Origin of the sequence: Bacillus nitratireducens (assembly GCF_001884135.1) — a bacterium.
Taxonomy (GTDB): domain Bacteria; phylum Bacillota; class Bacilli; order Bacillales; family Bacillaceae_G; genus Bacillus_A; species Bacillus_A nitratireducens.
This window is the reverse complement of record NZ_MAOC01000007.1, coordinates 115344-230686: the sequence shown is the minus strand read 5'-3', so window position 1 is coordinate 230686 and position 115343 is coordinate 115344. Positions and strand designations below refer to the sequence as shown.

The window sequence follows — 115343 nt, the reverse complement described above, 5'->3', positions numbered from 1 at the left end:
TGAATTAGGTATCACAGAAGTAGACGGGATTTTATTCGATTTAGGTGTTTCATCCCCACAATTAGATACACCAGAGCGTGGCTTTAGTTATCATCATGATGCACCGTTAGATATGCGGATGGATCAAGATGCCCCATTAACAGCATATGATGTTGTAAACAGCTGGTCATATGAACAACTCGTAAGAATTTTCTTCCAATACGGCGAAGAAAAATTTTCAAAGCAAATAGTAAGGAAAATCGAAGCATATCGCGAGAATAAGGCTATTGAAACGACAGGAGAATTAGTAGAATTAATTAAAGAAGGTATTCCAGCTCCGGCACGTAGAACAGGTGGACATCCTGCGAAGCGAGTATTCCAGGCGATTCGTATTGCTGTAAATGATGAATTAAAAGTATTTGAAGAGGCGTTGGAGTCTGCAATTGATATGGTCAAGCCTGGTGGAAGAGTTAGTGTTATAACGTTCCATTCATTAGAAGATCGTATTTGTAAAACGACGTTTAAGCGAAATAGCACGACGCCGCAATTACCACCGGGACTACCGATTATTCCGGATGAATTTAAACCGAAATTAAAGCTTATTACAAGAAAACCGATTTTACCTTCTGACATTGAATTAGAAGAAAATAATCGAGCGCGTTCTGCGAAGTTGAGAATCGCTGAAAAACGATAAAAAGGAGAGAGAGGTATGACTAATTTAGCTGTAAAGTATAAACAACAGGCGCAAGAAGAGGTACAAATTCAAACGCCGCCACAGCAGATGGTTAAGCCAAAAGTTAAAGCGAAAATTACAAGAATTGAAAAGCTATTGTATGTAACGTTTATTGGGTTTTTATTATATGCTTGTGTAGCTTTTATTGGGAATAAAGCGGGTCTTTATCAAGTGAATGTAGAAGCAGCGACGATAGAAGAACAAATTGTGAAAAACCAAAAGGAAAATCAAGAATTGCAGGCTGAAGTAGAGAAGTTAAGTCGTTATGAACGTATCGCTGAAGTTGCAAAAAAACACGGGCTAGAAATTAATGCGAATAACGTGAAAGGCCTAAAGTAAGGCAAATAGGTGTGAAGAAAAGATGAAGAGAAATATGACCAAATTTCATACCAATAAGGGAGCAGGTTATTTTATGATATTTTTCCTCCTGCTCTTTTTGCTGTTATTAGCCCGATTTTTTTACTTACAAGTAACAGGAACAGTGGACAATCATGATTTAAAGAAACTTGCTGAGCAGAAACATAGTAAAAAGGGAGTCCTCGAAGCGAATCGAGGAACAATTTATGATCAAAATGGTCATGTCCTAGCGCAAGATGCAAATTCTTATAAACTTGTAGCCGAGTTAAAAGGAGCCAACGCGGTTAAGGATAAAGAGGATACTGCAAAGAAAATCGCAGGAGTACTCGGGAAAGATGAAGATAAAATTTTAGCTACTTTAAATAAAGAAGGTAAAAGTCAAGTGGAATTTGGAACATTGGGTAAGGGCTTGACGAAAGAAAAGAAAGAACAAATAGAAGCATTGAAATTGCCGGGAATAACTTTTATTACTGAAAATGCGAGAGTGTATCCAAACGGTGATTTCGCATCTTATGTCATAGGTCATGCCAAACCTAATGATAATGGAATCGCAGTAGGTCAATTTGGCTTAGAAAAGAGTTTGGATAAGTATTTAGGTGCTTCTAATGGTGAGGTAGCTTATACAGGTGACCGTAAAGGAGTATCTCTTGACGGTGGAAAGGTGAATGTAAAGGCACCTAAAAATGGAGATAATGTGTATTTAACGCTTGACCAACGTATTCAAAGTTATTTAGAAGACGCGATGAAAGAAGCGAGTAAACATTATGAACCAGAAAATTTAATTGGAATTGTAGCGGATCCGAAGACAGGGAAAATATTAGCGATGTCTAGTAAACCTAGTTATGATCCGAACGAAGGACGGATGAATTACTATTATAACGACGCCATTGCAAATGCGTTTGAACCGGGATCAACAATGAAGATTTTCACATTAGCGGCGGCCATTAATGAAGGTGTATACAATGGACAAGACTTTTATCAGTCTGGTACATATCAAGTTGGTAATCGTAAAATAAAAGATCATAACGGCGGCGCTGGATGGGGTTCTATTACTTTTGATGAAGGGGTAGAGCGATCTTCAAACGTAGCGTTCGCAATTTTAGGGGATCAAAAACTTGGTGCAGAGCGTTTTCGAAAATATATTCACAGTTTTGGATTAGATGAAAAAACAAACATTGATTTACCTGGTGAAGGGTCAAATACAATTTTATTTGATCAACAAATACAACAAGTAACAACGGCATTTGGACAAGGTTCTACAGTTACACCAATTCAACTTGTACAAGCTGCAACAGCGATTGCAAATGATGGTAAAATGATGAAACCTTATACAGTTGATAAAATTGTGGATCCAATAACAGGTAAAGTACAGTTAGAGCATAAACCAGAAGAAGTAGGAAAGCCTGTTACCAAAGAGACAGCCGCGCAAGTAAGACAATTACTAGAACGTGTTGTTACATCACCGAAAGGAACAGGGACTGCATATAAAATTGATGGCTATTCTGTAGGTGGTAAAACAGGTACAGCACAAATTCCTGACGGGAAAGGTGGCTATATGACAGGAAGAGAGAATTATATATTCTCATTCTTAGGTATGGCACCGATGGACGATCCACAACTTGTTGTGTATGTGGCCGTTAAACAGCCGAAATTAAAAGATGATGAAAACGGGGCTAAACCTTTAGCTGATATCTTTAAATATGTAACGAAAAATAGTTTAGAGTATTTAAAGATTAAGCCAAATGAAGTAAAGGATCCGAAGAAATATGTGAAAGAGCAACAAACTGTCGTTCCGGATGTAACAGGAAAAACGATGGATGAAGCGAAAAAAGCAATTGATAAAGCAAAACTTCGTCCAATTGTATTAGGTGAAGGGAAAGCGCAGCAGCAAGTGCCAAAAGCAACTGAACAAACATTAAAAGGTGATCGAGTCTTCTTAGTAGGAGATAAGCCTACAATGCCAAATGTACAGGGATGGGCACTGCGTGATGTTATGAATTTAGCAAAAACATTAAAGCTTAACTTAAAACCTTCTGGTACAGGATATGTAACGGAACAAAGTGTGGCGGAAGGAACATTGTTGCAACCTGGTACGGAATTAGGTGTAACACTCGTACCACCACTTGAGCCGCAGCAAGAAGCAGAAAAGCCATAATGGTAATAGGGAAGAAGTTCTAATTAAATAAGTACAAGCATATATTGGAACAAGCTAGGCGTAAGGGAGGCTTGTTCCAATATGCGTGTATCAAATGTAACAGTTAGGAAGCGACTTATTTTTATACTTATATCGGGTATACTCATTTTCACCATCATCGATATTCGTCTTGGATATGTGCAATTTTTTCTTGGAAATATGTTAACAGATCGTGCGAAGGATTCATGGAGTCGTAATATTACTTTTGAACCAGAGCGAGGGAAGATTTTAGATCGAAATGGTGTGGAGCTTGCTACGAATAAAAGTGCACCGACCGTCTTTGTTGTGCCGAGGCAAATTGAAAAACCAGCAGAGACTGCAGAGAAGTTAGCTGCAGTATTAGGTGTGGAAAAAGATGATATTTATACGCGGGTTACAAAAAAAGAGTCGATTGTAAGGCTTGATAAAGGCGGAAGGAAAATATCGCATGACAAAGCGAAAGAAGTACGCGGATTAAGTTTAAAGGGTGTGTACATCGCAGAGGATTCTATCCGGTACTATCCATTCGGTAATTTTTTATCACACGTATTAGGATTTGCGGGCAGTGATAATCAAGGGCTTATGGGACTAGAGAAATATTATGATAAAGAGCTAAATGGTGATAAAGGTCATGTGCGATTTTTTGCAGATGCGAAAGGGCAGAGAATGCCTAACGTTGGAGATGATTTCAAAAAACCAGAAGCTGGCTTGAATTTAGGGTTAACAATCGATTCACGCATTACGAGGATTATGGAAAGAGAAATGAATATTGCGGAATCGACGTATAATCCTGACGGTATGATAGCAATAGCAATGAATCCGAAAAATGGTGAGATTTTAGGTATGTCAAGTCGGCCAAGTTTTGATCCAGCAGATTTTCAAAGTGTTTCTCCGGAAGTATATAACAGAAACTTACCTGTATGGAGTACGTATGAGCCAGGGTCAACATTTAAGATTATTACATTAGCTGCAGCCTTGAATGAAAATTTAGTAGACTTAGAGAAAGATACGTTTTATGATGATGGGGCAGCTGAAGTTGGTGGAGCTAGATTGCGATGTTGGAAAGCTGGAGGCCATGGTAGCCAAACGTTTTTAGAGGTAGTTCAAAACTCTTGTAACCCAGGATTTATTGAACTCGGTGATCGTCTTGGTAAAGATCGATTGTTTAAATACATTCGCAATTTCGGGTTTGGACAGAAGACCGGAATTGACTTACAAGGTGAAGGTAGCGGGATTTTATTTAATTTAGATAAAGTTGGTCCAGTCGAGCAAGCGACGACTTCATTTGGGCAAGGTGTTTCTGTTACACCGATTCAACAAGTAGCGGCTGTGGCAGCCGCTGTAAATGGTGGAACTTTGTATCAGCCATATATAGCGAAGGAATTTATTGATCCGAAGAATAATCAAGTTGTCAGCAAAAAGACACCTGTTGCGAAAAGGGAAGTTATTTCCAAGGAAACTTCAGAGAAAGTTCGTTACGCATTAGAGAATGTTGTAGCGAAAGGTTCTGGTAAAGGGGCTTACATTGATGGATATCGTGTAGGTGGAAAAACTGGAACTGCTCAAAAGGTGAAGGATGGAAAATATTTGGATAATAACTACATTGTATCATTTATCGGTTTTGCTCCAGCCGACGATCCGCAAATTGTTGTTTATGTAGCTGTGGATAACCCAAAAGGAGTCACTCAATTTGGTGGAGTTGTAGCAGCACCTATTGTTGGGAATATTCTTCGTGACGCACTTCCTGTAATGGGAGTGGAACCGAGAAAAGAGCAAGTTGAGAAAGAATATAAATGGGGCGATACACCAACTGTGGAAGTTCCGAATTTAATTGGTATGAAAAAGAAAGATTTACAAACGCAACTTGTAGACTTGAAGCTTGATATAAGTGGTGATGGTGGGAAAGTAATTAAGCAATCACCAGAAGCCGGAGCTAAAGTAAAAGAGGGTTCAAAAGTTAGAATTTACTTCGGGAATTAAAGGTAACTGATTGTGTTTTATGGTACAATTGGTGGAAGTGAGTTTTTTATAGGAAAATTGCTTTATTTGAGACGATAAGTGTCTCATTAATAAATAAATCTATTGATTAGACTATAGTAGCACTTACCTCCTATTTTTATATAACTAGGAGGTAAGGTGTTGCTTGCTAAAATAAGAGATAAATAAACAATGTAGAGAGGGTTTAGTGAAATGAAGTTGCATACACTTTTATCATGTTTGCATGATTTTCCAGTTGTTCCAAAAGAAAATCCAGAAATAACATCTATTGAAGCGGATTCACGTAAAGTGAAAGAGGGAAGCTTATTTATATGTATGAAAGGATATACGGTTGATAGCCATGACTTTGCTAAGCAAGCAGCCGCACAAGGAGCGGCTGCTATTGTTGCGGAAAGACCAATTGATGTTGACGTTCCAGTTGTACTTGTGAAAAATACTTTTCGTTCGCTAGCGGTTTTAGCTGATTATTTTTATGGCCAACCAACACACAAGTTACATTTAATCGGTATTACAGGTACAAATGGAAAGACAACAACATCGCATATTATGGATGAAATTATGCGCGCACATGGTCATAAAACAGGGCTAATTGGAACGATTAATATGAAAATCGGTGATGAAACATTTGAGGTGAAAAATACAACACCAGATGCACTAACACTTCAACAGACGTTTTCAAAAATGGTTGAACAAGGTGTGGATAGCACAGTAATGGAAGTTTCGTCTCATGCTTTAGATCTGGGCCGTGTACACGGATGCGATTACGATGTTGCAGTATTTACAAATTTAACACAAGATCATTTAGACTATCATAAAACGATGGAAGAATATAAACATGCGAAAGGGTTGCTTTTTGCACAGCTTGGCAATAGTTATCATCATAATCGTGAAAAATACGCTATATTAAACAGTGATGATCCAGTAGCAGAGGAGTATATGAGAAGTACAGCAGCTACTGTTGTAACATACGGTATAGATGTTGCAAGCGACATTATGGCACGAGATATCGTAATGACGAGTGGCGGTACAACATTTACACTTGTAACACCGTATGAAACTGTCAATGTTACGATGAAATTAATTGGTAAGTTTAATGTATATAACGTGTTAGCTGCTACAGCAGCAGGTCTTGTTTCAGGTGTGAGCTTACAAACAATTATCGATGTGATCAAAGAGCTTGCTGGTGTTCCTGGACGTTTTGAAGTTGTTGATGGTGGACAAAATTACACAGTTATTGTTGACTATGCACATACACCTGATAGCTTAGAGAACGTACTCAAAACAGCAAAACAATTTGCAAAAGGGAATGTATATTGTATCGTTGGTTGCGGTGGTGATAGAGATAGAACGAAAAGACCAATAATGGCAAGTGTCGCAGCAGAATATGCAACGCATGCAATTTATACATCAGATAATCCAAGAAGTGAAGATCCGAAGGCTATTTTAGATGATATGGTAAATGGTGCAAATGGGAATAATTACGAGGTAATTATTGATAGAAAAGAAGCGATACATTGTGCAATTGCTAAAGCAAAAGATGCGGACATCATTATTATTGCTGGTAAAGGGCATGAAACATATCAAATTATTGGTAAGAAAGTTCATCATTTTGACGATCGTGAAGTCGCTAAAGAAGCAATCACGGAGCGTTTAAACAACGAAGAGTAACAGCATGAGGGGAGGACTACATGTGCTTGAACAAGGTTTATTAGTAACGGCCGGGGTAGCATTTTTAATTTCTGTTGCCCTTTCGCCATTATTTATTCCATTTTTAAGAAAGTTAAAGTTCGGACAGAGTATTCGTGACGAAGGACCGAAGTCACACCAAAAAAAATCAGGGACACCAACGATGGGTGGTATTGTCATATATGTATCCATGATGGTAACTACGCTCATTATGGCGATTAAATTTAACAATTTAGGTGCAGAAGTATCATTATTATTATTAGTTACATTTGGATACGGATTAATCGGATTTTTAGATGACTATATAAAAGTAGTTAAGAAAAGAAATCTTGGTTTAACATCAAAACAAAAATTGATTGGTCAGCTTGTAATTGCTATTGCGTTCTTTTTAATTGGAAAAGGGCAAGCATTTCCCACTTATATTATGATTCCAGGAACGGATGTTGAATTCGAATTAGGGTGGGCATACTTTGTTCTTGTATTATTTATGCTTATTGGTGGATCGAATGCGGTTAACTTAACAGATGGTTTAGATGGTTTATTATCAGGAACAGCTGCTATTGCATTCGGGGCATTTAGTATTATTGCTGTGGCTCAAGAACAATTTGGTGTAGCGATTTTCTGTATGGCAGTTGTAGGAGCTGTACTTGGCTTTTTAGTATTCAATGCGAATCCAGCGAAAGTATTTATGGGCGATACAGGATCTCTAGCTTTAGGGGGAGCAATTGCAGCTGTAGCAATTTTGTTAAAACAAGAATTGTTACTCGTTATTATTGGCGGTGTATTCGTAGCAGAAACTTTATCTGTTATTATCCAAGTTATTTCGTTCAAAACAACAGGAAAGCGTGTCTTTAAAATGAGTCCATTACATCATCATTATGAATTATGTGGTTGGTCAGAATGGCGCGTTGTTGTAACATTTTGGTCTGTAGGATTTTTACTAGCTGTGTTAGGAATTTATATCGGGGTGTGGATGTAATTGAAAACTATAACTGAATTTAAAAATAAAAATGTTCTTGTATTAGGTATTGCTAAAAGTGGTTATGCAGCAGCTACTTTATTAAACGAATTAGGTGCAAACGTTATTGTAAATGATGGGAAACCATTAGCGGGTAACGTGCCTGCAGCTGAATTGCAAGCGAAGGGAATGGATGTTGTTTGTGGTGGACATCCGTTAGAATTGTTGGAAAGAAACATTTCACTTGTCGTAAAAAATCCAGGGATTCCATATTCTAATCCACTACTAGTGGCGGCGAAAGAAAAGCAAATTCCGATTGTCACTGAAGTTGAATTAGCATATCGTATTTCAGAAGCTCCATTTGTTGGAATTACGGGATCTAACGGTAAAACAACAACGACAATGCTTGCGTTTGAAATGTTAAAAGAAGGCAAAAAGCACCCTGTTATTGCGGGGAATATCGGAACAGTAGCTTGTGAAGTTGCACAAGATGCAAAAGAAAATGAAGTTGTAGTTACAGAACTTTCATCATTCCAGTTGATGGGAGTAGAGATGTTCCAACCTAAAATTGCTGCATTTTTAAATTTATTTGAAGCGCATTTAGATTACCATGGAACGAAGGAAGAGTATGGTTTGGCAAAAGCGAATATTTTCAAAAACCAAACTGAAACAGATTATAGTGTAATTAATGCGGATGATGCAGATGTAATGACATTATCGGCACAAAGTAAAGGACAAAAAGTACTATTTTCGACTACGAAAGAAATTGAAGATGGTGCATATATAAAAGAAAACGCTCTTTATTTTAAAGGCGAAAAAGTGGCTGAAGTAAGCGATATTGTTTTACCTGGTAAGCACAATTTAGAAAATATTTTAGCAGCGATGAGTATTGCGAAGTTACTAGGTGTTTCTAATGAAGCAATTACTGTTGTGTTAAAAAGTTTTACAGGTGTAAAGCATCGCTTAGAATATGTAACAACGATTAATAATCGTAAGTTTTATAATGATTCAAAAGCGACGAATATGCTAGCGACAGAAAAAGCATTGTCTGCATTTACACAACCGATTGTTTTATTAGCTGGTGGACTTGATCGCGGAAATGAATTTGACGATTTAATTCCATACTTTAAACATGTCAAAGCGATTGTAACATTTGGACAAACTGCGCCAAAATTAGTAAGAGCGGCTGAAAAAGCAGGATTAGATGTAATTGAAAGTGTCGATACTTTAGGTGAGGCAGTAGTGAAAGCTTACGCTCATTCTACGGATGGCGATGTAATTCTTCTTTCACCAGCATGTGCAAGCTGGGATCAATTTAAAACATTTGAAGAAAGAGGAGACATTTTTATACAAGCTGTGCATAAACTTATATAAAGTAAATCAAAACATCAGTAGGCTAACACCTACTGATGTTTTGTTACATAGGGCAAAAGGTTCTGCCTAAAGAGGTGGTGTTCATGGATAATGAAGAAAACGCCTGATTTTATTCTCATCATCGTTACACTTGCGTTGTTAACAATCGGAATGATTATGGTTTATAGTGCGAGTGCGGTTTGGGCCTCTTATAAAATGGGGGATTCATTCTTTTTTGCAAAAAGACAATTGTTGTTTGCGAGTATTGGTGTAGTGGCTATGTTTTTTATAATGAAAATTGATTATTGGGTGTGGCGCACGTATTCAAAAGTAATTTTGCTAGTTTGTTTCGTTCTTCTTATTCTCGTTTTAATTCCAGGAGTAGGTCTCGTTCGCGGGGGAGCACGAAGTTGGATTGGAATCGGGGCATTCTCCATTCAACCGTCAGAGTTTATGAAATTCGCGATGATTATTTTCTTAGCAAAATTTTTAGCGGAACGACAAAAATTAATTACATCCTTTAAACGTGGATTACTACCTGCTCTAAGTTTTGTATTTCTTGCTTTTGGGATGATTATGTTACAGCCAGATCTTGGTACGGGAACGGTAATGGTTGGGACATGTATTATTATGATATTTATATCGGGAGCAAGGGTCTTTCACTTTGCAATGTTTGGTTTGCTTGGTGCAGCGGGATTTGTAGGGTTAATTGCATCAGCACCATATCGAATGAAACGCATCACATCATATTTAGATCCGTGGTCGGATCCGCTCGGAAGTGGATTTCAAATTATTCAATCGTTACTCGCAATTGGACCTGGTGGTTTATTTGGACTTGGACTTGGACAAAGTAGACAAAAGTTTCTTTATTTACCGGAACCACAAACAGACTTTATATTTGCAATCTTATCCGAGGAATTAGGTTTTATTGGCGGTTCATTTGTGTTATTATTATTTAGTCTATTACTATGGCGCGGGATTCGTATAGCATTAGGAGCGCCAGATTTATATGGTACGTTTTTAGCAGTAGGTATTGTGGCGATGATTGCGATTCAAGTAATGATTAATGTTGGTGTTGTAACAGGACTGATGCCTGTTACGGGTATTACTTTGCCATTTTTAAGTTATGGTGGATCAAGTTTGACCTTAATGTTAATGGCAGTAGGTGTATTATTGAATATAAGTCGCCATTCTCGCTATTAAACCCTGTTTAAAAGACAGGGTTTTTCGTATGTGTGGAAAATACAATATGTATATAGAAATAAATACGATTGAATAAGAACAGGGAAGTGGAGGAATTAGTAGTGCGAGTATTAGTAAGTGGTGGGGGTACTGGAGGACATATTTATCCAGCTCTTGCTTTAATTAGAGAAATAAAAAAATTAAATCCGGAAGCAAGGTTTTTATACATTGGTACAGAGAATGGATTAGAGAGTACCATCGTACCGAAAGCGGGTATTCCGTTCCAATCTATTGTTATAAGTGGATTTAAACGAAAAATATCTCTTGATAATGTAAAAACGGTGATGCGTTTCCTAAAAGGTGTTCAAGATAGTAAACGATATATTCGTCGTTTTAATCCTGATATTGTTATCGGTACGGGTGGATACGTATGTGGGCCAGTTGTATATGCTGCGGCTAAATTAGGTATTCCGACTATTGTACATGAACAAAATAGTGTACCTGGTGTAACGAATAAATTTTTAAGTCGTTATGTCGATAAAGTTGCAGTTTGCTTTGAAGCAGCTGCAGAACATTTCCCACAGTCAAAAGTGGTTATGACAGGTAATCCACGTGCATCAGAAGTATTGGACCAAAATGGAATGAAAGGAAAACGTTCGGTAGGACTATCTCTTTCTAAAAAATCCGTGCTTATTTTTGGTGGGAGTCGCGGGGCTAGACCGATTAACGATGCTTTTGTAGAAGCGATTGAACAGTTTGGAAATAAAAGTTACGAAATATTGTACGTAACAGGTGAAGTACATTATGACAAAGTGATGGAAGCAGTGAAACAAAAAGGGAATCCGAATAATGTTATTATTAAGCCTTTTATTCATAATATGCCAGAGGTACTGACTGGTGTAGATCTTGTTGTTTCAAGAGCGGGGGCAACAACACTTGCAGAATTAACAGCGTTAGGTAAACCAAGTGTGTTAATTCCGAGTCCGTATGTAACAAATAACCATCAAGAAAAAAATGCACGTTCTGTTGTCGATAAAGGAGCAGCAAAAATGTTGCTTGAAAAAGATTTATCAGCTGAAACGCTTATTCGTGATATTGATGAAATTTTATTGGATACACAAACATTACAAAATATGAAACTGGCTGCTAAGCAACTTGGTATTCCAGATGCAGCAAATAAGCTATATGAGGTAATGAACAAGCTAATTAAAAAATAACATTAGGTGAACGCCCTGCATATTACTGTAATAAGGAGACTTAATATGGGGGAGATTGTCTATGGAACAATTAGTAAAAGAGCTTTTAGAAGCAAATGTTGGTCGCGTGTTAGTTAATGAACCGTTAGCGCGTTACACGACTATGAAAATAGGTGGACCAGCTGATATTTTAATTGTGCCAAAGCATGTTGCTGATATTGAGAAAACGCTAAAGTTAGTAAAGAAGTACAAGGCAGGGTGGACTGTAATTGGTCGTGGTTCAAATCTTCTTGTATCTGATCTAGGTATAGAAGGTGTGGTTATTCGTTTAGGAGAAGGATTAGACCACTTAGAAGTCGAAAAACATAAAGTAAGAGTTGGTGCTGGCTATCCCCTTATTAAATTGTCAACTTTACTTAGTCGACAGGGATTAGCTGGCTTGGAATTTGCAAGTGGTATTCCAGGAAGTGTCGGTGGTGCAGTGTATATGAATGCAGGCGCTCATAAGTCCGACATATCGAGTGTACTGACGAAAGCTCGTATTTTGTTTGAAAATGGAACAATTAATTGGTTGACGAATACCGAAATGGGTTTTTCTTATCGTACATCTGTATTGCAAACGAAACGTCCTGGTATTGTTTTGGAAGCTGAATTCCAATTGGAGGTAGGCGAACGCAAGGAAATTGTAAGAAGCATGCAAAAGAATAAAGATTATCGCCGTGAAACGCAGCCTTGGAATCATCCTTGTGCAGGAAGTATATTTCGAAATCCAGTCCCATATTTTGCAGGAGATTTAATAGAAAAAGCAGGGCTTCGTGGTTATACAATTGGTGGAGCTCAAATTTCTGAAATGCATGGGAATTTTATTGTTAATACTGGTGTGGCCTCAGCGCAAGATGTATTAGACTTGATTGCGTTGATAAAGCGTACAATTAAGGATAAATTTGGTGTTGATATGCATACCGAAGTAGAAATAATTGGAAGATAACGGTTATTCGTTCCGCTCATTATCATTTATGTTATAATAAGAAGATAAGAACGGCATGAGGAACATGCCGTTTTTTATGTTACATAGGGGGATCGTACATGAAAAATAGTAAAGTGATTAAACTACAAGATCGTGTACCAAAGCTAAAGAATCAAAAGAAAAAGGATAAAAAACCTGTTAATCATCGGTTAATTTTATACATATCGATTTTATTTTTATTAGTACTCTTTTTAATTTACTTTCGGTCTCCACTTAGTAATATAAAAAAGATAAGTGTGTTTGGAAATCATTATATGACAGATGAACAAGTTATGAAGGAATCAGGTGTGACATATGACACGAGTTATTTCCGAGTAACAGCACATAAAGCAGAAGAAAACTTAACGAAACGAAAAGAAATTAAAGCGGTAAATGTAAAAAAGCGTTTCCCAAACAAAATTGATGTTCATATAGAAGAATATTTAACCATCGGCTATATAAACAAAGATGGAAAATTACAACCGTTATTAGAAAATGGGAAAACACTAGATGTACTTCCGAATGGGAAACTTCCAGTTGCAGCACCAATTTTTGAACCGTTTAAAGAGGAAAAAATGAAGGAGTTAATTGCAGAACTAGAAAAATTAACGCCGACTATTTTAAGGTCTATTTCTGAAATTCGTTATACACCAACGAACGCAAATGAAGATCATCTTACTTTATATATGAATGAAGGATATGAAGTGAGCACTACTATTCAAAATTTTGCGAAGCGAATGGAAGCTTATCCACTTATTATAAAAACAATTGAACCTGGTAAGAAGGTGTTAATTGACTTAGAAGTGGGGGCTTATACGAAGGAACTAGGTGCTGAAGAAAAGAAAGAATAGAATGATAGTTTTCACTGCGTTATTACGTATAAAACGAAACAAATGTTCTTTTATATGAATGCTAATTTGCAAGAATGCTTAATTTGATGAAAAATATGTAAAAATTATTAGATTCATACTAGGATTGGTACAAGTTTCACTTTTCTATGAGTACATCTTAGTGTAGACTTATACTTGGCGGTAATCTTTACACTTGAAATAGAATTATTTCAAGATAAGCAGTTATTCACAGTTTACTGCGATATTCTTAAATGAATGTTAAATAAAAATAAGAAAAATATAGGGTTAAAAAAGGGAAACGTATAAAGACGTTGAATATTTTTCTTATAAATAGTAAAGTTGCGATTGTTGTTCCATATATTGAGTTGTATGGTATAAATAAAGAAGGAGGTGCCAAAGAATGAACAGCAATGAAATATATGTTAGTCTTGACATCGGTACATCCAATGTTAAAGTCATCATTGGTGAAATGGTTAATGACAGCTTAAACATAATTGGTGTTGGAAATGTAAAATCAAATGGTTTAAAGAAGGGATCGATAGTCGATATAGATGAGACTGTTCGATCAATTAAAAAAGCAATTGAACAAGCTGAGCGCATGGTGGGAATCCACATTGAGCAAGTTGTAGTGGGTGTCAATGCAAACCAGGTACAGCTACTTCCTTGTCATGGAGTAGTCGCTGTTTCAAATGAAGATCGTGAAATCGGAAATGAAGATGTCTTACGCGTTCTAGATGCAGCACAAGTTGTGTCAATTGCTCCTGAACGTGAATTTATTGATGTGGTACCTCGACAGTTCATTGTAGACGGTCTTGACGAGATTAACGATCCACGCGGGATGATCGGTGTAAGGTTAGAAATGGAAGGTACACTTATTACAGGCTCGAGAACTTTACTACATAACCTACTTCGTTGTGTAGAAAAAGCAGGTCTTGAAATTGTTGATATTTGTCTTCAACCTTTAGCGGCTGCAACAGTTGCTATATCTTCAGATGAAAAAAATAGAGGAGTGGCCCTTGTTGATATTGGGGGAGGCTCTACAACTTTATCTATTTTTAAAGATGGAGAGTTACAAACAACGAGCGTATTGCCATTAGGTGGAGACCATATAACGAAGGATATTGCGATTGGGTTGAAAACTTCAACTGAAAATGCAGATCAAATTAAGTTGAAATATGGACATGCTTTTTATGATACAGCATCTGAAGAAGAAATGTTTACGGTTCCTATTATGGGAAGCGACCAGACAGAACAGTATTCACAATTGGAATTATCGGATATTATCGAGGCTCGTGTAGAGGAAATTTTAATGTTTGTTCAAGATGAAGTGCATAAGTTAGGAATAAAGCAAGTTGCTTCTGGCTATGTATTAACTGGCGGAATTGCTTCTATGCCAGGTGTTCTTGATCTTGCATATGATATCTTACATGAAAATGTTCGTATAGCAACTCCTGATTATATTGGTGTGCGTGAGCCACAATATACAATTGGAGTAGGTTTAATTAAACACTCATATCAAAAAGCTAAATTACGTGGGAAAAACGTGCAGGAAAAGCAAGAGCATTTTGAATCAGTACCAGCACCAATGCCGGTACAACAGCAACCTGCGAAACAAAAAACTCGTAATCAAAACAATAATAATCAAAATGATGACCGTATGATGTCAAAAGTAAAACGTGCATTCCGTTATTTATGGGATTAAAATTGGACACGAAAAATGAGGTTCTAGGGGGATTTCGACATGTTAGAGTTTGATACTACTCAAGATCAATTAGCGAATATAAAAGTTATCGGTGTCGGCGGCGGCGGAAACAATGCTGTAAACCGTATGATTGAACACGGTGTACAAGGTGTAGACTTTATCGCTGTGAATACTGATGCACAAGCATTAAATCTATCAAAAGCTGAAACAAAAATGCAAATTGGTGGAAAATTAACGCGTGGACTTGGTGCAGGCGCAAACCCTGAAGTAGGGAAAAAAGCGGCAGAAGAAAGTAAAGAACAGATCCAAGAAGCACTTCGTGGTGCAGATATGGTATTCGTAACTGCTGGTATGGGTGGCGGAACTGGAACTGGTGCAGCTCCAGTTGTTGCTCAAGTTGCAAAAGAATTAGGTGCGTTAACAGTTGGTGTTGTAACACGTCCATTTACATTTGAAGGACGTAAGCGTGCGACGCAAGCTGCATCTGGTATTGCGGCATTTAAAGAAAATGTAGATACACTTATTGTAATTCCAAACGATCGCTTATTAGAGATTGTTGATAAAAATACGCCGATGTTAGAAGCATTCCGTGAAGCTGATAACGTATTACGCCAAGGTGTTCAAGGTATTTCTGATTTAATTGCAACACCAGGTTTAATTAACTTAGACTTTGCAGACGTAAAGACAATTATGTCTAATAGAGGTTCTGCTTTAATGGGTATTGGTTCTGGTAATGGTGAAAATCGTGCTGCTGAAGCTGCGAAGAAAGCTATTTCTAGTCCATTACTAGAAACATCTATTGATGGAGCTCAAGGTGTTATTATGAACATTACGGGCGGCGCGAACCTAAGCTTATATGAAGTACAAGAAGCAGCAGACATTGTAGCTTCAGCTTCAGATCCAGAAGTAAATATGATCTTCGGTTCTGTTATTAATGAAGGATTAAAAGATGATATTGTTGTCACTGTAATTGCAACTGGTTTTGATGATAGTGCTGCGACGCAGCCGCCAAAACCAATTATTCGTCCGACTGCGAATCATACGCAACAGCAACAACAACCAGTAGCTCAACCTACAAAACAACGTGAAGTTAAGCGTGAAATGAAACGTGAAGAGCCGGTTGTGCATGATCGTCATACAGATTCAGATGACATCGATATTCCAGCATTCTTACGTAACCGTCGTAGACGATAAAAGAAAAGGAGCTTTCATGCTCCTTTTTTGTTATTGGAATGAAAAAGATCTGCTTAGCAGGTCTTTTTTTTATTTGTAGATGAAGTTGTGAGAAAGAGGATGCAAATTTGCTTACATATAATTCAATTATTATGTATATAAGTAAGAAATTCATATTATTCTATGAAAAATACACTTTTATTTTTTACCGACAGATTATGTCTAGAAATCACAAAATAACAAAAAAACCCCTCCACCAATTGACACACTTTCCTATTGGATATGCATTATACTAGTCTCAACTTAAAAAAAGAGGTGAATTGTTTGGTTGTTTACGCCGACATTGTTTGGTTGTTAAACGCCTGCATTGATTTTCTTTTACTTTTATTAACAGCTACCGTGTTAAAAAAGAGAATCAAAAGATGGAGGCTTGTGTTAGGAGCATTTATAGGTTCAACTATTGTTATTTTCGCCTTTACTCCTTTTGCTTCTATGATGACACATCCAATTATGAAACTGTTGTACTCGTTACTTATTGTGTATACAGCATTTGGGTTTTCAACATTTAGAAATTATGCACAAACTGTTTTTACTTTTTATTTTGTAACCTTTATGGTTGGTGGAGGATTAATTGGAACGCATTTCTTTTTGCAAACGAACGAAATGGTAAATGGATTAGTTCAATCTAAATCAGTTTCTTACGGTGATCCAATTAGTTGGTTGTTTGTGATTTTTGGTTTTCCATTGATTTATTACTTTTCTAAAAAGCGTATAGAAAGCGTAGAAGTCACAAAGATACACTATGATCAAATCGTGAAAGTGAAAATTCAATTAGTTGGAGAGGAATTAGAACTAGCAGGTCTAATTGATAGTGGGAACCAACTGTATGATCCGTTAACAAAAACACCCGTTATGATTATGCATATTTCATCATTAGAGCATTGTTTGCCAGTTTGGTTAACAGAACAAATTTATTCCAAAACAGAAATTCCTCAAATACCAGAAAATGATTCCGGATGGGCGACGAAACTGCGTTTAATTCCTTTCCGAGCAGTAGGAGTAGAGAATCAATTTTTATGGGCAATTAAGCCAGATTGTGTGCAAGTTTATCATGAAGGTAGTTCGATTGTTGTAAATAAAGTATTGATTGGATTAAATACACAACAATTATCTAGCAATGGAGAGTATCAATGCATTGTACATCCGAAAATGTTGATTTCGCAAAAGATGGTAATAGCTTAATTATGAGAGGCGGGATAATATGATGAAATTAAAATTTTATTTGGTATACCTTTGGTATAAAGTATTGCTGAAATTAGGAATTAAGACCGATGAAATTTATTATATTGGTGGAAGTGAAGCGTTGCCACCACCGTTAACGAAAGAAGAAGAGGAAGTTCTTTTGAATAAATTACCAAAGGGAGATCAAGCTGCGCGGTCACTGCTTATTGAACGTAACTTACGGCTTGTTGTATATATAGCAAGAAAGTTTGAAAATACAGGGATAAACATTGAGGATTTAATTAGTATAGGAACAATTGGTCTTATAAAAGCAGTGAATACATTTAATCCAGAAAAGAAAATTAAATTAGCAACATATGCATCTCGTTGTATAGAAAATGAGATTTTAATGCATTTGCGTCGAAATAATAAAAATCGTTCGGAAGTTTCTTTTGATGAACCTCTTAACATTGATTGGGACGGAAATGAACTGTTATTATCAGATGTTTTAGGTACAGATGATGACATTATTACAAAAGATTTAGAAGCTACAGTAGATCGTCATCTTTTAATGAAAGCATTGCATCAATTAAATGATCGTGAAAAACAAATTATGGAGCTTCGGTTTGGACTCGCTGGTGGCGAAGAGAAGACACAAAAAGATGTGGCTGATATGCTTGGAATTTCACAGTCTTATATTTCTCGTTTGGAAAAAAGAATTATAAAAAGATTACGAAAAGAATTTAATAAAATGGTGTGAAGAATAAGACCAGTCGGTATTTAGACTGGTCTTATTCTTTTTTTTGTGCATTAGGAAATATGATGTTTGTGAAAAATGACGGAAAAACCACATGCATAAAATCCCCTTCAAAGGAAATACTTTACACTGTACAGCAACTCCCGATAGGAGGGAACACTTTGACGAGAAACAAAGTAGAAATTTGCGGTGTTGATACAGCTAAACTTCCAGTACTAAAAAATGAAGAGATGCGTAAATTATTTCGTGAAATGCAAAGTGGAGAGATAAGCGCAAGAGAGAAATTAGTGAATGGAAACTTACGTCTTGTACTGAGCGTCATCCAAAGATTTAATAACAGAGGAGAATATGTTGATGATTTATTTCAAGTTGGCTGCATTGGACTTATGAAATCCATTGATAATTTTGATTTAGGCCAAAATGTAAAATTTTCAACGTATGCTGTGCCGATGATTATTGGGGAAATACGCAGATATTTGCGTGATAACAATCCAATTCGCGTATCTCGCTCGTTACGAGATATTGCGTATAAAGCATTACAAGTAAGAGAGAAATTGATTGCTGAAAATTCGAAAGAACCGACAGCAATGGATATTGCAAAAGTTCTTGAAGTGACGCATGAAGAAATTGTTTTTGCGTTAGATGCTATTCAAGACCCAGTTTCACTATTTGAACCGATTTATAATGATGGGGGAGATCCTATTTTTGTTATGGATCAGTTAAGTGATGAAAAACAAAAGGACGAGCAGTGGGTTGAAGAACTAGCGTTGAAAGAGGGGATGAAGCGTTTAAATGATCGTGAGAAAATGATTATTCGAAAACGTTTCTTCCAAGGAAAGACACAGATGGAAGTTGCCGAAGAAATTGGGATTTCTCAGGCGCAAGTATCACGTTTGGAGAAGTCTGCTATTAAGCAAATGAATAAGACGATTCAAGGATAAGGCCCTCACCAGTTATGGTGTGGGCTTTTTTTATGTGTAATATTTTGCGCTCATAGTAAAGTAGGTCGGTTCATATAATGAAAATAAAATGGATGTTCTATTAGTAGAAGTTAAATACTGTTTATCTACTTTAAAATTTGGCTGAAGTAAAGACGTTAGGTGGAAGTCTGCGGTCCGTAAAAGTCCGATTAGCATGGGGGAATAGTCAGTAGGGAGGAACAAAATCTCCACTGATTAAGGTTACACTTTATTTGAGAGCGTACTTACAATTCATGATATAAGGGAGAGGATGAATATGATAAGAATTTCGGAGTTTCAAATGAAGGACGTTGTGAATATTTCAGATGGAAAAAGACTTGGAAATATTGGAGATATTGATTTTGATATAGACACAGGAAAGATTAGGGCAGTTATTATTTCCAAGCAGACACGAATGCTTGGACTATTTGGAAAGGAAGTAGAATTTGTAATTCCTTGGGAGAAAATTATGAAAATTGGGGAAGATGTCATACTTGTGAGAGTGGATAATATTAATTCTGTAACAGAATCAATACAAACACCGACAATTTCTTAAAGAATATTACAAATTCCTCTTTTTTTTCAGTTGTCATTATGAAAAAATAAAAGTATGGTAAAATAGACAGGAAGTACCATGCTTTTTTATATTATTTTAATTAAAAGGAGCCGCTTTATGAGAGAACCATTTAAATATGTGGACGGTATACTGTATTTACAAGCGTGGAAAGAACTTGGGAACATTACTGTTGGATTTACGACAAAAGATGGTGGAGTAAGTACAGGCTCCTTTCATGCGATGAATTTAGGATTACATGTGAATGATATCGTGGAGAATGTTCATGAAAATAGACGCATTTTAGCGAATAAGTTACAAAAACCATTAGAAAAATGGATTTGCTCTGAACAAGTTCATGACCATCATGTTGAGAAAGTAGGATTGCAAGAAAAAGGGAAAGGCGTTTATTCATATGAAGACGGTATTCCAAAAACGGATGGCATTTATACGACGAACAAAGATGTTCTCTTAACATCTTGTTACGCTGATTGTGTTCCGCTCTATTTTTATGCACCATCACATGATATGATAGGACTTGCGCATGCTGGATGGAAAGGGACTGTAACAGAGATTGCGAAAGAAATGATTCAAAAGTGGAATGCAGAAGGTGTTTCAAGTGATGAAATTCATGTCGCAATTGGGCCGGCAATCGGATCATGTTGTTATGTTGTTGATGATCGTGTATTAACAGCAGCACAGCAAGTAGTAAACGGATCTGTTCCTCATAAAGTAATTTCTGATGGTCAGTATGCAATTAATTTAAAAGAAGTTAATCGTATATTATGTGTACAAGCAGGCATAAAAGAAGAACATATTGTAATGTCATCTCTTTGTACAAGCTGTGAAGAACAATTATTTTTCTCTCATCGTCGTGATCAAGGTAAGACGGGGAGAATGTTGAGTTTCATAGGTTTTAAGGAGGAGTGAAGCAAGTGACAGTGCAAGGGAATTTAGCAGGTGTAAACGAAGCAATTAAAGAATCTTGTGCACGAGCTGGACGTTCGATGAAAGATATTAAGCTCGTGGCAGTTACAAAAACTGTAGGAATTGAAAAAACAAGCGAAGTAATTGAAGCAGGAATTATTGATTTAGGTGAAAATAGAAATGAAGGTTTCTCACAAAAATACGAGCATTTCGGTTCAAAAGTAAATTGGCATTTTATTGGCTCATTGCAAACGAGAAAAGTAAAAGAAATCATTAATGAGATTGATTATTTACACTCATTAGATCGTCTCTCACTTGCAAAAGAAATTCAAAAACGTGCTGATAAGAAAGTTAAATGCTTTATTCAAGTGAAAACATCATCTGAAGAATCAAAGCAAGGATTGGCGATAGAAGAAACAATTTCTTTTATTCAAAGTTTGCAAGAATTGGATAAGATTGAAGTGGTAGGATTAATGACAATGGCTCCGTTTACAGGAGAAGAAGAAGAGATTCGTCGCTGCTTTAAGGAATTGCGCATGCTACAAACAGAGGTGCAAGAGCTAGAATTATTACATGCACCATGTAAAGAATTATCAATGGGAATGTCAAATGATTACACGATTGCAATTGAGGAAGGCGCTACATATATTCGTTTGGGAACGGTTTTAGTAGGAAAAGCGTAAGAGGAAGGAGAAAGTTATTATGAGTTGGTCAAAAGTAAAATACTTCTTTTTTGACACACCGGAAGAAAAAGAAGCAGCTCAATATAGTTATGAAAAGGAGCAAACAGACATGAAAAAGCAACAAGATCCCCCAGAACAACAAGATGTTCCGTTTGCGAAAGTGCAACCGAAGCAAAATGTAGTGAGTATTGAAAAAGCGAAGCAATCTTCAAAAGTTGTTTTACTAGAACCACGTACATATTCGGAAGCGCAAGGCATTTCGGATCACTTAAAAGGTAGACGAGCTGTTGTAATTAATTTGCAAAGAATGTCTACAGATCAAGCGGTGCGTATCGTTGACTTTTTAAGTGGTACTGTATACGCTATAGGCGGGGATATTCAAAAAATAGGCCCGAAAACATTTATGTGTACACCTGAAAATGTAGATATTGTTGGTGCAATTTCAGAGTTATTCGGTGAAGAAGAAGACACAAATATAAAGAGGTGGTAATACGCGATGGATACAGTTTTAACAGTTTTACTTTCTGCTTTCGAGATTTACTCGTGGGCACTTATTATTTACATTCTCCTATCATGGTTCCCTGGTGCAAAGGAATCAGCTTTTGGAGAGTTTCTTGCGCGTATTTGTGAACCGTATTTAGAACCATTTCGCAGATTTATTCCGCCGCTTGGTATGATTGACATCTCTCCACTCGTTGCGATTTTTGCGTTGAAACTTGCTACAAGTGGTTTAGTAAGTTTATTCCGCTATTTCTTATAGTAAGAGGTTATATGCATGAGCATCTACGAGCATTTTAGACCTGATGAAGTGGTCTTTGTGGATAAAGTATTAGAGTGGAAACAGGCGGCTGAGTATCATCAAGTCAAGTTAACAGATTTTCTTGATCCAAGACAGCAACAAATTGTCTCTATGGTAATAGGGCAAGGAGAGGTTGCTGTACGCTTTGATGGTGCGATGCCTGAATCTGAACGAAAAAGAGCACTAATTTATCCAGACTATCTAGAATTAAATGAAGAGGAATTTCAAGTAGAAGTATTAGAAATTGACTATCCTTCCAAATTTTACACGCTAGAACACAGGCAAATATTAGGTGCATTTATGTCACTTGGTTTAACAAGGGAAAAATGTGGTGATATTTTGCTTCAAGAAAATCGTGCCCAAATTGCAGTTGCAAAAGAAGTTGCATCGTATATTGAAATGAACTTACAATCAATAGGGAAAGTGAAAGTATCTCTCACGCCTGTACAAGCAGAACAAATTTTGCGTGTCGGTGAAAAGTGGGGAGAGAAATCTGGAACAGTTTCGTCACTTCGTCTAGATGTTTTGTTGGCTGAAATGTTACATATATCCAGGCAGAAAGTACAGCCTCTTATAAAAGGTGGCTTAGTAAAAGTCAATTGGAAAACAGTAGAGCAAACTGCATATGAATGTTTTCCAGGGGATGTATTCTCGATTAGAGGATACGGAAGAAGTAAAATATTTTCTGTAGAAGGTAAAACGAAGCGCGACAAATGGAGAATTTTGTATGGTATACTAAAATGATTGGTTTTTTAGAAGGAAATCCTCCTATTTTGTCGAAGAAAAGATATAATTAAAAGAGGAAATTTAGATAAATACTTGGAGGTGGCGTTGTGCCGTTAACACCATTAGATATTCATAACAAAGAATTTGGTCGCGGATTCCGTGGCTATGATGAAGATCAAGTAAATGAGTTTCTTGATCAAATTATCAAAGATTATGAATTAGTCATTCGTGAGAAAAAAGCTTTAGAAGAAAAGGTTGCGCAATTAGAAGGAAAGTTAGATCATTTTTCTAATATTGAAGATACGCTAAACAAATCTATCGTTGTTGCACAAGAGGCAGCGGAAGAAGTGAAACGTAATGCGCAAAAAGAAGCGAAATTAATCGTACGTGAAGCGGAAAAGAATGCAGATCGTATCATTAACGAAGCGTTAGTAAAATCAAGAAAAGTGGCATTTGATATTGAAGAATTAAAAAAACAAGCAAAAGTATTCCGTACTCGTTTCCGTATGCTATTAGAAACGCAGCTTGAAATGTTAAACAACGATGATTGGGATAAACTAATTGAGTTAGAGGACGAAGTGGACGAGCTGTTGAAAAAAGAAGAAACAGTGTAAGCTTGACGTTTTTCTCATTATTACATATAATTTTAAACAGCATATTTATTAAGAAAAACGAAGATAGGGATAAGTACCTTTTTCATACCTTATATAGCGAACTGAGGATGGTGTAAGCTCAGGATAAGGAGATAATGGGAATATCACCCTGGAGTTCCGCGCTGAACAAATAGAGTAAGCGTCGGCGTATATTCGCGTTAAGAATATAAAGAGGATTGTATACATACGTATAGGATCTACTAGGGTGGTACCGCGGGAGACTTTCTCGTCCCTTTTTGGGATGAGAAAGTCTCTTTTTTATTCCGTTTTTTAAGTGTTTCTTTTATACATGTAAGGAGGAATTGAGCATGGAGTACAAAAATACATTACTAATGCCAAAAACAGAGTTTCCAATGCGTGGGAATTTACCAAAACGTGAGCCTGCAATGCAAGAACAGTGGGCTGAAATGAATATTTATGAAAAGGTACAAGAACATACGAAAGGTCGTCCTTTATTTGTACTGCATGATGGACCTCCATATGCGAATGGTGACATTCATATGGGACATGCATTAAATAAAGTGTTAAAAGACTTTATTGTTCGTTATAAATCAATGACGGGTTACTGCGCACCATATGTACCAGGTTGGGATACACACGGTTTACCAATTGAGCAAGCTTTAACAAATAAAGGTGTAAAGCGTAAAGAAATGACAGTTGCTGAGTTCCGTAAGTTATGTGCAGAGTATGCATATGAGCAAGTGGAACGTCAACGTGAACAATTTAAGCGTTTAGGTGTACGTGCAGATTGGGATAATCCATATATTACTTTAGAGCCAGCTTATGAAGCACAACAAATTAAAGTGTTTGGTGACATGGCGAAAAAAGGTTATATCTATAAAGGACAGAAACCAGTTTACTGGTCTCCAACAAGTGAATCAGCTTTAGCAGAAGCTGAAATTGAATATCAAGATAAAAAATCAGCATCTATTTACGTAGCATTCCCTGTAAAAGACGGAAAGAACGTATTAGAAGGTGATGAGAAATACATTATCTGGACAACAACGCCTTGGACGTTACCTGCAAACTTAGGTATTTCTGTTCACCCAGAACTTGAATATGCTATTGTGAAAGTAAATGATGAGAAATATATCATCGCTTCTGAACTATTTGAGACAGTTGCAAAAACGTTAGAGTGGGAAAATGCTGAAGTTGTGAAAACGGTAAAAGGTAGCGAACTTGAGTATACAGTTGCAAAACATCCATTCTACGATCGTGACTCATTAGTTATGCTAGGAGAGCACGTAACAACAGATGCAGGTACAGGTTGTGTTCATACAGCACCAGGACACGGGGAAGATGACTTCGTTGTTGGTAAAAAGTATGGCTTAGAAGTACTTTGCCCAGTTGATGATAAAGGTGTATTGACAAATGAAGCACCAGGATTTGAAGGCTTATTCTATGATAAAGCTAACAAGCCAATTACAGAAAAATTAGAAGAAGTAGGCGCGTTACTGAAACTAACATTCATTACGCATTCATACCCACATGATTGGAGAACGAAAAAACCAATTATTTTCCGTGCGACAGCACAGTGGTTTGCATCTATTGAAGCGTTCCGTAAAGAGTTATTAGAAGCTGTTGCGGAAACAAAATGGGTACCAGCATGGGGAGAAACTCGTCTTCATAATATGGTTCGTGACCGTGGTGACTGGTGTATTTCTCGTCAGCGTGCATGGGGTGTGCCAATTCCTGTATTCTATGCAGAAAATGGTGATCCAATTATTACAGATGAAACAATTAACCATGTAGCAGATTTATTCCGTGAGCACGGTTCTAACGTATGGTTCGAGCGTGAAGCGAAAGATTTATTACCAGAAGGATTTACACATACAGGTAGCCCGAATGGTGAATTCCGTAAAGAAACAGACATCATGGATGTATGGTTCGATTCAGGTTCTTCTCACCAAGCGGTATTAGAAGAGCGCGAAGACTTACAACGTCCAGCTGATTTATATTTAGAAGGGTCTGACCAGTATCGTGGTTGGTTTAACTCTTCATTATCAACAGCAGTTGCTGTAACTGGTAAAGCTCCATATAAAGGCGTACTAAGCCATGGTTTCGTACTAGATGGTGAAGGACGTAAAATGAGTAAGTCGATTGGAAACATCGTCGTACCGAAGAAAATTATGGATCAATTAGGCGGAGACATTTTACGCTTATGGGTATCTTCTGTTGACTATCAATCTGATGTACGTATCTCAGATGATATTTTAAAACAAGTAGCAGAAGTGTATCGTAAAATCCGTAACACATTCCGTTTCTTATTAGGAAACTTAGATGACTTTAATCCAAGTGAAAATACAGTAGCGGTAGCTGAACTTCGTGAAGTAGATCGTTACATGTTAGTGAAGTTAAATGACTTAATTACAAAAGTAAAAGATGCATATGAAACATATGACTTTGCTGCTGTATATCATGCAATTCACAACTTCTGTACAATTGATCTAAGTTCATTCTACTTAGACTTTGCAAAAGACATTTTATACATTGAAGGTGCAGATCACGCGGATCGTCGTGCGATTCAAACTGTATTATATGATGTTCTTGTTGCATTAACGAAACTTGTAACGCCAATCTTACCTCATACAGCTGATGAAGTATGGCCATATGTTCCTGGTGCAGAAGAAGAAAGCGTACAGTTAACTAATATGCCAGAAGCTACAGAAGTAGAGGGTTCAGAAGCGTTAAGAGCAAAATGGGATGCATTTATGACATTACGTGATGACGTTTTAAAAGCGTTAGAAGTAGCTCGTAATGAGAAAGTAATTGGTAAGTCATTAAATGCGAGCATTACGCTATATCCGACTGCAGAAATGAAGGCTACGTTAGAGTCTATTAGCGAAGACTTAAAGCAATTATTCATCGTCTCTGAGTATAAACTTGGTGGTACAATTGAAGAAGCGCCAACAGAAGCACCAAAGTATGAGCATACAGCTGTAGTTGTAGCACAGGCGACAGGTGAGACGTGTGAACGTTGTTGGGTTGTTTCAGAAACAATTGGTAAAGATGCAGAACATGAAACATTATGTGAGCGTTGTGCAACAGTTGTTAAAGAAAACTATGTAAAATAATAAAAAACTGATTGCGCGCAAGTGCAGTCAGTTTTTTTGTTTTTTTTGTTGATGATATATTAAAATAATTTTCACTCTCTTTCCTATGAAGGAAAAATGTGTGTGAGGTAAGCATGAGAATTTCGGACACACTAATTGTACATTGCAGCTGGGAGGAATGTACACGTGAATGAAATGTATATGGAAATCAAAGAAGAATTGCAATTGATGAGAAAAGAATTGCAAGAGAGACTAGCTAAAGAAGTCATGCACAAATATGATACAGAGTTCAGCCAAGAACTTGGATATGAAATAAAGGAAGAGATAAAGAAAAAATTGCTATTACATGATATAAAAGAGGATTTAAAAGATGTAGAACGTGCATTATTTAAGATGGAAATAGATATGTACGGTATTTGTGAAGAAACTGGGAGAGCAATTTCTACAAAACAAATGAAAACAATGCCGACTGCCCGTACGATTCATGAATTTTTCTATGAAAAGGTAAATGTATGAATACGCACAACGATATTATGTTACCTTTTTTTAATTTATTTTATTCTTCTATAAAGGTTCATTGTGAAAAGGTAGCAGCTATGCTAAAATTTTGAGGTACACTGTCTTTGTGGGGGAAATGAAAATGATATATTATGTAATAGCGTTATTTGTCATTGCCATCGATCAAATATCGAAGTGGCTAATTGTAAAGAACATGGAATTGGGTACAAGCATTCCGATTATCGATAATGTATTATACATAACATCACATCGAAATAGAGGAGCTGCCTGGGGTATTTTAGAAAATAAAATGTGGTTCTTCTACATTATTACAGTCGTTTTCGTAGCGTTTATCGTATTTTATATGAAAAAGTATGCGAAAACAGACAAGCTTCTAGGTATTTCATTAGGTCTAATTTTAGGCGGAGCAATTGGCAATTTTATTGATCGTGTATTTAGACAAGAAGTAGTGGATTTCATTCACGTGTATATTTTCTCGTACAACTATCCAGTATTCAATATAGCTGACTCAGCATTGTGTATTGGCGTTGTGTTAATTATTATTCAAACAGTATTAGAAGGAAAGAAAACGAAGGAGTAATTGAATGAGTGAAGTAGTACAAGTAACAGTTGCAGAAGAACAAAAAAGTGAGCGAATTGATAAATTCGTTGCAGAAATAAACAGTGAATGGTCACGTTCACAAGTACAACAATGGATTAAAGATGATGTTGTTACAGTTAATGGAAAGTCAGTTAAAGTGAATTATAAAGTAAAAGGAAATGATGAAATTACAGTAACAATTCCTGACCCAGAAGAGTTAGATATTCAACCAGAAGATATGAATTTAGAAATTTATTATGAAGATGCAGATGTACTCGTTGTAAATAAGCCACGTGGTATGGTTGTGCATCCGGCACCAGGACACACAAGCGGTACGCTTGTAAACGGACTTATGCATCATTGCACAGACCTATCAGGTATTAACGGTGTAATGCGTCCTGGTATCGTGCATCGTATTGATAAAGATACATCTGGACTATTAATGGTTGCTAAAAATGATATGGCGCACGAATCACTTGTAAATCAACTTGTAGCAAAAACAGTAACAAGACGCTACAAGGCGATTGTACACGGTGTAATTCCACATGATAAAGGAACGATCGATGCGCCAATTGGTCGCGATAAGAAAGAACGTCAAAGCATGACAGTTGATGAAAATGGTAAGAATGCTGTTACACACTTCCAGGTGTTAGAACGCTTTAAAGATTTTACACTTGTAGAATGTCGCTTAGAAACGGGACGTACGCACCAAATTCGTGTTCATATGAAATATATTGGCTATCCACTTGCAGGAGATCCGAAGTATGGTCCGAAGAAAACATTAGACATGAATGGACAAGCACTTCACGCAGGCATTTTAGGGTTTGACCATCCTCGTACTGGTGAATATATTCAGTTTGAGGCACCGATTCCAGAAGTGTTTGAAGACGCATTAAATATTTTACGGAAATAGTATTGACAAATCATAAGAAAACTGAGATACTGACAACAGTTAAATAATGATCCTTTAACACAGCCCCGTGAGGTTGAGAAGGTAACGGTTTGAAATACATAGGGTATGCTGTACCCTTTTTTCAAAAGTCCTCTCGCACACGCTGAGAGGACTTTTTTTATACCATTACTCTCACGCAAGAAAAAAAGCTTGGAGGTGTAGAGCATGCAAGAGAAAGCTGTCGTTTTAGATGACCAAATGATTCGCCGCGCTTTAACACGAATTAGTCATGAAATCGTGGAACGAAATAAAGGTGTCGATAATTGTGTTCTTGTCGGAATTAAAACTCGTGGAATTTTTATTGCACAACGTTTGGCAGAACGAATTGGTCAAATTGAAGGAAAAGAAATGGAAGTTGGAGAACTAGATATTACGTTATATCGTGATGATCTAACACTACAATCGAAAAATGAAGAACCACTTGTAAAAGGTTCTGATATCCCTGTAGATATTACGAAGAAAAAAGTTATCCTTGTGGATGATGTATTATACACAGGAAGAACAGTTCGAGCAGCAATGGATGCTCTTATGGATTTAGGTAGACCATCACAAATCCAACTGGCGGTTCTTGTTGATAGAGGTCATCGTGAACTACCAATTCGCGCTGATTATGTAGGAAAGAACATTCCAACATCAAGTGAAGAGCGTATCGAAGTTGATTTGCAAGAGACAGATCAACAAGATCGAGTAAGCATATACGATAAGTAAAGCCCTTTTAAATGTAGTCCTGTGAGGCTGCCAAAGGGTCTTGGCTTTCATATGTCAAATTTGGCATACGAAAGTGTAGGACTCTTTGTGCACAGGCACAAAGAGTTTTTTTATTGCAAAGATTTAAACTGAAGGAGGATGTAACAATGGAACAAAAGCCAGTGTTAGACGTTAATGAAGTACCGAAACCGGGAAAATGGTTATTTTTAAGTATACAACATTTGTTCGCGATGTTTGGATCAACAGTGCTTGTTCCGTTTTTAACAGGATTGAATCCGTCAGTAGCATTAATATCAAGTGGATTAGGAACGCTAGCGTTTCTTCTTATAACGAAAGGTCAAGTACCTGCCTATCTAGGATCATCATTCGCCTTTATCGCACCGATTATAACAGCGAAAACAGCAGGTGGACCTGGAGCAGCAATGCTCGGTGGTTTGTTTGCAGGACTTGTGTACATCTTAATCTCACTCGGAATTAAGAAGTCAGGATCAGAGTGGATTATGAAATTACTTCCGCCAATCGTAGTTGGTCCAGTCGTAATGGTAATCGGTCTAGCTTTAGCACATACAGCAGTTAACATGGCGATGAACGGTGCGGATGGCAAATATAGCTTTACACACTTTTCAGTAGCATTAGTAACATTAGCAATTACAATTATCTGCTCTATATTCGGAAGAGGGTTTTTCAGTATCATACCAGTGTTACTGGGCATTATCGGCGGATATATCTTCGCTTACTTCCAAGGGCTAGTAAACTTAAAGCCGGTAGCTGAGGCAAAATGGTTTGTTGTACCAGATTTCACAGTACCATTTGTAACATATACTCCGGAGTTTTCGTGGAAGATTGTACTCTTGATGGTACCAGTTGCACTAGTAACAATTTCAGAACATATCGGACATCAAATTGTACTTGGAAATGTTATTAAAAGAGATTTAATTGAAAAACCAGGCTTACACCGTTCAATATTCGGTGATGGGATAGCAACATTAATCGCATCACTAATAGGTGGGCCACCGAATACAACGTACGGTGAAAACATCGGTGTGCTAGCAATTACGAGAGCATACAGTGTATACTTATTCATCGGTTCAGCGGTGTTCGCAATCATGTTCGGGTTTATCGGTAAGACTTCTGCACTAATTCATTCGATCCCAACACCGGTTATGGGTGGTGTATCAATCTTACTATTCGGTGTAATCGCATCAAGCGGATTACGCATGATGGTAGATGATAAAACAGACCTAAGTGACAAACGAAACTTAATGATTGCATCAGTAATACTAGTAATCGGTATTGGTGGAGCGGTACTCCACGTAGGAGAATCGTTCCAAGTAGAAGGAATGGCACTAGCAGCAATTGTAGGTGTACTATTAAATCTACTACTACCGGAAACGAAACAAATAAAACAATCTAAGCAGATTGCTTCATAATAATAACCTTTTAATTCAGTCCTGTGAGACCGGAAAGGGTGGCTTCTTTCATGCACCCTAGTCTCACATGACTAGGGTATTTTTATACAAATGTTGTTATAAAAATACAAAAGTGGTAACATAAAAATCAGAAAGATGAGGGATGACGATGAGCCATTTGTTAACGATGAGTGAATTATCGGAAGTAGAAATTTCAGAAATCCTAAAAGACGCAGAAGATTTCGCGAATGGAAAAGAGAGCAAAACGACAGAGCAAACTTTTGTTGCGAACTTGTTCTTTGAGAATAGTACGAGAACGAGATTTAGCTTTGAAGTTGCTGAGAAGAGATTAGGACTTGATGTTTTAAACTTTTCAGCTGATGCATCTAGCGTACAAAAAGGAGAAACTTTATACGATACGATAAGAACACTAGAATCAATCGGAACAAAAGCAGTGGTCATCCGCCATGAGCAAGATCGCTACTTCGATGAACTAAAAGATCAGGTGAATATCCCAATCTTAAACGCTGGAGATGGATGTGGAAACCACCCAACGCAGTGCCTACTCGACCTTCTTACAATTAAACAAGAGTTTGGAAGATTTGAAGGATTAAAGATTGCGATAGTAGGAGATGTTCGTCATAGCCGAGTAGCACGTTCTAATGCAGAAGCATTAACGAAACTGGGTGCAACAATTTACTTTGCAAGTCCAGAAGAGTGGAAAGATGAAGACAGCACATTTGGAACATACAAACCATTAGATGAACTTGTTCCAGAAGTGGATGTAATGATGTTACTTCGTGTACAACATGAGCGTCATGATCATTATGAAACAGACATTATGAAAGAGTATCATGAGAAACACGGATTAACAGTGGAAAGAGAAAAGCGTATGAAAGAGGGAAGCATTATTATGCATCCAGCTCCTGTAAACCGTGATGTTGAAATTGCAAGTGAACTTGTTGAGTGTGAGCGTTCACGCATATTTAAACAAATGGAAAATGGAGTTTACGTAAGAATGGCTGTACTAAAACGCGCCTTACCAAATGTATTAGGAGGAATGAAACATGAATTACTTGTTTAAAAATGGTCGTTATATGAATGAAGAAGGAAAAATCGTAGCAACAGATCTTCTCGTACAAGACGGTAAAATCGCTAAGGTAGCAGAAAATATTACGGCAGATAATGCTGAAGTAATCGATGTGAACGGAAAGTTAATCGCACCTGGATTAGTAGATGTACACGTACATCTTCGTGAACCAGGTGGTGAACATAAAGAAACAATTGAAACAGGTACACTAGCAGCGGCAAAAGGTGGATTCACTACAATTTGTGCAATGCCAAATACACGCCCAGTACCAGATTGCAGAGAACATATGGAAGACCTGCAAAATCGTATTAAAGAAAAAGCGCATGTCAACGTACTACCATACGGAGCAATTACAGTACGCCAAGCTGGTTCTGAAATGACAGATTTCGAAACATTAAAAGAACTTGGAGCATTTGCTTTCACTGATGACGGTGTAGGCGTACAAGATGCTAGCATGATGTTAGCTGCTATGAAGCGTGCAGCGAAATTAAATATGGCAGTGGTTGCGCACTGTGAAGAGAATACTCTTATTAATAAAGGTTGTGTACATGAAGGGAAGTTTTCTGAGAAACACGGATTAAACGGTATCCCATCAGTATGTGAATCTGTACATATTGCAAGGGATATACTGCTTGCTGAAGCGGCAGATTGTCACTATCACGTATGTCACGTAAGTACGAAAGGTTCTGTACGTGTAATTCGAGATGCGAAACGCGCTGGAATTAAAGTAACAGCAGAAGTAACACCGCATCACTTAGTGTTATGTGAGGATGATATCCCGTCAGCTGATCCTAACTTTAAAATGAACCCACCGCTTCGTGGAAAAGAAGATCATGCAGCACTAATTGAAGGTTTATTAGATGGAACAATCGATATGATCGCAACTGATCATGCACCGCATACAGCGGAAGAAAAAGCGCAAGGAATTGAAAGAGCACCATTCGGAATTACTGGTTTTGAAACAGCATTCCCGCTTCTATACACAAACCTTGTGAAAAAAGGAATTATCACACTAGAGCAGTTAATTCAATTCTTAACAGAAAAGCCAGCTGATACATTCGGCTTAGAAGCAGGTCGCCTGAAAGAAGGTAGAACAGCTGATATTACAATCATTGATTTAGAACAAGAAGAAGAGATTGACCCAACAACATTCTTATCAAAAGGAAAGAATACACCATTCGCAGGTTGGAAATGCCAAGGATGGCCGGTAATGACAATCGTTGGTGGTAAGATCGCATGGCAAAAGGAGAGTGCATTAGTATGAAAAGACAACTTATCTTAGAAGATGGAACAGTATTAATTGGAAAAGGTTTCGGAGGAGAAATTGAAAAGTCAGGTGAGGTTGTATTCACAACAGGAATGACTGGATATCAAGAAACATTATCTGATCCATCATATTGCGGTCAAATCGTAACATTCACGTACCCATTAATCGGAAACTACGGCATCAACCGTGACGATTTTGAATCGATTCACCCATCTGTAAATGGTTTAATCGTAAACGAAATTTGTGATCACCCATCAAACTTCCGTAATGAAATTTCGTTAAATGATTACTTAAAAGAAAGAAACATCCCAGGGTTAGCAGGAATTGATACAAGAAAATTAACGAGAAAAATTCGTCAATACGGTACATTACGCGGCCGCCTTTGTAACATGGATGCAGATGTAGAATACATCGTGAGCCAATTAAAAGCGACAGTATTTACAGATCACGTGAAACGCGTATCAACGAAAGATCCATACCCAAGCCCAGGCCGTGGACACCGAGTTGTACTTGTAGACTTCGGAATGAAACATGGTATTTTACGAGAATTAAATAAACGTGACTGTGATGTAATTGTAGTACCTTACAATACAACAGCAGAAGAAATTTTACGCCTTAGCCCAGATGGAATTATGTTAAGTAACGGACCTGGAGATCCAAAAGATGTGCCAGAAGCAATTGAAATGCTAAAAGACATTATCGGTAAAGTTCCTTTATTCGGAATTTGCTTAGGACATCAATTGTTCGCACTAGCATCTGGTGCGAATACAAGTAAGTTAAAATTCGGTCACCGTGGTTTAAATCATCCAGTAAAAAATCTTGCAACTGGAAAAGTAGCAATTACATCTCAAAACCATGGTTACGCAGTAGAAGAAGAATCAGTTGAAAATACAGAACTTGAAATTACACATGTTGCTTTAAATGATGGAACAGTAGAAGGTCTTCGTCATACGAAGTTCCCAGCATTTACAGTACAATATCATCCAGAAGCTTCAGCAGGACCAGAAGATGCAAATGATTTATTCGAAGATTTCTTAGAAATGATTGAAAACTTCAAGAAAGAAGGGGAAGAGTTATGCCAAAACGCCTAGACATTAACACAATTTTAGTAATCGGATCAGGACCAATTGTAATTGGGCAAGCAGCAGAGTTTGATTACTCTGGTACACAAGCTTGTCAATCTCTTAGAGAAGAAGGTTACAAAGTAATCCTTGTTAACTCTAACCCAGCAACAATTATGACAGATACTGCAACAGCAGATAAAGTATATATAGAACCATTAACACTAGAATTCGTAAGCCGTATCATTCGTAAAGAACGTCCAGATGCAATCTTACCAACATTAGGTGGTCAAACAGGCCTGAATATGGCTGTTGAACTTGCGAAATCAGGCATACTTGAAGAGTGCGGAGTTGAAATTTTAGGAACAAAATTATCAGCAATCGAGCAAGCGGAGGATCGTGATTTATTCCGTACATTAATGCAGGAATTAAATGAACCAATTCCATCTAGTACCATTATTCATACGCTAGAAGAAGCACATGAATTTGTAAAAGAAATTGGTTATCCAGTTATTGTTCGCCCAGCATTTACAATGGGGGGAACAGGTGGCGGAATCTGTAGTAATGAAGAAGAACTAATTGAAATCGTATCAGGTGGATTAAAACATAGTCCAGTAACACAATGTTTATTAGAAAAGAGCATTGCTGGTTGTAAGGAAATTGAATATGAAGTAATGCGTGATTCGAATGATAACGCGATTGTAGTATGTAACATGGAAAATATCGATCCAGTTGGGGTTCATACAGGTGATTCTATCGTTGTAGCACCGAGCCAAACATTAAGTGACCGTGAATATCAAATGTTACGAAACACTTCATTACGAATTATTCGTGCATTAGGAATTGAAGGCGGATGTAACGTTCAGCTTGCACTTGATCCACATAGCTTCCAATACTATGTAATCGAAGTAAACCCGCGTGTAAGTCGTTCATCTGCACTAGCATCTAAAGCAACTGGATATCCAATTGCAAAGCTAGCGGCAAAAATTGCAGTCGGTTTAACATTAGATGAAATTATAAACCCAGTAACACAAAAAACATACGCTTGCTTCGAGCCAGCATTAGACTATGTTGTTTCAAAAATTCCACGTTGGCCATTTGATAAGTTTGAATCAGCAAACAGAACACTTGGTACGCAAATGAAGGCAACTGGTGAAGTTATGTCAATCGGACGTAACTTAGAGCAATCATTATTAAAAGCGATTCGTTCTTTAGAACTTGGTGTTTATCACTTAGAGTTAGAGCATTTAAAAGAGCTTGATAAAGAGACAATGAAAAAACGCATTATAAAAGCTGATGATGAGCGACTGTTTATTGTAGCGGAAGCAATTCGTCAAGGTGTAACGAAAGAAGAAATCAACGATTGGTGTGAAATGGACTTCTTCTTCTTACAAAAAGTTGAAAACATCGTAAATATGGAACGTGAAGTAAAAGCGAATGTAGGAAATATGGAAGTACTACAAACTGCGAAAGAAATGGGCTTCAGCGATCACTACATTGCAGCAGCTTGGAACAAAACAGAGCGTGAAATTTACGATATGCGTAAAGAAAGCAATATAACTCCTGTTTATAAAATGGTAGATACTTGTGCGGCAGAGTTTGAATCTGCAACACCATACTATTACAGCACATATGGTGACGAGAATGAATCGGTTAGAACAGATCGTAAGAGTGTTGTCGTACTAGGGTCTGGGCCAATCCGTATCGGTCAAGGGGTTGAGTTTGACTATGCAACAGTTCACTCTGTATGGGCAATTAAAGAAGCTGGATATGAGGCAATCATTGTTAATAACAATCCAGAAACAGTTTCAACAGACTTCAGTATTTCTGACAAATTATACTTTGAACCATTAACGATTGAAGATGTAATGCACATCATCGATTTAGAAAAACCAGAAGGTGTTATCGTTCAGTTCGGTGGACAAACGGCGATTAACTTAGCTGCTAAACTAGAGGCTCACGGTGTGAAAATCTTAGGGACATCACTTGAAGATTTAGATCGTGCAGAAGATCGTGATAAGTTTGAAGCAGCTTTAACACAGCTTGGTATCCCGCAACCAGTTGGTAAAACAGCAACGACTGTAGAGCAAGCAGTAGCGATCGCTGACAAAATTGGTTACCCAGTATTAGTAAGACCATCTTACGTACTAGGTGGACGCGCGATGGAAATCGTATATCGTCAAGAAGAACTGCTGCACTACATGAAAAATGCGGTTAAAGTTCACGCAGATCACCCAGTATTAATCGACCGTTACATGGTTGGTAAAGAAATTGAAGTAGATGCAATTTCAGATGGTGAGAATGTATTCATTCCAGGTATTATGGAACATATTGAACGCGCTGGAGTTCACTCTGGTGACTCAATCGGAGTATATCCACCACAAAGCTTATCTGCAAAACTGAAAGAACAAATTATTGAACATACAATTGCACTTGGAAAAGGTTTAAACATTGTTGGATTACTAAACATTCAGTTTGTAGTATTCAAAGATGAAGTGTATGTAATTGAAGTAAATCCACGTGCGAGCCGTACAGTACCGTTCTTAAGTAAAATTACAGGCGTACCGATGGCGAATGTTGCAACGAAAGTTATTTTAGGGCAAAACCTTGTAGAACAAGGATATGGAACTGGCTACCACCCAGAAGAGAAAGAAGTGTATGTAAAAGCACCGGTATTCTCATTTGCGAAACTACGATCAGTTGATACAACATTAGGACCTGAAATGAAGTCAACAGGGGAAGTAATGGGGAAAGACTTAACACTTGAAAAAGCCTTATACAAAGGGTTAGTTGCTTCTGGAATTAACATCCCAACGCACGGATCAGTAATCATCACTGTTGCGGATAAAGATAAAGAAGAGGCGATGGAAATTGCAAAACGTTTCCACGAAATCGGTTATAACTTATTAGCAACAGCTGGAACAGCACAAACATTAGCAGAGCAAAACATTCCAGTACAAGTTGTAAACAAAATTGATTCTGAAGACTACAACTTACTAGATATTATTCGTCAAGGAAAAGCACAGTTTGTAATCAATACATTAACAAAAGGCAAACAACCAGCGCGTGATGGTTTCCGCATTCGCCGTGAATCAGTAGAAAATGGTGTGGCTTGCTTAACATCACTTGATACAACGAGAGCAATCTTAGGAGTATTAGAATCTATGACATTCTCAGCTCATTCAATGAAAGAAATTACGCAAACGAAGCGTCACGAGGTGGTACATGCATGATGCAAAAGCAAAATATGATCGTCGTTAACCAAAAAGAAATCGCAAAAAACATTTACGAATTAGTGCTTCAAGGGGATCTTGTGCAGCAAATGAACGACCCAGGGCAGTTTGTACACATTAAGGTAGCAGAGGGCATTGCGCCCCTTCTGCGCCGCCCAATTAGTATTTGTAATGTCGATCAAGATAAGAACGAATTTACAATGCTATATCGTGCGGAAGGACAAGGAACAAAAACATTAGCAAAAAGAAAACAAGGTGAACTTGTAGATGTGTTAGGACCACTTGGACATGGTTTTCCTGTAGAAGAAGCGGAAGCTGGACAAACGGCTCTATTAGTTGGAGGGGGAATTGGTGTACCACCACTATATGAATTGTCACAGCGTCTTGTAGCAAAGGGAGTACGCGTTATTCACATCTTAGGTTTCCAAACGAAAGATGTTGTCTTCTATGAAGAGAAATTCGCAGAGCTTGGTGATACGTATGTTGCAACAGTTGATGGTACGCATGGTACAGAAGGCTTTGTAACAGATGTAATTGATAGCTATGGAATTGACTTTGACATTCTATACTCATGTGGACCTTTAGCGATGCTTCGTGCATTAGAAGGACGCTATAAAGAGAGAAAAGCCTACATTTCATTAGAAGAGCGTATGGGCTGTGGCATTGGAGCATGTTTCGCATGTGTATGCCATCTGCAAGCAGATCCGAGTGGACATTCTTACAAGAAGGTGTGTAGCGACGGACCAGTATTTCCAATCGGGGAGGTTGTACTATGAACAGATTGCAAGTTGAATTACCAGGGTTATCGTTAAAAAATCCAATCATCCCAGCATCTGGTTGCTTCGGATTTGGTCGTGAGTATGCACAGTTCTATGATTTAAGTGTACTTGGATCAATTATGATTAAAGCGACGACAGAACAACCACGCTATGGAAATCCGACGCCTCGTGTTGCTGAAACACCAGGCGGAATGCTAAATGCAATCGGGCTTCAAAATCCTGGATTAGAAAAGGTAATGAATTCTGAATTACCTTTTCTCGAGCAATTTGATCTTCCGATTATTGCAAATGTTGCTGGCTCACAAGCTGAGGATTATGTAGCAGTTGCGAAGGAAATTTCAAAGGCACCTAATGTTCATGCGCTAGAATTAAATATTTCTTGTCCAAACGTAAAAACGGGTGGTATCGCTTTTGGTACGAATCCTGAAATTGCTGCTGATTTAACGAAGCGAGTAAAAGAGGTTTCTGAAGTACCGGTATATGTGAAATTGTCACCGAACGTGGCAAACATTGTGGAGATTGCAAAAGCAATTGAAAATGCGGGTGCGGACGGTTTAACGATGATTAATACATTGCTTGGTATGCGTCTAGATTTAAAAACTGCAAAACCAATTTTAGCAAACCGTACGGGCGGACTATCAGGGCCAGCGATTAAGCCAGTAGCAATTCGTATGGTACATGAAGTAAGTCAAGCGGTTAACATTCCGATTATCGGAATGGGTGGTATTGAAACTGCGGAAGATGTAATTGAATTCTTCTATGCTGGCGCAAGCGCGGTTGCAGTAGGTACAGCGAACTTCATAGACCCGTTCGTATGTCCGACAATTATTGAGGAGTTACCAGCATTACTAGATGAATTAGGATTTGATCACATTTCGGAGTGTCAAGGAAGGAGCTGGAAGCAAACATGTCACAGTCGTTAATTGTTGCACTAGATTTTCCAGAGAAACAAGATGTAGAACAATTCTTACACCACTTTGAAGGGGAAGAATTATTTGTCAAAGTTGGTATGGAGTTATTTTACAAAGAAGGCCCTGCTATTATTACGTACTTAAAAGAAAAAGGGCATAAGATCTTCCTAGATTTAAAACTTCATGATATTCCGAATACAGTAAAAAGCGCTATGCGTAGCCTAGCTAGTCTAGAAGTTGATATGGTAAATGTTCATGCTGCTGGGGGAAGCAGTATGATGAAAGCTGCGATTGAGGGATTAGAGGAAGGTAAGCAAGAAGGAAAAGAGAGACCGATTTGTATTGCAGTTACACAACTAACAAGCACTTCGGAAGCTATGATGAAAAAAGAGATCGGCATTGAGAAAACGTTAGAAGAAGCGGTTACTCATTATGCGAAATTAACGAAAGAAAGTGGACTTGATGGAGTTGTTTGTTCAACACTTGAAGTTCCAAAATTACGTGAAGTATGCGGAAATGAATTTGTAACAGTAACACCGGGGATTCGTCTTGCAAGCGATGATGTAAATGACCAAGTGCGCGTAGCAACACCGAAACGTGCGAGGGAACTTGGTTCAAGCTACATCGTAGTTGGACGTAGTATTACAAAAGCAGAAAATCCGCTTGAAGCGTATAAAACAGTAAAACAACAGTGGGAAGGTGTAACAGTATGAAAAAAGAAATCGCATCGCATTTATTAGAAATTGGAGCAGTATTTTTACAACCGAATGATCCATTTACTTGGTCTTCTGGTATGAAATCACCAATTTATTGTGATAATCGTTTAACTTTATCTTATCCAAAAGTACGCCAAGCGATTGCAGCTGGATTAGAAGAGTTAATTAAAGAGCACTTCCCAACTGTAGAAGTTATTGCAGGAACAGCAACTGCTGGTATTGCGCACGCTGCATGGGTAAGCGATCGTATGGATTTACCGATGTGCTACGTACGTAGTAAAGCAAAAGGTCATGGTAAAGGGAACCAAATCGAAGGAAAAGCTGAAAAAGGTCAAAAAGTAGTAGTAGTAGAAGACTTAATTTCAACTGGCGGTAGTGCAATTACATGTGTAGAAGCACTTCGCGAAGCTGGCTGTGAAGTATTAGGAATCGTATCAATCTTCACATACGAGCTAGAGTCAGGAAAAGAAAAATTAGAAGCAGCTAACGTAGCGTCATATTCTTTAAGTGATTACAGTGCATTAACTGAAGTTGCAGCAGAAAAAGGTATGATCGGACAAGCTGAAACGAAAAAATTACAAGAGTGGCGTAAAAATCCAGCTAATGAAGCTTGGATCACAGCGTAACATGAAAAAAGACGACGGCGGGGGAACGCGGTCGTCTTTTTATATAATTGTTGAAATTTTATGTAAAGTTCCATCGACATCAAAGAAAATCATATTACAATCTCCTCGCTAATAACTATTTAGCGTTTTCTACAACTTCATATCCTCTTACAAACAATAGAGTCATATAAGAAACAATAAATGAGAAGATGCTATACATGCCAACCCAAAAGAAAAATTTTGGAGTAAAGGCGATAACACCTATTATTAAAAAACTAGCAAACGTTACAATCGGCATTACGTAATGCGTTTTCGTCTTGCGCGTTCCAATAACAGAAACGATAAAGATAAGTAATGGACAAATTAATAAGACGAAAATCAATTCATTCATAGTTATGTCCCCTTTTCTAATTGAAGTAATCTGTTGCTCGTAAACGTTTTGAAATAATTACTCTCATAATATAATTTCGCTATGTAATAAATAAACCCTTTTGAAGGTTAGTATATTTCAATATTTAACCTAAAAAAGCGTAAGCAAGTATTATCTTACTTACGTTACAGGATAAACATCACAACGATAGTGGTGACGATTAAGCCGATAATAACTGGCAAAAAATTTCGGCGTGCGAGTTCAAATGGATCTACTTTACAAATAGCAGCGGCTTCACAAGCTGATGTGGTTATGGGAACAAATAGCGCTATTCGTGAAGCAACAATCTTTTTATTTATTGGAAATGAGTTGCTATCACTGTTAGAAAATGCTGGTCGTATGGGAATCCCTTTACCTTCAGCATTAACGAATGCATTTGAAATTTTAGATTAGTATAATGATATTTGTGTAAAATAAAATCTACTTAATTGTAAATAAAGCCTATGTATATGTGAAATAAAGAAGAGCCGTCCTGTTGGGCGGCTTTTTTCTTATTGATTCTCCTAATGTTTCCTTATTCATATTTAAATCTCGATCTCTCTAATTTTAAAAATTTTTCAAACCTATTTATCAGATCTTCTTTCGTAGTTGGGACTTCTTGAGGCATATAATTAACAAAACTCACCATATCTTCTGGGTAGTGATGATTTCCATAAAACTCTGCAATTTCATTTAATAATTCATTATCTTCTTTACATCTTTCTTTTATTTCAGATAAACAAACAAATCTTAGTTTTCTATTCTCCTCTACTAACATTGTGCTTTCTTCATCTAATTGAGGAAAATAATTAGTTTTTATTTCTAATATCACCTTATCTAAATCTTCACTAGATACTCCCCATGCAAGTTCACTAACAAACTCACTTTCATCCCCAATATCCATCAATTCTACCGCATAATCGGAAATGACGTCTTTATTAAAATAATTTTCTTGGATGCCTATAAAAATAGTTTTCCAGTCATACTTAATATGTTTATTTTTTAAATCTTTTAAGTTCATATTATTTACCTCTTACTTTTTTGGAATTTGATTTGGCTTACCCGTCATAACACCATTTTCAATGAATCTCCTGTGGCTCACATCACCATTGGGCTCAACAATCCATTCAAAAACACCTTTATTACCATTGTTACTTCCTGTTATTTGATATAATTCCCTTTTAATACGGTCCCCTCCTACTAGTGGAAACTCCTCCGCAAATCTTGAATAATTATCAATAACATCAGAAAAACCATGTTCCTTTGATACATGAGGGAACTCTTTTTCTATAAAAGGTTTCCCTTTTTCATCTCTTCCCCAAACTGGTTTTACATTATCAACCTTTTTTCCACTTCCAACTCGTTTTCCATCTATAACAGGTCCTTTAAGTTCTTCAATTACTCTAAGATTAGCTCCGCTGTTTGTCCCAGCAGTGACTTTTTTAGCTGTATTTGCAGCCTCAGTAGCCTTAGCAGTCATTTTAACTCCTTTTCCTACTTTAGCTATCTTTCCAAAGGGGGTAAGGCCGGCTACAGCCATGACACCTGCCCCAGCACGCTCCCACCCCGAAAGTTTTTCGCCAGTAGATGGATCAATACCATCCCAAACACGACGAACATCATATTCACCACTTATTTCACCAGCAATATCTCTAGCTAATTTTTTACCATCAAAGCCATTCTCTTCAGAAGAAGGTTTACCACACATTGCACCTTCTTCCATTGTAACATCTTGATTATCTGTATTGCGGAATTTTTCGGCAATTCGTTTCAGATCTTCTTCCACTTGTATAATTGAATTGATAGATGTAAAAGCTTTTGGTCTCGCTTCATTGAACATTTGAATGAACTGTTGATTAGAGGCACCAATCCATTGAAAACACAAATGATCAATTTCATTACATAAATTATTATGTATAGATTCTAATGCGATTCTGGTATTACTTGCACGATTAGCAACTTCTTCTAGCATTTCAGGTGTCACTTTGATTTGAACCATTTCTTTCCTCCCTTTTCCCAATTAAAATTATGAGATAAAAAGAAAAAAATGTAAACACAGAAATTTTAGACTAGTATAGTAATATTTATATAAAATAAAATTTGCTTAATTGTAAATAAAGCCTATGTATATGTGAAAGAAGAGCCGTCCTGTCGGGCGGCTTTTTTTATTTATATGTAATTAAAATTTACTTTTAGATAATGCTTTTAATATAGGTTTAAAGATTTTACTCAATAAACGAAATGCGTGGAAGATTGAACGAATGACTTTCATAAAGGTAGAATCTCTCCTTATTTTAAACACCTACTTTTTGTGTACTAGTTACACTTTTACTGTAGATCAGATATCTTTCTAACTTCTTTTTCCTTCGCTTTAAATTCTCTTTTATATTGCTTGAAATCCTGTTTATCTACTCTGAACGTTTCCCCAGTCGCAACATTTTTTACTAAATATGTTTTAAATGCAAATTCCCTTAATAAAAAATACACCAAAAATAATAGCAAAGATATCCCAAGTGTTGGTAATAGCTCAGTAATGGCGTAAATGAAACTTTGAAAAATATCGCTTATGGCAAGAGGGATAGAACTTGTAGCGGTTAATGCTAATAAAAAGATAAAAACGATACAAATGATTGTCGTATCTTTTCTAAGAATAAAAAAGGTAATAATAGTGAGTAAACAAAGAATATAGAGAGCATGTAAAAGCGTTAATTCAACTCCCATAACATTCACATCCTTTAGGCATTCGTGTAGTTCATTGTATGAAAACGGTGAAGGTATGTGAGTATAGGAAAAAGAAAAAAGTGAAATTTCATGTACTGTAATGGTAAGAATGGAAAATGGATGTTACAATACAATTAATCCTAAAAATGGAATTTAAGGAGGGGCTATGCACAAAAAAATTGGATTTTGGGGATTCATCATATCTTGCAGTCTATTAATCATTTTAAGTCAATTTACAAACAATGCATGGGTAAGTATCATACCTGTTTTCGGGTTTGTATTTATACTTTTATATAACTGGGATGATATGAAACAATATAGTAAGAAAAGTATCGGAATTATGATAGGTATCACTGTTGTTTGCTCATTTTTCGTAGGGTTTCTTTTAATAGAAGGGCAGAAACAAATGGAGAAAATGTCTATTTTTCAAGAATGGATGTCTTCTGCAAAAGGTCTTTATATTGTACTTGTAGTTGTTATTTTTCTAAGAATTGTTATAAGCATAGCAAGTTACATATTAAAGGAGAAGTAGAATGGGGGAGTACGAATGAGAGAGAAAATAGGGTATTTTGGTGTGCTCGTTTGTTTACTATTATCAGTTATTTCAGGGCAATTTCTTAAAAGTGAATGGGTACCATTTATATTATGTATAGGAGTATTGATTTTTGCTCCTATGTATCGCTGGGATGAATGGAAAGCATATAGTCGAAAAAAGAAAATTGTTTTCAGTATCGAGTTTGTTATTATAATTAGCACGATTCCATTTTTGTTATTGAAAGGAAATGAGATAATAGATGGAATTGTAATGTTTCAAGGGTGGTTGTTTATTGCAAAATTACTATATTTAATATGCATTTTAATGTCGGTAGCGGTAGTTGCTAAAAAAGTAAACGAAAAGTTATTCGTTAATGAATAAAAGAAAATGCCACCTTATTCGGTGGCATTTTCTCATTTTACTGAATGAGCTTTTTGCATCTTTTTAACTAAACGAATTTGTCCGCGATGATTGATTTCATCTTCAAATACGTGAAACCATTTAAAGTAGTTATTTGCTGGTTTGTCATGCCAGAAGTCTGTCGTTTTAAATAGCCATTCATCAGGTAACGATTGAAAAGTTTCAATCGTTTTGGAACGTACTTCTTGTAACGTATTTATGTAAAATTCTATAGAGTTTCCTTTTATTTTCTCACGTCCAAGATCTCCTAACTCAATAGCAGGTAACCAGCGTTCTAATTCAGCATCTGTTGGTTCACGATCTTCAAAGGTATGAATTTGGTAGTAAAATTCAATAGCAGCCATATGGTACAATAACATGCCAATTGAATTTGCTTCATCATCATATAAATAATCAAGTTCTTCAATTGTTAAGCCTTCGACAGCCTGCATTGTTGTATAGCGAGCGTAATTCATCATGGAAACAAGTTTTGAAAATTCAGGCTGTAAACCATCTATTTTATCGATTACAAAGTTCAATTAAAATTCCCCTCTTTAAACAATTACTCCAGAGAAGGAATTCTATGTGTAAAGAGAAAACTCCTGTTAAAAAGCAAATGATTTTTAACAAGGAATAACTATTAGTTCCCGATTCGCTTTTGTAATAACTTCATATCCGTCTTTTGTAATGACGATATCGTCTTCAATTCTACAACCGCCCCAGTTCGGAATGTAAATACCAGGTTCAACGGTAACAACCATACCTTCTTCTAAAGTAGCCTTACTTTCTTGGGATAGGCGAAGAGGTTCATGTATTTCTAACCCAAGACCATGACCAGTAGAGTGTCCAAAATATTGACCGTATCCATGTTCTATAATGTAATCTCTCGTTATATCATCGATACTTTTCGCAGTTTCTCCAGGCTTAATTGCTTCAGTTCCACGTTTTAATGCTTCTCGTACAACGTTGTATATCTTTTTGAATTCTTCTGATGGTTCCCCGATTGCTACAGTACGTGTTATATCGGAACAATATCCGTCGTAAAGTGCACCGAAATCTAATGTAACAACGTCGCCTCGTTCGATTATTTTATTTGATGCAACTCCATGGGGAAGTGAAGAGCGAACGCCAGAAGCTACAATAATTTGAAATGATGAGGATGTAGCCCCTTTTTTTCGCATGAAAAATTCTAATTCATCTCGGACATCAGTTTCACTTATTCCTGGTTTTAGAAATGTAAGGATGTGGTGAAATGCTTCGACAGCAATATTAGCCGCAATTTTCATTGTTTCTATTTCAGGTGTGTCTTTAATAATACGAATATCTTCGATGATTTCGCACACTTGCACCATTTCCGCATGTATGTATTTTTGTAAGTTTTTATATTGTTGTAATGTCATGTTATTTTCTTCAATTCCAAGTTTTTGAATGTTTAATTTCGATACTTGATTTGCAACTTCTTTCTCTAAATTTCCTTTATGCATAACAATTTCAGCGTCTTTTATTTGTGATTTCGCTTGATCTACATAGCGAAAATCAGTTATAAAAACCGCTTTATCCACAGAGATTAAGACGACGCCAGCGCTGCCTGTAAAGCCTGTTGCATATTGGCGATTTTCTTTTTTTGTAATAAGTAATCCGTCAATTTCATATTTTTGTAGTTGATTTTGGATTTTATTAATTCTTAAATTCATGTTAATTTCCCCCTTTTCACAGTATTGAATAAAGCAAATAGCATGCCAAAATGTATATTTGAAGAAAAAAGATAGTAGGAACTACATATGTTTTAGGGGAGATAAAAAATTAGTCCGCTATTTGTGAGGGGCGGTTTGTTCATAAAATCAAGATTACTTCAATAATCAGTGGGGGTATGAAAAAATATTGATTGGAGGTGCACTTTATACACATACTGTAAAAAAATTTATACAGATGTGAAATGACACTGTCAATTTTTTTGACAATATTGAAGGGGAGAAAGATGTTATGAATGAGTGAATGGATATATGAACTGAATTGAAACCCTATAAAAAATGCGTTGCTTATAAGCAACGCATTTTTTTATATTTACGCTTTTAATTTCATTACAGTATCAGCATCAGGTGTTACATATACGGTTTGCTGATTGTCGTACGTAACAAAGCCAAGTTTTGCGCCACTCGGTTTTTTGACATGACGTATTTTCGTGAAATCAACAGGTACAGAGCTAGACTCTTTTGCTTTACTGAAATAAGCGGCGATTTTTGCAGCCTCTAGTAAAGTTTCTTCAGCAGGTTCTAAAGAACGAATGACAACATGAGAGCCAGGTATGTCTTTCGTATGTAACCAAATTTCATCACGACGGGCAAATTTCGTTGTTAAATAATCATTTTGTTTATTGTTTTTGCCGACGAAAATTTCTGTTCCATCACTAGCTAAATATTTGTCCAATACCGGTTTAGTTGGTTTCTTCTTAGCATTTTTTGCTTTGCGATTGCGCATATAACCTTCTTCGGCTAATTCCTCGCGAATTTCTTCGATGTCTTTTGAAGAAGCAGCTTCCATTTGTTGAAGTAAGCTATCAAAATAAAGAATTTCTTCATTTGTTTTTTCGATTTGTTCTTCTACTACAACAACTGAATTTTTTGCTTTTTGATATTTTTGGAAATAGCGTTGTGCATTGTCGGATGGTGTTTTTAAAGGATCTAATGTGATTTTTACAGTTCCACCATTTTCGTCGTAATAGTTAACGACTTCAATATCTTTGTCACCTTTTTTCAAAGCATACATATTGGCTGTAAGTAGCTCTCCAAAAAGTTGATATTTATTTGCTTTCCCGGCATCTTGTAATGTTTTTTCTAGTTTAATGAGTTTTTTCTCATTTTTATTTTTTTCGTTTTGCATAAAGCGCTCTAAATCATGCGCCTGTTGTTTTACACGATCGCGCTCTGCTTTCCCGAAAAAGAAGCGATCTAACAATTCGCTTACTGATGAGAATGTTTTTTCTTCTCCTTGCAAGTGCGTAAGAGGGAAAAGATAAAAGAATTCTTTCCCGTTTGCAGTACTCATTGTTGGTGAATATGTATGAGTTAGTAATGGCTTTTGTATGGAGAAAAATGCTTCAGATAATGCTTTTTCATTTACCATACCTGCTTTTTTCACTACTTCTTTTGCGAATAACGGTGATATTCCCGTGAAGGTGCCGACAAGCTGTTTATCCATGTTTCCGGATAGAAAGTCTAGCGGTCTAATAAATTCATCATCTGTTTCAATCTGAAGCGGGTTAATTTTATGTTGTGCTGGTGGTGCAATATATTCAGCTCCAGCGTATACAGTTCGATGTCGGTTTACTGCTAAAGAAACGTGTTTTAAGCTATCTAAAATATTGTTTGTTTTTGTGTCTACTAAAATGATGTTACTATGTCGTCCCATGATTTCAATTACTAATGTCTTTAGCGATTCATCACCAATTTCATTTCTGCTGCGAACTGTAATTTGAATAATGCGCTCTAAATCAATTTGTTCAATCTTTTCAATGAAACCACCTTCTAAATGCTTGCGGAGAAGCATACAAAACATTGGTGGAAGTGCAGGTGAATCGTAATTTTGGTTTGTTAAGTGTAAACGTGCATATGTCGGATGAGCGGAGAGAATCAGTTTTTGATTCTTTCCGTTTGCGCGAATATGTAATAAAATCTCGTATTTTGAAGGTTGATATATTTTGGAAATTCTTCCCGTGTAAAGAGAATTTGCAATTTCATGTGTAATCGCTCTTGTAAATAATCCATCGAATGCCATAAATGAACACTCCTTTCTAACTAAAAGTTAATTATAGCATTTTTTTGGACGAGGCTGAATAAGCTTTCATTAGAGTATGTCTGGAATCAGGAGGTCGATGGCAGGATGAATTGGTATGAAATGCGTGCACATGAAGTGGAGGAAAGAACGAATACGAATGTGGAGGTAGGTCTTACAGAGCAAGAAGCAGAGGGGCGATTAAGGAAATTTGGTACAAATGAATTGCAAGAAGCAAAGCGGCCTTCTGCACTTATGGTGTTTTTAGCGCAATTTAAAGATTTTATGGTACTTGTTTTATTTGGTGCAACAATTATTTCAGCTTTTTTAGGAGAATACATCGATTCAATTGCAATTGTTGCGATCGTTATTATCAATGGTATCCTCGGTTTCTTTCAAGAAAGGAAAGCTGAAAAATCGTTGGAAGCTTTAAAAGAGTTGGCAGCTCCTCAAGTTACGGTACTAAGAAATGGGAAGTGGATAAAGGCACCGTCTAAAGCGCTTGTCTTAGGTGATATTATTAAGTTTTCTAGTGGCGATCGTATTGGCGCGGATGTTCGTCTTGTGGAATCTTCAAGTTTATATATCGAAGAGTCTGCTCTTACAGGGGAATCAGTGCCGGTACAAAAGAAGGTAGAAGCATTACAAGGCCAAGATGTTTCAATTGGTGATCAAAAAAACATGGCATTTATGGGGACGATGATAACGAGAGGTGCTGGAACAGGGGTAGTCATAGCGACTGGAATGAATACAGCTATGGGTCAAATTGCAAATATGTTGCAAAATGCTGAGCAAATGGAAACACCATTACAAAGAAGGTTAGAACAGCTAGGGAAAATTTTAATTATTGTCGCTCTTATTTTGACAGCTCTTGTAGTATTAGCTGGTGTATATCAGGGGAATGAAGTGTATCACATGTTTTTGGCTGGGGTTTCGCTCGCAGTTGCGGCTATTCCGGAAGGATTACCAGCTATCGTTACAGTTGCGCTATCACTTGGTGTACAACGCATGATTAAAAAGAGAGCAATTGTGCGAAAGTTGCCAGCTGTAGAAACGTTAGGGTGTGCTTCTGTTATTTGCTCAGATAAAACAGGAACAATGACACAAAACAAAATGATGGTAACACATATGTGGTCAGGCGGAGAATTGTGGAAAGTAACAGGTCAAGGCTATGAGCCAACGGGTTCGTTTATGAAAGGTGAAGAAGTAATTGACCCTACTAAGACGAAATCACTGTACCAACTACTCACATTTGGCTGTTTATGTAATAATGCGAATGTTATTCAAAAGAAAAAGGCGTATGTGTTAGATGGAGATCCGACAGAGGGAGCTCTCGTAGCTGCTGCAATGAAGGCGGGAATATCACGTGAAGCTCTTAAAGGAAAGTTTGAAGTCATCCGTGAATTTCCTTTTGATTCAACTAGAAAAATGATGAGCGTTATCGTTCGTGATCGTGAAGGGAAGAAATTTGTTATTACAAAAGGAGCGCCAGATGTTTTATTGCAAATGAGCCAAACGATTTTATGGGGGAATAAACAGCAGCCTTTAAGTGAAATGTATCGAAAAGAAGTGCAGGCAGCGATTCATAGTTTAGGGAGTCAAGCTTTACGAACGATTGCGGTGGCATTTAAACCGTTAAAAGCTACAGATTCAATTGAGCATGAAAGAGAAGTAGAGCAGGATTTTATGCTTGTTGGAATACAAGGAATGATAGATCCGCCAAGATCAGAAGTGGCGCAAGCGGTGAGGGAGTGTAAGGAAGCTGGTATTAGAACGGTAATGATTACGGGAGATCATAAAGTGACAGCAATGGCAATTGCGGAACAGTTAGGGGTTTTACCACCGGGTGGACGCGTTGTTGAAGGTGTAGAACTTGCGAATATGGATGTAGAGGCATTAGAAGATATTGTAGAAGATACGTATGTATTCGCTCGAGTGTCTCCTGAGCATAAATTGAAAATCGTTAAGGCGCTGCAAAATAAGGGGCATATAGTAGCTATGACGGGTGATGGAGTGAACGATGCTCCAGCTATTAAAACAGCTGATATAGGGATTGCGATGGGAATTACAGGGACAGATGTTGCAAAAGAAGCTTCTTCACTTGTTTTGTTAGATGATAACTTCGCTACGATTAAATCGGCAATTAAAGAAGGTAGAAACATATATGAAAATATTCGGAAGTTTATTCGGTATTTGCTAGCATCTAACGTTGGTGAAATTTTAGTTATGTTATTTGCGATGTTACTTGCACTGCCATTGCCGATGGTTCCAATTCAAATTTTATGGGTGAACTTAGTTACTGACGGTTTACCAGCGATGGCATTAGGTTTGGATAAGGCTGAAGGAGATGTCATGAAGAGAACACCACGCCATCCGAAAGAAGGGGTGTTCGCTAGAGGGCTTGCGTGGAAAATTATAAGTCGTGGTTTTCTAATCGGAGCAGTGACATTAGTAGCGTTTATTATTGCATTTAACCAGCATCCAAATGAATTAAAGTATGCACAAACGGTAGCCTTCGCAACATTAGTACTTGCTCAGCTTATTCATGTATTTGATTGTCGTAGTGAACATTCTATATTTCATCGTAACCCGTTTGGAAATGTATATTTAGTAGGGGCGGTTATTATTTCTTTACTGTTAATGCTTGTAGTTATATATTATCCACCATTACAGCCGATTTTTAGCACAATGCCGATACAAGCACGAGATTGGTTGTTAATTGGAGGATTATCATCTATTCCGACTTTCTTATTAGTAGGATCTTTATTAACAAGAAAAAAGGATAAAAAGAAAAAGCCACTGTTATATAAGAAGGGATTAAACTTGAAATAGTCAATGATATGAAAATATGATATAATTTACAGAAGGTAGTAGAGCCTTGTCTCTATTACCTTTTTCATTGAGTTATTTCATGGCTTGGATGTGATAAAGATGATTTGTAGTATGACAGGATTTGGAAGGTCGAAAGTAGAAAATGATACTTTTCAAATAACAGTAGAAATGAAGTCGGTGAACCATCGCTTTTTAGAAATGAGTATTCGACTTCCGAAGCAAATGATGGTGTTTGAAGACAAAATTCGTAAAATAATTGCAGAACAAGTTCGCCGTGGACGTATTGAAGTGTCTATTAGTATAACAGGTGAAGGGCTTGTTGAAAGAAAATTAAGTGTGAATTGGGAGCTTCTCAAGCAGTACCAATCCATTATGGAAGATATAAAAGGGAAATTTCAATTACAAGATTCTATTACACTCGGGCAACTAATGGGAATGCCAGAAGTAACGGCAATTGAAGAAATAGAAAATGTAAATGAACAATTTGAAAACAGTTTATATGAGGCTGTTCGCCAAGCTGCTCATATGTTAAAAATGATGAGAGATGGCGAAGGAGAACGATTACATAAAGATATAGCGTATCGTTTGCAAGAGATTCACAATTGTGTAAATGCAATTATTCCACATGCACCAATTGTTACACAAAAATATCGTGAACGATTAGAAAATCGCTTAAAAGAATTACATAATCAAGATTTAGATGAACAAAGATTGTTAACAGAAGTCGCAATGTTTGCAGAGCGTTGTGATATTCACGAGGAGTTAGTTCGTTTACAAAGTCATTTAGATCAATTTCGTGAAACACTGCAGATTGAAGAGCCTGTTGGAAGGAAAATGGACTTCATCGTGCAAGAGATGCATAGAGAAATTAATACGATTGGTTCTAAGGCAAATGACTTAACAATATCAAAATATGTTGTAGAAATGAAAAATAACCTTGAAAAAATTCGTGAACAAGTACAAAATATTGAGTAGCTTTCAAAAAATATATAAAGTTATACGTGGTGGAGAAATCGGATAGACTTACTAGGAGGCGCAAACTATGGCCATGCGGTTTTTAAATATTGGATACGGAAATATTGTATCTGCTCATCGAATTATTGCTATTGTAAGTCCGGAGTCAGCTCCTATTAAACGAACAGTACAGGAAGCACGTGAACATAATGCTTTGCTTGATGCTACGTATGGGAGAAAAACAAGGGCGGTTATTGTGATGGATGATGGGCATGTTGTATTAAGTCCAATTCAGCCAGAGACGATTGCACATCGTTTGAATAATAAAGAAGATTTAAGTGAGGAAGGGTAGGTTTTACATATTTATGAGAAGTAGAAGAGGATTGCTCATCGTGCTTTCAGGACCTTCTGGGGTTGGAAAAGGAACGGTTCGCAAAGAGCTATTTAGCCAGGAGGATACACGTTTTCAGTACTCTATTTCAGTAACGACGCGTAAACCGCGTGAAGGTGAAGTAGATGGTGTGGATTATTTCTTTAAAGAGAGAGAAGAATTTGAAGAAATGATTCGTAATGAAAAATTACTTGAGTGGGCTGAGTTCGTAGGTAATTATTACGGAACACCGATTGATTATGTTGAAAAAACATTACAAGAAGGAAAAGACGTGTTTCTAGAAATTGAAGTACAAGGAGCAATTCAAGTTAAGAAAGCCTTCCCTGAAGGTGTATTTATTTTCTTAGCACCTCCAAGTTTATCTGAACTAAAGAACCGAATTGTCGGTCGTGGTACAGAAACTGAAGATGTTATTGAAAATCGTTTAACTGTAGCGAAAGAAGAAATCGAAATGATGGACGCTTATGACTATGTTGTAGAAAACGATCAAGTTGAATTAGCTTGCGACAGAATTAAAGCAATTGTGGTTGGCGAACATTGCCGCCGCGAAAGAGTAGCAAAATATTATAAAGAAATGACGGAGGGTCTATAATTATGTTAAATCCATCAATTGATTCATTATTAACAAAAATCGATTCTAAATATACGCTTGTAACAGTAGCTGCAAAGCGTGCGCGTGAAATGCAACTTGCGAACAATTGTGTTATTGAGCAACCTGTTTCTCATAAATGTGTAGGTAAATCATTAGAAGAAATCGATGCAGAAGTATTAAAATATGTACCAAGCGAAGACAAAATCATCGATTAAGACATTCTTTTCGACAAATTAAAACATAGACTTTATAATTTTCTATGTAACGGTAACAACCTATTTACAAGTAGGTTGTTATTTTTTTACGATAGGGAAGAAATAATCGTAAAAAGGTGGAACAACATATTGGTACTGACGAGCTGAAAATTCTATTTCAGTAGAATAAGTTTGAAAAAGAAAGAGGACGAGTCATATGCTAAAAGGGAAAAAGATACTTCTATGTGTAACAGGAGGCATTGCAGTTTTTAAGGCAGCTGCGCTAACGAGTAAATTGACACAAGCAGGTGCTACTGTAAAAGTAATGATGAGTGAATCGGCAATGAAGTTTGTTACACCTCTTACATTTCAAGCGCTTTCTCGCCACGATGTATATACGGATACGTTTGATGAAAAAGACTCAGCGGTTATCGCTCACATTGATTTAGCGGATTGGGCAGATGTTGTACTTGTGGCACCTGCTACAGCGAATTGCATTGGGAAGTTAGCGAATGGTATTGCGGATGATATGATAACGACTACGTTGTTGGCTACTACAGCTCCAGTTTGGATTGCGCCTGCTATGAATGTGCATATGTATGAAAATAAAATTGTTCAAAAAAATATGATGACGTTAAAAGCGTTAGGATATACATTTATTGAGCCTGGCGAAGGCTTTTTAGCATGTGGTTATGTAGCTAAGGGAAGACTGGAAGAACCTGAGGTGATTATCGGAAGATTAGAAGAGGTTTTCTCAGAACAAAAACCATTGCAAGGAAAGCGAATATTAATAACGGCTGGCCCGACACGTGAAAAGATTGACCCAGTCCGTTTTATGACGAATTTTTCTTCTGGAAAGATGGGGTATGCAATTGCAGAAGTGGCAGCAAGCTTAGGTGCTGATGTCATACTTGTGTCAGGACCGACAGCATTAAATCCGCCATTACATGTAACAACAATACAAGTAGAATCTGCACAAAATATGTTAGAGGCAGTTCTTCAACATTATCAGAATGTAGATGTTGTTATCAAGACAGCGGCAGTTGCAGATTATCGCCCAAAATATGTTCACGATAATAAAATGAAAAAGCAAAATGGCGATGCTGTTATTGAATTGGAAAGAACAGTAGATATTTTAAGAACATTAGGTGAGAAAAAAGAGCGACAGTTACTTATCGGATTTGCAGCTGAAACGACGAATATAGAGGAATATGCGACGAGAAAATTACGTGAGAAAAATGCAAATATGATTGTTGCGAACGATGTGAAAGCGCAAGGAGCTGGCTTTGGTACAGATACGAATATTGTAACAATGTATAGAAAAGATGGAGAGATTATTGAGTTACCACTTTTAATGAAGAAAGAAGTGGCTCGTGAAATATTAAAGCAAATCGAAATGATGTTAGAAGATGATTGTGTATGAAGTTTGCAAGTGTAATTGTTGATGTACCAGCACGTCAAACAGATCGGCCGTTTGATTATATCATCCCTAAAAAATGGGAAGATATCGTGCAAACAGGAATGCGTGTAGTAGTTCCATTCGGTCCAAGAAAATTGCAAGGTTTTATTATTGGCATAAAAGACTCGGCTGAGGTAGAAAGTAAAAAATTAAAGGCACTCCATGAAATATTAGATGTTACTCCAGTTTTAAATGAGGAATTATTAAGGCTTGGATATTGGCTTACAAGTGAAACGTTATGTTATATGATTTCAGCTTTTCAAGTGATGCTTCCGACAGCGATAAAAGCGACGTATAAAAAACGGATACAACTTCGTAAACAAGAAGAAGTAGCACCTGAACTACTGTTTTTATTTCAAGACAAAGAGGCGATAGATTGGGAAGTGATTGAGACGCAACCACATCTATACCGCACTATTCAACAAGAAATTAAAAATGGCACGATTGAAGTTGTTTATCAGGTAAAGGATAAAGTGCAAAAGAAAAAACAAAGAGTAGTACAGCCGGAGTTGCCAGAAGATAAATTAGAATTAGCGGCATTTGAACTGAAAAGTAAAAAACAACAAGATGTACTCTATTATTTTGTGGAAAATTATAAAAGTGTACCGTTGAAAGTGATAACAGAAGAGTTGCAAATAACAGATGCTCCAATAAAAGCACTTGTTAAAAAGGGGCTAATCTCAGAAAAGTATGTGGAAGTATATCGGAATCCATATGACGATGATGATTTTGAACAAACGAAACCATTTCCGCTTACTGAGGAGCAAAAGCAAGTTATTACACCGATCTTATCATCAATTGCAAATGAAACTTATAATCCATTTTTACTATATGGTGTTACAGGAAGTGGGAAGACAGAAGTATATTTACAATCTATAGCAGCGGTGTTGAAAAAGGGAAAAGAAGCTATTGTACTTGTTCCGGAAATCGCGTTAACGCCTCAGATGGTAGATCGTTTCAAAGGTAGGTTCGGTTCACAAGTTGCGGTTCTTCATAGTGCACTTTCAGTTGGTGAAAAATATGATGAATGGCGAAAGATTTTAAGAAAAGAAGTGAAAGTTGTAGTGGGTGCACGCTCAGCTATTTTTGCTCCTTTTGAAAATTTAGGAATTATCATTATAGATGAAGAGCATGAATCGAGTTATAAGCAAGAAGATAATCCGAGATATCATGCAAGAGATGTAGCGGTGTGGAGAGGGCAATATCATAAGTGCCCAATCGTTCTTGGAAGTGCAACCCCAACACTTGAATCATTTGCTAGAGCAAAAAAGGGTGTCTATGAGCTGCTGACGATGGAGAAACGTATGAATGAACAAGCTTTGCCGACCGTAGAAATTGTGGATATGCGTGAAGAACTTCGTGATGGAAATCGCTCAATGTTTTCAAAAGCACTACATGAGAAAATAGCAGATCGATTAGAAAAGAAAGAACAGATGGTTCTCTTTTTAAATAGAAGGGGGCATTCTACGTTTGTGATGTGCCGTGATTGTGGATATGTCGTACAATGTCCGCATTGTGATATTTCGTTGACATACCACAAAATGAATCATCGTTTAAAATGTCATTATTGTAGCCATGAGGAAAATATGCCAACAGAGTGTCCGGCTTGTAATAGTACGTATATTCGTTTCTTTGGTACTGGTACACAAAAGGTAGAAGAAGAAATCACAAAACTATTTCCACAGGCGCGAGTCATTCGAATGGACGTAGATACAACAAGCCGCAAAGGAATGCATGAAAAATTATTAAAGGCATTTGGAGAAGAGAAAGCAGATATATTACTGGGAACACAAATGATTGCAAAAGGACTTGACTTTCCGAAAGTGACGCTTGTAGGTGTATTAACGGCAGATACGATGCTTCACTTACCTGATTTTCGAGCGAGTGAAAAGACCTATCAGCTATTGACGCAAGTGAGTGGACGTGCTGGAAGGCATGAATTGCCAGGGGAAGTTGTAATTCAAACGTATACACCAGAACATTACAGTGTAGAATTAGCAAAGAATCAGCAATATGATGTGTTTTTTGAACATGAAATGCAAATGAGACGAACAAGACAATATCCACCGTATTATTACGTTGTGCTTGTAACCGTATCTCATCCAGAATTATTAAAGGCAGTCCAAGTGACGGAAAAAATTGTCGGTCATTTACGAACGCATTGCTCACAGCAAACAATGGTGTTAGGCCCAGTTGCTTCAGCGATTCCAAGGATAAAAGATAGATATCGTTACCAATGCATGATAAAATACAAACGGGAACCAAACTTAAAGAACGTGCTCAAAATGGTAAATGAACATTATCAAGCAGAAATGCAAAAAGAGCTACAAATCTCAATTGATTTTAATCCAACAATGTTAATGTAGCGGAGGGAAATATGGCAGTTTTAGAAATTGTAAAGCATCCAAATGAAGTATTAGAAACACCATGCGAAAGAGTAATTAACTTTGATAAAAAGTTAGTGAAATTGTTAAAAGATATGCATGAAACAATGTTAATTGCAGACGGCGTTGGTTTAGCTGCGCCACAAGTAGGTGTGAGCTTACAAGTTGCTGTTGTTGATATCGATGATGATACGGGTAAAATAGAATTAATAAATCCGGTTATTTTAGAAAAACGTGGTGAACAAGTAGGTCCCGAAGGCTGCTTAAGCTTTCCGGGACTTTATGGTGAAGTGGAGCGTGCAGATTACATTAAAGTGCGTGCGCAAAATCGTCGTGGGAAAATATTCTTATTAGAAGCAAAAGACTTCTTAGCGCGTGCGATTCAACATGAAATCGATCATTTACATGGTGTTTTATTTACATCTAAAGTGACGAGATATTATGAAGAAAACGAATTAGAATAGGTGTTAAAAGGAGCGGTTTTTGAATGATAAAAGTAGTATTTATGGGAACACCGGACTTTTCTGTACCGGTGCTTCGTCGTCTTATCGAGGATGGATATGACGTAGTGGGTGTTGTAACACAACCTGATCGTCCAGTGGGTAGAAAAAAGGTTTTAACGCCTACTCCAGTTAAAGTTGAAGCGGAGAAACATGGCATTCCGGTGCTACAGCCACTGAAAATTCGTGAAAAAGACGAATATGAAAAAGTATTAGCACTAGAGGCGGATTTAATTGTAACAGCTGCGTTCGGTCAGATTGTACCAAACGAAATTCTAGAAGCACCAAAGTACGGATGTATTAATGTCCATGCATCATTACTTCCAGAGCTTCGCGGTGGTGCACCGATTCATTATGCGATCATGGAAGGGAAAGAGAAAACAGGCATTACAATTATGTATATGGTAGAAAAATTAGATGCTGGTGATATCTTAACGCAAGTAGAAGTGGAAATTGACGAGCGTGAAACGACGGGATCGTTATTCGATAAGTTAAGTGAAGCCGGTGCACATCTTCTATCTAAAACAGTACCTTTATTAATTCAAGGTAAGCTAGAACCAATTAAACAAAATGAAGATGAAGTAACGTTTGCATATAATATAAAACGTGAGCAAGAGAAAATTGATTGGACAAAAACAGGTGAAGAAGTATACAATCACATTCGCGGATTGAATCCATGGCCAGTTGCTTATACAACTTTAGCAGGACAAGTTGTAAAAGTATGGTGGGGAGAGAAAGTTTCTATGGCAGAGAAAGCTGAACCAGGTACAATAGTAGCTTATGAAGAAGATGGATTTGTTGTTGCAACAGGTAATGAGACAGGTGTTAAAATTACTGAATTGCAACCGTCTGGTAAAAAGCGCATGAGTTGTTCACAGTTTTTACGTGGAACAAAACCTGAAATTGGTACGAAGTTAGGAGAAAATGCATGAGACAAAATGTTCGTGAGTTAGCTCTTGATGGTTTAATTCAAGTAGAAAAAAGTGGCGCATATAGCAACTTACTTTTAAATAACCTGATTGAAAAAAGTGCAATTGATAGAAAAGATATAGGCTTATTAACTGAAATTGTATATGGAACAATTCAACGTCGTGACACATTGGACTACTATTTACAACCATTTTTAAGAAAGAAGGTTGAGGCTTGGGTAAGAGTGTTGCTTCGCCTATCTTTATATCAAATGTTATATTTAGACCGAGTTCCAGAAAGAGCGGCTATTCATGAAGCTGTTGAGATTGCGAAACGTCGTGGGCATAAAGGGATTTCAGGCATGGTGAACGGAGTATTACGTTCAATTCAGCGAGAAGGTGTACCATCGTTAGAAGAAATCAAGGATCCGGTAGAACGTCTTGCGATTACAACGAGTCATCCAGCTTGGCTTGTACAAGACTGGGTATCTGAATACGGTTTAGAGACAGCAGGGAAAATGTGTGAAGTAAATATGTTACCACCTGTACCGACAGCACGTGTGAATGTTGATAAGGTTACGGTGGAAGAAGCGATTGGGCTATTAGCAAACGAGGGTATAGAAGCGAAACGTGGCGATTTGTCAGATGATGCAATTCAAATTGAAAGAGGGAATGTAGCGCATACAGAAGCGTTTAAAAAAGGATTTCTCTCTATTCAAGATGAAAGCTCTATGCTGGTGGCACGTGCTTTAGAACCGAATGAGGGCGATGAAGTCCTTGATAGTTGTGCTGCCCCAGGCGGGAAAACAACGCATATTGCAGAGCGATTAAAGGGAACTGGTAAGGTAATGTCCCTTGATTTACATGCACATAAAGTGCGTTTAATTAGACAACAAGCAGATCGACTTGGTCTAGAAAATGTAGAAACAAAGGCATTAGATGCTAGAAAAGTTCAAGAGCATTTTGAAAATGAAACCTTTGATAAAATATTAGTAGATGCGCCATGTTCAGGATTCGGTGTTATAAGACGTAAACCTGATATTAAGTTAGGGAAAGATAAGGGCGATAGTGAACGATTATCAACGATTCAATTTGCGATATTAGAAAAAATAGCACCATTATTAAAACAAGGTGGTCGCCTTGTTTATAGTACGTGTACAATTGAAAAAATAGAAAATGAACAAGTAATAGAACGGTTTTTACAAGAGCATCCTGAATTTGAGTGGGATACTACGATAAAAGAACGTATGCCAGAAAAATTAAGTCCGTACATTGATGAAGGTCAAGTACAAATTTTACCGCATTATTTTGCAACAGATGGCTTTTATATTGCTTGTTTAAGAAAGAAGGTGTAGTATCATGGAAACAACTGTAAAAAAACAAAAGAAAAATCTAGAAACAAAGAAACCATCAATTTACTCTTTACAACTTCATGAAATGCAAGATTGGTTAAAGGAACAAGGGGAACCTAAATTCCGTGCAGGGCAAATTTTTGATTGGTTATATAAAAAACGTGTAAAAAATTATGAGGATATGTCAAACCTTTCTAAAGGATTGCGCGATAAATTGTCGAATTCCTTTGATATTACTACTTTAAATACATTAGTAAAACAAACGTCTTCGGATGGAACAATTAAATTCTTATTCCAGTTATACGATGGATACTCTATTGAAACGGTATTAATGCGACATGAATATGGAAATTCGATTTGTGTAACAACACAGGTTGGTTGTCGAATTGGCTGTACGTTCTGTGCTTCTACACTTGGTGGGCTAAAACGAAACCTAGAAGCTGGAGAAATTGTAGCGCAAGTAGTGGAAGTTCAGCGTGCGCTTGATGAAACAGAAGAGCGTGTAAGTTCTCTTGTTGTTATGGGAATTGGAGAGCCGTTTGATAATTACGACAACTTAATGTCATTCTTACGCATTGTAAATCATGAAAAAGGAATTCATATTGGTGCAAGGCATATGACAGTTTCAACAAGTGGAATTGTTCCAAAAATTTATAAGTTCGCTGAAGAAGATATGCAAATCAATTTTGCGATTTCATTGCATTCTGCAAATACAGAGTTACGTTCAAAATTAATGCCGATTAACCGTGCTTATAAGCTACCAGATTTAATGGAAGCTGTTAAATACTATGTAAATAGAACAGGGCGTCGTATTACGTTTGAATATGGCTTATTTGGAGGAGAAAATGACCAAGTTGAGCAAGCTGAAGAACTTGCTGCGCTCTTAAAAGGTGTAAAATGTCATGTAAACTTAATTCCGGTAAACTACGTGCCAGAACGTGATTATGTACGTACGCCACGAGAGCAAATTTTCTTATTTGAAAAGACGCTAAAAGATCGTGGAGTGAATGTAACAATTCGCCGTGAACAAGGTCATGATATTGATGCAGCCTGCGGTCAGTTGCGTGCAAAGGAGCGCAAAGAAGAGACGAGGTGACGAGATGAAAGCCGTGTTTCTATCGGATAAAGGGAAAGTTCGTCAACATAATGAAGATAGTGCAGGAGTTTTTCACAATTTAGATGGAAATATTTTAGCGGTAGTAGCAGATGGGATGGGAGGTCATCGAGCTGGCGATGTAGCTAGCTCGATGGCTATTCAATTATTCCATGATTATTGGAAGCAAACGCATAATATGAATGAGCCTAAAAAGGTAGAAAAGTGGTTACATACTAACGTTGGAATTATTAATGAGCGTATATATGCTTACTCTAAGCAGCATGTAGAATGTAATGGCATGGGAACAACGGTTATCGTAGCGATTTGTACACCTAGTTTTGTAACAATCGGTCATATAGGAGATAGTCGTTGTTATATGGTATCAGAGGGAGAAATATCGCTTATAACGGAAGATCACTCACTTGTAAATGAACTTGTTAGGCACGGTGAAATTTCAAAAGAAGATGCAGAATATCACCCGAAAAAGAATGTTCTATTAAGAGCGTTAGGAACAGAAGAAACAGTCGGATTAGATGTTAAAACATTAGTTCTCGAAGAAGATGATCAATTGCTTCTTTGCTCTGATGGATTGTCTAACAAAGTCCCTATGGCTGATATGCAACAAATTTTACAATTGAATGAACAGCTCGAGGCGAAGGGAGAGCATTTCATTCAATTAGCAAATGATCGTGGTGGAGAAGATAATATCACTCTCGTTATTATTGATTATGCGGATTCGGCAAACGAAAGTAGGTGAAGTGCAACGTGCTGATTGGAAAACGCTTAAATGACCGTTATAAGCTGCTGAAAATGATTGGCGGTGGAGGGATGGCCAATGTATATTTAGCTCATGATGAAATACTTGGCCGAGATGTAGCGGTAAAAATATTAAGACTCGACTATTCAAATAACGAAGAGTTTATTAAACGTTTCCATCGAGAAGCGCAATCTGTTACAACGTTGTCGCATCCAAATATTGTGAATATGTATGATGTTGGGGAAGAGGATGGTATATATTATCTTGTAATGGAATATGTACCTGGACGAACATTGAAGCAATACATAATTGATCGAGGGATGTTACCGATAGGAGAAGCTCTTGATATAATGGAGCAGTTAACGTCCGCCATGGCACACGCCCATCACTTTGAGATTGTGCATCGTGATATAAAACCGCACAATATTTTGATTCGAGATGATGGAGTGATAAAAGTCACAGACTTTGGAATTGCGACAGCTACAAGTGCAACAACAATTACACATACAAATTCGGTGCTCGGTTCTGTACATTATTTATCACCGGAACAAGCACGTGGTGGTATAGCGAATAAACAATCAGATATTTATTCACTTGGGATTGTTATGTTTGAATTGTTAACAGGAAGACAACCGTTTTCGGGTGAATCTGCTGTTGCAATAGCTTTAAAACATCTACAAAATGAAATACCATCTCCAAAAAGATGGAATGAAAATATTCCACAAAGTGTTGAAAATATTATATTAAAGGCAACTGCGAAAGATCCATTCCATCGATATCAATCTGCTAACGCGATGAAACGGGATATTGAAACAGCGCTATATCCAGAAAGAATAAATGAACAACCATTTTACATACCAGAAGATATGGAAGCAACGAAAGCGATTCCAATCATTCAACAAGAACAATTATTCCAAAATGTGAGTGATGAAACAATTGTGCTAAAAGGAAGTAAAGTGGATGAACAAGCAAGAAAAGAAGAGACCGAATCAGCTAAGAAGAAAAAACGCAGTAACAAATGGCTGAAGGTTTTAATTACAACATTTTTACTTTTAGCGATAGGGATAACATTAGCGCTTACTGTTATTCCAGGCTTCTTTATTCCGAAAGATGTGAAGGTTCCTGATGTGGCTGGTATGAAGTATACGACAGCTGTAAATACATTAGTTGAAAAAGGCTTTGAAGTTACAGAACCTAACATTGTATATACAGATAATGTTGAAGTGGGAAAAGTGATAAAAACAGATCCAATAGCCGGAAGAGTAGTGAAAGAAAGCTCTAAAATTACTATCTATCAATCAGGTGGAAAAAAGAAAAGTAAAATGAGTGACTTCACAGGAAAAGATTTCGAGAGTATAAGAGCTGAGTTAGAAGAAAAATATAAACAGGTTACCATTAATTTTATTGAAAATGATAAGCCGAAAGGTGAAATCGTAGAGCAAATACCAACGCCTGATCAAATGGTTATAGAGGCAGAACAAGAACTGAAGATTTGGGTAAGTAAGGGACCTTATCAAATTAGGCCAGGTGATTTTTCAGGATGGACTGAAAATAGTGTAAAAGGTTACTTAAATGAAAGAAAGCTTGTTTCTGATATAAAAAGGGAGTATTCAGATACTGTCGAAAAGGGACTTGTTATTTCTCAATATCCAAAACCTGGGACACCTTTAAAAGAAGGAGATAAAGTAACGATTGTTATCTCTGATGGTCCGAAGCCCAAAGTGACGAAAACAGTAAAAGTGGATAATATTTCTATCCCATATGAAGCTTCTGCAACAGGTGAGAAAAAACCGCAAACAATAGAAATTTATAAAGAAGATATGCAGCAAAAAATGGATAGACCAGTTGAAACGAGAACGATTACTGAGTCAGCGACTATTTCTTTAGAATTTGTAATTCAAGAAGGTTCAAAGGGACATTATAAAATTGTTCGAGATGGAGTAACGATTATAGAAAAAGAAGTACCATATCCAGCTCAACAATAATGGATTCCATTCTTGTTTTATAGAGGATGGAATTTGTCCTGCTATCTGTTGGTAGTAAGACCCTCGCCTCAAAATCCGGCTGTAAAGCAAAGAAGGTAGGCAGGATTGATTGCCCGTAAAAGCCCGATTGGTGAGGACTTTTACTAATCAGAGGGGATCGATAAACCCCCAATGATTAAAGTTTCACTTTATTACTCTTGCCTGTTATCTGTCTAAATAATGGATGGTATAGCAGGCAAAAATATATGATTCAAAAGCTATAAAGGTGATACTATTGTGAATAATATTTTGAATGTGATGGTAGTTTAAATATATTACCTGGGTATATATTTAGTTAGTTTTTAAATAATTGTTTAAAGAACTCTAGTCAATTCATTATTAATTACAGTTTCACTTTATACAAAATAAAGGAGAATTATATGCCAGAAGGAAAAATTGTAAAAGCTCTAAGTGGGTTTTATTATGTGCAGCATGAAGAAGGAATTACACAATGTCGCGGGCGTGGTGTATTTAGAAAGAATAAAATTACGCCACTTGTAGGAGACCAAGTCGTTTTTCAAGCAGATAATCCGAGTGAAGGATACGTGTTAGAAGTATTTGATCGAAAAAACGAACTTGTTAGACCTCCTATTGCTAATGTTGATCAAGCGATTCTCGTTTTCTCTGCAGTAGAACCAGATTTTAATCCCGGACTGTTAGATCGATTTTTAGTACAGATTGAATATCATAATATTAAGCCGATTATTTGTATTAGTAAGATGGATTTAGTGGATGAAAAAATGAAGGAAACTGTTGAAGCTTTTGCAAATGATTATCGTGAAATAGGTTATGATGTATTATTTACTTCTATAAATACATCGGAAAGTATCGATATTTTGAAACCATTCTTAGAGGGCTGTATTTCTGTCGTTGCAGGACAATCTGGTGTTGGAAAATCTTCAATGTTAAACGTTTTACGTCCAGATTTAGAATTGAAAACAAATGATATTTCTTCACATTTAGGGCGCGGGAAACATACGACAAGACACGTGGAATTAATTACAGTGGGGAGCGGGCTTGTTGCGGATACACCTGGTTTTAGTTCGCTTGATTTCATAGATATAGAGGTAGAAGATCTTACATATTGTTTTCCAGAGTTGAAAGAAGCGAGCCAATACTGTAAATTTAGAGGGTGTACACATCTTTCTGAGCCGAAATGCGCGGTGAAAGCTGCGGTTGAAGAAGGAAAGATAACTGAATATCGTTATAAGAATTACAAACAATTCGTAGAAGAAATTAGAGAGAGAAAGCCGAGGTATTAGTTATGATTAAAATTGCACCATCGATTTTATCAGCAGATTTTTCAAAATTAGGGGAAGAAATTAAAGATGTAGAAAAAGGTGGAGCTGATTACATTCACGTCGATGTAATGGATGGACATTTCGTACCAAATATTACGATTGGACCATTAATTGTAGAAGCTATCCGTCCGATTACATCATTACCATTAGATGTACATTTAATGATTGAAAATCCTGATAACTATATCCCGACTTTCGCAAAAGCGGGAGCAGATATTATTACTGTTCATGTAGAGGCGTGTCCTCATCTACATCGTACAATTCAGTTAATTAAATCTCATGGCATTAAAGCAGGGGTTGTATTAAATCCGCATACACCAGTATCGGTAATTGAACATGTATTAGAAGATATAGATATGGTATTACTAATGACAGTAAATCCTGGATTTGGTGGACAGAAGTTTATTCATTCTGTATTACCGAAGATTAAAGAAGTTGCAGAAATGGTTAAAGAGCGAAATCTAGAAGTAGAAATTGAAGTTGATGGTGGTGTAAATGCTGAAACGGCAAGACTTTGTGTTGAAGCAGGAGCGAATGTTCTTGTAGCAGGATCAGCAGTATACAATCAAAAAGACCGCGGTGAAGCAATTCGTATAATTCGTGGATAAAGAATGAATGGCCTTTATTCTAGTGAAGCATCTAGTTAATTAAGACTTCACTATTTTATACAGGATAGAGCGAAAAATAAGGAGAAAGGCAATCTACCGAATGGCAGATTGCCTTTTTACAATAGAAGGGGAAGAAAAAATGATTGTTCATATTTTGGCAGGAGGACCTGTAGAATACTGCGCAGATTTTTCTCGATATGAAAATGAAGAAGTAGTGTGGGCGGCGGTTGATAGGGGAGTGTACCGTTTGTTAAAAAGTGGAATTACTCCGACTGTTGCGTTTGGGGATTACGATTCGGTTACTGAGGATGAGTTAGCATGGATGAGGCAGCAAACAAATGAGTTACATATTGTTCCGCGAGAAAAAGATCAAACAGATTTAGAAATTGCAATTAGCTGGGCTTTAGAACAAAATCCGAAATTAATTCGTATTTTTGGCGCGACTGGTGGAAGACTTGATCATGGTTTGGCAAATATACAAATGCTTTTAAAAGGTTTAGCGGCAGAGATAGAAATGTGTATTGTAGACAATAAAAATGAAATAACAGTAAAAAAAGTTGGTACACATATAATTGAAGAAAATGAAAATTTTCCTTATGTATCCTTTGTACCGGTTACTGAAACAGTTGAAGGTATTACATTACGTGGATTTAAGTACTCTCTTACTAACAAGACAATAGAGTGGGGATCGACACTTTGTATTAGTAATGAACTCATTGTGGAAAAAGGTACTTTTTCATTTACTTCTGGCATATTAATGATGATAAGAAGCACTGATTGAAGAAACAATTTTGCTCCTTGCATCATATAGTAAACAAGTGGAGTAATGGGGATTAGGAGGGAAACCATGAGATTTTATACAATTAAGTTACCTAAATTTCTTGGTGGAATTGTACGTGCGATGTTAAATACCTTCAAAAAAGACTAAAAAAAGCACCTATTACCGGTGCTTTTTCCATTTTAATAATAAAAAAAGAGCCTAGCGGCTCTTTTTTTTATTATTAAACACGTTCGATTTTGCCAGATTTTAATGCTCTAGCAGAAACGTAAACACGTTGAACTTTTCCGTCGATGCGTACGCGAACTTTTTGAAGGTTAGCGCCCCATTTACGTTTTGTAGCGTTCATTGCGTGAGAACGAGAGTTACCAGAACGAGCTTTTCTTCCAGTGATAGCACAAACACGAGCCATTTATATTTCCCTCCCTTGATACCTTACCATACGTAATTTTTCAATGTTAGTCTTTTTTGCGATGCTAAAAACACTACTATAATTTAACACAACTAAAAAGAGAATGCAACACCGTAGAAAAAAGAAATCAAGAAAAATTACTTGACACCATATATCAATGAAGAAAAGCTGAAATCAAGAAAAATTGCTTGACACCATATATCAATGAAGAAAAGCTGAAATCAAGAAAAATTGCTTGACATATTATAGTGGTACATGTTGTATAATAACAATGGACTATTTTGCTCATCATAGAAAAGTTGTAGTATAAAACATAAAATATGAGAGTGAAAAGAAAGAACGATGGAATTTTCTTTAAAAAGATTATATGATAGTAACTAAAGTAGTCTAGCTCACTTTCACCATTTATGAAGGGGGAAACGAGATGTCAATTGAAATTAAAACGAAGTACGGTCAAATTGATATTAGTACAGATGTAATTGCAACAATTGCTGGAGGTGCCGCAGTAGATTGCTACGGTATCGTAGGTATGGCATCAAAAAATCAGTTAAAAGATGGATTAACAGACATTTTACGAAAAGAAAACTTCACTAGAGGTGTTATTGTTCGTAAAGATGAAGATGAAGTACATATTGATATGTATATTATTGTGAGCTATGGTACGAAAATTTCAGAAGTAGCACATAACGTGCAGACTAAAGTGAAATATACATTAGATCAAACTGTAGGACTAGCAGTAGATTCTGTAAACATCTACGTACAAGGAGTTAAAGTAATAAACTTGTAATGTGCATTAAGGAGGAAAATCTGTGTCAATTCAAAAAATTGATGGAAAACGTTTATCACAAATGATCATTCAAGGAGCAAATAATTTAACAAATAATGTTCAGCTTGTTGATGCGTTAAACGTATTTCCAGTTCCAGATGGCGATACCGGTACAAACATGAACTTATCAATGACTTCAGGCGCACGTGAAGTGAAAGAAAATCCTTCACAGCATGCTGGTAAAGTCGGCGTAAGTTTAGCCAAAGGATTATTAATGGGAGCTCGTGGTAACTCTGGGGTTATTTTATCTCAGTTATTCCGTGGTTTTTCTAAATCCATTGAACAAAAAGAAGAATTAACAACAGTTGATTTTGCTGCAGCTTTAGAGGCTGGAGTAGAGGCAGCGTATAAAGCGGTTATGAAACCAATTGAAGGAACGATTTTAACGGTTGCAAGAGAAACGGGTAAATATGCAGTGACAGTTGCGAAAAAACAGCGCGACTTTGTTTTGTTTATGGAAGACGTTGTAAAAGAAGCGAATGCATCGTTAAATCGTACGCCAGATTTATTACCTGTATTAAAACAAGTTGGCGTTGTAGATAGCGGTGGTAAAGGTCTAGTTGTTGTATATGAAGGATTTTTAGCTGACTTAAAAGGAGAAACGATTTCTTCTAATGTGCAGACGCAACCATCTATGAATGACATGGTACGCGCAGAACATCACCGTAGTGTACAAAGCCAATTGAGTACAGAAGATATTAAGTATGGATATTGTACGGAATTCATGGTGAAATTAGAGCCTGAAAAAATGAAGGAACATAATTTCTCTGAACAAAAATTCCGTGAAGATATTAGTGTGTACGGAGATTCACTACTTGTTGTATCAGATGATGAGGTTGTTAAGGTTCATATTCATGCGGAACATCCTGGAGATCCTATGAACTATGGACAACGCTACGGTAGTCTAATTAAGATTAAAGTAGAAAATATGCGTGAACAGCATACGGCTTTATTAGATGAACCTACTATGGTGCCTGAACAAACGAATCAACCAAAAGAGAAACAACCGTATGGTATTGTGACTGTAGCTATGGGATCTGGTATTAAAACTTTATTTGAGAGCATTGGCGCAACGAAAGTTATCGAAGGTGGCCAAACGATGAATCCAAGTACGGAGGATATCGTGAAGGCGATTGAAGAGGCGAATGCTGAAAAGATCATCATTTTACCAAATAACGGAAATATCGTAATGGCAGCAGAACAAGCAGCTTCAGTAGTAGATCAAGAAGTTATTGTTGTTCGTTCGAAAACAGTTCCTCAAGGTATGGCTGCAATGTTAGCATTTAATCCAGTTGGAACGTTAGAAGAGAATAAAGAAAACATGAACGAAGCTTTATCTCATGTGAAAACAGGTCAAATTACGTATGCTGTTCGTGATACGGAAATTGACGGTGTGGCAATTCAAAAAGATGATTTCATGTGTATTGCAGATGGAAAAATCGTATCAACAAACGCTGAAAAAGTAGGAGCTGCGAAGCAATTACTAGAAGCACTAATTGATGAGGATTCTGAAATCGTAACGATTCTACAAGGTGAAGATGCAACAGACGAAGAAGTGGCTGAATTAGTTGCGTTTGTTGAAGAGAACTTTGAAGATGCAGAAGTAGAAGTACATGCAGGGAACCAACCGGTGTATTCTTTCATCTTCTCTGTAGAATAAGAAAAGATTCGTTTTAAAAATAAATGGATTACTTACTTGCTAATGGATGAAAAGTAGTGATATGAAATTTATTACTAGTTTTTATTCAAAAGGCTAGCATATTGATGATAGAAAAGAGCCTTGCTGCTAATAGTGAGGCTCTTTTCTTGCGTGTTGTATATCTTTGTTTTGTCCCGCTATTTGTGGGCAGTAAAATTTCCACCCCTAAATTCGGCTAGAGCAAAGAAGTTAGTTGGGAGATTAACTGCCCGTAAAAGCCCGATTGGTGAGGGCTAATAATCAGTGGGGGATGAACAAAACCCCACTGATTATAGTTTCACTTTATATAGAGGGATTAGAGTAGTTTCTCTTAGAATGCCTATGATAGAATATATAGGGTGAAAGAGAGAGATTACAGATGTCAATGATGTTAATGGAGAATCAATAGAATGAATCGAAGAAAATAATGTGACGGAGCGTGAGAATCTTGAATGAAGTTGTACAAGTTCCTGTTACGGATGTAAAGGGAATCGGAGGAGAAACATCTGAGTTATTACACGAGATGGGAATTTATACAGTTTCTCATCTATTAGAACATTTTCCGTACCGTTATGAAGACTATGCGATGAAAGATCTTGCTGAAGTAAAGCATGATGAGCGTGTGACGGTTGAAGGGAAAGTACATAGTGCCCCTTTACTTCAATACTATGGAAAGAAAAAGTCGCGTCTTACAGTTCGTGTTCTTGTCGGGCGTTATTTAATTACAGCCGTATGTTTTAATAGACCCTATTATAAACAAAAGTTAAAGCTAGATGAAACGGTAACGATTACTGGTAAATGGGATCAGCATCGCCAAACGATCGCTGTATCAGAACTTCATTTTGGACCGGCTGTGCGTCAACAAGAAGTAGAGCCAGTATATTCAGTGAAAGGGAAGTTGACAGTAAAGCAGGTGCGCCGTTTTATTGCCCAGGCTTTAAAGGAATATGGAGACTCTATAATTGAAGTGTTACCTGACGGTTTGTTAAGTAGGTATAAGTTATTACCACGTTATGAAGCACTCAAAGCGTTACATTTTCCAGTGGGACAGGAAGACTTAAAGCAAGCACGGCGCCGTTTTGTATATGAGGAGTTTTTCTTGTTCCAGTTGAAAATGCAAACATTACGGAAAATGGAAAGGGAAAATTCAAAGGGCACGAAAAAAGAAATTTCATCAGTAGAATTGCAAGAGTTTACTGATGCACTTCCGTTTCCGTTAACTGGCGCACAAAGCCGGGTTGTAGATGAAATAATGAAAGATATGACATCTCCCTATCGCATGAATCGATTATTGCAAGGGGATGTAGGTTCTGGGAAAACAGTTGTTGCTGCGATTGCACTTTATGGAGCGAAATTAGCTCATTATCAAGGTGCTATGATGGTTCCTACGGAAATTTTAGCTGAACAACATTATCAGTCGCTCGCTGAGACGTTTTCACATTTCGGTATGAAGGTTGAACTGCTAACAAGTTCTGTTAAAGGTGCGAGACGTCGAGAGATTTTGGCGAGATTAGAGCAAGGAGAAGTAGATATCCTTGTTGGGACGCACGCTTTAATTCAAGATGAAGTTATATTTCATAGGTTAGGTCTCGTTATTACGGATGAACAGCATCGATTTGGTGTAGCGCAGCGCCGGGTTTTACGTGAGAAAGGCGAAAGTCCAGATGTGTTGTTTATGACGGCGACCCCAATCCCGCGTACGTTAGCTATCACTGCATTTGGAGAGATGGACGTTTCTATTATCGATGAAATGCCAGCTGGTAGAAAGGTGATCGAAACGTATTGGGCAAAACATGATATGTTAGATCGCGTTCTCGGTTTTGTGGAGAAAGAGATCAAAAAAGGAAGACAGGCATATGTTATTTGTCCTCTAATTGAAGAGTCTGAGAAGTTGGATGTACAAAATGCTATCGACTTACATAGTATGCTGACTCATCATTATCAAGGGAAATGCCAAGTTGGATTAATGCATGGGAGACTATCATCTCAAGAAAAAGAAGAGATAATGGGACAGTTTAGTGAAAATAAAGTGCAAATTCTTGTATCGACAACAGTTGTTGAAGTAGGTGTGAATGTACCGAATGCGACTGTTATGGTTATTTATGACGCGGAGCGTTTCGGTTTATCGCAGCTTCATCAGCTTAGGGGGCGCGTTGGGCGTGGTAGTGAACAATCGTATTGTTTATTAATTGCGGACCCGAAATCAGAAACGGGAAAAGAAAGAATGCGCATTATGACTGAAACAAATGATGGATTTGTATTGTCAGAAAAAGATTTAGAGTTACGAGGTCCTGGAGATTTCTTTGGAAGTAAGCAAAGTGGTCTACCAGAGTTTAAGGTTGCTGATATGGTACATGATTATCGAGCGTTAGAAACAGCGAGACAAGATGCGGCGATACTAGTTGATTCAGAAGCGTTTTGGCACAATGATCAGTATGCTTCGTTGCGTACTTATCTTGACGGAACAGGTGTGTTCCAGGGAGAGAAGCTCGACTAAGAGTAGTCTGCAAAAGTTTTTGTTGCATTCTACTTTTAATGATTATATACTACTGTTAGTACCTAGTCATAAAAATGGATGGTGCGGTATGAAAAAAAGAAGAAGTAAAAAAGAAAGACAAGAATTATTACAACAAACAATAGAAACGAATCCTTTTATAACGGATGAAGATTTAGCGGAAAAATTTCAAGTGAGCATACAAACTGTTCGTCTTGATCGTATGGAATTATCTATTCCTGAATTAAGAGAACGAATTAAGCATGTGGCTACAAAACAACATGAAGAAGATGTGAAATCTTTACCGTTAGAAGAGGTTGTCGGAGAAATTATCGATATAGAATTAGATAGACATGCGATTTCTATCTTTGAAGTAAAGGTAGAACATGTATTTAAAAGAAATCAAATTGCTCGTGGGCATCATTTGTTTGCGCAAGCAAACTCACTAGCTGTTGCAGTTATTGATGAAGAATTAGCTTTAACTGCAAAGTCTACCATTCGATACATTCGTCCTGTAAAATTAGGAGAACGTGTTGTTGCAAAAGCACGTGTTGAAGATGTAGAGAATGGTAAAGGACGGACGGTTGTCAAAGTGCGTAGCTTTGTTGGAGAAGAACTTGTTTTTACAGGCACTTTTGAAATGTATCGATCTAGTAATTATAGTGAGGAAGGTAACAACTTATGAAAATCGCAATAGATGCAATGGGCGGCGATCATGCTCCAAAGGCTGTAGTATTAGGAGCAATGAAAGCTATTAAGGAATACTCAGATTTACATATTACGTTAGTAGGGAAAGAAGAGGAAATTCGTCAATACTTAACGAGTGAAGAGCGAATTACTATACTTCATACAGACGAAAAAATCGAATCGATAGATGAACCAGTAAGAGCGGTTCGCCGAAAAAAACAAGCTTCAATGGTACTAGCAGCAGAGCAAGTGAAGAACGGCGTAGCGGATGCTTGTATCTCAGCAGGAAGTACAGGAGCTTTAATGGCAGCTGGATTGTTTGTTGTTGGTCGTATGGAAGGAATTGAACGACCAGCTTTATCACCTACAATGCCAACTGTTGATGGAGAAGGCTTTGTGATGTTAGATGTTGGAGCAAACGTTGATGCAAAACCAATTCATTTATATCAATATGCAGTAATGGGCTCTGTTTATGCAGAGAAGGTAAGAGGAATTAAAAATCCTCGCGTTGGACTTTTAAACGTTGGGACAGAGGATGGCAAAGGAAACGAGCTTTCAAAACAAGTCTTTGCTATGCTCAAGGATGCACCAATTAATTTTGTTGGAAACGTTGAATCAAGAGACTTATTGCAAGGTGTAGCAGATGTTGTTGTATGTGATGGTTTTACAGGTAACGTAGCTCTAAAATCATTAGAAGGAACAGCACTTGCATTATTCTCTATGTTAAAAGAGCAATTAATGAGTTCGTTTACGAGCAAATTAGCAGCAGCGGTATTAAAACCAAAACTTATGGTATTAAAAGATAAAATGGATTATTCGGAGTATGGAGGAGCGGCATTGTTTGGCTTAAAAGCTCCTGTCATTAAGGCTCATGGTTCTTCAAATGACCAATCGATATTTAGTGCGATTCGTCAAACAAGAGAAATGGTAGCGAAAGAAGTAATTCCTACAATTTCAAGTGTAATGGAGAAAGAGCCGCTTCAATAAGAGGAGGATTTGAAATGGGAAAACTAGCATTTCTTTTTCCGGGCCAAGGTTCACAGGCAGTTGGAATGGGTAGACAGTTAGCGGAGAATAATAACGAGGTTGCGAAAGTGTTTGCGAAAGCGGATGAGGTGCTGCAAGATTCACTGTCAGAAGTGATTTTTGAAGGGCCACAGGAAAAGCTAACATTAACGACAAATGCGCAACCTGCTTTATTAACAACGAGTTTTGCAATTTTAACAGCTTTGAATGAGTATGATATTACACCAGATTTTGTCGCGGGACATAGTTTAGGTGAATATAGCGCTCTTGTAGCAGCGGGTGCATTAACTTTTGAAGATGCTGTATATGCTGTAAGGAAACGTGGGGAATATATGGAAGAAGCAGTTCCGGGTGGGGAAGGTGCGATGGCAGCTATTTTAGGTGCTGATCCGGAAATGCTGAAACAAGTTACAGAAGAAGTAACAAGTGAAGGATATGCGGTGCAAATTGCTAATATGAATAGCACGAAGCAAATTGTTATTTCTGGAACAAATCAAGGAGTAGAACTTGCTTCTCAAAGAGCGAAAGAAAATGGTGCTAAAAGAGCAATTCCTCTTAAAGTAAGTGGACCATTTCATTCCTCACTTATGAAGCCAGCTGCTGAGAGATTCCAAAGTGTTTTAAATGAAATTACAATTCAAGACACAGATATTCCTGTTATTGCAAATGTTACAGCGGACGTTATTACACGTGGTACAGATATTAAAGAAAAGCTGATTGAACAGCTCTATTCGCCTGTATTATGGTATCCATCCATTGAGTATATGGTGAATCAAGGGGTAGATACATTTATTGAAATCGGCCCTGGAAAAGTACTTGCTGGTCTTATGAAGTCGATTGACTCTTCTGTGAAAGCATATGCGATATATGACGAAGAGACATTAAAAGATACCATTTCAAATTTGAGAGGAGAAAACTGATGTTAAAAGGGAAAGTAGCATTAGTAACTGGCGCTTCACGTGGAATTGGTCGTGCGATTGCGATTGATTTAGCGAAACAAGGGGCAAATGTGGTAGTAAATTATGCTGGTAATGAGCAAAAGGCGAATGAAGTAGTCGATGAAATAAAGAAATTAGGTTCAGATGCTATTGCAGTAAGAGCAGATGTTGCAAATGCTGAAGATGTTACGAATATGGTGAAACAAACTGTAGATACGTTTGGACAAGTAGATATTCTTGTAAATAACGCTGGTGTAACAAAAGATAATTTATTAATGCGTATGAAAGAAGAAGAATGGGATACAGTTATTAATACAAACTTAAAAGGTGTATTCTTATGTACGAAGGCAGTATCTCGTTATATGATGCGTCAACGTCATGGACGTATTATTAATATCGCTTCTGTTGTTGGAGTAACAGGAAACCCAGGACAAGCAAACTATGTTGCTGCTAAAGCTGGTGTAATTGGATTAACAAAAACATCAGCAAAAGAATTAGCGAGCCGAAATATTACTGTAAATGCAATTGCTCCAGGGTTTATTGCGACTGATATGACGGATGTATTAGATGAAAATATAAAAGCCGAAATGTTAAAGTTAATTCCTGCAGCTCAGTTTGGTGAAGCGCAAGATATCGCAAATACTGTAACGTTTTTCGCTTCTGATCAAAGCAAATATATTACAGGACAAACGTTAAATGTTGATGGCGGAATGGTAATGTAATAAAAGAATCGATTTCACCTAGTTTTTTTGGACAATATTTTATATAATATTTGAGGGGAGGTGAATGGAATGGCAGATGTTTTAGAGCGTGTAACAAAAATCATCGTTGATCGTTTAGGTGTAGAAGAAACTGAAGTAGTACCAGCTGCGAGCTTTAAAGAAGATTTAGGCGCAGACTCCCTAGATGTAGTAGAACTTGTAATGCAATTGGAAGATGAATTCGAAATGGAAATTTCTGATGAAGATGCTGAAAAGATTGCTACTGTTGGCGATGCTGTGACTTACATAGAGAGTCATCTATAATGCTTAAGTGAAGTCCCGTTTTTTAGCGGGGCTTCTCGGCTTATATCTGGAGGGACCTATGCCGTACCGAAAACATAGAGAAAAAAAGTATGAAACAAAATATCGTGAAGCGTTTAAAGTATTTCAAGAAGAGATAGGTATTACGTTTTCAGATGAAAAATTATTGATTCAAGCATTTACGCATTCATCGTATGTGAATGAGCATCGAAAAAAACCGCATGAGGACAATGAGCGTCTTGAATTTCTTGGTGATGCTGTATTGGAACTCACTGTATCACAGTATCTGTTTCAAAAATATCCGACAATGAGCGAAGGAGAGTTAACAAAACTACGTGCAGCTATTGTATGTGAGCCATCTCTTGTTCGTTTTGCAAACGAATTGTCATTTGGTAGCCTTGTTTTATTAGGGAAAGGTGAGGAAATGACGGGTGGACGTGAACGACCAGCTTTATTAGCGGATGTCTTTGAAGCGTTTATTGGTGCCCTTTATCTTGATCAAGGGCTTGAAACAGTTTGGGGATTCTTAAAAGAAGTTGTATATCCGAAAATTAATGAAGGTGCTTTTTCTCATGTGATGGATTATAAGAGTCAATTGCAAGAATTGATTCAGCGTGATGGTAGTGGTAACGTTGAGTATCAAATTTTGCAAGAAAAAGGACCGGCCCATAACCGAGAATTTGTGTCACGTGTTACGTTAAATAACGTGGCTTTAGGTCTTGGTAGTGGCAAGTCGAAAAAAGAAGCAGAGCAACAAGCTGCTGCAGAAGCATTGAAAAAATTAAAAGAACAACTATAAGGAATCCCCCTTTGAATGAGGGGGATTCCTTATGCATAGAATGAAACTTTCCTTTTGTTTATAAATAAAAGGAGTGGGAAATCCGTATAGTAGCTTGTTTTCGTACAGACAATGTTTACAACAACGGAGAATAGGAGGAAGGCCTTTCGTGTTTTTAAAAAGATTAGAAATAGCAGGATTTAAATCTTTTGCTGAGCGTGTATCTGTCGATTTTGTTCCAGGTGTAACTTCTGTAGTAGGACCTAACGGGAGCGGGAAAAGTAATATTACTGATGCGATTCGCTGGGTACTTGGTGAACAATCTGCAAAGTCATTACGCGGTGCGAAAATGGAGGATATTATTTTTGCAGGTAGTGATACGAGAAGAGCAGTTAATATTGCTGAAGTAACATTAACTTTAAATAATGAAGACCAACGATTACCGATTGAATATAACGAGGTGTGTGTAACACGTCGTGTATCTCGTTCGGGTGATAGTGATTTTTATATTAATAAACAATCTTGTAGATTGAAAGATATTATTGATTTATTTATGGACTCTGGTATGGGAAGAGAAGCTTTTTCAATTATTAGCCAGGGGAAAGTCGAAGAGATTTTAAGTAGCAAATCGGAAGAACGTCGAGGGGTATTTGAGGAAGCTGCGGGTGTGCTGAAATACAAACTTCGTAAAAAGAAAGCTGAAGGGAAATTAGCAGAAACACAAGAAAACTTAAATCGTGTGCAAGATATTATACATGAATTGAGTAGTCAAGTAGAACCACTAGAAAGACAAGCTTCTATAGCGAAAGATTTTCTTGAGAAAAAAGAAGAATTAGAAAAAGTAGAAGCGGCGCTTATTGTACATGAAATTGAAGAATTACATGAAAAATGGGAAGCGCTTCGAAATCAATTTGGGCATAATAAAGATGAAGAAGTTAAGATGTCGACGAATTTACAAAAAAGTGAAGAAGAGCTTGAGGAATTACGTGGACAATTACAAGCGGTTGATGAATCTGTAAACTCCTTACAAGAAGTTCTTCTTCTTTCTAGTAAAGAACTAGAGAAACTAGAAGGGCAGCGTGAGTTGTTAAAGGAAAGAAAGCAAAATGCGACGACGCATTGTGCGCAGCTTGAAAAGCTAATTGTTGAATTGGTAGAGAAAGCTAAAAGTTATGATGGCGAAATTGAAACAAGTACCGAAGCGTTAATGCAATTTGTGAATCAAGTAAAAGAGTTGGAGAAGAAATTGCATGATAATGAGCAACTACTTGCAACTTTTGCCGTGAATCTAGAGGAACAGATTGAGAATTTAAAAGGTGATTATATTGAACTTTTAAATCAACAAGCAAGTCTTCGTAATGAATTATCTATGATTGAAGAACAATCTAAACAGCAAAATTCTAAAAATGAACGCCTTGATGAAGAAAATGAAAAATATGTACAGATGCGTATGGAAATTACAGCGAAAAAAGCGAAACTTGTAGAAAGTTATGAGCAAGTGAAGGAGAAAGTAGCTGGCATTATTTCTAACATACAGAAGACAGAAACGGCACTTGGGAAATGTAAGTCTCAGTATAGTGAAAATGAAACGAAACTGTATCAAGCGTATCAATTTGTGCAACAGGCGCGTTCTCGAAAAGAAATGCTAGAAGAAATGCAAGAGGACTATTCTGGTTTCTATCAAGGGGTACGTGAAGTATTAAAGGCTAGAGAAAATAGATTGCAAGGTATCGAGGGAGCTGTTGCAGAACTTCTGACTGTGCCGAAAGAATATGAAATTGCAATGGAAATCGCCCTTGGGGCAGCGATGCAACATATCGTAGTACAAACAGAAGAACATGCACGTAATGCAATTACATTTTTAAAGCAAAATAAACATGGTCGTGCAACGTTTTTACCTCAAGCTGTTATTAAAAGTAGATCGTTATCATTTGAACAATTACGCATTGTGAATCAACATCCAGCGTTTGTTGGTGTGGCGGCAGAACTTGTGCAGTACAACAATAAATATGAGAATGTAGTTTCAAGCCTATTAGGTACTGTTGTTGTTGCGAAAGATTTACGGGGTGCAAATGAATTAGCGAAACAATTACAATATCGCTATCGTATTGTAACGCTTGAAGGTGACGTAGTAAATCCTGGCGGTTCTATGACTGGTGGAGCTGTAAAACAGGCGAAATCTTCTTTATTAGGGCGCCAGCGTGAACTTGAAGAATGGACTAAAAAGCTAGCTGATATGGAAGAAAAAACAACGAAGCTGGAAAACTTTGTTAAAGCAGTAAAGCAAGAGATTCAAGAAAAAGAAGTGAAAATACGCGAACTACGCCAAGGCGTAGAAACTGAGCGTGTAGATGAACAAAAATTAAGAGAAGAAATTAATCGATTAGAATTAGAAGAGCATCGAATTAACGATCGTTTATCTATATACGATTTAGAGATAGAAGGATTTTTACAAGATCAAGTGAAAATGCAAGGGCGAAAAGGAGAGTTAGAAAAGATTTTAGCAACTCTTCAAGCGGAAATCTCGGAATTAGATGGCAAAATCGTCGCATTAACGAAACAAAAAAGTGAGCAACATTCTTCAAAAGAAAAAGTTCAGAAGGAAATGACTGAGCTAAAAGTACAAGCAGCTGAACAACAACAACGTTTATCAAATCAAAAAGAAAAAGTTGAACGATTGACGAAGGAAAAAGAAGAGACTGATACGACACTTGTAAAAACGAAAGAAGATTTAGCGTTCTTAAAACAAGAGATGACGTCTAATTCAAGTGGCGAAGACCAAATTACGAATATGATAGAGAAGAAAGCATATGATCGTAATCAAACTTCGGATTTAATTCGTTCGCGTCGTGAACAACGCGTATCATTGCAAGAGAGAGTGGAGCATTTAGAGCGCGGTGTGAAAGAAACAATAGGTAAACATAAATATATTCTTGAGATGTTGAAAGATCAAGAAGTGAAAATTAACCGACTTGATGTAGAGTTGGAAAATAGATTGCAGCATTTACGTGAAACATATACTATTTCATTTGAAGCAGCAAAACTGAAGTATACAATGACGATGCCTGCAGAAGATGCGCGTAAAAAGGTGAAATTAATTAAACTATCCATTGAAGAGCTAGGCGCAGTAAACTTAGGGGCAATTGATGAATACGAACGTGTAGCAGAACGTCACACATTCTTACTAGAGCAAAGAGATGACCTGGAAGAAGCGAAATCGACGTTACATCAACTTATTACGGAAATGGATGAAGAGATGAAAAAACGCTTTTCTACTACATTTGAAGGAATTCGAACGGAGTTTCAATCTGTATTCTCTGAATTATTCGGAGGCGGAAGAGCGGATTTAGTAATGACAAATCCAGAAGATTTATTAAATACTGGTATTGATATTGTGGCGCAACCGCCAGGGAAGAAACTACAAAATTTAGGTTTACTTTCAGGTGGAGAGCGTGCTTTGACGGCAATTGCGCTCTTATTTGGTATTTTAAAAGTACGCCCAGTCCCATTCTGTGTGCTAGATGAAGTAGAAGCGGCTCTTGATGAGGCTAATGTTGCTCGTTTTGCGCAGTATTTAAAGAAATTTAGTGATGAAACGCAGTTTATTGTAATTACACACCGAAAAGGTACAATGGAAGAGTCTGATGTATTGTACGGTGTAACAATGCAAGAATCAGGGGTATCTAAGCTTGTTTCTGTTCGTTTAGGTGATGGCGAAGAACTTGTAGCAAGTAAATAGGAAGGATGGGAAGTATGAGCTTTTTTAAAAAATTAAAAGAAAAAATTTCAAAACAAACGGATACAGTAACAGAGAAGTTTAAACAAGGATTGGAAAAAACAAGAAATTCATTTGCTGATAAAGTAAATGATTTAGTGTATCGTTATCGTAAAATAGACGAAGACTTCTTTGAGGAATTAGAAGAAATTTTAATTAGTGCAGATGTTGGAGTCTCGACAGTAATGGAATTAATTGATCAGTTGAAAGAAGAAGTGCAACGTCGTAACATTCAAGATCCAAAAGAAGTACAGGCTGTGATTTCTGAGAAGTTAGTGGGAATTTACAAAGGTGATAGTGACTTTAGCAATGAAGTTAATATACAAGAGGATCAATTAACAGTTGTTTTATTTGTTGGTGTTAATGGTGTAGGAAAAACGACGACAATTGGTAAGCTTGCACATAAATTTAAATCGGAAGGAAAGTCTGTCCTATTGGCGGCAGGAGATACATTCCGTGCTGGAGCGATTGAACAATTAGAAGTATGGGGCGATCGTGTTGGTGTAGAAGTAATTAAACAAGGATCAGGGTCTGACCCGGCGGCTGTTATGTACGATGCTGTACAGGCAGCGAAGGCTCGTAAAGTGGATGTATTGCTATGTGATACAGCAGGACGCCTGCAAAACAAAGTCAACTTAATGAAAGAGTTAGAGAAAGTGAAGCGTGTAATTGAGCGTGAAGTACCAGGAGCTCCTCATGAAGTATTACTTGTTATTGATGCAACAACAGGACAAAATGGATTAAGTCAAGCAAAAACATTCCGTGAAGCAACGAATGTTACTGGTATTGTTTTAACGAAGTTAGACGGAACTGCTAAAGGTGGTATCGTATTAGCAATTCGTAACGAGATGGATGTACCGGTGAAGTTTGTTGGACTAGGAGAGCAAATGGATGATCTGCAGCAATTTGATCCAGAACAATATGTGTATGGCTTATTCGCGAACTTGGTAGAAACTGAAGAAGTGTAAGTGAAAGAAGCGGTATTTCCGCTTCTTTTTCTATAAAAAATATGTGATGTTAAGAAAAAAACTTGACACTCTTTTATACTCCATGTAAACTAATTCATGTAAAGGGAAATCACTTAACAAAGGATGATCCAACATGCTCGAGAAAACAACGAGAATGAACTATTTATTTGATTTTTATCAATCGTTGTTAACGCAAAAACAAAGAAGTTATATGTCGCTTTATTATCTAGATGATTTATCTCTTGGTGAAATTGCGGAAGAATTTGATGTAAGCCGCCAAGCCGTGTATGATAACATTAAACGGACTGAAGCGATGCTTGAAGAATATGAAGAAAAATTAGTATTACTTCAAAAGTTTCAAGAGCGACAGCGACTTGTTGCAAAGCTAAAACAGCTAATCAGCGAAGAAGAGCATGTGAATGAAGAAATGAAACAAGTTGTTGAAGCTATCGAAAAATTAGATTAGGAGGGCGGCAATATGGCATTTGAAGGATTAGCCGACCGACTTCAACAGACAATGCAAAAAATCCGCGGCAAAGGAAAAGTTTCTGAAGCCGATGTGAAAGAAATGATGAGAGAAGTTCGTCTAGCTCTTTTAGAAGCAGATGTTAACTTTAAAGTAGTAAAAGATTTTATAAAGCGTGTGTCTGAGCGTGCTGTCGGACAAGATGTAATGAAAAGTTTGACACCTGGACAACAAGTAATTAAAATCGTACAGGAAGAACTTACAGAACTTATGGGCGGAGAGCAAAGCAAAATTGCTGTTGCTAATAAGCCACCGACTGTTATTATGATGGTTGGTCTGCAAGGTGCGGGTAAAACAACGACAACAGGTAAGCTTGCGAATTTACTTCGTAAAAAGTATAATCGTAAACCGATGCTTGTTGCAGCAGATATTTACCGTCCAGCAGCGATTAAACAGCTTGAAACATTAGGGAAGCAATTGGACATGCCTGTTTTCTCTTTAGGAGATCAAGTAAGTCCAGTTGAAATTGCGAAACAAGCGATTGCAAAAGCAAAAGAAGATCATCACGATTACGTTTTAATTGATACAGCGGGTCGCCTGCATATTGATGAAGAACTAATGGATGAATTAGCGAAAGTGAAAGAAGTTGCGAAACCGGATGAAATTTTCCTTGTTGTCGATGCGATGACAGGACAAGACGCGGTAAATGTAGCACAAAGTTTCCATGAGCAGTTAGGTTTAACAGGTGTTGTATTAACGAAATTAGATGGTGACACGCGCGGTGGTGCGGCATTATCTATTAAGGCTGTAACAAACACACCAATTAAATTTGCTGGTATGGGTGAAAAGCTAGATGCGATTGAAGCGTTCCATCCAGAACGTATGGCATCCCGTATTTTAGGGATGGGTGACGTCTTAACATTAATTGAAAAAGCGCAAGCTACAGTTGATGAAGAGAAAGCAAAAGAACTTGAGCAAAAAATGCGTACGCTTTCGTTTACGCTTGACGATTTCCTAGAACAACTTGGACAAGTGCGTCAACTTGGACCGCTTGACGAATTGTTAGGAATGCTTCCTGGTGCAAATAAAATTAAAGGGCTGAAAAATGCACAAGTTGATGAAAAACAAATTGGGCATATTGAGGCAATTATTCGTTCTATGACTAAATTAGAGCGAGAACAACCGGAAATAATCAATGCTAGTCGTAAAAAACGCATTGCCAAAGGTAGCGGTACAACCGTACAAGAAATTAATCGTCTAATCAAGCAGTTTGATGATATGAAAAAAATGATGAAGTCGATGACTGGAATGCAAAAAGGTAAGAAAAAAGGACTAGGTGGATTGAAGTTTCCATTCATGTAAGGAAAAAAAGATGGCTCTGTTAAGAAAAAATACTTTACAAAGCAATAGTCTTTTTGCTAATATAATTATCTGTGTGAAATAAATTCGGAGGTGCTTTATAAATGGCAGTTAAAATTCGTTTAAAACGTATGGGAGCTAAAAAAACTCCTTTCTATCGTGTAGTTGTTGCAGATTCTCGTTCTCCTCGTGACGGACGTTTCATTGAGGAAATCGGTACTTACAATCCGGTTGCTCAACCAGCTGAAGTTAAGATCAACGAAGAAGCAGCATTAAAATGGTTAGGAAACGGTGCTAAACCATCTGATACAGTTCGTAACCTATTCTCTAACCAAGGTATCATGGAGAAATTCCACTTATCTAAACAAGGTAAGTAATTGAGGCAATGACTATGAAGAAGTTAGTCGAGACGATTGTCAAGCCTCTTGTCGATCATCCTGAAGATGTAAAAGTTACACAGGAACTTTGCAACGGAGAGATAAAGTATCGATTAACTGTACATCCTGAGGATGTTGGAAAAGTCATTGGAAAGCAAGGGAAGGTTGCGAAAGCAATTCGAATGCTCTTGTATTCAGTGGGACATCATAATGATGAAAAAGTAACACTGGAAATTCAATAAACGTAAAAAGGGCGAGGAGTTAATTCCTCTCCCTTTTTTAACATTTAAAGAGAAGTTGCATGTTCCATATATGAAATGGAGATGCTTAATTTATATAGAAACCAGGGGTGACATACTATTTATGACAAAATGGTTTAACGTAGGGAAAATTGTAAATACTCATGGCGTAAGAGGAGAAATTCGTGTAATTTCTCGTACTGATTTTCCGGAAGAGCGATATAAAGTAGGAAACACGTTATACATATGTAATGAGAAAGGTACAGACTATCTTCCAGTGAAGGTAACTTCTCATCGTCAACATAAGACATTTGATTTATTAACACTTGAAGGATACAACAATGTAGATGAAGTAGAGAAGTTGAAAGGTTCTTTAATAAAAGTACCAGAAGAGCAGTTAGGCGAACTAGCTGAAGGTGAATACTACTATCATGAAATTATTGGTTGCAGTGTTGTAACGGAAGAAGGAGAAGCGTTAGGAACGATCAAAGAGATCTTATCTCCTGGTGCGAATGATGTATGGGTGATTAAACGTCCAAAGGGTCAAGATCTTTTAATTCCTTATATTGATGACGTTGTGCTTCAAGTTAACATTGAGAATAAATTAGTAACCATTCATGTAATGGAAGGGTTGCTATAATGAAAATTGACATTTTAACATTGTTTCCAGATATGTTTACGGGTGTGTTTGGGTCTTCAATTTTAAAGAAAGCACAAGAAAAAGAAGCGGTAGAGCTTCGTGTTGTCAATTTCCGTGATTATACAACTAGCAAGCATAATAGTGTAGATGATTATCCGTATGGTGGGGGCGCTGGGATGGTATTAACCCCTCAGCCTATCTTTGATGCGGTGGAAGAGTTAACGAAGGAAACAGACCGTAAACCGAGAATCGTCTTAATGTGTCCACAAGGAGAGCGTTTTACGCAGAGGAAGGCAGAAGAGCTTGCTGAAGAAGAGCATGTTATTTTTGTATGTGGCCATTATGAAGGGTACGATGAACGAATTCGTGAACATCTTGTAACAGATGAGATTTCTATTGGTGATTACGTATTGACGGGTGGAGAACTAGCCTCAATGGTAATTACTGATAGTGTTGTACGTCTCCTGCCAGGAGTACTAGGGAATCAAACGTCACAAGTGGAAGACTCTTTTAGCACAGGTTTGTTAGAACACCCACACTATACACGTCCTGCTGATTTTCGTGGTATGAAGGTACCGGATGTATTAATGTCAGGAAATCATAAAAACATTGATGAATGGCGCCATAAAGAATCCTTGCGTCGTACGTATACGCGTAGACCAGATTTACTAGAAGAGCGAGAATTATCTAAGCAGGAAGAGAAATGGTTGGAGCAAATTAAAAAAGACCAATAAGGGCTTGATATATTTTCTATTGCAACAGTCCTAGCAATATGCTATTATAACATTTGTGCTACTGAAATCAGTAGCCGTATTAACGATGTTCCGCTGTAATTTATTAAGACTTTATAAGAGCATCTGTTTAAAGGAGAGAATTTAATATGCAACAATTAATCGCAGAAATTACAAAAGGCCAATTAAAAACTGACCTTCCTTCATTCCGTCCTGGAGACACTTTACGTGTACACGTAAAAGTAGTTGAGGGAACTCGTGAAAGAATTCAGCTTTTCGAAGGTGTTGTAATCAAACGTCGTGGTGGCGGAATCAGTGAAACATTCACAGTTCGTAAGATTTCTTACGGCGTAGGTGTTGAGCGTACATTCCCAGTTCACACGCCAAGAATCGCGAACATCGAAGTACTTCGCCGTGGTAAAGTACGTCGTGCTAAGTTATACTACTTACGTAACCTTCGCGGTAAAAAAGCACGTATTAAAGAAATTCGATAAGACATGTATGGGAGCTTGTAAATACACAAGCTCCCTTTTTCCAATCTATATAAAATTTTGATATAATACGAGCAGCTTACATAACTGTGGAGGGGAAATGCATGAAGAAAGAAAAGAGTTCACTTTGGGAATGGATCAAAGCAATTTTGATTGCTATTGTATTAGCGGGCGTTATTAGGCAGTTTTTCTTTGCGCCAATTCTCGTAGATGGTGTATCGATGTCACCAACTTTACATGACCGTGATCGAATGATTGTTAATAAAATAGGTTATCACATAGGTGATCCGAAGCGCTTTGATATTATTGTATTTCGAGCGACGGAAGAAAAAGATTATATTAAGCGTATTATCGGCCTACCAGGCGATGAAATCGAATATCGTAATGATAAACTATACGTTAATGGAAAAGCTTATGAGGAGCCGTACTTAGACAAACAGAAAAAACAAATTTCTGACGGACCGCTTACATATGATTTTACTCTTGAAGAAATGACTGGAAAGAAAACTGTTCCAGAAGGTCAATTATTTGTTTTAGGTGATAATCGCCGTTTTAGTAAAGATAGCCGGACGATTGGTACAATTTCAGTGGACCAAGTAATTGGTAATGCAAATATGTTATATTGGCCGTTAAAAGATGCACGTATTGTGAAATAACAGAAAAAGAAGGTGGCAACATGGCAATTCAATGGTTCCCAGGACATATGGCAAAGGCTAGACGCCAAGTAACAGAAAAATTAAAGTTAATCGATGTTGTAATTGAGCTTGTAGATGCTCGATTACCTTTATCTTCTCGAAATCCGATGATTGATGAAATTATTACACATAAACCGAGGTTGGTTGTTTTAAATAAGGCGGATATGGCAGATGATCGTTTAACGAAACAATGGATCGCATATTTTAAAGAAAAGGGCCATAAGGCAATTTCAATTAATGCACAAGCTGGACAAGGTATGAAAGAAATTGCAGCAGCTTGTAAAATCCTTGTTAAAGAAAAATTCGATAAAATGGTTGCTAAAGGTATTAGACCGAGAGCGATTCGTGCTTTAATCGTAGGTATTCCAAATGTTGGTAAATCTACTTTGATTAATAAATTAGCGAAGAAAAATATCGCGAAAACAGGAGATCGTCCTGGAGTAACTACGGCTCAGCAGTGGATTAAAGTTGGAAAAGAAATGGAGTTACTTGATACACCAGGTATTTTGTGGCCTAAATTTGAAGATCAATTAGTTGGTTTACGTCTAGCTACGACTGGTGCAATTAAAGACTCTATTTTAAATCTACAAGATGTAGCTGTTTATGCATTACGTTTTATGGAGAAACATTATCCAGAACGATTAAAAGAGCGATATAATTTAAATGACATTCCAGAAGATATTGTGGAGTTATTTGATGCAATCGGAAAAAACAGAGGTTGCCTAATGGGCGGCGGCATGATTGACTATGATAAAACATCTGAACTTATACTTCGTGAGCTTCGTGGTGGTAAACTCGGGAAAATGACGTTTGAAACACCGGAAGAGTTTGCAGAGCAGGTAGAAGATGTGGAGAAAGTAGAAGAAGTATAAGACGTGCGTATGTGCGTCTTTTCTTTTTGGATACGTTTAAAAAGGAGTATAGATAGATGCAAAAAATGACTATACAAGAAGCCGAATGTTTGCTAAAAGAAATTATAAATGAAGAAGATGAACGTTTTCAAATGTTAGTGAAAGACGAGAGAAAAGGTGTTCAAAAATTAATTTTGAAGTGGTATAAACAAAAAGAGTTGGCACACAAGGAAAAAGAGAAATTTCTAGAAATGTCTAAGTATGAACATGCTTTGCGTGAAAAAGGAATCACGTATATTGCGGGCATTGATGAAGTGGGACGAGGACCGTTAGCTGGACCTGTTGTGACAGCTGCTGTTGTCCTTCCGGAAGAGTTTTATATTCCAGGGTTAAATGACTCGAAAAAGTTGAGTGAAGCGAAACGAGAGCGTTTTTATGATGAAATTAAAGAGCATGCGATTGCAATTGGAGTTGGAATTGTATCACCACAAATTATTGATGAAATCAATATTTATCAAGCAACGAAGCAAGCGATGTTAGATGCAGTTGCCAATTTATCATGTACACCAGAATATTTATTAATCGATGCGATGAAGTTGCCTACATCAATTCCACAAACATCAATCATTAAAGGTGATGCGAAAAGTATATCTATTTCAGCTGCATCTATTATTGCGAAAGTGACAAGAGATCGTATGATGAAAGAGTTAGGTAAAAAGTATCCTGCATATGGATTTGAACAACATATGGGATATGGGACGAAACAGCATTTAGAAGCGATTGAATCACATGGAGTGTTAGAGGAACATCGGAAATCATTTGCGCCAATTAAAGATATGATTTAAAAATAAGCTGTGAATATACAGCTTATTTTTTTATTTTGGTATATGAACATTATTATTTTCAAAAAAGAATAAAGCGATTTCAGTTTTCTGACACTTTATTGTAGACAGCGTGCCAATCATCTTATACAATGGCAATGTGATGTTTTTTAAACATTAAAAAACTTTTCGAGTAAAACAGGAAAACAGGGGAGGATGGGACCATGAATATCCATGAGTACCAAGGTAAGGCAGTCCTTAGAAGCTATGGGGTTAGCGTTCCGAACGGGAAGGTTGCATTTACAGTAGAAGAAGCTGTAGAAGCAGCTAAAGAATTAGGAACAGAAGTATGTGTAGTTAAAGCGCAAATTCACGCTGGTGGACGCGGCAAAGCTGGCGGAGTAAAAGTTGCGAAAAATTTAGAAGAAGTTCGTACATATGCAGAAAGCATTTTAGGAACTACACTTGTGACGCATCAAACAGGTCCTGAAGGTAAGGAAGTAAAACGCTTACTTATCGAAGAAGGTTGCGATATTAAAAAAGAATATTATGTAGGTCTTGTGTTAGATCGTGCAACTTCTCAAGTTGTTTTAATGGCATCTGAAGAAGGTGGAACAGAAATTGAAGAAGTAGCAGAAAAAACACCTGAAAAAATCTTTAAAGAATATATTGATCCAGCAGTAGGTTTACAAGGTTTCCAAGCACGTCGAATCGCGTTTAACATCAATATTCCAAAAGAGCTGGTAGGACAAGCTGTGAAGTTTATGATGGGCTTATATAGTGCGTTTATCGAAAAAGATTGCTCTATCGCTGAGATTAATCCACTTGTTACAACAGGTGACGGTAAAGTTATGGCTTTAGATGCGAAATTAAACTTCGATTCTAATGCGTTATATCGCCATAAAGACATTTTAGAACTTCGTGATCTTGATGAAGAAGATTCAAAAGAAATTGAAGCTTCTAAATATGACTTAAACTACATTCCTTTAGATGGAAATATCGGTTGTATGGTTAATGGTGCAGGTTTAGCAATGGCTACAATGGATATCATTAAACATTACCATGGTGACCCAGCTAACTTCTTAGATGTTGGTGGCGGCGCAACAGCTGAAAAAGTTACAGAAGCATTCAAAATTATCCTTTCTGACAAAAATGTAAAAGGTATCTTCGTTAACATTTTTGGTGGCATTATGAAGTGTGATGTTATTGCAGAAGGTGTTATTGAAGCAACGAAGCAAGTAGGTCTTGAGTTACCTTTAGTTGTACGTCTTGAAGGTACAAACGTAGAGTTAGGTAAGAAGATTTTAAATGAGTCTGGCTTAAATATTGTTGCAGCAGAATCTATGGCAGACGGTGCACAAAAAATTGTTTCACTAGTGGGCTAATAGAAAGCGGGGGAGAAAAATGAGCGTATTAGTTAATAAAGATACAAAAGTTATTGTTCAAGGTATTACAGGTTCTCAAGGATTATTCCACACAAAACAAATGATTGAATACGGTACGAAAATTGTCGGTGGTGTAACTCCAGGTAAAGGTGGCACTGATATTGAAGGTGTACCAGTATTTGATACTGTAGAAGATGCAGTGAAAGCAACAGGCGCAAATGCTTCAGTTGTATACGTTCCACCCGCTTTTGCGGCTGATGCAATTATGGAAGCAGTTGATGCAAAGATTGATTTAGTAGTATGTATTACTGAAGGAATCCCTGTATTAGATATGGTAAATGTAAAGAGATATATGGCAGGTAAACATACACGTTTACTTGGACCAAACTGTCCTGGTGTCATTACACCTGATGAATGTAAAATTGGTATTATGCCAGGATACATTCATAAAAAAGGTCATGTGGGTATCGTATCTCGCTCTGGTACATTAACGTATGAAGCTGTACATCAGTTAACACAAGAAGGTATTGGCCAATCTACTGCTGTAGGTATCGGTGGGGACCCTGTTAACGGTACAGACTTTATTGATGCGTTAAAAGCATTTAATGAAGATGAAGAAACACATGCTGTAATTATGATTGGTGAAATCGGCGGTACGGCAGAAGAAGAAGCAGCTGAGTGGGTACAAGCTAATATGACAAAACCAGTTGTCGGCTTCATTGGTGGCCAAACTGCGCCTGAAGGCAAACGTATGGGCCATGCCGGTGCAATCATTTCTGGCGGTAAAGGAACTGCTGCGGAAAAGATTAAAACAATGGAAGCTTGTGGTATTAAAGTAGCTGAAACGCCAGCTGTTATGGGTGAAACATTAATCTCTGTTTTAAAAGAAAAGGGATTATTTGAAACTTGTAAAAACTATTAATCTTTTTGAAAGACACCTTCTTGTTTGAGGGTGTCTTTTTATACTTTTCCTGTTTACATAATAAAAATTATGGGTAAGGAGAATTAAGATGAAAAGAGAACGATTATTGCACCTACATTACGTGTTGGCGGATCATTGGAAAGTGATGGAGAGGATACTATATGTTGATCCGGAATTGAATGGGATGTACACTTTTAGTGCGAAGCAATTTGAATATTACGCTGGAATATCCTCGAAAAAATCTTCAGAACTAGTAAATTTTCTTCAGAATGCAAGTCTCCAGCGATATATCTCCTATTTAGAAAAAAATCGAATATTTTATATGACTATATGGGATGAGGATTATCCAAAATTATTGCGAGAAATACAAGATCCCCCTTTTGTTTTATATGGAAAAGGGGAGAAGGATTTTCTTAGTAAAGTAAATAAATTAGCGATTGTTGGGACGAGAGATCCGTCTTTATACGGAAAGAAGAGTATGAAATTTATTTTACACCCTTTACTTGAAAAGGAATGGCTTATTGTTAGTGGGTTTGCAAGAGGGATAGATACAATCGCTCACGAAGTTACAGTAAGTAAGCATTGCCCGACTATTGCTATCTTAGGACATGGATTATCTTATATGTATCCGAAAGAGAATAGACGTTTATATGACACGTGGAAAGACTATATATTGTTATTGACAGAGTATCCTCCGCATTATGCACCGAAAAAATGGTATTTTCCAAAAAGAAATCGAATTATTAGTGGAATAAGTAAAGGGGTTTTAGTTGTAGAAGCAAAATCGAGAAGTGGATCACTTATTACTGCAGACCTCGCATTAGAGCAAAATAGGGAGGTATTTGCCCTTCCTGGACCAATATTTATAGATAGTGCATCAGGAACGAATTATCTTATTCAACAAGGTGCAAAATTAGTACGAAATGCAGAGGATATCCTGGAGGAAATTATAAATTAACCTTATATTTTTATGTTTTTATTAAACAATTATTGACAAATGGTAGATTGTCACTGTATGGTATATTCATTCTTGATTGACAAAAACAAGAGAAATCAATAAGATTGATGAAGACTTGAATCCACCTCTTAAGGAGGCACTAGCATGTCAGATTACCTCGTAATCGTGGAGTCGCCTTCTAAGGCGAAGACCATTGAGAAATATTTAGGGAAAAAATACAAAGTCGTTGCGTCCATGGGACATGTTCGCGATTTACCTAAAAGCCAAATGGGGATAGAAGTAAAGAATAACTTCACCCCGAAGTATATTACCATTCGTGGTAAAGGTCCCGTTTTAAAAGATTTAAAATCAGCGGCAAAAAAAGCAAAGAAAGTCTATCTCGCGGCCGATCCAGACCGCGAAGGGGAAGCAATTGCTTGGCATTTAGCGAATACGTTAAATGTGGACGTTGAATCAGATTGCCGAGTGGTATTTAATGAGATTACAAAAGATGCAATAAAAGAATCATTTAAACATCCTCGGGCAATTAATATGGATTTAGTAGATGCGCAACAAGCAAGGCGTATACTCGATCGTCTTGTTGGTTACAATATTAGTCCTTTATTATGGAAGAAAGTAAAAAAGGGATTAAGTGCAGGACGCGTACAATCTGTAGCAGTTCGTCTAATTATCGAACGTGAAACAGAAATTCAAAACTTTGAACCTGAAGAATTCTGGACAATTAAAACAGAATTTGTGAAAGGTAAAGACACATTTGAAGCAAGCTTTTACGGTGTAGATGGTGAAAAAGTTCAATTAACGAACGAAGAACAAGTGAACGAAATAATCGAAAAGATGAAAGATAATGCGTTTTCGGTTGAAAATGTAACGCGAAAAGAGCGAAAGCGTAATCCGGCATTACCGTTTACAACATCTTCCTTGCAACAAGAAGCTGCACGTAAATTAAATATGCGAGCAAAGAAAACAATGATGCTTGCGCAGCAATTGTATGAAGGGATAGATCTTGGAAAGCAAGGGACTGTAGGTCTTATTACGTATATGAGAACCGATTCAACAAGGATCTCAGAAACTGCTCAAACAGAGGCTCGTACTTATATTACAGAGTCGTTCGGTGCGGAATACATAGGGACAGAGAAGAAGAAAGAAACGAAAAAGTCGAATGCACAAGATGCGCATGAGGCGATTCGTCCTACTTCGGTAATGAGAAAGCCAGAGGAACTAAAAAGTTTCTTAGGTCGTGATCAACTACGTTTGTATAAACTGATTTGGGAGCGATTTGTTGCAAGTCAAATGGCATCTGCTATAATGGATACTGTTACAGCGAGACTCATTAATAACAATGTTCAGTTCCGTGCAAGTGGATCGGTTGTAAAGTTCCCAGGATTTATGAAAGTGTATGTAGAGTCGAAAGATGATGGTGCGGAAGAAAAAGATAAAATGTTGCCACCTTTAGAAGTAGGGGAAACTGTATTTTCAAAAGATATAGAACCGAAGCAACATTACACACAACCTCCGCCACGTTATACAGAGGCTCGTCTAGTAAGAACACTTGAGGAACTTGGAATTGGGAGACCATCTACATATGTACCGACACTTGAAACGATTCAAAAACGTGGATACGTTGGTTTAGATAATAAACGCTTCGTTCCGACTGAACTTGGTGGAATAGTAATCGAACTTATTTTAGAGTTTTTCCCGGAAATTATTAACATTGAATTTACTGCCAATATGGAGCAAAGCCTTGATGAAGTAGAAGAAGGAAATGCGAATTGGGTGAAAATTGTTGATGATTTCTACGTAGGATTTGAACCGCGCTTAGAGAAAGCGGAAAAAGAAATGCGTGAAGTGGAAATTAAAGATGAACCAGCTGGGGAAGACTGTGAATTATGTGAGCACCCAATGGTCTTTAAAATGGGTAAATACGGGAAGTTTATGGCATGTTCGAATTTCCCTGATTGTCGTAATACAAAGCCGATTGTGAAAGAAATCGGTGTGACTTGTCCGAAGTGTGATAAAGGACAAATTATTGAACGTCGAAGTAATAAAAAGAAACGTCTTTTCTATGGATGCGGTACGTATCCAGAGTGTGACTTTGTATCTTGGGATAAGCCGATTGGCCGTAAATGTCCGAAGTGCGAAGGTATGCTTGTAGAGAAGAAGTTGAAAAAAGGCGTGCAAGTACAATGTATTTCGTGTGATTATGAAGAAGAACAACAAATGTGAGCGTAACTGCTCACATTTTTTTCGGGAAGAAAAGGAAAGGTGAGATATATATGACAACACAAGTAGTAAACGTCATTGGCGCAGGTCTTGCAGGAAGCGAAGCAGCTTACCAAATTGCAAAACGTGGTGTCCAAGTAAGATTATATGAAATGAGACCAGTAAGGCAAACGCCAGCTCATCACACAGATAAATTTGCAGAGCTAGTATGCAGTAACTCGCTTCGCGCAAACACATTAACAAATGCTGTTGGTGTTATTAAAGAAGAGATGCGCCTAATGGACTCTGTTATTATTCGTGCAGCTGATGAGTGCTCTGTACCAGCAGGAGGAGCTTTAGCTGTAGATCGTCATGAATTTGCGGCGAAGGTAACTGAGTATGTGAAAAACCATCCAAACGTAACTGTGATGAATGAAGAAATCACTGAAATTCCAGAAGGACCTACTGTTATCGCGACAGGTCCACTTACGTCTCCTGATCTTGCTGCGCAATTAAAAGAATTAACAGGTGAAGATTATTTTTATTTCTATGATGCTGCAGCACCAATTGTTGAGAAAGACAGCATTGATATGAATAAAGTATATTTAAAATCTCGTTATGATAAAGGTGAAGCTGCATATTTAAACTGTCCAATGACAGAAGAAGAGTTTGATCGCTTTTATGAAGCGTTAATTGCTGCTGAGACAGTGCCTTTAAAAGAATTTGAAAAAGAAATTTTCTTTGAAGGTTGTATGCCAGTAGAAGTTATGGCGAGTAGAGGAAGACAGACGTTAGTATTTGGACCGATGAAACCTGTTGGATTAGAAGATCCGAAAACAGGAAAAACACCATATGCAGTTGTTCAGCTACGTCAAGATGATGCAGCAGGAACGTTATACAATATTGTAGGCTTCCAAACACATTTAAAGTGGGGGCCACAAAAAGAAGTATTACAGCTAATTCCAGGACTAGAAAACGCAGAAATTGTACGTTATGGTGTAATGCATCGTAATACGTTTATTAATTCGCCTAACTTACTTCGTCCAACATATCAATATAAACAACGCGATGATTTATTCTTCGCCGGTCAAATGACTGGAGTAGAGGGATATGTTGAATCAGCAGCATCAGGATTATTGGCAGGTATTAACGCTGCTCGACTTGTAAAAGGTGAAGAGCCAGTTGTACTACCATCTGTAACGGCAATGGGAAGTATGGCAAATTATATTACAGCGACTAATGCGAAAAACTTCCAACCAATGAATGCAAACTTCGGTCTATTTGCACCGTTAGAGAAGAAAATTAAAAGGAAACAAGAGCGAAATGAAGCGTATGCTACACGCGCTTTAGAAACAATTCAAAATTTTGTAAATATTTAGTTAAATTTCTTGCAAAGGCTACTGAGTTGTGATACGATTTAGTAGCCTTTATTGAGGTGAGTTATGTGAATGTGAAGAAATTGTTACAATTATTCGTAGGATATTTACAAATTGAAAGAAATTATTCAAAATATACAATTGCAAGTTATCAAAATGATTTAGAACATTTTGTGCAATTTATGGAGCGAGAAGGCATATCCTCTTTTTTAGATGTTACATACGCGGATGTTCGTTTATACTTGACGACGTTGCACGATGAAAAGTTAGCCCGTAAATCTGTCGCAAGAAAAGTATCAAGCTTACGAAGTTTATATCGTTTTTTGATGCGTGAAGGTTATCAAAAAGATAATCCGTTTGCACTTGCGTCACTCCCCAAGAAAGAATTGTCCATCCCAAAGTTTTTATATGCTGAAGAGTTAGAGGAATTATTTGAAGTTTCTGATACAGAGACGCCACTAGGTCAAAGGAATCAAGCTTTGTTAGAGTTAATGTATGCAACTGGGATTCGTGTAAGTGAATGCGTTAACCTACAGCTTACTGATATTGACTTTGCGGTAGGAACAATTTTAGTGATGGGAAAAGGGAAAAAACAAAGATATATTCCGTTCGGAAGCTATGCACAAGATGCTTTAATTACTTATATCGAGAACGGGAGAAAACAGTTAATTCAAAAGACTGAAGAACATTCTCATATGGTATTTTTAAATGCGAAGGGTACGCCGTTAACAGATCGGGGTGTACGTTATGTTTTAAACGAGCTCATTAAGAAGGCTTCGCTTACAATGCGGATAAGTCCCCATATGTTAAGGCATACATTTGCTACACATATGTTGGATGAAGGAGCGGATTTACGTACTGTACAGGAGCTATTAGGTCATGAAAATTTGTCTACGACACAAATTTATACGCATGTCTCTAAAGAAAGATTGCGTTCTGTTTACATGAAGCATCACCCACGGGCATAAATTGCTTTAAGAGCTATAAAAACATATAAAGGAGTTTTTTCTATGGGAAATTTCCACGCTACAACGATATTTGCAGTTCATCATAATGGAGAATGTGCAATGGCTGGAGATGGTCAGGTGACGATGGGAAATGCTGTTGTAATGAAGCATACAGCTCGCAAAGTTCGCAAACTTTTCCAAGGGAAAGTTTTAGCTGGTTTTGCAGGTTCAGTTGCAGATGCATTTACTCTTTTTGAAATGTTTGAAGGGAAATTAGAAGAGTACAATGGCAATTTGCAGCGTGCTGCAGTTGAGATGGCAAAACAATGGCGTGGCGACAAAATGTTACGTCAGCTAGAAGCGATGCTCATTGTCATGGATAAAACAACTATGCTTCTTGTTTCAGGTACAGGAGAAGTGATTGAACCGGATGATGGTATTTTAGCAATTGGATCTGGCGGGAATTATGCGCTTTCTGCAGGTCGTGCTTTAAAGCAATATGCAAGTGAACATTTAACAGCGAAGGAAATTGCGAAAGCGAGTTTAGACATTGCTGGCGATATTTGTGTTTATACGAACCACAATATAATTGTGGAAGAATTGTAGAATCGTAAGGGAGGCATTTTATATGCATTTACATTTTACTCCGCGTCAAATTGTGGAAAAATTAGATCAATACATTATCGGTCAAAAAGATGCGAAGAAAGCGGTTGCTGTAGCTTTAAGAAATCGATATCGTCGAAGTAAATTAGCTGAAAATCTACGTGATGAAATTGCACCTAAAAATATTTTAATGATTGGACCGACAGGTGTTGGTAAAACAGAGGTAGCACGACGAATGGCGAAACTCGTTGGAGCACCTTTTATTAAGGTTGAAGCTACGAAATTTACAGAAGTTGGATATGTAGGTAGAGATGTAGAATCAATGGTACGTGACCTTGTGGAAACGTCAGTTCGTATCGTGAAAGAAGAAATGGTAATTAAAGTGCAAGACAAAGCAGAAGAACAAGCGAACCAACGTCTTGTTGAAATTTTAGTGCCAAGTCCGGAGAAACAATCTGGATTTAAAAACCCATTAGAAATGCTATTTGGCGGTGCTCAAAATTCGAATCAAACATCTGATACACAGGAAGATGTTGAAATCGAAAAGAAACGTCAAGACGTGGAAAGAAAGCTTGCTGCAGGACTTCTTGAAGATGAAATTGTATCGATTGAAGTGACTGAGCAACAGTCTTCCATGTTCGATATGTTACAAGGAACTGGTATGGAACAAATGGGAATGAATTTCCAAGATGCATTAGGAAGTTTTATGCCGAAAAAAACAAAAAAACGTAAACTTTCTGTAAAAGAAGCAAGAAAACTCTTGACAAATGAGGAAGCACAGCGCTTAATTGATATGGATGAAGTTACACAAGAGGCTGTTTATCGTGCTGAACAGCTCGGGATTATTTTTATCGATGAAATTGACAAAATTGCTGGTAAGCAGTCGAATAGCGTAGATGTATCACGTGAAGGTGTGCAACGTGACATTCTGCCGATTGTAGAAGGGTCAAATGTCGCGACAAAATACGGATCAGTAAAAACGGATTATATTTTATTCGTTGCAGCTGGAGCGTTTCATATGTCTAAACCGTCGGATTTAATTCCGGAACTGCAAGGGAGATTTCCGATTCGAGTAGAATTAACAAAATTATCGACAGATGATTTTGTTAAAATATTAATCGAGCCTGACAATGCGTTAATTAAACAATATATGGCTTTATTAGCGACTGAAGGTATAGAAATTGAATTTTCAGACGAAGCTATTCGTAAGATTGCTGAGATTGCTTATCAAGTTAATCAGGATACAGATAATATTGGAGCAAGAAGACTTCATACGATTATGGAGAAGCTCCTTGAAGATTTATCGTTTGAAGCATCTGAAATTACGTTAGAGAAAATAACGATAACACCTCAATACGTTGAGGAGAAATTAGCAACGATTGCTAAAAATAAAGATGTGAGCCAGTTTATTTTGTAATTGTGTCATCAGGTGACTCGCCCTAGTTTCCAAGTGATGAAAAAATATGTGAGTAATATGTAGGAGGAACTTTTGAAATGGAATTATTAGCAAAAACGAGAAAATTAAATGCGTTATTACAGAGCGCAGCAGGAAAGCCTGTAAACTTTAGAGAAATGTCTGACACAATGTGTGAAGTAATCGAAGCGAACGTATTCGTAGTAAGCCGTCGTGGTAAATTACTAGGTTATGCAATTCACCAACAAATTGAGAATGAGCGTATGAAACAAATGCTTGCAGAGCGTCAATTCCCGGAAGAATACACACAAAGCTTATTCAACATTACAGAAACATCTTCTAACTTAGATGTAAACAGTGCTTACACAGCATTCCCAGTAGAAAATAGAGAATTATTCGGTCAAGGTTTAACTACAATCGTACCAATCGTTGGTGGCGGTGAGCGTCTAGGCACATTAGTGTTAGCTCGTCTTGGTCAAGAGTTCTTAGACGATGATTTAATCCTTGCTGAATACAGTTCAACTGTAGTAGGTATGGAAATCTTACGTGAAAAAGCAGAAGAAATCGAAGAGGAAGCACGTAGTAAAGCTGTTGTTCAAATGGCGATTAGCTCATTATCTTACAGTGAGTTAGAAGCAATCGAGCATATCTTCGAAGAATTAAATGGAACAGAAGGTTTACTTGTTGCAAGTAAAATTGCTGATCGCGTAGGGATTACTCGTTCTGTAATCGTAAATGCACTACGTAAATTAGAAAGTGCTGGTGTTATTGAGTCTCGCTCTTTAGGTATGAAAGGAACATACATTAAAGTGCTAAACGACAAGTTTCTACAGGAACTTGCTAAATTAAAAACAAACTAATTTATATAAAAACTCTCCTCGGTTGAGGAGAGTTTTTTGTTTTTTTAAGAGAATGATTTTGCTTACGTAAGGCGTCATGACAACGTTCATTAGAAAACTATTAATTAGCCTTCACCTTCTTGCTTAAAGGAAGTGAAGGTTGGGAATACTAGAATTCGAGCGTGAAAAAAAGAAAGTTTTACATTGTTCGCATTTTCGACTTGATTGTAATATTTCAGTATGATATAGTAAGCAGTGGTGTCAGTACAAAGTACACACGTTTACTGATTTAAGTGTTGGTGCTACGTTTGTAGTTTCGCTTAGAGATGAAGTAAACGGAGGATATCAAAAACCATTTAGGAGGAACTAAATTATGTCAGTAATTTCTATGAAGCAATTGCTTGAAGCTGGTGTTCATTTCGGACATCAAACTCGTCGTTGGAACCCAAAAATGAAGCGTTACATTTTCACAGAGCGTAACGGTATCTACATCATCGACTTACAAAAAACTGTGAAAAAAGTTGAGGAAGCTTACAGAACGATGCGCGACATCGCTGCTGAAGGTGGAGACATTTTATTCGTAGGTACTAAAAAACAAGCACAAGAAGCTATTAAAGAAGAAGCAACTCGTGCTGGTATGTACTTCGTTAACCAACGTTGGTTAGGTGGAACTTTAACAAACTTCCAAACAATCCAAAAGCGTATCAAGCGCCTTAAAGACATCGAAAGAATGCAAGAAGATGGTACTTTCGAAGTACTTCCTAAGAAAGAAGTTGTTCAACTTAAAAAAGAGTTAGAGCGTCTTGAGAAATTCTTAGGCGGTATTAAAGATATGAAAGGTCTTCCAAGTGCATTATTCGTAGTAGACCCTCGTAAAGAGCGTATTGCAGTTGCTGAAGCACGCAAATTACACATTCCAATCATCGGTATCGTTGATACAAACTGTGATCCAGACGAAATCGATCACGTTATCCCAGCAAACGATGATGCAATTCGTGCTGTAAAACTTCTTACATCTAAAATGGCAGACGCGATCCTTGAAGCAAAACAAGGTGAAGAAACTGTTACTGCGTAACAAATTTGGAAAGGTGATAAGGGGTTCGGCCTTTTATCACCTTTTTTAAGGTATAAACACCTTTTTAAAAAGGTATAAATACATATTTTAGGAGGATGAAAAATATGGCAATCACTGCACAAATGGTAAAAGAACTTCGTGAAAAAACAGGCGCAGGTATGATGGACTGCAAAAAAGCTTTAACTGAAACTAATGGCGACATGGAGAAAGCAATTGACTTCTTACGTGAAAAAGGTATTGCAAAAGCTGCTAAAAAAGCAGACCGCATCGCTGCTGAAGGTTTAACTTTCATCGAAACAAACGGTAACGAAGGTTTAATCTTAGAATTAAACTCTGAGACTGATTTCGTTGCGAAAAACGAAGGTTTCCAAGCGTTAATTAAAGAATTAGCTGCTCACTTATTAGCTAACAAACCAGCTAACATTGAAGAAGCTATGGCTCAAACAATCGAAGGCGGCAAAACAGTAGAAGAGCACATCAACGAAGCAATCGCTAAAATTGGTGAAAAACTTACACTTCGTCGTTTCGAAATCGTATCAAAAACTGATGCTGATGCATTCGGCGCTTACCTACACATGGGTGGACGTATTGGTGTATTAACAGTTCTTGAAGGTTCTACTGACGAAGCTGCTGCTAAAGATGTAGCAATGCACATCGCAGCAGTTAACCCAAAATACATCGACCGCGATGCTGTAACTGCTGAAGAAGTTGAGCATGAGCGTCAAGTATTAACACAACAAGCTTTAAACGAAGGCAAGCCTGAAAAAATCGTTGCAAAAATGGTTGAAGGCCGTCTAGGCAAATTCTTCGAAGAGATTTGCTTACTTGACCAAGCATTCGTTAAAAACCCTGATATGAAAGTTCGTCAGTTCGTTGAGTCTAAAGGCGGAACATTAAAAGGATTCGTTCGCTACGCTGTTGGTGAAGGTATCGAAAAACGCGAAGACAACTTTGCTGAAGAAGTAATGAACCAAGTAAAAGGTAGCAACTAATAAAGATTAGGGAACACATTGTGTTCCCTTTTTTAAAATAAAGATGTAAGCAATTGGAGGTTCATTATGAGTAAACCGAAATATAATCGTGTCGTATTAAAGCTAAGCGGAGAAGCGTTAGCTGGCGAACAAGGATTTGGAATTAACCCATCTGTTATAAAATCAGTTGCGGAACAAGTGAAAGAAATTGCAGAACTTGATGTAGAAGTTGCTGTTGTTGTTGGTGGCGGAAACATTTGGCGTGGAAAAATCGGAAGTGAAATGGGAATGGATCGTGCTGGAGCAGATTACATGGGTATGTTAGCAACAGTTATGAACTCATTAGCTCTTCAAGATAGCTTAGAGAACATTGGAATTCAAACTCGTGTTCAAACTTCAATCGAAATGCGTCAAGTAGCAGAGCCTTACATTCGTCGTAAAGCAATTCGTCACTTAGAGAAGAAACGTGTTGTTATCTTTGCAGCAGGTACAGGTAACCCTTACTTCTCTACAGATACGACGGCAGCATTACGTGCAGCGGAAATCGAAGCTGATGTTATCTTAATGGCGAAAAACAACGTAGATGGCGTATATAATGCAGATCCATCTCTTGACCCAACAGCTACGAAATACGAAACACTTACTTACTTAGATGTATTAAAAGAAGGTTTAGGTGTAATGGATTCAACAGCTTCTTCTTTATGTATGGACAATGATATTCCATTAATTGTATTCTCGGTTATGGAAAAAGGTAACATTAAACGTGCCGTTTTAGGCGAAAATATTGGAACAGTTGTAAGGGGGAAATAAATATGGGACAACAAGTATTGAAGTCTTCAAATGAAAAAATGGAAAAAGCAGTTGCTGCTTACTCTCGTGAATTAGCAACAGTTCGCGCAGGTCGTGCAAGCTCGTCTGTATTAGATAAGGTACAAGTTGATTACTATGGTGCACCAACACCTGTTGTGCAATTAGCGAACATTACAGTTCCAGAAGCACGTTTACTTGTAATTCAACCTTATGATAAAACTTCTATCGGTGATATTGAAAAAGCAATCTTAAAAGCAGATTTAGGCTTAAATCCTTCTAATGATGGAACTGTAATTCGTATTGCATTCCCTGCATTAACAGAAGAGCGTCGTCGTGATCTTGTAAAAGTTGTGAAAAAATATGCTGAAGAAGCAAAAGTTGCTGTTCGTAACGTACGTCGTGACGGTAATGATGATCTTAAGAAGCTTGAAAAAGCTGGCGATATTACAGAAGACGATTTAAGAGGATATACTGAAGATATCCAAAAAGAAACAGATAAATATATTGCAAAAGTTGACGAAATCGCAAAAAACAAAGAAAAAGAAATCATGGAAGTGTAATAGCGATAACTTCGCAAATATGACCCTCTTCTTAAGGGGGTCTTTTTACACTTTTAGGCATACGTCTGCTTGCTGGAGGGTATGAATGATGTTTAAAAACTTTCCTTTTTTTAAAAGTAAAAAGGACGCATCGTTTGATCATCTCGTTGAAGAAGTGAAAAAAGGATATATCCCAGAACATATTGCTATTATTATGGATGGCAATGGAAGATGGGCAAAGAGAAGAGCGATGCCTCGCATTGCTGGACATCATGAAGGCATGCAAGTTGTAAAGAAAATAACAAAATTTGCAAGTAAGCTTGGTGTGAAAGTATTAACTCTTTATGCTTTTTCGACTGAGAACTGGAAAAGACCGAAAAAGGAAGTAGATTATTTGATGAAGCTTCCAGAAGAATTTCTAGGTACATTTTTACCAGAATTGATTGAAGAAAACGTACAAGTCCGAGTAATAGGGCAAAAAGATCGTCTTCCTACGCATACGCGCAGAGCGATGGAAAAGGCCATGGAAGATACGAAAGAGAATACGGGATTAATTCTTAATTTCGCGTTAAACTATGGAAGTCGAGATGAAATCGTTTCTGCTGTGCAACATATGATGAAAGATAGTGAGGAAGGGAAAATTCGTGCTGAAGAAGTAAGTGAAGAAATGATTTCTTCGTACTTAATGACGAGTTCTTTACCTGATCCAGAGTTGTTAATCCGTACAAGCGGAGAGCTACGTATTAGTAATTTCATGTTATGGCAAATTGCTTATTCGGAATTTTGGTTTACAGATGTGTATTGGCCAGATTTTACCGAGGAACATTTGCTAAATGCGATTACAGACTTTCAGCATAGAGGGCGCAGATTCGGAGGCGTGTAGAAAGAGAGGGTTTGGTAGTGAAACAGAGAATTATTACTGGAGTGATTGCTGCCGCGCTATTCATTCCCATCGTAATATACGGTGGCGTGCCTTTTACAGTTTTAGTGTATGCACTTGCTTCTATAGGTTTATATGAATTAATTCGTATGAACAAGCTTACGCTTATTTCGGTACCAACAGTTTTAGCTGCAGTATTATTATGGATTATATTAGTTCCGAGTAGTGCATCAGAGCTGTTTACATGGATTGGATTAGGTAAATTAGAAATTACATTTGTGATTGTTTTATTACTTTTATCATATACAGTCCTTTCTAAGAATACATTTACTTTTGACAATGCTTCATTTTTACTTATGGCAACGACATATGTTGGAATGGGATTCTTATATTTAAATGAAACGAGAATATTAGGAATTAAATATGTGTTCTGTGCATTATTTGTCATATGGGCAACTGATTCAGGGGCATATTTTATAGGAAAAGCATTTGGAAAAAGAAAATTGTGGCCAGAAATTAGTCCGAATAAAACGATTGAAGGTTCATTAGGCGGTATTGTTTGTGGAATTGTTGTTGCACTTGTTTACAATATGTTCTTCCCGGTTGAAGCGAATGTAGGAATTTTAATCGTTCTGACGATTATCATTTCTATTTTTGGACAAATTGGTGATTTAGTGCAATCTGCATTTAAACGCCATTATGGTGTAAAGGATTCAGGTACAATTTTACCTGGACATGGTGGTATATTAGATCGAACAGATAGTTGGTTATTTGTGTTACCAATTCTATACTTCTTATTACAATATAATTAATAAATGAACGAGGGGTTGGAGTCATGAAAAACATTAGTTTATTAGGTGCAAGCGGATCAATCGGTACACAAACATTAGATGTGTTACGCTCGCACCCAGACCAATTCCGTCTCGTTGCTTTTTCTGTAGGGAAAAATGTTGACTACGCAGTAAAGGTAATTCAAGAATTTTCTCCGCAAATTGTCTCTGTGCAAAGAGAGGAAGATGTTTTAAAATTACAAGCTGTTTCTGGTAATACAAAGGTCGTATATGGTAGTGAAGGCTTATTAGAAGTAGCATTACACCCAGATACAGAAGTTGTAGTAAATGCGGTTGTAGGTAGCGTAGGTTTATTGCCGACACTCCGTGCAATTGAGGCGAAAAAAACAATTGGAATTGCAAACAAAGAAACGTTAGTAACTGCAGGGCATCTTGTAATGGAAGCAGCACGAAAACATAATGTATCGTTACTTCCAGTTGATAGTGAACATTCAGCTATTTTTCAATGCTTGAATGGGGAAAATGAAAAAAGAATCTCTCGACTAATTATAACGGCTTCAGGCGGAAGTTTTCGTGATAAAACGAGAGATGAATTGCATCATGTGACCGTAGAAGATGCACTTCGTCATCCAAACTGGTCAATGGGTTCGAAAATTACAATTGATTCTGCTACAATGATGAATAAGGGACTAGAAGTAATTGAAGCACACTGGCTTTTTGGTATCCCTTATGAGCAAATCGATGTTGTTCTACATAAAGAGAGTATTATTCATTCTATGGTTGAATTTGAAGATCGTAGTGTAATGGCGCAGCTTGGCTCACCTGATATGCGAGTACCAATTCAATACGCGCTTACATATCCTGATAGATTACCTCTTTCAGACACAAAACAGTTAAATCTATGGGAAATGGGAACATTGCATTTTGAGAAAATGAATCAAGAACGTTTCCGTTGCCTACGTTTTGCGTATGAAGCTGGGAAGACAGGTGGAAGCATGCCAGCTGTAATGAACGCGGCAAATGAAATAGCTGTTGAAGCCTTTTTACAAAAGAGAATTGGTTTCTTAACAGTGGAAGACCTCATTGAAAAAGCAATGCACCATCACAATGTCATTGCACGTCCGAGCTTAGAGGAAATTCAGGAAATTGATGCAGCCACAAGACGGTTTGTGATGGAACAAATTTAGCAAAGGTGGTTATGGAATTGAATACAGCGATTGCCTTTATATTAATTTTCGGTGCACTCGTATTTTTCCATGAGCTAGGGCATCTATATTTCGCAAAAAGAGCGGGTATTTTATGCCGCGAGTTTGCGATTGGTTTTGGTCCGAAAATATTCTCATTTGAAAAGAATGAAACGGTGTATACGATTCGCTTACTACCCCTTGGTGGCTATGTAAGAATGGCTGGCGAGGATGCGGACACTGTGGAGTTAAAGCCTGGGAAAAAGGTTGGACTTGTAATAAATGAAAAAGAAGAAGTTGTGAAATTAGTTTTTGACGGACATGAAAAATATCCAAATGTTCGCGTCATTGAAGTCGAACAAGCTGATTTGGAACATAATCTTACAATTTCGGGATATGAAGAGTACGAGGAAGAGCTGCAAACATTCCGAGTGAATGAAAAAGCTCGTATCATTACTGCTGGTGAAGAAATTCAAATTGCTCCGTATAATAGGCAGTTTGGCTCCAAGAAATTGGGTCAACGTGCTTTAACAATTTTTGCGGGTCCTGCGATGAACTTCATTTTAGCATTTGTTATTTTTGTGATTTTAGGATTTGTACAAGGTGTTCCTGTTGACAAGCCAATGGTCGGAAAAGTAATGGAGAATAGTGCAGCACAGCAAGCTGGATTAAAAGAAAATGATACAATTCAAGCGATTGATGGGAAGAACACTAGTACATGGAAAGATGTTGTAACAATTGTACGTGAAAACCCGAATAAAGAAATTACGTTACAGGTAAAGCGTGATAATGAACAGTTTAATGTAAAAGTAACACCAACGGTTGATAAAGAAGGAAAAGAAGAAGTTGGTAGAATTGGTGTTTACTCTCCTGTAGAGAAAACAGTGATGGGTTCTATTAAATCAGGGTTTGAACAAACGTACGAATGGACGAAACTAATTTTTGATTCTCTTGTGAAATTAGTAACTGGTCAATTTTCTATTAATGAGTTATCAGGTCCAGTAGGAATTTATAATTTAACAGATCAAGTTGTAGATTATGGATTTACGCGTGTACTAAGTTTAGCGGCAGTTTTAAGTATTAACCTTGGTTTATTTAATTTATTACCAGTTCCAGCTTTAGACGGTGGACGTTTGTTCTTCTTCTTAATTGAGGCATTAAGAGGGAAACCGATTGATCGTCAAAAAGAAGGAATGGTTCACTTTATTGGATTTGCATTATTAATGTTGCTTATGTTAGTTGTAACATGGAATGACATCCGTAAGTTTTTCTTGTAAAATAAGAAGAAGTTTATAATGAAATAGAGCTCGTACAATAAAATCCCTCACCTAACTCGAGGTGAGGGGTTTTGTTGCGTGTAAGAGTAAAATGAAGAGGTGCGAATAAATGAAACAAAGTATGGTATTCAGTCCTACATTACGTGAAGTTCCAGCTGATGCTGAAATTAAAAGTCATCAATTATTACTTCGCGCAGGGTTTATGCGTCAAAATGCTTCTGGTATTTATAGTTTTCTACCATTTGGTTTAAAAGTATTACACAAAGTAGAACGTATTGTTCGTGAAGAAATGGAGCGTGCAGGAGCTGTAGAATTATTAATGCCAGCTATGCAAGCTGCGGAATTATGGCAAGAGTCAGGGCGTTGGTATTCTTACGGATCTGAATTAATGCGTATGAAAGATCGTAACGCTCGTGAATTTGCATTAGGAGCTACACACGAAGAAGTAATTACTGATCTTGTACGTGATGAAGTGAAATCATATAAAAAATTACCGTTAACATTATACCAAATTCAAACAAAGTTCCGTGACGAACAAAGACCTCGTTTCGGTCTATTACGTGGAAGAGAGTTTCTAATGAAAGATGCATACTCTTTCCATGCTACGCAAGAGAGCTTAGATGAAGTGTATGATCGTTTATACAAAGCATACTCTAACATTTTTGCTCGTTGTGGCTTGAACTTCCGTGCAGTTATTGCTGACTCTGGAGCAATGGGCGGAAAAGATACGCATGAGTTTATGGTATTATCTGAAGTTGGTGAAGATACAATTGCATACTCTGATACATCTAATTATGCAGCAAACATCGAAATGGCTCCTGTGGTAGCTACGTATACGAAGAGTGATGAAGCAGAAAAGGCACTTGAAAAGGTAGCAACACCAGATCAAAAAGCAATTGAAGAAGTATCTGCATTCTTAAACATTGAAGCTGACAAGTGCATTAAGTCTATGGTATTTAAAGTAGATGAGAAATTAGTAGTTGTACTTGTTCGTGGTGATCATGAAGTAAACGATGTAAAAGTGAAAAATGTATACGGCGCTTCAGTTGTTGAGCTTGCTTCTCATGAAGAAGTGAAAGAATTATTAAACTGTGAAGTTGGTTCTTTAGGACCGATTGGTGTTACAGGTGATATCGAAATTATCGCTGACCATGCTGTAGCATCAATTGTTAACGGATGTTCGGGAGCGAACGAAGAAGGATTCCATTATGTAAATGTAAATCCAGAACGTGACTTTAAAGTGAGTCAATATACAGATTTACGCTTCATTCAAGAAGGAGACCAATCTCCAGATGGAAATGGAACAATTCTTTTCGCGCGCGGAATTGAAGTAGGTCACGTATTCAAATTAGGAACTCGTTATAGTGAAGCAATGAACGCAACGTTCCTAGATGAAAACGGAAAAACAAAACCACTTATTATGGGTTGTTACGGTATCGGTGTATCTCGTACAGTGGCAGCAATTGCAGAACAGTTTAATGATGAGAACGGTTTAGTTTGGCCAAAGGCTGTTGCACCGTTCCATGTGCATGTAATTCCAGTAAATATGAAATCTGATGCACAACGTGAATTGGGTGAAAACATCTACAACTCATTGCAAGAGCAAGGATACGAAGTATTACTAGATGATCGTGCAGAACGTGCAGGTGTTAAATTTGCAGATGCAGATTTATTCGGCCTTCCAGTTCGTGTTACAGTTGGTAAAAAAGCGGATGAAGGTATTGTAGAAGTGAAAGTACGTGCTACAGGCGAGTCTGAAGAAGTGAAAGTAGAAGAACTTCAAACATATATTGCTAATATTTTAAAATAAGAAGAGGTACCTCGTTATGAGGTACCTTCTCTTTCTTTGTAAACGTATTTCGTAAAAGAAGAAGGGAGAAATCTTTCTTTGTAGTACGATTCAATTTATAATAGCAAATGGAAGGAGAGTGCATATGTCATTAACAAATGAACAACAAGAGCGATTTCAAATTTTGCTCCAGCAGTTGCAAATACCAGACGACCTTATAAATCAATATTTACAAGGTGGTGGTATTGAAAGGCTCGTTATTGATAAAGCGAATAAAAGTTGGCATTTTGATTTACAAGTGCCACGTATTTTGCCTACAGAATTATATGAATTGCTAGAAACAAAGCTTAAGCAATCATTTTCTCATATTGCAAGAACAACATTTGCATTAGAAACAGAGAATAAACAATTTACAGAAGAAGAAGTGAGGGCGTATTGGCCGCTTTGTACGGAACGAATTACATTTTCACCTATGTTTGCTTACTTAAAGAAGCAGCTTCCGCAGGTGAATGGAGTGAAGTTGCTAATAAATGTGAATAATGAGCTGGAATCTACTGCTTTAAAGAAAAACGTAGCGAAACCAGTAGGGGATCAATACGAAACTTTTGGATTCCCACGTTTTCAGTTAGACACACATATACAGCAAAATACAGAAGAAATGCAAAAGTTTCGCGAGCAAACGCAGCAAGAAGATCGTGAACGTGTTATACAAGCTATGGAAGAAATGGCGAAGAAGCAAGCTGAAGAAAGCAGCGTTGTGCATGAAGGGCCGGTTGTACTCGGATATCTTATTAAGCCGGATGAAGAGATTACACCGATGCGAGAAATTCAAGATGAAGAAAGAAGAAAAACAGTTCAAGGGTATGTCTTCCATGTAGAAACGAAAGAGCTTCGTAGTGGCCGTACGTTATTAACTTTAAAAATAACAGACTATACGGATTCAATTATGATCAAAATGTTCTCGCGTGACAAAGAAGATATTCCAATGCTGCAATCCTTGAAAAAAGGAATGTGGGTGAAAGCGCGTGGTTCTGTTCAAAATGATACATTCGTTCGAGATTTAGTAATGATTGCAAATGATATAAATGAAATAGCAGGACCGTCTCGTAAAGATAAAGCGCCAGAAGGTGAAAAACGTGTAGAGCTGCATCTTCACACACCGATGAGCCAAATGGACGCTGTTACTCCTGTTTCTAGACTTGTTGCCCAAGCAGGTAAATGGGGACATGAGGCAATTGCTGTTACAGACCATGCTGTTGCGCAGTCTTTCCCAGAGGCATATTCTGCGGGTAAAAAGGCTGGGGTTAAAGTTATATATGGTGTAGAAGCGAATTTAGTTAATGATGGTGTACCGATTGCATATAACGAAGCGCATCGTTTACTTGCAGAGGAAACGTATGTTGTTTTCGACGTTGAGACGACAGGTTTATCAGCTGTGTATGACACAGTCATTGAGTTAGCTGCCGTAAAGATAAAAGGCGGCGAAATCATTGATCGCTTTGAATCTTTCGCAAATCCACATCAACCATTATCTGCAACAATTATTGAATTAACAGGTATTACAGATGATATGTTAACTGATGCTCCAGAAGTGGACGAAGTGTTCAAAAAGTTTGAGGAATGGATGGGTGACCATACACTTGTTGCCCATAACGCAAGCTTTGATATGGGATTTATTAACGTAGGTTTTAAAAAGGCTGGGCTAGAAAAAACGAAAAACCCAGTTATCGATACGTTAGAACTTGCACGGTTTTTATTCCCAGAAATGAAAAATCATCGATTAAATACAATGTGTAAAAAGCTTGATATTGAATTAACGCAACATCACCGTGCGATTTATGATACAGAAGCAACGGGATATTTACTTGTGAAAATGTTAAAAGATGTGATTGAAAAGGGATTTGAATATCACGATCAACTAAACGATAGTATGGGGCAAGGGGATGCATATAAACGTGGGCGTCCAAGTCATATGACATTACTTGCCACATCAGACGTTGGATTAAAAAATTTATATAAACTTGTTTCATATTCTCATCTGAATTACTTTTATCGTGTACCACGAGTGCCAAGATCTCTATTAAAAAAATATCGTGAAGGCATTATAGTAGGAACGGCTTGTGATAAAGGTGAAGTGTTTGAAGCGATGATGCAAAAAGCACCTGAAGAAGTAGAAGAAATTGCACAGTTTTATGACTATATTGAGGTTATGCCTCCAGAGGTGTTACGTCATTTAGTAGAACGTGAACTCGTTAGAGATGAAGGGCAATTAAAAACAATTATTTCTAATTTAGTAAAACTAGGTGAGACGTTAGAAAAACCAGTTGTTGCTACAGGGAACGTGCATTATTTAGATCCAGAGGATGCAATGTATCGTAAAATTTTAGTAAGTTCGCAGGGCGGAGCAAATCCTTTAAATCGCCATTCATTACCACCCGTACATTTCCGTACAACAGATGAGATGTTAGAGTGTTTTTCATTTTTAGGTGAAGACAAAGCGAAAGAAATTGTAGTAACGAATACACAAAAGGTTGCGTCATTAATTGGTGATGTTCATCCAGTAAAAGATGATCTATACACACCGAAAATTGAGGGTGCCGATGATGAAACGCGTGATATGAGTTATAAAATGGCACGCAGCATTTATGGGGAAGAGCTACCAGAAATTGTAGAGGCTCGTTTAGAAAAAGAATTGAAAAGTATTATTGGACATGGATTCGCCGTTATTTATTTAATTTCACATAAGCTTGTGAAAAAATCGTTAGTAGACGGATATCTAGTAGGTTCGCGTGGATCGGTAGGGTCATCATTTGTTGCAACAATGATGGAAATTACAGAAGTAAACCCATTACCACCGCATTACGTATGTCCAAAGTGTAAGCAATCAGAATTCTTTAATGACGGTTCTGTAGGTTCTGGTTTTGATTTACCAGATAAAGAATGTCCAACGTGTAATGTGTCATACGTAAAAGATGGACATGATATTCCGTTTGAAACGTTCCTTGGATTTAAAGGAGATAAGGTGCCCGATATCGATTTGAACTTCTCCGGGGAATATCAACCACGTGCCCATAACTATACGAAAATACTGTTCGGTGAAGATTATGTATACCGTGCGGGAACGATAGGTACAGTTGCGGAAAAAACCGCTTATGGGTATGTAAAAGGATATGCGAATGATCATAATTTAACGATTCGAAATGCAGAGATAGATCGGTTAGTTGCAGGTTGTACAGGGGTAAAACGTACAACGGGACAGCATCCAGGCGGTATTATTGTAGTACCAGATTACATGGACATATTTGATTTCTCACCAATACAGTTTCCGGCGGATTCAATAGGGGCTGAGTGGAGAACAACGCACTTTGATTTCCACTCGATTCATGATAATTTATTAAAACTTGATATACTTGGACACGACGATCCGACCGTTATTCGTATGTTACAAGATTTAAGTGGTATTGATCCAAAAACAATACCAACGGATGATCCAGAAGTGATGAAAATTTTCTCTGGTCCAGAATCGTTAGGGGTAACGGAAGAACAAATCAACTGTAAAACAGGTACACTTGGTATACCAGAGTTTGGTACGAAATTCGTAAGACAAATGTTAGAAGAGACAAAACCAACGACATTCTCAGAGTTAGTCCAAATCTCTGGACTATCACATGGTACTGACGTATGGCTCGGTAATGCAAACGAGTTAATTTATAATGGTACATGTACACTGAGTGAGGTTATTGGTTGTCGTGATGACATCATGGTATATTTAATTTATCAAGGTTTAGATCCATCATTAGCCTTCAAAATCATGGAGTCAGTTCGTAAAGGTAAAGGTGTACCGGAAGAATGGGAAGAGGACATGAAAAATAATAATGTACCAGGTTGGTATATTGATTCATGTAAGAAGATTAAATACATGTTCCCTAAAGCCCATGCGGCTGCTTACGTACTTATGGCTGTACGTATCGCGTACTTTAAAGTGCATTTTGCACTTTTATTCTATGCGGCATATTTTACAGTTCGTGCAGATGATTTTGATGTAGAAGCGATGGCGAAAGGTTCAGCATCCATACGCGTAAAAATTGACGAAATTGCTCAAAAAGGATTGGATGCAGCGCCGAAAGAGAAGAGTTTATTAACTGTACTAGAAATGACACTTGAAATGTGTGAGCGTGGATACTCATTCCAAAAGGTTGATTTATACCGCTCGCATGCAACAGAATTTATTATTGATGGAGACTCATTAATTCCTCCATTTAATGCAGTACCTGGTCTTGGTACAAACGCAGCTTTAAGTATTGTAGAAGCACGTAAAAATGGAGACTTCCTATCAAAAGAAGACTTACAGCAGCGCAGTAAGGTTTCAAAAACAATTATTGAGTATTTAGATAGTCAAGGTTGTCTAGGAGATTTACCGGATCAAAACCAATTATCACTGTTCTAACAGGAAGGAAAAGTCTTTGCAAATCAATATTTGCTATGGTATACTATAAACCGAGATAACCATGTCATGTATATTTTGTGAAAAAGAGAGTGGGGAAACCCACTCTTTCGTGTTACTATCTACATTTTATCTATGTGGATAGTAAAGATATTTCTGTCGTATATACATATTTTGTTACAAGTTTTACTTCTTAAATTTGGTAATACTAAGACAGATATTCCCTGCTTAACGGCAGGGGCTTTTGTTAGCTAACGAGAAAGAAGAAGATAGACCGTCTGAATGAACGGGATCTTTTCTTGTAAATGGTACATGACGGCAGGAAGGAGGCTGTTTATGGATAAGAAAGTCACAGAAGTTGTAGAAGCATTTGCGCAGCCGATCGTTGAGGAGTTAAATCTTGAACTTGTAGATGTAGAGTATGTGCAAGAAGGACAAGACTGGTTCTTACGCGTATTCATCGATTCTGAAAAGGGAGTCGACATTGAAGAATGCGGTGCGGTAAGTGAACGTTTAAGCGAAGCTTTAGATAAAGAGGACCCAATTCCTCATCTTTACTTTTTGGATGTATCATCTCCTGGAGCGGAACGCCCATTAAAGAAAGAGAAAGACTTCCAGCAAGCGGTAGGGAAACAAGTGGCAATTAAAACATATGAGCCGATTGATGGTGAAAAAATGTTTGAAGGAAAGCTACTTTCCTACGACGGTACTACAATTACACTACTATTAACAATTAAAACACGTAAAAAAGAAATCCAAATTCCAATGGATAAAGTTGCCAATGCGCGACTTGCTGTTACGTTTTAGTAAGAAGGGGGATCTTCATGAGCACTGAGTTGTTAGATGCTTTGCTCGTTTTAGAGTCAGAAAAAGGTATTAGCAAAGATATTATTATTGATGCAATTGAAGCAGCATTAATCTCTGCTTATAAACGCAATTTTAACCAAGCACAAAACGTTCGTGTGAGCTTTAACCCAGAAGTGGGAACAATTCAAGTTTTAGCACGTAAAGACGTTGTTGATAATGTGTTTGATCCACGTCTTGAAATCTCTGTAGAAGAGGCAAGACAAATTAATCCAAACTACCAAGATGGCGACGTACTAGAAATTGAAGTAACGCCAAAAGATTTTGGTCGTATTGCAGCACAAACTGCAAAACAAGTTGTAACACAACGAGTTCGTGAGGCGGAACGTGGTGTTATTTATTCAGAATTTAGTGATCGTGAAGAAGACATTATGGTTGGTATTGTACAGCGCCAAGATGCTCGTTTCATCTATGTAAGCTTAGGGAAAGTAGAAGCTTTATTACCTGTAAGTGAGCAAATGCCAAATGAGCAATATAAACCACATGATCGTATTCGCGTATTTATTACAAAAGTAGAAAAAACAACGAAAGGACCACAAATTTACGTATCACGTACACATCCTGGTCTTTTAAAACGTTTATTCGAAATGGAAGTTCCAGAAATTTATGATGGAACTGTAGAAATTCGCTCTGTAGCGCGTGAAGCAGGCGATCGTTCGAAAATTTCTGTGTATGCAGAGAATATCGATGTTGATCCAGTAGGTTCTTGTGTAGGACCGAAAGGACAACGTGTACAACGCATTGTAGATGAACTAAAAGGTGAAAAAATTGACATCGTTCGCTGGTCAAATGATCCAGTTGAATATGTTGCAAATGCTTTAAGTCCATCACAAGTTGTTAAAGTACTTGTAGATGAAGAAGAAAAAGCAACAACTGTTGTTGTTCCAGACCACCAGCTTTCATTAGCAATTGGTAAGCGTGGACAAAATGCACGTCTTGCAGCTAAATTAACAGGCTGGAAAATTGATATTAAAAGTGAGTCTGATGCGAAACAACTTGGTATTGTAACAGAAGAAGATAGCGTAATCGCATTCGGATTCGATTCAGTTGAAGACGAAATCGAATAGAGGTGATGAGTATGAGCAATCGAAAAGTTCCGTTACGAAAATGTATTGCAACGCAAGAGATGAAATCAAAACGAGAGCTCGTTCGCATTGTTCGTTCCAAAGAGGGCGAAGTGTCTATTGATTTATCAGGAAAAAAATCAGGACGAGGTGCATATTTGTCAAAAGATAAAGAATGCATTATTCAAGCCCAAAAGAAAAATATTTTGGAACATCATCTAAAAGCGAAAATCGACAGTTCTCTGTACGAAGAGCTTCTTGAGCTTGTTGAGAAGGAGTCGAAGTAAGTGTCCGATTGGAAATCGTTTTTAGGACTAGCAAACCGCGCTCGAAAAATTATTTCGGGTGAAGAACTCGTTTTAAAAGAAGTACGAAGTGGCAAAGCAAAGCTAGTATTGCTTTCTGAAGATGCGTCAGCGAACACTACAAAACGTATCATTGATAAAACCACGTACTACAACATACCAATGAGAAAAGTCGAAAATCGACAACAATTAGGGCATGCGATTGGGAGAGACGAGCGAGTCGTTGTAGCTGTGTTAGATGAAGGCTTTGCGAAAAAGCTACGTAGCATGCTCGATACAAATTACCGGGGGTGAAGGTATGAGTAAAATTCGAGTACATGAATATGCAAAAAAAAATAATATCTCAAGTAAAGATCTTATGACAAAACTAAAAGAGATGAATATCGAGGTTTCGAATCATATGACAATGTTAGAAGATGAAGTAGTAAACAAATTAGATAATCAATATAACACTGGAGCAGAAAAACCTTCTGTTGCAGATGAGTTTGAAGTAGAAGAGAAAGTTGTTCGCAGTAAAAAGAACAGTAATAATAAGAAGAAGAAAAAAGGCAAAGGAAATGAAGACAAACGTCAAGATAACTTTGCTGGAAGACAACAAACACAAATAGTAGAAACACCAGATAAAATCACTTTCTCTGGAAGCCTTACAGTAGGTGACCTTGCTAAGAAGTTAAGCAAAGAGCCATCTGAAATTATTAAAAAGCTCTTCATGCTAGGAATTATGGCGACAATTAACCAAGACTTAGATAAAGATACAATTGAGTTAATTGCTACTGATTACGGTATTGAAGTAGAAGAAGAAGTAGTTGTAAGTGAAACTGAATTTGAAACATTCATCGATGAGCAAGATGATGAAGAAAACTTACAAGAACGTCCAGCTGTTGTTACAATTATGGGACACGTTGACCATGGTAAAACAACATTGCTTGACTCTATCCGTAATTCAAAAGTAACTGCTGG

Annotated in this window: 109 protein-coding genes, 2 pseudogenes and 1 other annotated feature (2 of these 112 cut by a window edge); of the genes and pseudogenes, 102 read left to right on the top strand and 9 right to left on the bottom strand. The window is 37.3% G+C overall.

What is annotated here, in order from left to right:
• The 37 genes from rsmH to pyrE form a co-directional block, all read left to right on the top strand.
• On the top strand, positions 1-673 hold the 3' portion of the coding sequence (gene rsmH / locus BAU23_RS02540) for a 16S rRNA (cytosine(1402)-N(4))-methyltransferase RsmH (protein ID WP_000472513.1). 260 nt of this gene lie to the left of the window's left edge; the window shows 673 of its 933 coding nt (coding positions 261-933); its start codon lies beyond the left edge, outside the window; it ends in the stop codon at positions 671-673.
• A 15-nt stretch (positions 674-688) separates the two neighbouring features.
• A complete protein-coding gene (gene ftsL / locus BAU23_RS02535; protein WP_000182807.1) occupies positions 689-1051 on the top strand; it encodes a cell division protein FtsL in 363 nt (120 codons plus the stop codon).
• A gap of 22 nt (positions 1052-1073) precedes the next feature.
• Positions 1074-3224 (top strand): penicillin-binding protein, encoded by a 2151-nt coding sequence (locus BAU23_RS02530; RefSeq protein ID WP_079999157.1) that lies wholly within the window; start codon positions 1074-1076, stop codon positions 3222-3224.
• 81 nt (positions 3225-3305) lie between these two features.
• A complete protein-coding gene (locus BAU23_RS02525; protein WP_001266222.1) occupies positions 3306-5222 on the top strand; it encodes a stage V sporulation protein D in 1917 nt (638 codons plus the stop codon).
• A gap of 210 nt (positions 5223-5432) precedes the next feature.
• Positions 5433-6908, top strand: a complete 1476-nt coding sequence (gene murE / locus BAU23_RS02520; protein WP_000766282.1) for a UDP-N-acetylmuramoyl-L-alanyl-D-glutamate--2,6-diaminopimelate ligase — start codon at positions 5433-5435, stop codon at positions 6906-6908.
• Between the two features lie 22 nt (positions 6909-6930).
• On the top strand, positions 6931-7905 hold the full coding sequence (gene mraY / locus BAU23_RS02515) for a phospho-N-acetylmuramoyl-pentapeptide-transferase (RefSeq protein ID WP_000893067.1): 975 nt from the start codon (positions 6931-6933) through the stop codon (positions 7903-7905).
• A complete protein-coding gene (gene murD / locus BAU23_RS02510; RefSeq protein ID WP_000849653.1) occupies positions 7906-9258 on the top strand; it encodes a UDP-N-acetylmuramoyl-L-alanine--D-glutamate ligase in 1353 nt (450 codons plus the stop codon).
• Positions 9259-9348: 90 nt separating this feature from the next.
• On the top strand, positions 9349-10440 hold the full coding sequence (gene spoVE, locus BAU23_RS02505; RefSeq protein ID WP_000753514.1) for a stage V sporulation protein E: 1092 nt from the start codon (positions 9349-9351) through the stop codon (positions 10438-10440).
• A 101-nt stretch (positions 10441-10541) separates the two neighbouring features.
• A complete protein-coding gene (gene murG / locus BAU23_RS02500; RefSeq protein ID WP_001265412.1) occupies positions 10542-11636 on the top strand; it encodes an undecaprenyldiphospho-muramoylpentapeptide beta-N-acetylglucosaminyltransferase in 1095 nt (364 codons plus the stop codon).
• A gap of 61 nt (positions 11637-11697) precedes the next feature.
• Positions 11698-12603, top strand: coding sequence for a UDP-N-acetylmuramate dehydrogenase (murB, locus tag BAU23_RS02495; protein WP_000437015.1), 906 nt, complete (start codon positions 11698-11700; stop codon positions 12601-12603).
• Between the two features lie 98 nt (positions 12604-12701).
• A complete protein-coding gene (gene divIB / locus BAU23_RS02490; RefSeq protein WP_000798215.1) occupies positions 12702-13472 on the top strand; it encodes a cell division protein DivIB in 771 nt (256 codons plus the stop codon).
• Positions 13473-13872: 400 nt separating this feature from the next.
• Positions 13873-15174 (top strand): cell division protein FtsA, encoded by a 1302-nt coding sequence (ftsA, locus tag BAU23_RS02485; protein WP_001087547.1) that lies wholly within the window; start codon positions 13873-13875, stop codon positions 15172-15174.
• A gap of 39 nt (positions 15175-15213) precedes the next feature.
• Entirely contained in the window at positions 15214-16368 is a 1155-nt protein-coding gene (ftsZ, locus tag BAU23_RS02480; protein ID WP_000888980.1) for a cell division protein FtsZ, read from the top strand.
• A 303-nt stretch (positions 16369-16671) separates the two neighbouring features.
• On the top strand, positions 16672-17589 hold the full coding sequence (spoIIGA, locus tag BAU23_RS02475; RefSeq protein ID WP_071733461.1) for a sigma-E processing peptidase SpoIIGA: 918 nt from the start codon (positions 16672-16674) through the stop codon (positions 17587-17589).
• A 19-nt stretch (positions 17590-17608) separates the two neighbouring features.
• Positions 17609-18328: an RNA polymerase sporulation sigma factor SigE gene (gene sigE / locus BAU23_RS02470; RefSeq protein ID WP_000976948.1), complete on the top strand. Its 720-nt coding sequence runs from the start codon at positions 17609-17611 to the stop codon at positions 18326-18328.
• A gap of 158 nt (positions 18329-18486) precedes the next feature.
• Positions 18487-19266, top strand: coding sequence for an RNA polymerase sporulation sigma factor SigG (sigG, locus tag BAU23_RS02465; RefSeq protein WP_000197755.1), 780 nt, complete (start codon positions 18487-18489; stop codon positions 19264-19266).
• A gap of 295 nt (positions 19267-19561) precedes the next feature.
• Positions 19562-19840 (top strand): YlmC/YmxH family sporulation protein, encoded by a 279-nt coding sequence (locus tag BAU23_RS02460; protein ID WP_000619396.1) that lies wholly within the window; start codon positions 19562-19564, stop codon positions 19838-19840.
• Positions 19841-19957: 117 nt separating this feature from the next.
• Positions 19958-20767: a peptidoglycan editing factor PgeF gene (pgeF, locus tag BAU23_RS02455; RefSeq protein WP_001209024.1), complete on the top strand. Its 810-nt coding sequence runs from the start codon at positions 19958-19960 to the stop codon at positions 20765-20767.
• Positions 20768-20772: 5 nt separating this feature from the next.
• The gene (locus BAU23_RS02450) at positions 20773-21447 is read left to right on the top strand and encodes a YggS family pyridoxal phosphate-dependent enzyme (protein ID WP_000218014.1); all 675 of its coding nucleotides are present in this window, start codon (positions 20773-20775) and stop codon (positions 21445-21447) included.
• Positions 21448-21466: 19 nt separating this feature from the next.
• Positions 21467-21937, top strand: coding sequence for a cell division protein SepF (locus tag BAU23_RS02445; protein ID WP_000119132.1), 471 nt, complete (start codon positions 21467-21469; stop codon positions 21935-21937).
• A gap of 6 nt (positions 21938-21943) precedes the next feature.
• Positions 21944-22207 carry a YggT family protein gene (locus BAU23_RS02440; RefSeq protein ID WP_000381909.1) on the top strand — a complete coding sequence of 88 codons (264 nt, stop codon included), beginning with the start codon at positions 21944-21946 and terminating at the stop codon, positions 22205-22207.
• 15 nt (positions 22208-22222) lie between these two features.
• Complete coding sequence (locus BAU23_RS02435; RefSeq protein WP_000029718.1) at positions 22223-22990, top strand: YlmH family RNA-binding protein; 768 nt, start codon at positions 22223-22225, stop codon at positions 22988-22990.
• An 89-nt stretch (positions 22991-23079) separates the two neighbouring features.
• Positions 23080-23586, top strand: coding sequence for a septum site-determining protein DivIVA (divIVA, locus tag BAU23_RS02430; RefSeq protein ID WP_001131611.1), 507 nt, complete (start codon positions 23080-23082; stop codon positions 23584-23586).
• Positions 23587-23637: 51 nt separating this feature from the next.
• Positions 23638-23862, top strand: a binding site (T-box leader).
• Positions 23863-23933: 71 nt separating this feature from the next.
• Complete coding sequence (gene ileS2, locus BAU23_RS02425; protein WP_000455968.1) at positions 23934-26699, top strand: isoleucine--tRNA ligase; 2766 nt, start codon at positions 23934-23936, stop codon at positions 26697-26699.
• Between the two features lie 165 nt (positions 26700-26864).
• Complete coding sequence (locus BAU23_RS02420; protein WP_001004662.1) at positions 26865-27194, top strand: TraR/DksA C4-type zinc finger protein; 330 nt, start codon at positions 26865-26867, stop codon at positions 27192-27194.
• A gap of 124 nt (positions 27195-27318) precedes the next feature.
• Positions 27319-27777: a lipoprotein signal peptidase LspA gene (gene lspA, locus BAU23_RS02415; protein WP_000642178.1), complete on the top strand. Its 459-nt coding sequence runs from the start codon at positions 27319-27321 to the stop codon at positions 27775-27777.
• A gap of 4 nt (positions 27778-27781) precedes the next feature.
• A complete protein-coding gene (locus BAU23_RS02410) occupies positions 27782-28690 on the top strand; it encodes an RluA family pseudouridine synthase (RefSeq protein WP_000005850.1) in 909 nt (302 codons plus the stop codon).
• A 204-nt stretch (positions 28691-28894) separates the two neighbouring features.
• Positions 28895-29437, top strand: a complete 543-nt coding sequence (pyrR, locus tag BAU23_RS02405; RefSeq protein ID WP_001156490.1) for a bifunctional pyrimidine operon transcriptional regulator/uracil phosphoribosyltransferase — start codon at positions 28895-28897, stop codon at positions 29435-29437.
• Positions 29438-29583: 146 nt separating this feature from the next.
• Positions 29584-30867, top strand: coding sequence for a uracil permease (uraA, locus tag BAU23_RS02400; protein WP_071733459.1), 1284 nt, complete (start codon positions 29584-29586; stop codon positions 30865-30867).
• A 148-nt stretch (positions 30868-31015) separates the two neighbouring features.
• Positions 31016-31930, top strand: coding sequence for an aspartate carbamoyltransferase (pyrB, locus tag BAU23_RS02395; RefSeq protein ID WP_000018859.1), 915 nt, complete (start codon positions 31016-31018; stop codon positions 31928-31930).
• Entirely contained in the window at positions 31914-33200 is a 1287-nt protein-coding gene (gene pyrC, locus BAU23_RS02390; RefSeq protein ID WP_001108374.1) for a dihydroorotase, read from the top strand. The genes pyrB and pyrC overlap by 17 nt, the downstream gene beginning before the upstream one ends.
• The gene (locus BAU23_RS02385) at positions 33197-34294 is read left to right on the top strand and encodes a carbamoyl phosphate synthase small subunit (RefSeq protein ID WP_000828671.1); all 1098 of its coding nucleotides are present in this window, start codon (positions 33197-33199) and stop codon (positions 34292-34294) included. Before pyrC ends, BAU23_RS02385 begins: the two co-directional genes overlap by 4 nt.
• Positions 34279-37497, top strand: coding sequence for a carbamoyl-phosphate synthase large subunit (gene carB / locus BAU23_RS02380; RefSeq protein WP_001126134.1), 3219 nt, complete (start codon positions 34279-34281; stop codon positions 37495-37497). Before BAU23_RS02385 ends, carB begins: the two co-directional genes overlap by 16 nt.
• Complete coding sequence (gene pyrK, locus BAU23_RS02375) at positions 37494-38273, top strand: dihydroorotate oxidase B electron transfer subunit (protein ID WP_000983345.1); 780 nt, start codon at positions 37494-37496, stop codon at positions 38271-38273. The genes carB and pyrK overlap by 4 nt, the downstream gene beginning before the upstream one ends.
• Positions 38270-39199, top strand: coding sequence for a dihydroorotate oxidase B catalytic subunit (pyrD, locus tag BAU23_RS02370; protein WP_001081053.1), 930 nt, complete (start codon positions 38270-38272; stop codon positions 39197-39199). The genes pyrK and pyrD overlap by 4 nt, the downstream gene beginning before the upstream one ends.
• A complete protein-coding gene (gene pyrF, locus BAU23_RS02365) occupies positions 39184-39900 on the top strand; it encodes an orotidine-5'-phosphate decarboxylase (protein ID WP_000083484.1) in 717 nt (238 codons plus the stop codon). Before pyrD ends, pyrF begins: the two co-directional genes overlap by 16 nt.
• Complete coding sequence (gene pyrE / locus BAU23_RS02360) at positions 39897-40529, top strand: orotate phosphoribosyltransferase (protein ID WP_000711457.1); 633 nt, start codon at positions 39897-39899, stop codon at positions 40527-40529. Before pyrF ends, pyrE begins: the two co-directional genes overlap by 4 nt.
• Before the next feature lie 115 nt (positions 40530-40644).
• On the opposite strand, the gene BAU23_RS02355 is transcribed toward pyrE, so the two are convergent.
• Together BAU23_RS02355 and BAU23_RS30455 are read right to left on the bottom strand one after the other, a co-directional pair.
• Entirely contained in the window at positions 40645-40899 is a 255-nt protein-coding gene (locus tag BAU23_RS02355; protein WP_001003931.1) for a YbeF family protein, read from the bottom strand.
• Between the two features lie 164 nt (positions 40900-41063).
• A pseudogene (locus BAU23_RS30455) lies at positions 41064-41171 on the bottom strand (MFS transporter); the annotation flags it as partial.
• On the opposite strand from BAU23_RS30455, the pseudogene BAU23_RS02350 reads away from it, so the two are divergent.
• A pseudogene (locus BAU23_RS02350) lies at positions 41155-41331 on the top strand (phage holin family protein); the annotation flags it as partial. The pseudogenes BAU23_RS30455 and BAU23_RS02350 sit on opposite strands and share 17 nt — an antisense overlap.
• 121 nt (positions 41332-41452) lie before the next feature.
• Here the strand turns inward: BAU23_RS02350 and BAU23_RS02345 are convergent.
• From BAU23_RS02345 to BAU23_RS30870, 3 genes are all read right to left on the bottom strand, one after another.
• Positions 41453-41938, bottom strand: a complete 486-nt coding sequence (locus BAU23_RS02345; protein ID WP_001049286.1) for a DUF2247 family protein — start codon at positions 41936-41938, stop codon at positions 41453-41455.
• A gap of 12 nt (positions 41939-41950) precedes the next feature.
• Positions 41951-42916, bottom strand: a complete 966-nt coding sequence (locus BAU23_RS02340; RefSeq protein ID WP_000249934.1) for a WXG100 family type VII secretion target — start codon at positions 42914-42916, stop codon at positions 41951-41953.
• A 329-nt stretch (positions 42917-43245) separates the two neighbouring features.
• On the bottom strand, positions 43246-43638 hold the full coding sequence (locus BAU23_RS30870) for a hypothetical protein (protein WP_000537887.1): 393 nt from the start codon (positions 43636-43638) through the stop codon (positions 43246-43248).
• Positions 43639-43804: 166 nt separating this feature from the next.
• Between BAU23_RS30870 and BAU23_RS02330 the strand changes: the two genes are divergently transcribed.
• Entirely contained in the window at positions 43805-44170 is a 366-nt protein-coding gene (locus BAU23_RS02330) for a YoqO family protein (protein WP_000549054.1), read from the top strand.
• A gap of 15 nt (positions 44171-44185) precedes the next feature.
• Positions 44186-44554 carry a YoqO family protein gene (locus tag BAU23_RS02325; RefSeq protein WP_001208244.1) on the top strand — a complete coding sequence of 123 codons (369 nt, stop codon included), beginning with the start codon at positions 44186-44188 and terminating at the stop codon, positions 44552-44554.
• 32 nt (positions 44555-44586) lie between these two features.
• Here BAU23_RS02325 and BAU23_RS02320 read toward each other — a convergent pair whose 3' ends face one another.
• The 3 genes from BAU23_RS02320 to BAU23_RS02310 form a co-directional block, all read right to left on the bottom strand.
• On the bottom strand, positions 44587-45111 hold the full coding sequence (locus tag BAU23_RS02320) for a DinB family protein (protein ID WP_001012039.1): 525 nt from the start codon (positions 45109-45111) through the stop codon (positions 44587-44589).
• A gap of 84 nt (positions 45112-45195) precedes the next feature.
• The gene (locus tag BAU23_RS02315; protein ID WP_001053444.1) at positions 45196-46266 is read right to left on the bottom strand and encodes a M24 family metallopeptidase; all 1071 of its coding nucleotides are present in this window, start codon (positions 46264-46266) and stop codon (positions 45196-45198) included.
• Between the two features lie 370 nt (positions 46267-46636).
• On the bottom strand, positions 46637-48346 hold the full coding sequence (locus BAU23_RS02310; RefSeq protein WP_000863250.1) for an Rqc2 family fibronectin-binding protein: 1710 nt from the start codon (positions 48344-48346) through the stop codon (positions 46637-46639).
• A 105-nt stretch (positions 48347-48451) separates the two neighbouring features.
• Here BAU23_RS02310 and BAU23_RS02305 point away from each other — a divergent pair, with 105 nt between their 5' ends.
• The 17 genes from BAU23_RS02305 to spoVM all read left to right on the top strand — a co-directional run bounded on the left by BAU23_RS02305 (position 48452) and on the right by spoVM (position 66623).
• Positions 48452-51175: a calcium-translocating P-type ATPase, SERCA-type gene (locus BAU23_RS02305; RefSeq protein ID WP_001104737.1), complete on the top strand. Its 2724-nt coding sequence runs from the start codon at positions 48452-48454 to the stop codon at positions 51173-51175.
• A gap of 99 nt (positions 51176-51274) precedes the next feature.
• The gene (locus BAU23_RS02300) at positions 51275-52150 is read left to right on the top strand and encodes a YicC/YloC family endoribonuclease (RefSeq protein WP_000564114.1); all 876 of its coding nucleotides are present in this window, start codon (positions 51275-51277) and stop codon (positions 52148-52150) included.
• A gap of 67 nt (positions 52151-52217) precedes the next feature.
• Positions 52218-52481, top strand: coding sequence for an extracellular matrix/biofilm regulator RemA (gene remA, locus BAU23_RS02295; protein ID WP_001251456.1), 264 nt, complete (start codon positions 52218-52220; stop codon positions 52479-52481).
• A 13-nt stretch (positions 52482-52494) separates the two neighbouring features.
• Positions 52495-53112, top strand: a complete 618-nt coding sequence (gmk, locus tag BAU23_RS02290; RefSeq protein WP_033656620.1) for a guanylate kinase — start codon at positions 52495-52497, stop codon at positions 53110-53112.
• Positions 53113-53114: 2 nt separating this feature from the next.
• Positions 53115-53327 carry a DNA-directed RNA polymerase subunit omega gene (gene rpoZ / locus BAU23_RS02285; protein ID WP_000933968.1) on the top strand — a complete coding sequence of 71 codons (213 nt, stop codon included), beginning with the start codon at positions 53115-53117 and terminating at the stop codon, positions 53325-53327.
• 196 nt (positions 53328-53523) lie between these two features.
• Positions 53524-54729, top strand: coding sequence for a bifunctional phosphopantothenoylcysteine decarboxylase/phosphopantothenate--cysteine ligase CoaBC (coaBC, locus tag BAU23_RS02280; RefSeq protein ID WP_071733457.1), 1206 nt, complete (start codon positions 53524-53526; stop codon positions 54727-54729).
• Positions 54726-57131 (top strand): primosomal protein N', encoded by a 2406-nt coding sequence (priA, locus tag BAU23_RS02275; protein ID WP_000666703.1) that lies wholly within the window; start codon positions 54726-54728, stop codon positions 57129-57131. The genes coaBC and priA overlap by 4 nt, the downstream gene beginning before the upstream one ends.
• A gap of 11 nt (positions 57132-57142) precedes the next feature.
• Positions 57143-57613, top strand: a complete 471-nt coding sequence (def, locus tag BAU23_RS02270) for a peptide deformylase (RefSeq protein ID WP_000279466.1) — start codon at positions 57143-57145, stop codon at positions 57611-57613.
• Between the two features lie 23 nt (positions 57614-57636).
• Positions 57637-58581 carry a methionyl-tRNA formyltransferase gene (gene fmt, locus BAU23_RS02265; RefSeq protein WP_000598796.1) on the top strand — a complete coding sequence of 315 codons (945 nt, stop codon included), beginning with the start codon at positions 57637-57639 and terminating at the stop codon, positions 58579-58581.
• Positions 58578-59912: a 16S rRNA (cytosine(967)-C(5))-methyltransferase RsmB gene (rsmB, locus tag BAU23_RS02260; protein ID WP_001249669.1), complete on the top strand. Its 1335-nt coding sequence runs from the start codon at positions 58578-58580 to the stop codon at positions 59910-59912. The genes fmt and rsmB overlap by 4 nt, the downstream gene beginning before the upstream one ends.
• A 4-nt stretch (positions 59913-59916) precedes the next feature.
• Positions 59917-61005, top strand: a complete 1089-nt coding sequence (rlmN, locus tag BAU23_RS02255; protein WP_000450535.1) for a dual-specificity RNA methyltransferase RlmN — start codon at positions 59917-59919, stop codon at positions 61003-61005.
• Between the two features lie 4 nt (positions 61006-61009).
• Positions 61010-61762, top strand: a complete 753-nt coding sequence (locus tag BAU23_RS02250) for a Stp1/IreP family PP2C-type Ser/Thr phosphatase (RefSeq protein WP_000648692.1) — start codon at positions 61010-61012, stop codon at positions 61760-61762.
• An 8-nt stretch (positions 61763-61770) separates the two neighbouring features.
• Positions 61771-63747, top strand: coding sequence for a Stk1 family PASTA domain-containing Ser/Thr kinase (pknB, locus tag BAU23_RS02245; protein ID WP_000904772.1), 1977 nt, complete (start codon positions 61771-61773; stop codon positions 63745-63747).
• A gap of 419 nt (positions 63748-64166) precedes the next feature.
• The gene (rsgA, locus tag BAU23_RS02240) at positions 64167-65048 is read left to right on the top strand and encodes a ribosome small subunit-dependent GTPase A (protein ID WP_001113939.1); all 882 of its coding nucleotides are present in this window, start codon (positions 64167-64169) and stop codon (positions 65046-65048) included.
• Positions 65049-65050: 2 nt separating this feature from the next.
• On the top strand, positions 65051-65695 hold the full coding sequence (gene rpe, locus BAU23_RS02235) for a ribulose-phosphate 3-epimerase (protein ID WP_000589964.1): 645 nt from the start codon (positions 65051-65053) through the stop codon (positions 65693-65695).
• Between the two features lie 100 nt (positions 65696-65795).
• Positions 65796-66476, top strand: a complete 681-nt coding sequence (locus tag BAU23_RS02230) for a thiamine diphosphokinase (protein ID WP_000752661.1) — start codon at positions 65796-65798, stop codon at positions 66474-66476.
• Between the two features lie 66 nt (positions 66477-66542).
• Positions 66543-66623, top strand: coding sequence for a stage V sporulation protein SpoVM (gene spoVM, locus BAU23_RS02225; protein WP_001213599.1), 81 nt, complete (start codon positions 66543-66545; stop codon positions 66621-66623).
• A 73-nt stretch (positions 66624-66696) separates the two neighbouring features.
• Here the strand turns inward: spoVM and rpmB are convergent, their stop codons facing one another.
• A complete protein-coding gene (rpmB, locus tag BAU23_RS02220; RefSeq protein WP_000124776.1) occupies positions 66697-66885 on the bottom strand; it encodes a 50S ribosomal protein L28 in 189 nt (62 codons plus the stop codon).
• A gap of 424 nt (positions 66886-67309) precedes the next feature.
• On the opposite strand from rpmB, the gene BAU23_RS02215 reads away from it, so the two are divergent.
• From BAU23_RS02215 to infB, 45 genes are all read left to right on the top strand, one after another.
• A complete protein-coding gene (locus BAU23_RS02215) occupies positions 67310-67672 on the top strand; it encodes an Asp23/Gls24 family envelope stress response protein (protein ID WP_000021109.1) in 363 nt (120 codons plus the stop codon).
• Between the two features lie 22 nt (positions 67673-67694).
• Positions 67695-69371 carry a DAK2 domain-containing protein gene (locus tag BAU23_RS02210; protein WP_000027116.1) on the top strand — a complete coding sequence of 559 codons (1677 nt, stop codon included), beginning with the start codon at positions 67695-67697 and terminating at the stop codon, positions 69369-69371.
• A gap of 466 nt (positions 69372-69837) precedes the next feature.
• Positions 69838-71886 carry an ATP-dependent DNA helicase RecG gene (recG, locus tag BAU23_RS02205; RefSeq protein ID WP_001006874.1) on the top strand — a complete coding sequence of 683 codons (2049 nt, stop codon included), beginning with the start codon at positions 69838-69840 and terminating at the stop codon, positions 71884-71886.
• 88 nt (positions 71887-71974) lie between these two features.
• Positions 71975-72568, top strand: a complete 594-nt coding sequence (fapR, locus tag BAU23_RS02200; RefSeq protein WP_000747353.1) for a transcription factor FapR — start codon at positions 71975-71977, stop codon at positions 72566-72568.
• Positions 72565-73557 carry a phosphate acyltransferase PlsX gene (gene plsX, locus BAU23_RS02195; protein ID WP_071733455.1) on the top strand — a complete coding sequence of 331 codons (993 nt, stop codon included), beginning with the start codon at positions 72565-72567 and terminating at the stop codon, positions 73555-73557. Before fapR ends, plsX begins: the two co-directional genes overlap by 4 nt.
• Positions 73558-73571: 14 nt before the next feature.
• A complete protein-coding gene (gene fabD, locus BAU23_RS02190; protein ID WP_071733453.1) occupies positions 73572-74516 on the top strand; it encodes an ACP S-malonyltransferase in 945 nt (314 codons plus the stop codon).
• The gene (fabG, locus tag BAU23_RS02185; RefSeq protein ID WP_000911778.1) at positions 74516-75256 is read left to right on the top strand and encodes a 3-oxoacyl-[acyl-carrier-protein] reductase; all 741 of its coding nucleotides are present in this window, start codon (positions 74516-74518) and stop codon (positions 75254-75256) included. Before fabD ends, fabG begins: the two co-directional genes overlap by 1 nt.
• Before the next feature lie 69 nt (positions 75257-75325).
• Entirely contained in the window at positions 75326-75559 is a 234-nt protein-coding gene (acpP, locus tag BAU23_RS02180; protein ID WP_000786062.1) for an acyl carrier protein, read from the top strand.
• A gap of 58 nt (positions 75560-75617) precedes the next feature.
• The gene (gene rncS, locus BAU23_RS02175) at positions 75618-76355 is read left to right on the top strand and encodes a ribonuclease III (RefSeq protein WP_001146869.1); all 738 of its coding nucleotides are present in this window, start codon (positions 75618-75620) and stop codon (positions 76353-76355) included.
• 148 nt (positions 76356-76503) lie between these two features.
• Positions 76504-80073 carry a chromosome segregation protein SMC gene (gene smc, locus BAU23_RS02170; protein ID WP_000478958.1) on the top strand — a complete coding sequence of 1190 codons (3570 nt, stop codon included), beginning with the start codon at positions 76504-76506 and terminating at the stop codon, positions 80071-80073.
• Positions 80074-80087: 14 nt separating this feature from the next.
• Positions 80088-81077, top strand: a complete 990-nt coding sequence (gene ftsY, locus BAU23_RS02165) for a signal recognition particle-docking protein FtsY (RefSeq protein ID WP_000007653.1) — start codon at positions 80088-80090, stop codon at positions 81075-81077.
• A gap of 133 nt (positions 81078-81210) precedes the next feature.
• A complete protein-coding gene (locus BAU23_RS02160; protein WP_000891062.1) occupies positions 81211-81543 on the top strand; it encodes a putative DNA-binding protein in 333 nt (110 codons plus the stop codon).
• Positions 81544-81555: 12 nt separating this feature from the next.
• Entirely contained in the window at positions 81556-82905 is a 1350-nt protein-coding gene (gene ffh / locus BAU23_RS02155; RefSeq protein ID WP_000863455.1) for a signal recognition particle protein, read from the top strand.
• Between the two features lie 101 nt (positions 82906-83006).
• Positions 83007-83279 (top strand): 30S ribosomal protein S16, encoded by a 273-nt coding sequence (rpsP, locus tag BAU23_RS02150; RefSeq protein ID WP_000268750.1) that lies wholly within the window; start codon positions 83007-83009, stop codon positions 83277-83279.
• Positions 83280-83293: 14 nt separating this feature from the next.
• Positions 83294-83521 (top strand): KH domain-containing protein, encoded by a 228-nt coding sequence (locus tag BAU23_RS02145; RefSeq protein WP_000737392.1) that lies wholly within the window; start codon positions 83294-83296, stop codon positions 83519-83521.
• Positions 83522-83642: 121 nt separating this feature from the next.
• A complete protein-coding gene (gene rimM / locus BAU23_RS02140; RefSeq protein ID WP_000170271.1) occupies positions 83643-84158 on the top strand; it encodes a ribosome maturation factor RimM in 516 nt (171 codons plus the stop codon).
• A complete protein-coding gene (gene trmD / locus BAU23_RS02135) occupies positions 84158-84892 on the top strand; it encodes a tRNA (guanosine(37)-N1)-methyltransferase TrmD (protein ID WP_000686893.1) in 735 nt (244 codons plus the stop codon). The genes rimM and trmD overlap by 1 nt, the downstream gene beginning before the upstream one ends.
• Before the next feature lie 146 nt (positions 84893-85038).
• Positions 85039-85383 (top strand): 50S ribosomal protein L19, encoded by a 345-nt coding sequence (gene rplS, locus BAU23_RS02130; RefSeq protein ID WP_001186517.1) that lies wholly within the window; start codon positions 85039-85041, stop codon positions 85381-85383.
• Between the two features lie 101 nt (positions 85384-85484).
• The gene (lepB, locus tag BAU23_RS02125; protein WP_000711850.1) at positions 85485-86036 is read left to right on the top strand and encodes a signal peptidase I; all 552 of its coding nucleotides are present in this window, start codon (positions 85485-85487) and stop codon (positions 86034-86036) included.
• A 20-nt stretch (positions 86037-86056) separates the two neighbouring features.
• The gene (gene ylqF / locus BAU23_RS02120; RefSeq protein ID WP_001007645.1) at positions 86057-86947 is read left to right on the top strand and encodes a ribosome biogenesis GTPase YlqF; all 891 of its coding nucleotides are present in this window, start codon (positions 86057-86059) and stop codon (positions 86945-86947) included.
• Between the two features lie 56 nt (positions 86948-87003).
• Complete coding sequence (locus tag BAU23_RS02115; RefSeq protein WP_001171124.1) at positions 87004-87771, top strand: ribonuclease HII; 768 nt, start codon at positions 87004-87006, stop codon at positions 87769-87771.
• 200 nt (positions 87772-87971) lie between these two features.
• On the top strand, positions 87972-89132 hold the full coding sequence (gene sucC, locus BAU23_RS02110; RefSeq protein ID WP_001020797.1) for an ADP-forming succinate--CoA ligase subunit beta: 1161 nt from the start codon (positions 87972-87974) through the stop codon (positions 89130-89132).
• Between the two features lie 19 nt (positions 89133-89151).
• Complete coding sequence (gene sucD, locus BAU23_RS02105; protein ID WP_000115186.1) at positions 89152-90054, top strand: succinate--CoA ligase subunit alpha; 903 nt, start codon at positions 89152-89154, stop codon at positions 90052-90054.
• A gap of 88 nt (positions 90055-90142) precedes the next feature.
• Complete coding sequence (gene dprA, locus BAU23_RS02100) at positions 90143-91012, top strand: DNA-processing protein DprA (protein WP_000818054.1); 870 nt, start codon at positions 90143-90145, stop codon at positions 91010-91012.
• Positions 91013-91156: 144 nt separating this feature from the next.
• On the top strand, positions 91157-93235 hold the full coding sequence (gene topA, locus BAU23_RS02095) for a type I DNA topoisomerase (protein WP_001286970.1): 2079 nt from the start codon (positions 91157-91159) through the stop codon (positions 93233-93235).
• A 50-nt stretch (positions 93236-93285) separates the two neighbouring features.
• The gene (gene trmFO, locus BAU23_RS02090; protein ID WP_000213005.1) at positions 93286-94590 is read left to right on the top strand and encodes an FADH(2)-oxidizing methylenetetrahydrofolate--tRNA-(uracil(54)-C(5))-methyltransferase TrmFO; all 1305 of its coding nucleotides are present in this window, start codon (positions 93286-93288) and stop codon (positions 94588-94590) included.
• A gap of 65 nt (positions 94591-94655) precedes the next feature.
• Positions 94656-95555, top strand: a complete 900-nt coding sequence (gene xerC / locus BAU23_RS02085) for a tyrosine recombinase XerC (RefSeq protein ID WP_001101232.1) — start codon at positions 94656-94658, stop codon at positions 95553-95555.
• A gap of 42 nt (positions 95556-95597) precedes the next feature.
• Positions 95598-96140: an ATP-dependent protease proteolytic subunit HslV gene (hslV, locus tag BAU23_RS02080; RefSeq protein WP_000526270.1), complete on the top strand. Its 543-nt coding sequence runs from the start codon at positions 95598-95600 to the stop codon at positions 96138-96140.
• 22 nt (positions 96141-96162) lie between these two features.
• Positions 96163-97554 (top strand): ATP-dependent protease ATPase subunit HslU, encoded by a 1392-nt coding sequence (gene hslU / locus BAU23_RS02075; protein ID WP_000550071.1) that lies wholly within the window; start codon positions 96163-96165, stop codon positions 97552-97554.
• A 77-nt stretch (positions 97555-97631) separates the two neighbouring features.
• The gene (gene codY, locus BAU23_RS02070) at positions 97632-98411 is read left to right on the top strand and encodes a GTP-sensing pleiotropic transcriptional regulator CodY (RefSeq protein ID WP_000421290.1); all 780 of its coding nucleotides are present in this window, start codon (positions 97632-97634) and stop codon (positions 98409-98411) included.
• Positions 98412-98763: 352 nt separating this feature from the next.
• On the top strand, positions 98764-99465 hold the full coding sequence (rpsB, locus tag BAU23_RS02065; RefSeq protein WP_000111485.1) for a 30S ribosomal protein S2: 702 nt from the start codon (positions 98764-98766) through the stop codon (positions 99463-99465).
• A gap of 104 nt (positions 99466-99569) precedes the next feature.
• The gene (gene tsf, locus BAU23_RS02060; protein WP_001018584.1) at positions 99570-100457 is read left to right on the top strand and encodes a translation elongation factor Ts; all 888 of its coding nucleotides are present in this window, start codon (positions 99570-99572) and stop codon (positions 100455-100457) included.
• A gap of 66 nt (positions 100458-100523) precedes the next feature.
• Positions 100524-101246 (top strand): UMP kinase, encoded by a 723-nt coding sequence (pyrH, locus tag BAU23_RS02055; protein ID WP_000042666.1) that lies wholly within the window; start codon positions 100524-100526, stop codon positions 101244-101246.
• A 2-nt stretch (positions 101247-101248) separates the two neighbouring features.
• Positions 101249-101806: a ribosome recycling factor gene (gene frr / locus BAU23_RS02050; protein WP_000531504.1), complete on the top strand. Its 558-nt coding sequence runs from the start codon at positions 101249-101251 to the stop codon at positions 101804-101806.
• A gap of 85 nt (positions 101807-101891) precedes the next feature.
• A complete protein-coding gene (gene uppS / locus BAU23_RS02045; protein ID WP_000971306.1) occupies positions 101892-102668 on the top strand; it encodes an isoprenyl transferase in 777 nt (258 codons plus the stop codon).
• A 17-nt stretch (positions 102669-102685) separates the two neighbouring features.
• Positions 102686-103477 carry a phosphatidate cytidylyltransferase gene (gene cdsA, locus BAU23_RS02040; RefSeq protein WP_000813576.1) on the top strand — a complete coding sequence of 264 codons (792 nt, stop codon included), beginning with the start codon at positions 102686-102688 and terminating at the stop codon, positions 103475-103477.
• A 23-nt stretch (positions 103478-103500) separates the two neighbouring features.
• Positions 103501-104643 (top strand): 1-deoxy-D-xylulose-5-phosphate reductoisomerase, encoded by a 1143-nt coding sequence (dxr, locus tag BAU23_RS02035; protein ID WP_000790382.1) that lies wholly within the window; start codon positions 103501-103503, stop codon positions 104641-104643.
• A gap of 17 nt (positions 104644-104660) precedes the next feature.
• Positions 104661-105917, top strand: a complete 1257-nt coding sequence (gene rseP, locus BAU23_RS02030; protein ID WP_001090226.1) for an RIP metalloprotease RseP — start codon at positions 104661-104663, stop codon at positions 105915-105917.
• Positions 105918-106026: 109 nt separating this feature from the next.
• Positions 106027-107727 carry a proline--tRNA ligase gene (locus tag BAU23_RS02025; protein ID WP_016130181.1) on the top strand — a complete coding sequence of 567 codons (1701 nt, stop codon included), beginning with the start codon at positions 106027-106029 and terminating at the stop codon, positions 107725-107727.
• Positions 107728-107851: 124 nt separating this feature from the next.
• Entirely contained in the window at positions 107852-112153 is a 4302-nt protein-coding gene (locus BAU23_RS02020; protein WP_071733451.1) for a PolC-type DNA polymerase III, read from the top strand.
• Between the two features lie 333 nt (positions 112154-112486).
• On the top strand, positions 112487-112957 hold the full coding sequence (rimP, locus tag BAU23_RS02015; RefSeq protein ID WP_000359098.1) for a ribosome maturation factor RimP: 471 nt from the start codon (positions 112487-112489) through the stop codon (positions 112955-112957).
• 17 nt (positions 112958-112974) lie between these two features.
• Positions 112975-114081: a transcription termination factor NusA gene (gene nusA / locus BAU23_RS02010; protein WP_000102601.1), complete on the top strand. Its 1107-nt coding sequence runs from the start codon at positions 112975-112977 to the stop codon at positions 114079-114081.
• 11 nt (positions 114082-114092) lie between these two features.
• The gene (rnpM, locus tag BAU23_RS02005) at positions 114093-114365 is read left to right on the top strand and encodes an RNase P modulator RnpM (protein WP_000071123.1); all 273 of its coding nucleotides are present in this window, start codon (positions 114093-114095) and stop codon (positions 114363-114365) included.
• On the top strand, positions 114366-114677 hold the full coding sequence (locus tag BAU23_RS02000; protein WP_001286519.1) for a YlxQ family RNA-binding protein: 312 nt from the start codon (positions 114366-114368) through the stop codon (positions 114675-114677).
• A 4-nt stretch (positions 114678-114681) separates the two neighbouring features.
• A protein-coding gene (gene infB / locus BAU23_RS01995) for a translation initiation factor IF-2 (RefSeq protein WP_000036350.1) crosses the window boundary here: on the top strand, positions 114682-115343 show its 5' end (the start). Its footprint extends 1408 nt past the window's final position; the window shows 662 of its 2070 coding nt (coding positions 1-662); the start codon lies at positions 114682-114684; its stop codon lies off the right edge, out of view.

Excerpts from the sequence above, each read along its gene's own strand:
- ileS2 (WP_000455968.1), top strand. The coding sequence starts at position 23,934 with ATGGAGTACAAAAATACATTACTAATGCCAAAAACAGAGTTTCCAATG.
- priA (WP_000666703.1), top strand. The coding sequence starts at position 54,726 with ATGAAGTTTGCAAGTGTAATTGTTGATGTACCAGCACGTCAAACAGAT.
- murE (WP_000766282.1), top strand. The coding sequence starts at position 5,433 with ATGAAGTTGCATACACTTTTATCATGTTTGCATGATTTTCCAGTTGTT.
- uppS (WP_000971306.1), top strand. The coding sequence starts at position 101,892 with ATGATGTTTAAAAACTTTCCTTTTTTTAAAAGTAAAAAGGACGCATCG.
- BAU23_RS02445 (WP_000119132.1), top strand. The coding sequence starts at position 21,467 with ATGAGTTGGTCAAAAGTAAAATACTTCTTTTTTGACACACCGGAAGAA.
- BAU23_RS02145 (WP_000737392.1), top strand. The coding sequence starts at position 83,294 with ATGAAGAAGTTAGTCGAGACGATTGTCAAGCCTCTTGTCGATCATCCT.
- ftsY (WP_000007653.1), top strand. The coding sequence starts at position 80,088 with ATGAGCTTTTTTAAAAAATTAAAAGAAAAAATTTCAAAACAAACGGAT.
- rncS (WP_001146869.1), top strand. The coding sequence starts at position 75,618 with ATGCCGTACCGAAAACATAGAGAAAAAAAGTATGAAACAAAATATCGT.
- BAU23_RS30870 (WP_000537887.1), bottom strand. The coding sequence starts at position 43,638 with ATGGGAGTTGAATTAACGCTTTTACATGCTCTCTATATTCTTTGTTTA.
- ylqF (WP_001007645.1), top strand. The coding sequence starts at position 86,057 with ATGGCAATTCAATGGTTCCCAGGACATATGGCAAAGGCTAGACGCCAA.
- BAU23_RS02160 (WP_000891062.1), top strand. The coding sequence starts at position 81,211 with ATGCTCGAGAAAACAACGAGAATGAACTATTTATTTGATTTTTATCAA.
- uraA (WP_071733459.1), top strand. The coding sequence starts at position 29,584 with ATGGAACAAAAGCCAGTGTTAGACGTTAATGAAGTACCGAAACCGGGA.
- rpsB (WP_000111485.1), top strand. The coding sequence starts at position 98,764 with ATGTCAGTAATTTCTATGAAGCAATTGCTTGAAGCTGGTGTTCATTTC.
- BAU23_RS02115 (WP_001171124.1), top strand. The coding sequence starts at position 87,004 with ATGCAAAAAATGACTATACAAGAAGCCGAATGTTTGCTAAAAGAAATT.
- BAU23_RS02525 (WP_001266222.1), top strand. The coding sequence starts at position 3,306 with ATGCGTGTATCAAATGTAACAGTTAGGAAGCGACTTATTTTTATACTT.
- spoVE (WP_000753514.1), top strand. The coding sequence starts at position 9,349 with ATGAAGAAAACGCCTGATTTTATTCTCATCATCGTTACACTTGCGTTG.
- pgeF (WP_001209024.1), top strand. The coding sequence starts at position 19,958 with ATGAGAGAACCATTTAAATATGTGGACGGTATACTGTATTTACAAGCG.
- BAU23_RS02305 (WP_001104737.1), top strand. The coding sequence starts at position 48,452 with ATGAATTGGTATGAAATGCGTGCACATGAAGTGGAGGAAAGAACGAAT.
- pyrD (WP_001081053.1), top strand. The coding sequence starts at position 38,270 with ATGAACAGATTGCAAGTTGAATTACCAGGGTTATCGTTAAAAAATCCA.
- ftsA (WP_001087547.1), top strand. The coding sequence starts at position 13,873 with ATGAACAGCAATGAAATATATGTTAGTCTTGACATCGGTACATCCAAT.
- fmt (WP_000598796.1), top strand. The coding sequence starts at position 57,637 with ATGATAAAAGTAGTATTTATGGGAACACCGGACTTTTCTGTACCGGTG.
- ffh (WP_000863455.1), top strand. The coding sequence starts at position 81,556 with ATGGCATTTGAAGGATTAGCCGACCGACTTCAACAGACAATGCAAAAA.
- lspA (WP_000642178.1), top strand. The coding sequence starts at position 27,319 with ATGATATATTATGTAATAGCGTTATTTGTCATTGCCATCGATCAAATA.
- BAU23_RS02315 (WP_001053444.1), bottom strand. The coding sequence starts at position 46,266 with ATGAATTTAAGAATTAATAAAATCCAAAATCAACTACAAAAATATGAA.
- BAU23_RS02330 (WP_000549054.1), top strand. The coding sequence starts at position 43,805 with ATGCACAAAAAAATTGGATTTTGGGGATTCATCATATCTTGCAGTCTA.
- BAU23_RS02460 (WP_000619396.1), top strand. The coding sequence starts at position 19,562 with ATGATAAGAATTTCGGAGTTTCAAATGAAGGACGTTGTGAATATTTCA.
- pyrK (WP_000983345.1), top strand. The coding sequence starts at position 37,494 with ATGATGCAAAAGCAAAATATGATCGTCGTTAACCAAAAAGAAATCGCA.
- remA (WP_001251456.1), top strand. The coding sequence starts at position 52,218 with ATGGCCATGCGGTTTTTAAATATTGGATACGGAAATATTGTATCTGCT.
- ftsZ (WP_000888980.1), top strand. The coding sequence starts at position 15,214 with ATGTTAGAGTTTGATACTACTCAAGATCAATTAGCGAATATAAAAGTT.
- trmD (WP_000686893.1), top strand. The coding sequence starts at position 84,158 with ATGAAAATTGACATTTTAACATTGTTTCCAGATATGTTTACGGGTGTG.
- BAU23_RS02325 (WP_001208244.1), top strand. The coding sequence starts at position 44,186 with ATGAGAGAGAAAATAGGGTATTTTGGTGTGCTCGTTTGTTTACTATTA.
- BAU23_RS02300 (WP_000564114.1), top strand. The coding sequence starts at position 51,275 with ATGATTTGTAGTATGACAGGATTTGGAAGGTCGAAAGTAGAAAATGAT.
- hslV (WP_000526270.1), top strand. The coding sequence starts at position 95,598 with ATGGGAAATTTCCACGCTACAACGATATTTGCAGTTCATCATAATGGA.
- gmk (WP_033656620.1), top strand. The coding sequence starts at position 52,495 with ATGAGAAGTAGAAGAGGATTGCTCATCGTGCTTTCAGGACCTTCTGGG.
- BAU23_RS02345 (WP_001049286.1), bottom strand. The coding sequence starts at position 41,938 with ATGAACTTAAAAGATTTAAAAAATAAACATATTAAGTATGACTGGAAA.
- fapR (WP_000747353.1), top strand. The coding sequence starts at position 71,975 with ATGAAAAAAAGAAGAAGTAAAAAAGAAAGACAAGAATTATTACAACAA.
- sigE (WP_000976948.1), top strand. The coding sequence starts at position 17,609 with ATGATGAAATTAAAATTTTATTTGGTATACCTTTGGTATAAAGTATTG.
- coaBC (WP_071733457.1), top strand. The coding sequence starts at position 53,524 with ATGCTAAAAGGGAAAAAGATACTTCTATGTGTAACAGGAGGCATTGCA.
- pyrF (WP_000083484.1), top strand. The coding sequence starts at position 39,184 with ATGTCACAGTCGTTAATTGTTGCACTAGATTTTCCAGAGAAACAAGAT.
- BAU23_RS02355 (WP_001003931.1), bottom strand. The coding sequence starts at position 40,899 with ATGAATGAATTGATTTTCGTCTTATTAATTTGTCCATTACTTATCTTT.
- topA (WP_001286970.1), top strand. The coding sequence starts at position 91,157 with ATGTCAGATTACCTCGTAATCGTGGAGTCGCCTTCTAAGGCGAAGACC.
- pyrE (WP_000711457.1), top strand. The coding sequence starts at position 39,897 with ATGAAAAAAGAAATCGCATCGCATTTATTAGAAATTGGAGCAGTATTT.
- fabG (WP_000911778.1), top strand. The coding sequence starts at position 74,516 with ATGTTAAAAGGGAAAGTAGCATTAGTAACTGGCGCTTCACGTGGAATT.
- rsgA (WP_001113939.1), top strand. The coding sequence starts at position 64,167 with ATGCCAGAAGGAAAAATTGTAAAAGCTCTAAGTGGGTTTTATTATGTG.
- BAU23_RS02385 (WP_000828671.1), top strand. The coding sequence starts at position 33,197 with ATGAAAAGACAACTTATCTTAGAAGATGGAACAGTATTAATTGGAAAA.
- rpoZ (WP_000933968.1), top strand. The coding sequence starts at position 53,115 with ATGTTAAATCCATCAATTGATTCATTATTAACAAAAATCGATTCTAAA.
- BAU23_RS02410 (WP_000005850.1), top strand. The coding sequence starts at position 27,782 with ATGAGTGAAGTAGTACAAGTAACAGTTGCAGAAGAACAAAAAAGTGAG.
- BAU23_RS02310 (WP_000863250.1), bottom strand. The coding sequence starts at position 48,346 with ATGGCATTCGATGGATTATTTACAAGAGCGATTACACATGAAATTGCA.
- dxr (WP_000790382.1), top strand. The coding sequence starts at position 103,501 with ATGAAAAACATTAGTTTATTAGGTGCAAGCGGATCAATCGGTACACAA.
- rnpM (WP_000071123.1), top strand. The coding sequence starts at position 114,093 with ATGAGCAATCGAAAAGTTCCGTTACGAAAATGTATTGCAACGCAAGAG.
- rlmN (WP_000450535.1), top strand. The coding sequence starts at position 59,917 with ATGGAAACAACTGTAAAAAAACAAAAGAAAAATCTAGAAACAAAGAAA.
- sucC (WP_001020797.1), top strand. The coding sequence starts at position 87,972 with ATGAATATCCATGAGTACCAAGGTAAGGCAGTCCTTAGAAGCTATGGG.
- sucD (WP_000115186.1), top strand. The coding sequence starts at position 89,152 with ATGAGCGTATTAGTTAATAAAGATACAAAAGTTATTGTTCAAGGTATT.
- pyrB (WP_000018859.1), top strand. The coding sequence starts at position 31,016 with ATGAGCCATTTGTTAACGATGAGTGAATTATCGGAAGTAGAAATTTCA.
- rpmB (WP_000124776.1), bottom strand. The coding sequence starts at position 66,885 with ATGGCTCGTGTTTGTGCTATCACTGGAAGAAAAGCTCGTTCTGGTAAC.
- rsmB (WP_001249669.1), top strand. The coding sequence starts at position 58,578 with ATGAGACAAAATGTTCGTGAGTTAGCTCTTGATGGTTTAATTCAAGTA.
- fabD (WP_071733453.1), top strand. The coding sequence starts at position 73,572 with ATGGGAAAACTAGCATTTCTTTTTCCGGGCCAAGGTTCACAGGCAGTT.
- rplS (WP_001186517.1), top strand. The coding sequence starts at position 85,039 with ATGCAACAATTAATCGCAGAAATTACAAAAGGCCAATTAAAAACTGAC.
- pyrR (WP_001156490.1), top strand. The coding sequence starts at position 28,895 with ATGCAAGAGAAAGCTGTCGTTTTAGATGACCAAATGATTCGCCGCGCT.
- codY (WP_000421290.1), top strand. The coding sequence starts at position 97,632 with ATGGAATTATTAGCAAAAACGAGAAAATTAAATGCGTTATTACAGAGC.
- rimM (WP_000170271.1), top strand. The coding sequence starts at position 83,643 with ATGACAAAATGGTTTAACGTAGGGAAAATTGTAAATACTCATGGCGTA.
- rpe (WP_000589964.1), top strand. The coding sequence starts at position 65,051 with ATGATTAAAATTGCACCATCGATTTTATCAGCAGATTTTTCAAAATTA.
- spoVM (WP_001213599.1), top strand. The coding sequence starts at position 66,543 with ATGAGATTTTATACAATTAAGTTACCTAAATTTCTTGGTGGAATTGTA.
- plsX (WP_071733455.1), top strand. The coding sequence starts at position 72,565 with ATGAAAATCGCAATAGATGCAATGGGCGGCGATCATGCTCCAAAGGCT.
- BAU23_RS02340 (WP_000249934.1), bottom strand. The coding sequence starts at position 42,916 with ATGGTTCAAATCAAAGTGACACCTGAAATGCTAGAAGAAGTTGCTAAT.
- carB (WP_001126134.1), top strand. The coding sequence starts at position 34,279 with ATGCCAAAACGCCTAGACATTAACACAATTTTAGTAATCGGATCAGGA.
- nusA (WP_000102601.1), top strand. The coding sequence starts at position 112,975 with ATGAGCACTGAGTTGTTAGATGCTTTGCTCGTTTTAGAGTCAGAAAAA.
- rpsP (WP_000268750.1), top strand. The coding sequence starts at position 83,007 with ATGGCAGTTAAAATTCGTTTAAAACGTATGGGAGCTAAAAAAACTCCT.
- divIB (WP_000798215.1), top strand. The coding sequence starts at position 12,702 with ATGAAAAATAGTAAAGTGATTAAACTACAAGATCGTGTACCAAAGCTA.
- frr (WP_000531504.1), top strand. The coding sequence starts at position 101,249 with ATGGGACAACAAGTATTGAAGTCTTCAAATGAAAAAATGGAAAAAGCA.
- BAU23_RS02530 (WP_079999157.1), top strand. The coding sequence starts at position 1,074 with ATGAAGAGAAATATGACCAAATTTCATACCAATAAGGGAGCAGGTTAT.
- ftsL (WP_000182807.1), top strand. The coding sequence starts at position 689 with ATGACTAATTTAGCTGTAAAGTATAAACAACAGGCGCAAGAAGAGGTA.
- trmFO (WP_000213005.1), top strand. The coding sequence starts at position 93,286 with ATGACAACACAAGTAGTAAACGTCATTGGCGCAGGTCTTGCAGGAAGC.
- tsf (WP_001018584.1), top strand. The coding sequence starts at position 99,570 with ATGGCAATCACTGCACAAATGGTAAAAGAACTTCGTGAAAAAACAGGC.
- BAU23_RS02230 (WP_000752661.1), top strand. The coding sequence starts at position 65,796 with ATGGCAGATTGCCTTTTTACAATAGAAGGGGAAGAAAAAATGATTGTT.
- BAU23_RS02435 (WP_000029718.1), top strand. The coding sequence starts at position 22,223 with ATGAGCATCTACGAGCATTTTAGACCTGATGAAGTGGTCTTTGTGGAT.
- dprA (WP_000818054.1), top strand. The coding sequence starts at position 90,143 with ATGAAAAGAGAACGATTATTGCACCTACATTACGTGTTGGCGGATCAT.
- pyrC (WP_001108374.1), top strand. The coding sequence starts at position 31,914 with ATGAATTACTTGTTTAAAAATGGTCGTTATATGAATGAAGAAGGAAAA.
- hslU (WP_000550071.1), top strand. The coding sequence starts at position 96,163 with ATGCATTTACATTTTACTCCGCGTCAAATTGTGGAAAAATTAGATCAA.
- BAU23_RS02025 (WP_016130181.1), top strand. The coding sequence starts at position 106,027 with ATGAAACAAAGTATGGTATTCAGTCCTACATTACGTGAAGTTCCAGCT.
- lepB (WP_000711850.1), top strand. The coding sequence starts at position 85,485 with ATGAAGAAAGAAAAGAGTTCACTTTGGGAATGGATCAAAGCAATTTTG.
- BAU23_RS02020 (WP_071733451.1), top strand. The coding sequence starts at position 107,852 with ATGTCATTAACAAATGAACAACAAGAGCGATTTCAAATTTTGCTCCAG.
- murB (WP_000437015.1), top strand. The coding sequence starts at position 11,698 with ATGGAACAATTAGTAAAAGAGCTTTTAGAAGCAAATGTTGGTCGCGTG.
- BAU23_RS02250 (WP_000648692.1), top strand. The coding sequence starts at position 61,010 with ATGAAAGCCGTGTTTCTATCGGATAAAGGGAAAGTTCGTCAACATAAT.
- BAU23_RS02215 (WP_000021109.1), top strand. The coding sequence starts at position 67,310 with ATGTCAATTGAAATTAAAACGAAGTACGGTCAAATTGATATTAGTACA.
- acpP (WP_000786062.1), top strand. The coding sequence starts at position 75,326 with ATGGCAGATGTTTTAGAGCGTGTAACAAAAATCATCGTTGATCGTTTA.
- BAU23_RS02440 (WP_000381909.1), top strand. The coding sequence starts at position 21,944 with ATGGATACAGTTTTAACAGTTTTACTTTCTGCTTTCGAGATTTACTCG.
- pyrH (WP_000042666.1), top strand. The coding sequence starts at position 100,524 with ATGAGTAAACCGAAATATAATCGTGTCGTATTAAAGCTAAGCGGAGAA.
- rimP (WP_000359098.1), top strand. The coding sequence starts at position 112,487 with ATGGATAAGAAAGTCACAGAAGTTGTAGAAGCATTTGCGCAGCCGATC.
- def (WP_000279466.1), top strand. The coding sequence starts at position 57,143 with ATGGCAGTTTTAGAAATTGTAAAGCATCCAAATGAAGTATTAGAAACA.